99 protein-coding genes and 1 pseudogene are annotated in these 115,343 nt (G+C 48.2%); 53 read left to right on the forward strand and 47 right to left on the reverse strand.

All coding sequences use genetic code 11. The annotated features are described in order from the left end of the window. Positions 1-518 precede the first annotated feature (518 nt). Positions 519-2,414 (reverse strand): 1-deoxy-D-xylulose-5-phosphate synthase, encoded by a 1,896-nt coding sequence (locus tag H6F51_17105; GenBank protein ID MBD1824192.1) that lies wholly within the window; start codon positions 2,412-2,414, stop codon positions 519-521. A gap of 327 nt (positions 2,415-2,741) precedes the next feature. Here H6F51_17105 and H6F51_17110 point away from each other — a divergent pair, with 327 nt between their 5' ends. Continuing rightward, positions 2,742-3,368: a hypothetical protein gene (locus H6F51_17110; protein MBD1824193.1), complete on the forward strand. Its 627-nt coding sequence runs from the start codon at positions 2,742-2,744 to the stop codon at positions 3,366-3,368. Between the two features lie 56 nt (positions 3,369-3,424). Beyond that, positions 3,425-5,722 carry an RNA-binding transcriptional accessory protein gene (locus H6F51_17115; GenBank protein MBD1824194.1) on the forward strand — a complete coding sequence of 766 codons (2,298 nt, stop codon included), beginning with the start codon at positions 3,425-3,427 and terminating at the stop codon, positions 5,720-5,722. Here H6F51_17115 and H6F51_17120 read toward each other — a convergent pair. Both H6F51_17120 and psaK read right to left on the reverse strand, forming a co-directional pair. After that, positions 5,719-6,930: an acetate kinase gene (locus tag H6F51_17120; protein ID MBD1824195.1), complete on the reverse strand. Its 1,212-nt coding sequence runs from the start codon at positions 6,928-6,930 to the stop codon at positions 5,719-5,721. The genes H6F51_17115 and H6F51_17120 overlap by 4 nt on opposite strands. A gap of 234 nt (positions 6,931-7,164) precedes the next feature. Then, positions 7,165-7,425, reverse strand: coding sequence for a photosystem I reaction center subunit PsaK (gene psaK / locus H6F51_17125; GenBank protein MBD1824196.1), 261 nt, complete (start codon positions 7,423-7,425; stop codon positions 7,165-7,167). 1,056 nt (positions 7,426-8,481) lie between these two features. Between psaK and H6F51_17130 the strand changes: the two genes are divergently transcribed. The 6 genes from H6F51_17130 to H6F51_17155 all read left to right on the forward strand — a co-directional run bounded on the left by H6F51_17130 (position 8,482) and on the right by H6F51_17155 (position 19,263). Next, complete coding sequence (locus tag H6F51_17130) at positions 8,482-9,510, forward strand: response regulator (GenBank protein ID MBD1824197.1); 1,029 nt, start codon at positions 8,482-8,484, stop codon at positions 9,508-9,510. 35 nt (positions 9,511-9,545) lie between these two features. After that, complete coding sequence (locus tag H6F51_17135; protein ID MBD1824198.1) at positions 9,546-9,923, forward strand: response regulator; 378 nt, start codon at positions 9,546-9,548, stop codon at positions 9,921-9,923. A 3-nt stretch (positions 9,924-9,926) separates the two neighbouring features. Next, positions 9,927-10,436 (forward strand): chemotaxis protein CheW, encoded by a 510-nt coding sequence (locus H6F51_17140; protein ID MBD1824199.1) that lies wholly within the window; start codon positions 9,927-9,929, stop codon positions 10,434-10,436. 95 nt (positions 10,437-10,531) lie between these two features. Continuing rightward, positions 10,532-13,336, forward strand: coding sequence for a GAF domain-containing protein (locus H6F51_17145; protein ID MBD1824200.1), 2,805 nt, complete (start codon positions 10,532-10,534; stop codon positions 13,334-13,336). 3 nt (positions 13,337-13,339) lie between these two features. Then, positions 13,340-16,237 carry a response regulator gene (locus H6F51_17150; GenBank protein MBD1824201.1) on the forward strand — a complete coding sequence of 966 codons (2,898 nt, stop codon included), beginning with the start codon at positions 13,340-13,342 and terminating at the stop codon, positions 16,235-16,237. 164 nt (positions 16,238-16,401) lie between these two features. Next, the gene (locus tag H6F51_17155; GenBank protein MBD1824202.1) at positions 16,402-19,263 is read left to right on the forward strand and encodes a GAF domain-containing protein; all 2,862 of its coding nucleotides are present in this window, start codon (positions 16,402-16,404) and stop codon (positions 19,261-19,263) included. Between the two features lie 242 nt (positions 19,264-19,505). Here the strand turns inward: H6F51_17155 and truB are convergent, their stop codons facing one another. Beyond that, the gene (truB, locus tag H6F51_17160; GenBank protein MBD1824203.1) at positions 19,506-20,378 is read right to left on the reverse strand and encodes a tRNA pseudouridine(55) synthase TruB; all 873 of its coding nucleotides are present in this window, start codon (positions 20,376-20,378) and stop codon (positions 19,506-19,508) included. A 4-nt stretch (positions 20,379-20,382) separates the two neighbouring features. After that, the gene (locus H6F51_17165) at positions 20,383-22,035 is read right to left on the reverse strand and encodes an alpha/beta hydrolase (protein MBD1824204.1); all 1,653 of its coding nucleotides are present in this window, start codon (positions 22,033-22,035) and stop codon (positions 20,383-20,385) included. 281 nt (positions 22,036-22,316) lie between these two features. Between H6F51_17165 and H6F51_17170 the strand changes: the two genes are divergently transcribed. After that, positions 22,317-24,062, forward strand: coding sequence for a response regulator (locus tag H6F51_17170; GenBank protein MBD1824205.1), 1,746 nt, complete (start codon positions 22,317-22,319; stop codon positions 24,060-24,062). 205 nt (positions 24,063-24,267) lie between these two features. Continuing rightward, the gene (locus H6F51_17175) at positions 24,268-24,492 is read left to right on the forward strand and encodes a DUF2949 domain-containing protein (GenBank protein ID MBD1824206.1); all 225 of its coding nucleotides are present in this window, start codon (positions 24,268-24,270) and stop codon (positions 24,490-24,492) included. 1 nt (position 24,493) lies between these two features. Here the strand turns inward: H6F51_17175 and H6F51_17180 are convergent, their stop codons facing one another. Next, positions 24,494-25,051, reverse strand: a complete 558-nt coding sequence (locus H6F51_17180; GenBank protein MBD1824207.1) for a DUF3611 family protein — start codon at positions 25,049-25,051, stop codon at positions 24,494-24,496. A gap of 140 nt (positions 25,052-25,191) precedes the next feature. On the opposite strand from H6F51_17180, the gene H6F51_17185 reads away from it, so the two are divergent. From H6F51_17185 to H6F51_17205, 5 genes are all read left to right on the forward strand, one after another. Further along, positions 25,192-26,103 (forward strand): alpha/beta hydrolase, encoded by a 912-nt coding sequence (locus H6F51_17185; GenBank protein MBD1824208.1) that lies wholly within the window; start codon positions 25,192-25,194, stop codon positions 26,101-26,103. A 155-nt stretch (positions 26,104-26,258) separates the two neighbouring features. Beyond that, positions 26,259-27,962 (forward strand): glycosyltransferase family 39 protein, encoded by a 1,704-nt coding sequence (locus H6F51_17190; protein ID MBD1824209.1) that lies wholly within the window; start codon positions 26,259-26,261, stop codon positions 27,960-27,962. A 3-nt stretch (positions 27,963-27,965) separates the two neighbouring features. Next, positions 27,966-29,543 carry a glycosyltransferase family 39 protein gene (locus H6F51_17195; GenBank protein MBD1824210.1) on the forward strand — a complete coding sequence of 526 codons (1,578 nt, stop codon included), beginning with the start codon at positions 27,966-27,968 and terminating at the stop codon, positions 29,541-29,543. A 377-nt stretch (positions 29,544-29,920) separates the two neighbouring features. Beyond that, positions 29,921-30,430, forward strand: coding sequence for a CAP domain-containing protein (locus H6F51_17200; protein ID MBD1824211.1), 510 nt, complete (start codon positions 29,921-29,923; stop codon positions 30,428-30,430). 58 nt (positions 30,431-30,488) lie between these two features. Continuing rightward, on the forward strand, positions 30,489-31,118 hold the full coding sequence (locus H6F51_17205; protein MBD1824212.1) for a ribonuclease H-like domain-containing protein: 630 nt from the start codon (positions 30,489-30,491) through the stop codon (positions 31,116-31,118). 62 nt (positions 31,119-31,180) lie between these two features. Here H6F51_17205 and H6F51_17210 read toward each other — a convergent pair whose 3' ends face one another. From H6F51_17210 to H6F51_17220, 3 genes are all read right to left on the reverse strand, one after another. Next, positions 31,181-33,007, reverse strand: coding sequence for a penicillin-binding protein 2 (locus H6F51_17210; protein ID MBD1824213.1), 1,827 nt, complete (start codon positions 33,005-33,007; stop codon positions 31,181-31,183). An 86-nt stretch (positions 33,008-33,093) separates the two neighbouring features. Next, a complete protein-coding gene (locus H6F51_17215; protein MBD1824214.1) occupies positions 33,094-33,513 on the reverse strand; it encodes a hypothetical protein in 420 nt (139 codons plus the stop codon). A gap of 122 nt (positions 33,514-33,635) precedes the next feature. Continuing rightward, positions 33,636-36,365, reverse strand: coding sequence for a GAF domain-containing protein (locus H6F51_17220; GenBank protein ID MBD1824215.1), 2,730 nt, complete (start codon positions 36,363-36,365; stop codon positions 33,636-33,638). 195 nt (positions 36,366-36,560) lie between these two features. Between H6F51_17220 and H6F51_17225 the strand changes: the two genes are divergently transcribed. The 3 genes from H6F51_17225 to cysC all read left to right on the forward strand — a co-directional run bounded on the left by H6F51_17225 (position 36,561) and on the right by cysC (position 39,115). Next, a complete protein-coding gene (locus tag H6F51_17225) occupies positions 36,561-37,661 on the forward strand; it encodes a quinone-dependent dihydroorotate dehydrogenase (protein MBD1824216.1) in 1,101 nt (366 codons plus the stop codon). 68 nt (positions 37,662-37,729) lie between these two features. Continuing rightward, the gene (locus H6F51_17230) at positions 37,730-38,515 is read left to right on the forward strand and encodes a sulfotransferase (protein MBD1824217.1); all 786 of its coding nucleotides are present in this window, start codon (positions 37,730-37,732) and stop codon (positions 38,513-38,515) included. 48 nt (positions 38,516-38,563) lie between these two features. Beyond that, complete coding sequence (cysC, locus tag H6F51_17235; GenBank protein MBD1824218.1) at positions 38,564-39,115, forward strand: adenylyl-sulfate kinase; 552 nt, start codon at positions 38,564-38,566, stop codon at positions 39,113-39,115. A gap of 288 nt (positions 39,116-39,403) precedes the next feature. On the opposite strand, the gene H6F51_17240 is transcribed toward cysC, so the two are convergent. From H6F51_17240 to H6F51_17255, 4 genes are all read right to left on the reverse strand, one after another. Further along, on the reverse strand, positions 39,404-40,693 hold the full coding sequence (locus H6F51_17240) for a sugar ABC transporter substrate-binding protein (protein MBD1824219.1): 1,290 nt from the start codon (positions 40,691-40,693) through the stop codon (positions 39,404-39,406). A 49-nt stretch (positions 40,694-40,742) separates the two neighbouring features. After that, positions 40,743-42,491 (reverse strand): PAS domain S-box protein, encoded by a 1,749-nt coding sequence (locus H6F51_17245; protein MBD1824220.1) that lies wholly within the window; start codon positions 42,489-42,491, stop codon positions 40,743-40,745. Positions 42,492-42,622: 131 nt separating this feature from the next. Continuing rightward, the gene (locus tag H6F51_17250; GenBank protein MBD1824221.1) at positions 42,623-43,810 is read right to left on the reverse strand and encodes an ATP-binding cassette domain-containing protein; all 1,188 of its coding nucleotides are present in this window, start codon (positions 43,808-43,810) and stop codon (positions 42,623-42,625) included. 27 nt (positions 43,811-43,837) lie between these two features. Continuing rightward, complete coding sequence (locus tag H6F51_17255) at positions 43,838-44,650, reverse strand: hypothetical protein (protein MBD1824222.1); 813 nt, start codon at positions 44,648-44,650, stop codon at positions 43,838-43,840. 139 nt (positions 44,651-44,789) lie between these two features. On the opposite strand from H6F51_17255, the gene H6F51_17260 reads away from it, so the two are divergent. Further along, positions 44,790-46,328, forward strand: a complete 1,539-nt coding sequence (locus H6F51_17260) for an AAA family ATPase (protein MBD1824223.1) — start codon at positions 44,790-44,792, stop codon at positions 46,326-46,328. Continuing rightward, a complete protein-coding gene (locus tag H6F51_17265; protein MBD1824224.1) occupies positions 46,329-46,703 on the forward strand; it encodes a DUF1257 domain-containing protein in 375 nt (124 codons plus the stop codon). A 46-nt stretch (positions 46,704-46,749) separates the two neighbouring features. Here H6F51_17265 and H6F51_17270 read toward each other — a convergent pair whose 3' ends face one another. Further along, positions 46,750-46,947: a ChaB family protein gene (locus H6F51_17270; GenBank protein MBD1824225.1), complete on the reverse strand. Its 198-nt coding sequence runs from the start codon at positions 46,945-46,947 to the stop codon at positions 46,750-46,752. A gap of 105 nt (positions 46,948-47,052) precedes the next feature. Here H6F51_17270 and hemL point away from each other — a divergent pair, with 105 nt between their 5' ends. After that, positions 47,053-48,351 (forward strand): glutamate-1-semialdehyde 2,1-aminomutase, encoded by a 1,299-nt coding sequence (gene hemL / locus H6F51_17275; protein ID MBD1824226.1) that lies wholly within the window; start codon positions 47,053-47,055, stop codon positions 48,349-48,351. 58 nt (positions 48,352-48,409) lie between these two features. Here hemL and H6F51_17280 read toward each other — a convergent pair whose 3' ends face one another. Next, positions 48,410-48,574: a metallothionein gene (locus H6F51_17280; GenBank protein MBD1824227.1), complete on the reverse strand. Its 165-nt coding sequence runs from the start codon at positions 48,572-48,574 to the stop codon at positions 48,410-48,412. Between the two features lie 205 nt (positions 48,575-48,779). Between H6F51_17280 and asnB the strand changes: the two genes are divergently transcribed. Beyond that, on the forward strand, positions 48,780-50,819 hold the full coding sequence (asnB, locus tag H6F51_17285; GenBank protein ID MBD1824228.1) for an asparagine synthase (glutamine-hydrolyzing): 2,040 nt from the start codon (positions 48,780-48,782) through the stop codon (positions 50,817-50,819). 638 nt (positions 50,820-51,457) lie between these two features. On the opposite strand, the gene H6F51_17290 is transcribed toward asnB, so the two are convergent. Then, on the reverse strand, positions 51,458-52,021 hold the full coding sequence (locus H6F51_17290; GenBank protein ID MBD1824229.1) for a peptidoglycan-binding protein: 564 nt from the start codon (positions 52,019-52,021) through the stop codon (positions 51,458-51,460). 128 nt (positions 52,022-52,149) lie between these two features. Between H6F51_17290 and H6F51_17295 the strand changes: the two genes are divergently transcribed. Then, positions 52,150-52,986 (forward strand): ADP-ribosylglycohydrolase family protein, encoded by an 837-nt coding sequence (locus H6F51_17295; GenBank protein ID MBD1824230.1) that lies wholly within the window; start codon positions 52,150-52,152, stop codon positions 52,984-52,986. On the opposite strand, the gene H6F51_17300 is transcribed toward H6F51_17295, so the two are convergent. After that, positions 52,983-53,726, reverse strand: a complete 744-nt coding sequence (locus H6F51_17300) for an NYN domain-containing protein (protein MBD1824231.1) — start codon at positions 53,724-53,726, stop codon at positions 52,983-52,985. The two genes, H6F51_17295 and H6F51_17300, sit on opposite strands and share 4 nt — an antisense overlap. A 139-nt stretch (positions 53,727-53,865) precedes the next feature. On the opposite strand from H6F51_17300, the gene H6F51_17305 reads away from it, so the two are divergent. Both H6F51_17305 and H6F51_17310 read left to right on the forward strand, forming a co-directional pair. Continuing rightward, complete coding sequence (locus tag H6F51_17305) at positions 53,866-55,275, forward strand: DUF697 domain-containing protein (GenBank protein ID MBD1824232.1); 1,410 nt, start codon at positions 53,866-53,868, stop codon at positions 55,273-55,275. Between the two features lie 131 nt (positions 55,276-55,406). Further along, positions 55,407-57,224: an ABC transporter ATP-binding protein gene (locus H6F51_17310; protein ID MBD1824233.1), complete on the forward strand. Its 1,818-nt coding sequence runs from the start codon at positions 55,407-55,409 to the stop codon at positions 57,222-57,224. 40 nt (positions 57,225-57,264) lie between these two features. Here H6F51_17310 and H6F51_17315 read toward each other — a convergent pair whose 3' ends face one another. The 8 genes from H6F51_17315 to H6F51_17350 form a co-directional block, all read right to left on the reverse strand. Continuing rightward, the gene (locus H6F51_17315; protein ID MBD1824234.1) at positions 57,265-57,615 is read right to left on the reverse strand and encodes a DUF2442 domain-containing protein; all 351 of its coding nucleotides are present in this window, start codon (positions 57,613-57,615) and stop codon (positions 57,265-57,267) included. A 140-nt stretch (positions 57,616-57,755) separates the two neighbouring features. After that, a complete protein-coding gene (locus H6F51_17320) occupies positions 57,756-58,841 on the reverse strand; it encodes a glycosyl transferase (protein ID MBD1824235.1) in 1,086 nt (361 codons plus the stop codon). 174 nt (positions 58,842-59,015) lie between these two features. Beyond that, complete coding sequence (locus H6F51_17325; protein MBD1824236.1) at positions 59,016-59,801, reverse strand: trypsin-like peptidase domain-containing protein; 786 nt, start codon at positions 59,799-59,801, stop codon at positions 59,016-59,018. A 31-nt stretch (positions 59,802-59,832) separates the two neighbouring features. Then, positions 59,833-61,077 carry a M28 family peptidase gene (locus H6F51_17330; protein MBD1824237.1) on the reverse strand — a complete coding sequence of 415 codons (1,245 nt, stop codon included), beginning with the start codon at positions 61,075-61,077 and terminating at the stop codon, positions 59,833-59,835. 81 nt (positions 61,078-61,158) lie between these two features. After that, positions 61,159-62,403, reverse strand: a complete 1,245-nt coding sequence (locus H6F51_17335) for a two-component sensor histidine kinase (GenBank protein ID MBD1824238.1) — start codon at positions 62,401-62,403, stop codon at positions 61,159-61,161. 9 nt (positions 62,404-62,412) lie between these two features. Continuing rightward, entirely contained in the window at positions 62,413-63,099 is a 687-nt protein-coding gene (locus H6F51_17340) for a response regulator transcription factor (protein MBD1824239.1), read from the reverse strand. Positions 63,100-63,448: 349 nt separating this feature from the next. Continuing rightward, positions 63,449-64,132, reverse strand: a complete 684-nt coding sequence (locus tag H6F51_17345) for a Uma2 family endonuclease (protein MBD1824240.1) — start codon at positions 64,130-64,132, stop codon at positions 63,449-63,451. Positions 64,133-64,234: 102 nt separating this feature from the next. Continuing rightward, positions 64,235-64,987: a lipase family protein gene (locus H6F51_17350; protein MBD1824241.1), complete on the reverse strand. Its 753-nt coding sequence runs from the start codon at positions 64,985-64,987 to the stop codon at positions 64,235-64,237. A 207-nt stretch (positions 64,988-65,194) separates the two neighbouring features. On the opposite strand from H6F51_17350, the gene H6F51_17355 reads away from it, so the two are divergent. From H6F51_17355 to H6F51_17395, 9 genes are all read left to right on the forward strand, one after another. Then, entirely contained in the window at positions 65,195-65,860 is a 666-nt protein-coding gene (locus H6F51_17355) for an SDR family oxidoreductase (GenBank protein ID MBD1824242.1), read from the forward strand. Between the two features lie 284 nt (positions 65,861-66,144). Further along, the gene (locus H6F51_17360; protein MBD1824243.1) at positions 66,145-67,035 is read left to right on the forward strand and encodes an EboA domain-containing protein; all 891 of its coding nucleotides are present in this window, start codon (positions 66,145-66,147) and stop codon (positions 67,033-67,035) included. Between the two features lie 47 nt (positions 67,036-67,082). Continuing rightward, complete coding sequence (locus H6F51_17365; GenBank protein MBD1824244.1) at positions 67,083-68,006, forward strand: TatD family hydrolase; 924 nt, start codon at positions 67,083-67,085, stop codon at positions 68,004-68,006. 74 nt (positions 68,007-68,080) lie between these two features. Next, on the forward strand, positions 68,081-69,013 hold the full coding sequence (gene eboC / locus H6F51_17370; GenBank protein MBD1824245.1) for a UbiA-like protein EboC: 933 nt from the start codon (positions 68,081-68,083) through the stop codon (positions 69,011-69,013). 39 nt (positions 69,014-69,052) lie between these two features. After that, the gene (locus H6F51_17375) at positions 69,053-70,255 is read left to right on the forward strand and encodes a 3-dehydroquinate synthase (protein MBD1824246.1); all 1,203 of its coding nucleotides are present in this window, start codon (positions 69,053-69,055) and stop codon (positions 70,253-70,255) included. A gap of 22 nt (positions 70,256-70,277) precedes the next feature. After that, positions 70,278-71,495 (forward strand): metabolite traffic protein EboE, encoded by a 1,218-nt coding sequence (gene eboE / locus H6F51_17380; GenBank protein MBD1824247.1) that lies wholly within the window; start codon positions 70,278-70,280, stop codon positions 71,493-71,495. A gap of 37 nt (positions 71,496-71,532) precedes the next feature. Beyond that, positions 71,533-72,906, forward strand: coding sequence for an alkaline phosphatase family protein (locus H6F51_17385; protein ID MBD1824248.1), 1,374 nt, complete (start codon positions 71,533-71,535; stop codon positions 72,904-72,906). A 149-nt stretch (positions 72,907-73,055) separates the two neighbouring features. Beyond that, positions 73,056-74,435: a cytochrome P450 gene (locus H6F51_17390; protein ID MBD1824249.1), complete on the forward strand. Its 1,380-nt coding sequence runs from the start codon at positions 73,056-73,058 to the stop codon at positions 74,433-74,435. Between the two features lie 321 nt (positions 74,436-74,756). Beyond that, on the forward strand, positions 74,757-75,074 hold the full coding sequence (locus H6F51_17395; protein ID MBD1824250.1) for a hypothetical protein: 318 nt from the start codon (positions 74,757-74,759) through the stop codon (positions 75,072-75,074). 43 nt (positions 75,075-75,117) lie between these two features. Here the strand turns inward: H6F51_17395 and H6F51_17400 are convergent, their stop codons facing one another. The 6 genes from H6F51_17400 to H6F51_17425 all read right to left on the reverse strand — a co-directional run bounded on the left by H6F51_17400 (position 75,118) and on the right by H6F51_17425 (position 81,024). Continuing rightward, positions 75,118-75,840 carry a sulfite exporter TauE/SafE family protein gene (locus H6F51_17400; protein MBD1824251.1) on the reverse strand — a complete coding sequence of 241 codons (723 nt, stop codon included), beginning with the start codon at positions 75,838-75,840 and terminating at the stop codon, positions 75,118-75,120. 8 nt (positions 75,841-75,848) lie between these two features. Continuing rightward, positions 75,849-76,913: a YeiH family protein gene (locus H6F51_17405; GenBank protein ID MBD1824252.1), complete on the reverse strand. Its 1,065-nt coding sequence runs from the start codon at positions 76,911-76,913 to the stop codon at positions 75,849-75,851. A 95-nt stretch (positions 76,914-77,008) separates the two neighbouring features. Next, entirely contained in the window at positions 77,009-78,109 is a 1,101-nt protein-coding gene (locus tag H6F51_17410; GenBank protein MBD1824253.1) for an Mrp/NBP35 family ATP-binding protein, read from the reverse strand. Further along, positions 78,102-79,070 carry a HEAT repeat domain-containing protein gene (locus tag H6F51_17415; protein MBD1824254.1) on the reverse strand — a complete coding sequence of 323 codons (969 nt, stop codon included), beginning with the start codon at positions 79,068-79,070 and terminating at the stop codon, positions 78,102-78,104. Before H6F51_17415 ends, H6F51_17410 begins: the two co-directional genes overlap by 8 nt. Positions 79,071-79,079: 9 nt before the next feature. Next, positions 79,080-79,307: a 4Fe-4S dicluster domain-containing protein gene (locus tag H6F51_17420; protein MBD1824255.1), complete on the reverse strand. Its 228-nt coding sequence runs from the start codon at positions 79,305-79,307 to the stop codon at positions 79,080-79,082. 28 nt (positions 79,308-79,335) lie between these two features. Continuing rightward, entirely contained in the window at positions 79,336-81,024 is a 1,689-nt protein-coding gene (locus H6F51_17425) for a fumarate reductase/succinate dehydrogenase flavoprotein subunit (GenBank protein ID MBD1824256.1), read from the reverse strand. Between the two features lie 294 nt (positions 81,025-81,318). On the opposite strand from H6F51_17425, the gene H6F51_17430 reads away from it, so the two are divergent. Next, positions 81,319-83,271, forward strand: coding sequence for a LysR family transcriptional regulator (locus H6F51_17430; GenBank protein ID MBD1824257.1), 1,953 nt, complete (start codon positions 81,319-81,321; stop codon positions 83,269-83,271). Positions 83,272-83,521: 250 nt separating this feature from the next. On the opposite strand, the gene H6F51_17435 is transcribed toward H6F51_17430, so the two are convergent. The 3 genes from H6F51_17435 to H6F51_17445 form a co-directional block, all read right to left on the reverse strand. Further along, positions 83,522-84,337, reverse strand: a complete 816-nt coding sequence (locus H6F51_17435) for an ABC transporter ATP-binding protein (GenBank protein MBD1824258.1) — start codon at positions 84,335-84,337, stop codon at positions 83,522-83,524. 25 nt (positions 84,338-84,362) lie between these two features. After that, entirely contained in the window at positions 84,363-85,202 is an 840-nt protein-coding gene (locus H6F51_17440) for an ABC transporter permease (protein MBD1824259.1), read from the reverse strand. Positions 85,203-85,330: 128 nt separating this feature from the next. Continuing rightward, complete coding sequence (locus tag H6F51_17445; protein MBD1824260.1) at positions 85,331-86,833, reverse strand: ABC transporter substrate-binding protein; 1,503 nt, start codon at positions 86,831-86,833, stop codon at positions 85,331-85,333. Between the two features lie 475 nt (positions 86,834-87,308). Here H6F51_17445 and H6F51_17450 point away from each other — a divergent pair, with 475 nt between their 5' ends. Next, a complete protein-coding gene (locus H6F51_17450; protein ID MBD1824261.1) occupies positions 87,309-89,009 on the forward strand; it encodes an ATP-binding protein in 1,701 nt (566 codons plus the stop codon). A 270-nt stretch (positions 89,010-89,279) separates the two neighbouring features. On the opposite strand, the gene H6F51_17455 is transcribed toward H6F51_17450, so the two are convergent. Continuing rightward, positions 89,280-90,299 carry a long-chain acyl-[acyl-carrier-protein] reductase gene (locus H6F51_17455; protein ID MBD1824262.1) on the reverse strand — a complete coding sequence of 340 codons (1,020 nt, stop codon included), beginning with the start codon at positions 90,297-90,299 and terminating at the stop codon, positions 89,280-89,282. Positions 90,300-90,454: 155 nt separating this feature from the next. Next, complete coding sequence (locus H6F51_17460) at positions 90,455-91,150, reverse strand: aldehyde oxygenase (deformylating) (protein MBD1824263.1); 696 nt, start codon at positions 91,148-91,150, stop codon at positions 90,455-90,457. A gap of 202 nt (positions 91,151-91,352) precedes the next feature. Here H6F51_17460 and H6F51_17465 point away from each other — a divergent pair, with 202 nt between their 5' ends. The 5 genes from H6F51_17465 (at position 91,353) to H6F51_17485 (ending at position 93,385) form a co-directional block, all read left to right on the forward strand. Further along, complete coding sequence (locus H6F51_17465; GenBank protein MBD1824264.1) at positions 91,353-92,156, forward strand: carbohydrate ABC transporter permease; 804 nt, start codon at positions 91,353-91,355, stop codon at positions 92,154-92,156. 15 nt (positions 92,157-92,171) lie between these two features. After that, positions 92,172-92,474, forward strand: a complete 303-nt coding sequence (locus H6F51_17470; GenBank protein ID MBD1824265.1) for a hypothetical protein — start codon at positions 92,172-92,174, stop codon at positions 92,472-92,474. Then, complete coding sequence (locus H6F51_17475; GenBank protein MBD1824266.1) at positions 92,462-92,698, forward strand: hypothetical protein; 237 nt, start codon at positions 92,462-92,464, stop codon at positions 92,696-92,698. The genes H6F51_17470 and H6F51_17475 overlap by 13 nt, the downstream gene beginning before the upstream one ends. Positions 92,699-92,805: 107 nt before the next feature. Then, a complete protein-coding gene (locus H6F51_17480; GenBank protein ID MBD1824267.1) occupies positions 92,806-93,135 on the forward strand; it encodes a hypothetical protein in 330 nt (109 codons plus the stop codon). Position 93,136: 1 nt separating this feature from the next. Then, positions 93,137-93,385 (forward strand): DUF4926 domain-containing protein, encoded by a 249-nt coding sequence (locus tag H6F51_17485; GenBank protein MBD1824268.1) that lies wholly within the window; start codon positions 93,137-93,139, stop codon positions 93,383-93,385. Between the two features lie 180 nt (positions 93,386-93,565). Here the strand turns inward: H6F51_17485 and H6F51_17490 are convergent, their stop codons facing one another. Next, complete coding sequence (locus tag H6F51_17490) at positions 93,566-93,706, reverse strand: hypothetical protein (GenBank protein ID MBD1824269.1); 141 nt, start codon at positions 93,704-93,706, stop codon at positions 93,566-93,568. Positions 93,707-93,780: 74 nt separating this feature from the next. Between H6F51_17490 and H6F51_17495 the strand changes: the two genes are divergently transcribed. The 4 genes and pseudogenes from H6F51_17495 (at position 93,781) to H6F51_17510 (ending at position 95,495) form a co-directional block, all read left to right on the forward strand. Then, a complete protein-coding gene (locus H6F51_17495; protein ID MBD1824270.1) occupies positions 93,781-94,044 on the forward strand; it encodes a DUF2281 domain-containing protein in 264 nt (87 codons plus the stop codon). Continuing rightward, positions 94,041-94,358: pseudogene (locus H6F51_17500) on the forward strand (type II toxin-antitoxin system VapC family toxin). Before H6F51_17495 ends, H6F51_17500 begins: the two are co-directional and overlap by 4 nt. 98 nt (positions 94,359-94,456) lie before the next feature. After that, positions 94,457-94,930 (forward strand): hypothetical protein, encoded by a 474-nt coding sequence (locus H6F51_17505; protein ID MBD1824271.1) that lies wholly within the window; start codon positions 94,457-94,459, stop codon positions 94,928-94,930. Positions 94,931-95,333: 403 nt separating this feature from the next. Beyond that, on the forward strand, positions 95,334-95,495 hold the full coding sequence (locus H6F51_17510) for a hypothetical protein (protein ID MBD1824272.1): 162 nt from the start codon (positions 95,334-95,336) through the stop codon (positions 95,493-95,495). On the opposite strand, the gene H6F51_17515 is transcribed toward H6F51_17510, so the two are convergent. The 4 genes from H6F51_17515 to H6F51_17530 form a co-directional block, all read right to left on the reverse strand. After that, the gene (locus H6F51_17515; protein ID MBD1824273.1) at positions 95,492-96,250 is read right to left on the reverse strand and encodes an anti-sigma factor; all 759 of its coding nucleotides are present in this window, start codon (positions 96,248-96,250) and stop codon (positions 95,492-95,494) included. The two genes, H6F51_17510 and H6F51_17515, sit on opposite strands and share 4 nt — an antisense overlap. A gap of 8 nt (positions 96,251-96,258) precedes the next feature. After that, positions 96,259-96,843: a sigma-70 family RNA polymerase sigma factor gene (locus tag H6F51_17520; protein MBD1824274.1), complete on the reverse strand. Its 585-nt coding sequence runs from the start codon at positions 96,841-96,843 to the stop codon at positions 96,259-96,261. 412 nt (positions 96,844-97,255) lie between these two features. Continuing rightward, on the reverse strand, positions 97,256-97,876 hold the full coding sequence (locus H6F51_17525; GenBank protein MBD1824275.1) for a CHRD domain-containing protein: 621 nt from the start codon (positions 97,874-97,876) through the stop codon (positions 97,256-97,258). Between the two features lie 322 nt (positions 97,877-98,198). Then, entirely contained in the window at positions 98,199-99,077 is an 879-nt protein-coding gene (locus H6F51_17530) for a DUF3445 domain-containing protein (protein ID MBD1824276.1), read from the reverse strand. A 69-nt stretch (positions 99,078-99,146) separates the two neighbouring features. Between H6F51_17530 and H6F51_17535 the strand changes: the two genes are divergently transcribed. The 4 genes from H6F51_17535 to H6F51_17550 all read left to right on the forward strand — a co-directional run bounded on the left by H6F51_17535 (position 99,147) and on the right by H6F51_17550 (position 102,850). Next, a complete protein-coding gene (locus H6F51_17535; protein MBD1824277.1) occupies positions 99,147-99,620 on the forward strand; it encodes a Uma2 family endonuclease in 474 nt (157 codons plus the stop codon). 28 nt (positions 99,621-99,648) lie between these two features. Beyond that, positions 99,649-101,196 carry a threonine ammonia-lyase, biosynthetic gene (ilvA, locus tag H6F51_17540; protein MBD1824278.1) on the forward strand — a complete coding sequence of 516 codons (1,548 nt, stop codon included), beginning with the start codon at positions 99,649-99,651 and terminating at the stop codon, positions 101,194-101,196. 53 nt (positions 101,197-101,249) lie between these two features. After that, the gene (locus H6F51_17545) at positions 101,250-101,759 is read left to right on the forward strand and encodes an inorganic diphosphatase (protein ID MBD1824279.1); all 510 of its coding nucleotides are present in this window, start codon (positions 101,250-101,252) and stop codon (positions 101,757-101,759) included. A gap of 245 nt (positions 101,760-102,004) precedes the next feature. Next, positions 102,005-102,850, forward strand: a complete 846-nt coding sequence (locus H6F51_17550; protein ID MBD1824280.1) for an MBL fold metallo-hydrolase — start codon at positions 102,005-102,007, stop codon at positions 102,848-102,850. A gap of 86 nt (positions 102,851-102,936) precedes the next feature. On the opposite strand, the gene H6F51_17555 is transcribed toward H6F51_17550, so the two are convergent. After that, positions 102,937-103,494, reverse strand: a complete 558-nt coding sequence (locus H6F51_17555; GenBank protein ID MBD1824281.1) for a DUF308 domain-containing protein — start codon at positions 103,492-103,494, stop codon at positions 102,937-102,939. A gap of 213 nt (positions 103,495-103,707) precedes the next feature. Here H6F51_17555 and H6F51_17560 point away from each other — a divergent pair, with 213 nt between their 5' ends. Then, on the forward strand, positions 103,708-104,076 hold the full coding sequence (locus H6F51_17560) for a response regulator (protein MBD1824282.1): 369 nt from the start codon (positions 103,708-103,710) through the stop codon (positions 104,074-104,076). Positions 104,077-104,179: 103 nt separating this feature from the next. Here H6F51_17560 and H6F51_17565 read toward each other — a convergent pair whose 3' ends face one another. Beyond that, positions 104,180-104,893 carry a response regulator transcription factor gene (locus H6F51_17565; protein MBD1824283.1) on the reverse strand — a complete coding sequence of 238 codons (714 nt, stop codon included), beginning with the start codon at positions 104,891-104,893 and terminating at the stop codon, positions 104,180-104,182. Positions 104,894-105,136: 243 nt separating this feature from the next. Here H6F51_17565 and H6F51_17570 point away from each other — a divergent pair, with 243 nt between their 5' ends. Beyond that, complete coding sequence (locus tag H6F51_17570; protein ID MBD1824284.1) at positions 105,137-106,738, forward strand: hypothetical protein; 1,602 nt, start codon at positions 105,137-105,139, stop codon at positions 106,736-106,738. 6 nt (positions 106,739-106,744) lie between these two features. On the opposite strand, the gene H6F51_17575 is transcribed toward H6F51_17570, so the two are convergent. The 3 genes from H6F51_17575 to H6F51_17585 form a co-directional block, all read right to left on the reverse strand. Further along, complete coding sequence (locus H6F51_17575) at positions 106,745-108,148, reverse strand: TldD/PmbA family protein (GenBank protein ID MBD1824285.1); 1,404 nt, start codon at positions 108,146-108,148, stop codon at positions 106,745-106,747. Positions 108,149-108,271: 123 nt separating this feature from the next. After that, positions 108,272-108,544, reverse strand: coding sequence for an Npun_R1517 family heterocyst differentiation transcriptional regulator (locus H6F51_17580; protein MBD1824286.1), 273 nt, complete (start codon positions 108,542-108,544; stop codon positions 108,272-108,274). A 992-nt stretch (positions 108,545-109,536) separates the two neighbouring features. Beyond that, complete coding sequence (locus H6F51_17585) at positions 109,537-110,697, reverse strand: histidine kinase (GenBank protein ID MBD1824287.1); 1,161 nt, start codon at positions 110,695-110,697, stop codon at positions 109,537-109,539. 261 nt (positions 110,698-110,958) lie between these two features. Between H6F51_17585 and H6F51_17590 the strand changes: the two genes are divergently transcribed. Beyond that, a complete protein-coding gene (locus H6F51_17590) occupies positions 110,959-113,289 on the forward strand; it encodes a cation:proton antiporter (GenBank protein MBD1824288.1) in 2,331 nt (776 codons plus the stop codon). 89 nt (positions 113,290-113,378) lie between these two features. Next, positions 113,379-114,611 carry a site-2 protease family protein gene (locus H6F51_17595; protein MBD1824289.1) on the forward strand — a complete coding sequence of 411 codons (1,233 nt, stop codon included), beginning with the start codon at positions 113,379-113,381 and terminating at the stop codon, positions 114,609-114,611. Between the two features lie 328 nt (positions 114,612-114,939). Here the strand turns inward: H6F51_17595 and H6F51_17600 are convergent, their stop codons facing one another. Continuing rightward, a complete protein-coding gene (locus H6F51_17600) occupies positions 114,940-115,314 on the reverse strand; it encodes a hypothetical protein (protein MBD1824290.1) in 375 nt (124 codons plus the stop codon). Positions 115,315-115,343 lie beyond the last annotated feature (29 nt).

Here is a 115,343-nt window from a genome sequence, read left to right on the forward strand (position 1 = left end):
TAAACTATTCTGTTGTATATCGGTTCAAGCACTGTGAAGTGCGTCGCTTTCGCTCGGCTTCCCTCACCGCTTAATCAATATAGCCGGAACAGAAGGAGGATGTCAAGCAGGTTGACCAAAAAAATTTCGGGTTTCGTTTTGAGGTCAGGCTGGATTCATATCTAGTCTTGCTACACAAGAGCTTCAAAAATTTTGGCAGGATTGGAAGATTCATTCAGGGGAACTATCTCCACTGTCACTGCAATCAGTCCAGCCTCTGCTGCTTTCTATTTGATTGCCACTGCCTACTTCTTGCATCCATAAATGCTTATAGTCCCACCAAGATGCTTTTTCACCTTGCGGGATAAACCATTTAGCAATGCTCATAAAAGCTTAAAGCAGTCCTAAAACTGACACGACCGCTACAGCAAGAGGCACAATCTGATGTCTCATACCCTTAATAAAATAAATATTCAGCACAGTATCTGTACTGATGATACAAACACTGCGCTGAACATTTCAGAATAAAGTTCAATTGCCTAAACTGCTGCGATCGCACTCCCTTCTTTCACAAACGTCTTCAGAATCCGATCCGCCATTTGTGGAGGAGTTAATCCTAATTCCGCTTTCGATTCATCAGGAGTTGCGTGATCGACCAGAATATCAGGAATACCGATGCGAGTGACTGGGACAACGACTTCGGCATCCATTAGGGATTCAACGATCGCGCTTCCAAATCCACCAGGTAGACAACCTTCTTCAAGTGTGACCACTCGACCGATTTTCTGGGCTAAGGGGAGAATTAGCTCTTCATCAAGCGGTTTTGCAAATCGTGCGTTGATTACGGTGGCTTCGATGCCATGTTCGCTGAGAATCTCAGCGGTCTGCATTGTAGGATAGACCATTGAGCCATAGCCGATCATTAACAGATCGTCGCCTTGACGGAGAATTTCGGCTTTACCGATCGGTAGTTCCTCCCAACCTTCTTCCATCAAGGGCACACCATAACCATTGCCACGAGGATACCGCATGGCGATCGGGCCTGAAGTGTGATTGATGCCAGTGACGAGCATTCGTTGTAGTTCGGCTTCGTCCTTGGGAGCCATTAGCACTATGTTGGGGATCGATCGTAAGTACGCGATGTCGTACATTCCCTGGTGAGTGGGCCCGTCTGAGCCGACGATGCCAGCGCGATCCATGCAGAAGAATACAGGGAGATTTTGGATACAGACATCGTGGACGATTTGATCGTAGGCGCGTTGGAGGAAGGTGGAGTAGATGGTTGCGACAGGACGCATTCCTTCGCAAGCTAATCCTGCTGCTAGGGTCACTGCGTGTTGTTCTGCAATGCCGACATCCATGTATTGTTGCGGAACTCGCTTCTGGAAAATATCAAGTCCGGTTCCCGTTGCCATTGCTGCGGTAATACCGATGATGCGCGGGTTATTCTCCGCCAATTTGCTCAGGGTTTCTCCAAATACTTTGGAGTAGCTTGGGGGCTTGGGCTTTGAGGAGGGGATAGCTTTTCCGGTGGCGAGGTTGAATGGAGTTTGGGCATGATAGCCGACTTGATCCTGTTCGGCGATCGCATAGCCTTTTCCTTTCACCGTTGCGACATGAACAAGGACTGGCCCAGGATGTTTATGCGCTTCTTTGAAAGTCGCAATCAACTCCTCAAGATTGTGTCCATCAACTGGACCCATGTAGGTGAAGCCCAATTCTTCAAAAACGGCTCCAACTTTTGGCACAGCAAGCCGCTTCATTCCTTCTTTGAGGCGGGACAGTTCTGGAGAGAACGGCATGTTTTTCATCTGTTCTTCCAGGTTGTCTGTGAGAAATTGAACGGGCGGACTCAGGCGCATCTTGTTCAGATAACGAGGAATCGCACCGACGTTGGGAGAAATTGACATCTCGTTGTCGTTGAGAACGACAAGAAGATTCGTTTTCGGTAGGTGTCCAGCATGGTTGATTGCTTCGAGTGCCATGCCGCCTGTGAGTGCGCCATCGCCAATAACAGCGGCAACTTTGAAGTTTTCGCCTTGAGCATCGCGTGCCAGTGCCATGCCAAGTGCGGCAGAGATGCTGGTTGAGGCGTGACCTGCACCGAAATGATCGAACTTGCTTTCGCAGCGTTTCAGGTAGCCCGCAACGCCGTCTTTCTGTCGAAGCGTGTGGAAATCAGCATAGCGCCCAGTAATTAGCTTGTGGGGGTATGCTTGGTGTCCAACATCCCAGATCACTTTGTCGCGATCGAGATCCAGGGTTTGATAGAGGGCGAGGGTTAATTCAACGACACCCAATCCAGGGCCGAGGTGTCCCCCAATCGCTGCCACAGTTTGCAGGTGCTTTTCGCGGATTTGACGCGCGATTTGCTGAAGCTGAAAAATCGATAATCCATGCAACTGGTTTGGGTGTGTTAATTCACTCAAATGCATACCGGGGTATCCTTCGGATGATGTGATGTGAGCAGTAGACGGATCTACTCTTATCACTCTAGTTCATCGGGGGTAACGATTCGGAGTATTCGTATGCAAATCGCAACTTTTCTTGTGATAAAAGTTTAGGCGCGATCGCGTTCATTAGAAACACTTTATGCTGTGGTGATGCGGGTTATGCGTCTTTAATCTTCGTGTCGGTTCTACGGAAGGATGTGCCACAATCTTTCTGAAGTTTGCACCCGTGGGGCGAGGATTTTATTGATGTTGATGCGGAATTTAATGCAATCAAGAGGAATGCGAAGTATAACTGCATCCATCGTGGGGATGAGTTTAATTGCATTGGCGATGCCTGCTAAAGCAGGGGTGCTAGATGATTTGCTGATTCGTCCGGGTGTGGATGAGGCAGATTACGATACTTGTGCGCGGGATTTGGTGCGAGGCAAGATTTCAGCAGCAACTGCGGCGGATGCTTGCGCGAAGGCGCAGCGCCCCAGAGATTTGGGAATTTGTGTCGATCGCATTACCAGAAACAACATTGCTGGGGAGGATGCGCTTTCGGTGTGTCGGCAGGTGCGCCGTCCTGTGGAGGCTTCGACTTGTGTGGTGGATATCCGCCAGAGAGCGCCTCAAACTTCGCTAGTCAACGTTTTGAGCGGCTGTCGTCGGAGTTTGCTGCCGGAACGTTTTTCTAGATGCGTTGTAGACTTAAGCCGAGAGTTGAAGCTGGCAACGGATCAGTTGATCGCAACTTGTATCGATGCGACCGATCGATCTCGTGATGTGGTTCCAACGGTGCTGCCCGGTTCGACAACGACACCGCCTGTCACCACGCCGCCTTCAGGTTCCACTTCTCCGACCCCGCCTGTTTCTCCGGGTCAAACAACCCCAACACCCCCGACGACAACCCCAGGGTCATCTACGCCGGGAACTGTGACACCTCAACGATTCTAAGTTACACTCGGAACTCAGCAGAATTTTGGCGAACACTGAGTTCCGAATTTTTCCTCATGATCAACATTCCTCAACTTTTGGCGCAAGAGCTTTCATTACGATCGTCTCAGGTTGCAAATGCGCTGGAATTATTTGCAGAAGGGGCAACGGTTCCGTTTATTGCGCGGTATCGCAAAGAGCGAACAGGTGAGATGGATGAGGTGAAATTGCGGGATTTGCTCGATCGATTTACCTATCTCACGGAGTTAGAGGAGCGCAAGAAAAGCGTTTTGGAATCGATCGAGACTCAGGGTAAACTAACTGAGGAATTGAGAGGCAAAATTGAGGCTTGTTTGCAGAAAAATGAGCTAGAAGATTTGTATTTGCCGTATCGTCCGAAGCGCCGAACGAGGGCGACGATCGCTAAAGAAAAAGGTTTAGACAAGTTAGCAGGATATATTGCTTCTCTGAATCAGCCGCATGCAGGAGTGGCTTCTTTAGAAGATGAAGCAAGGAAGTATTTATCTGAAGAGAAAAGCGTTAAAACGATTGAAGAGGCATTACAAGGAGCTTCGGATATTTTGGCGGAGGAAGTTTCAGAGAAGGCAGAATTACGATCGTATTTACGAGAGTTTTTATTCAATACAGGTGTGTTTGCATCACGCATTAAATCTGACTACGCCGAGGGTACTACTAAGTTTGAAATGTACCGAAGTTACGAGGCAAAAGTGAAAACGATCGCACCCCATAATCTTCTTGCTTTATATCGGGGAGAATCAGAAGGGATTTTAAGTTTTGAGCTTACGTTTGATGAAGACGTAGTACAGCAATATTTAGAAACGCAAGTTGTTCGATCGAAAGTAAAAGCTGTACGAGAATTTTATCGATCAATGCTGAAAGATGCGTTTAATCGATTAATGCGAACGTCGATTATTTCAGAGGTACGATCGCAGAAAAAACAAGAAGCAGATATCGAATCAATCAAAACGTTTGAAACGAATTTGAGAGAATTATTGCTTTCGGCTCCCGCAGGAATGAAGCCGACACTAGCGATCGACCCAGGATTTCGCACAGGCTGTAAAGTTTCGGTGCTAGACCAAACTGGAAAATTTTTGAAGTATGAAGCAATTTTTCCACATACCGGAGCAGAAAAGCGCAAACAAGCTGGAGTTACACTAAAGCAATTAATTGACAAATACAAAATCGAATTAATCGCGATCGGAAACGGAACGGCTAGCCGTGAAACTGATGAATTTGTTGGGGAAGTTCTAGCAGAGATCGATCATAAACCAATCAAGGTTATTGTGAACGAATCAGGGGCTTCAATCTATTCAGCAAGTCCGGTTGCGATCGCAGAATTTCCAGAACTAGATATTACGGTTCGAGGAGCAATCAGTATCGGACGACGCTTACAAGATCCACTTGCGGAGCTGGTGAAAATTGATCCAAAATCGATCGGGGTTGGGCAGTACCAGCACGATGTTGATCAGAAGCTTTTAAAGAAAAAGCTTGATGAAACTGTTGAAAGCTGTGTCAATTATGTCGGAGTTGACCTTAATACTGCGTCGAAAGAATTGCTGATGTCTGTATCGGGCGTAAGCGCAACTGTGGCGAATAATATTGTTGCCTATCGCAATGAAAACGGAGCGTTTCCTGATCGTAAATCTCTGCTTAAAGTGCCAAAACTAGGTGCAAAAACATTTGAGCAAGCAGCAGGTTTTCTAAGAATTCGGGGTGGGAAAAATCCGCTAGATAATACGGCAGTGCATCCAGAGCGTTATGGAATTTTGGAGGCGATCGCTAAGAACTCAAATATTTCACTCTCGGAAACTGCTCAAATTGCAGCGCAACTCAAAGCAAATCTGAAAAACTATGTGACAGAGACGATCGGAGAGCCAACGCTACGAGACATCATCAGTGAATTGGAGAAGCCAGGACGTGATCCACGCGCTGAATTTAAATATGCAACCTTCAGGGAGGGGATCAAAGAGATTTCTGATCTCAAAGTAGGAATGGAGCTTGAGGGAATTATTACAAACGTGGCAAATTTCGGTGCATTTGTGGATATTGGAGTGCATCAGGATGGATTGATTCATGTTTCGCAAATGAGCGATCGATTTGTCAGCGATCCAAATCAGATTGTAAAAGTGGGACAAGTTGTAAAAGTTCACGTCCTAGAAGTAAATGAAGCGCTCAAGCGAATTAGTCTTTCGATGAAGTCTGGAGAACGTAAGCCTGTTTTTACAAAGCATCAAGATGTCAAGCATCAAGATGTAAAGAACCAAGAGACATCGAAGCGATCAGAGCAAAAGCAAACCTCTCAGAAACCAGCCTCGCTCAATGATTTGAAGTCAAAGTTCGGCAAAAAAGCTTAACTTGATCGTGAATGGCTTAATTTCCAACATTCCTGCGCGATCGCCCAATCTTCCTGCGTGTGAATAACCAAAATTCTCGCTTTTGACGATCGCGCACTAATATCCTGATCAATCGGTGAGGACTGATTTTTTTCTGAATCGATCTCGACCCCTAGCCAGCGAAATGCTTCACAGGTACGAGATCGAATTAATGCCGAATTTTCTCCGACTCCTGCGGTAAAAACGATTGCATCCAATCCACCTAAATTCGCCAGCATCGAACCAATTCCTGAGCGCAGTCTGTGAATATAAGTATCGATCGCTCTAGCCGATCTTTCTGTTTGTGAACTCACAACTTGACGCAAATCACTCGAAATTCCTGAAATACCGATCAAGCCAGATTTCTTATTTAGAATTTGCTCAATTTCGGTGATCGTGTAGTTTCCTTCCCGCATGAGGTAAAGCACCACACCCGGATCAACTGACCCCGATCGGCTGCCCATCATTAAGCCTTCAAGCGGTGTGAATCCCATTGTTGTATCAATGCTCTGCCCATCTTGAACTGCCGCCAAGGAGCAACCATTGCCCAAATGACAAGTGACTAACTTTAAGTCAATTAGCTCACGTCCCAATAACTGAGCCGCACGATTTGCACAATATTGATGGCTGATACCGTGGAAACCATAGCGCTGTACGCCCTTTTCATACCACTCGTAAGGAATTGGGTAGATACTGGCAGCAGAGGGCAAAGTTGCGTGAAATGCAGTATCAAATACCGCAACTTGAGGAACACCTCCCAAACTCTGCTCGATCGCTTCGATGCCTTGAAGATTTGCGGGATTGTGTAGCGGGGCAAATCGAGCCAGATCAGCGATCGTAGCTTTCACAGTCTGGTCAATCCGTACACTCTGACGGTAATGCTGCCCACCGTGAACAATGCGATGTCCGACAATATCAACATCGCCAGTTTGCTGAATCACTTTGGTTTTACCCTCAGAAAGCGTTTTCAGCATTTGTAGAGTGTCTGTAGCGCGATCGGTGGACTCAATTGTAGATTCCAGCCTTGTTCCATTGGCTTTAACTTTGAGGACTGCTTTTCCTGGTTGTACTGTCCAATCAATCTGAGCTTCCCAGACTGGATCGGGCGGGTCGATCGGCAAGGAGCCATTGAGATCGTAGAGACAACTTTTCTGACTGCTTGATCCAGCATTTAAAACAAGAACTTTCATAGGCAACTAAAGTCCTGAAATCCCTGAATTGACAGAACTCCATCATTCTAGTTGAATCCTGAATTGCAGCAAGAAAACGGAGCGATGCGATCAAGAACTGATATATAGCAGGGTTTCTGGAGACTGGTATATATCAGAGAAAATTCTTATGAAAGCTATCGAAATCCTACAAGAAAGCCAGAGAGAAAGTTCTCTCTGGCTACACATCTTTGAGCAACAATCAGGACTCTAGGTCTATAAAACGCCCATATTTGATAAGCCGAGGATGACACCCGCACCCAAAATATGACCAAAGCAAGTGCTTCCAATTACCGCAGGCAACCCAAACCCGCCGAAAAAGTTTGAGGACGGCATCGCAGGCGGCGCACTTGGGTTTTTCATCGTAAATTTCGCAATCGCGATCGCCAAAATATTACAAACGATCATGACTGCCGCAACATTCGGAGTCCATTCCAACGTTCTTGGCACAACAGCCAGCAGTGTAGAAGTAAACAATTGAGCTTCTCCTTCGCTTTGCAACACAATATTTTGAATAGTGAATTTCTACCAGAAACGCGAATCCCCTAGATCAGATTGCAGTAATAGTTAATGTTTCTACGTAGTTTGATACAAACCTGCGATCATACTGAGTAACTTTATATACGGATAGATGGGTAGAAATAATGGACGTTGAGCTGCTCTTACTGAGACTTCGTATTTAATTCATTTGACTGGAATACTGAGTCTCAAATAACACATGAGTTTGACGCATGAATTTTGCAGTGCCCTCTATACTATTCGCTCATCAGCTCTATTTCAGTATGTTAAAAGCTTGGATTTTGTTTTATAATTATCCCTGGAAAACAAATACTTTGCTTAGCTCCCTCGATGTGGCTGTAACCCCTAACAACCTTTGGTGGTTTAAGCTTTTTTGAGTAAAACGAAAAACACGAATATTAGTATCTCAATTTACATTCAGTATAATTTGGTTCTGAATGTTACTTGCCATTTCGGAAAGTTACCAGTACCCTATTGGTGACTCGAAATACCTAGAATTTTAATTTGCAGTTCTAGAGATATTGCAAGTCACAGAACAAGCACCGCATGTGCTCACAGCGCTAACAAATTAATTTGCTGTCGTAATCAGGAGGCTAATATTTTCTGAGGCTTTTGTTTAATCAAGTCAACAAGAATAGGATTGAACAGACTTCGCTCATTCTTGCCGAAGAAAGGGCTTGAAATTCATATCAGATTGCCGACTATCTCTGATAGATAGTTCGGGTTTTTGTGTTTAGAGACCAAATCTAAATATGAGGAAATTTCTGTTCTTTCATCAAGTTTCGGTTAAGATAGCACGACTATTCCTAGTACTGATAGTCCTAGTGCTGATAGGCTTTCTAATAAGCAAGATACTATCAGCTTTTCCGCTGATTACGAGATAACTCTGTCGATGAAAAATGCGTTGCTTTCGGCACAGCAAAGCTGTTCACAATTAGCTGTCCACAATTTATGTAGAAGCTTATGTAGAAGCGCACTTCATCTCTCGAAACCTTCGCCGAGTAATGATTAGTTATGGTGAGTCACAAACCGTTTCAACGCCTTCAGCCGCTGTCGTTGTTGGCACAATTAATCAGCCGTCGAGTCGATGGGTGCTTGCAAATCATGAGCGAATCAACCTCCTGGTTACTGTATCTCGATGAAGGCAGGCTTGCTTTTGCCACGAATTCAATCCAGCCCTTCGATCGCCTCGATCGCATCCTCGTTCAGATGAGCGATCGCACTCCCGCACTGAAGCGATTAGATCGGTCGCAATTACGACAGTTTGAGAGCGTCACCGGAAGCTACCCTGCAAATAGTGCTGATTATCAAGCGATTCAATGGCTGATTGATCAGCAGTTAATTGAGCGATCGCAAGTGCGCGAATTGGTTGAAACCCTCGCGATCGAGGTGCTGAAACCCTTTCTCACCGTCACAGAAGGGATCTATGAGGTGATTGCAAAAGCTAGCTTTTTAGACTATCCAAATCTTTGTCAATTGGACTTACGCTCGGTCGTAGAGCGCTGTCATTCTGAACTGCGGCAAGTTCCAACTTCTAGGGCAACAAGCGCTGATGTACAGACTCCAGCTCCGAGTGTCCCAACGACACCGCCGCGGCCCTTGAGCTTCACCTCTCCAACCGAGCCAGCTCCAACCAGAATTCCAGTGTCGCCGACCCCCATTACCGCCCACCAAACCGCCCGCTACACGATCGCTTGTATTGATGACAGTCCCACAGTGCTACAAGCGATTAGTACCTTTCTCAATGATTCTAGCGTCGTGGTGATTATGATCAACGATCCGGTCAAAGCGCTGATGCAGGTGGTTCGCAGCAAGCCGGACATGATTTTGCTGGATGTCGGAATGCCAAATCTAGATGGATACGAACTCTGTTCGCTGCTGCGTCGCCATCCGAGCTTTAAGCAAACCCCCATCATTATGGTGACGGGTCACACAGGTTTCATCGATCGGGCTAAAGCCAAAATCGTGGGTGCATCGGGCTATTTGACAAAACCGTTTACGCAATCGGAACTCGTCAAAATGGTGTTTCGATATCTCAATTAGCGCATTGTTTACCCTTTTTACCGCAATGAAACGTTATGAGCTTAACTTTAATGGGAACAGTTCTAGTCGTTGAAGATACACTCTCGGAAATGGAGCTACTCAGCCACTACCTCCGTGAAGGTGGATACAGCGTTGTTGGAGTTGTTTCTGCCAAGGATGCTTTGAACAAGGCGATCGAGATTAAGCCCGATGTGATTATTACCGATGTGGTCATGCCGGGAATGAGCGGCTTTGAACTGTGTCGCAGCCTGAAGAAAAACCCCGAAACTCAAAGCGTGCCGATTATTATCTGTACGTCTAAAGGGCAGGAAATCGATCGCCTCTGGGGAATGCGACAGGGCGCAGATGTCTATATCACCAAGCCTTTTACACGAGAGCAACTAATTCGTGCTGTGCGATCGGTCGGAGGATAACCCGTGGATAACTCAGTATTGACCTTAACAACAACTCGAAAGGGGGAAATTGCCCCTCCTAACCTCGGAGAAAGTTATCTCAAGTTTGAAGTCGGACAAGGCACGATCGTCGGACTGCCGATGAAGCAGGTTCAGGAAGTCGTGGTGCTACAGCCCCGCTACCTCACTCCGGTTCCCAATATGGAGCCGGAAATTTTAGGACTGATGCACCGTCGGAGCCGCGTCTTATGGGTTATTGATCTCGCGATGCTGTTGGAAGTGGGCAGGCTCGATTACAGTCCGCAGCAGTACGATATTGTGATTTTGCGAACGGGTTCGATTTCTGTTGCTGCGGCAATCAAACGAGTGGATGGGATTGCTTGGACGCTTCCAGAGGCTTTACAACCCGTTCCGAGTCATGTGAGCAAGGGACTCATTCCTTACTCTCGCGGCTGCCTTTTACAGTCTCAAGAAATAGTATTCATGCTGGATGGCGAAGCGATCTTGCAAGCGCCGCTGCTTCAGCATTCTTGATTTTTAAGGTTTGCTTTGTGTTCGATTTTGCGTTTGACTCATCAGGCGATTTGTGCATCTCATCTACTCTATTACCCGTTTGAGAACTCCTACCTATGGTTGATCAACTGAACGCAGCCCAACGGGATCAACCCGTCGATCGCGGATTTGATCCGAGTGTAATCGAGGTTTCCTCTAGGCCCGGTCTACCCTCAAGCTCTGTAACCTCCTCTAAACCGTCCAGCATCGCAGCCCTAAGACGATTAAGCCTGAAAACCAAAGCGACGACGATCGCCATCGCGATCGGTACCCTACCCGTCCTAGCGATTGGCGCGATCGCCTATTCGTTTGCCAATGCTTCGGTGACAAGGCAGGTGATCGCCACGGAAGAAACGCTGGCGACGACGCTCAGCCAGCGGGTGACAAGCTTTATGACAGAGCGAACCTCAGATCTACAAACGCTCTCCAGCTTGCCGTCTTTAACGGTGCCATCAGTACGAGATTTGGTGTCTCAAGACGACAAGCGGCTTGTGTTTGAACGCTTTGTTCAGGAGAAGGGCGTGTATGAAGGAGTGGCGCTGTTTGATTTGAACGGAAATGCAGTGCTGCAAAGCGATCGCGCCGCAATTCCCTGGCAGGGTGAGCAGGACTATTTCCGCGCCGCCCTACAGTCGAATCGCGTCTTGATTAGTCGTCCAGTGCGGGCAGACAAGACGGGTGCTTATTTCGTGTATGTGACTGCTCCGGTGCAGGAAAGCGGCACAGATAGGCGCACGGGAATTATTCGCGCCGTCCTGCCGATTAGAAACCTGGCATCGGAATTGCAAAACTATAGTCGAATCGGCACTAACTTTAGCTTGTTAGATGCCAGCAATCAAATCTTTCTGTCCTCGAAAGAAGCGCAAATCGGTCAAAATGCTGCTTCGGTTTATTCGCGGCTTTCACAAATGCAGTCGCGCCGATCGATTAATTCCCGCGAAATTAACGAAACGGTTGCCAATCAGACAAAGCCTGTTCTTGCTAGCTTTGTGCCTTGGACGGGGCGCGATCGCCTGCCCGATTTAGGCTGGGACGTGATTCTTTCTGTGCCAACCGAGGTTGCATACCAACCTCAGCGCCAGCTCTTTTGGACATTTTTGCTGGGAACTGGAGCAGCAGTTGTCGCGACGGGATTGCTGGCGAAATGGCTCGCCGATCGCGCAACTCGCCCAATTTTGGCGGCTACAAGTGCAGTTAAAGCGCTAGGGGACGGCAAGCTCGATACACGAGTCACGGTCAGCAGTGAAGATGAAGTCGGCGTGTTGCAGCGCAACATCAATCTGATGGCGGGACAACTGCAAGGCTTTGTCGATCAGCAAACCGAAAGCGCTGAACGGGCACGGTTGTTAAATCAGATTATTGTGCGAATTCGCCGATCGCTCTCGCCTGAAGATATTTTTGCTGCCAGCGTCGATGAAATTCGCGACTTTATGAAAGTCGATCGCGTGGTGATTTACCGCTTTGCACCGGATTATCTCAGCGGGACGATTACGGCTGAATCGGTTGCGCCGGGTTGGACGAAGGCGCTCGGAAAAATTGTCAACGACCCGATGGAAGCCTCGCTCGTCGATCGCTACCGGGGTGGGCGGGTGTGGTCGATGGAAAACCTGCGCCAAGCAAATCTCACCCAATGTCACTGTGAAATTCTGGAGCGGCTAGAAGTTCAGGCAAATATTGTTGCGCCAATTCTGCAAAACAAAGAATTAATTGGACTCATCTGTGCCCATCAGTGCGCCAATCCGCGTCAGTGGAAAGCGGAAGAGATTGATTTCTTTGGGCAGTTGGCAGCGCAAATCGGCTATGCCCTTGACCAAGCGTTCTTGCTGGAGCAAACTGAAGCCGCCAGAAAAGCCGCAGAGCAACTATCTGAAGAGCGCCAACAGCAGAAAGAAGAACTGCAAATGCAGCTGATCGATTTGCTGAGCGAAGTTGAAGGAGCCGTCGAGGGAGACTTAACCGTTCGAGCCGACGTGACTGCAGGTGAAATCGGCACCGTGGCAGATTTCTTTAACTCGATCGTCGAAAGTCTGCGCCAGATTGTGACACAAGTGAAATCGGCAGCCGTTCAAGTGAACGATGCCCTCAACGCTGATGAGCAAGCGGTACGGCAACTGTCCGCAGAAGCGGTGCAGCAAGCTGAGGAAACGAACCGAACGTTAGCTTCGGTGGAAAATATGGTGCGATCGATTCAAAAAGTGTCGCATAGCGCTCAGCAAGCGGCGAATGTGGCGCGGGAAGCCTCTTCGACCGCAGAAGCAGGCGGAATTGCGATGGAATTAACCGTGCAGAACATTCTGGGACTGCGCGACACGATCGGTGAAACCGCGAAGAAAGTGAAACGTCTGGGCGAATCGTCGCAGCAAATTTCTAAAGTGGTATCGCTGATTAATCAAATTGCCATGCAAACGAATTTGCTGGCGATTAACGCCGGAATCGAAGCGGCAAGAGCTGATGAAGGATCGCAAGGATTTGCGGTCGTGGCAGAAGAAGTCGGAGAATTAGCCGCACGATCGGCTGCGGCAACGCGAGAAATCGAGCAAATTGTCGCCACGATTCAGCGCGAAACTTCTGAAGTCGTCGAAGCAATGGAGCAGGGAACCTCACAGGTTGTGGAGGGAACGCGGCTCGTTGATAATGCTAAACAGAGCTTAGAAAAGATTCTCTCGGTGTCGCGGCGCATCGATGACTTGGTGCAAGCGATTTCAGAATCGACGGTGACACAGGTAGAAACCTCGGATGCGGTAACGCAACTGATGCAGGAAATCGTAGAAGTCGCGGGTCGTACTTCTTCGGCTTCACTGGAGGTTTCGCGATCGCTGCGGCAGACGGTTGGGGTAGCAAAAGAGCTACAGGAATCAGTGGGCGCGTTTAAGGTGAGCTAAACGATGAAGCAAGATAGAGAGCTTGAGATTCGCCGTCAGTTTCTCGATGAAGCGCAAGAGTATCTTGATACGCTTGATGCCACGATTTTGGGGTTAGCTAACCATCCGGTTGATGCGACCCAAGCGAATGCAGCGTTAAGAGCCGCGCACTCGATTAAAGGAGGCGCAGGAATGATGGGATTTCAGGTTCTGAGTGAACTTGCCCATCGGCTCGAAGACTCCTGGAAAGTGCTGAAGATTGATAAATCAATCTCCCTGACTCCCCGACTCGAAAATCTGCTGTTAGCGGCGGTAAGCTGTCTGCGACAGGTCGTGGAGTTCGATCGCGACTCGATGCAGCGCCATCAGGCTTCTTGTGTGGACGCAAACTGGCTAGCAGTTGAGGCGTATCCCGTGTTTGATGCGCTGCATTCGGAATTGGGCGATCCGCAGGAGGAAAACGCTGCCTCGGTGCTGTCGCCGGAAGACGGTCAAGACATTGTGCCGCTGTTGTTTGAAACGGAAGTGGAAGGCTGTTTGCAGCGATTAGAGTCGGTGCTAGCCGCACCGGATCAGCCTTGCTTGCGCGAGGAAGTTGCGATTCTAGCGCAAGAGTTGGGCGGACTCGGTGAGATGCTGCAACTGACGAATTTTATTCAGCTTTGCCAATCGGTGTTTCACCAGATTGAGCAAGGAGAGACCGTCGAAACCGCTCAATCTGCTTTAAAGGCTTGGCGAGTCGCGCAGACGTTTGCGATCGCCGGACAATACGACCAGATTCCCACCTCGATCTCGGGTGCGGAACGGGTTGATTTTGCCGCACCCGAGATCGAGGTCGTCGAGCCGAGCGATTGGTTTACCGAAGCGCTTGCCGCCGATAGCTTTGATGATGCGGCGTATCCCGACTTTCAACCGATTCCGGCTCCTGCACGATCGCGCAGCGCAGCGCAAGCAACGACTCCTGCCCAACCGCAAGTGACCGATTTCAAAGTGCTGGAAGCGGAACCCGAACCTGTAACGGTTGCTGAAGATCAAGACGCGACGGTGCGCGTTCCGGTGCGGCAACTAAATCAGCTCAACGATTTGTTTGGTGAATTAACCGTCGATCGCAACGGGTTAGATCTCTATCTAAAGCGATTACGATCGCTCGCCAGAACGCTGCACGAACGGGTGCAAACGCTCGATCAAGCGAATGCGAAATTGAGATTGGCTTACGATCGCGTGAGTTTAGCGGGAGTACGAACGCTGGGCGAAAATCGTCGCCCGGAATTTGATGCGCTAGAACTCGATCGCTATGGCGATCTGCACTTACTGTCGCAGCAGGTGATGGAAACGATCGTGCAGCTTCAGGAGGTCAGCGAAGATATTGATCTGAGCTTAGACGACACCGAACAGTCCTCGCGGAACCTGAATAAAACCGCGAAACAAATGCAAAGCGGACTGTCTCAGCTTAGAATGCGTCCGATCTCGGATATCTTGGATCGCTTTCCGAGAGCTTTACGCGAATGGTCATTGCAGTACGGCAAGCCCGTTCGATTTGACATGGCGGGTGGCAGTACGCTGATCGATCGCAACATTCTCGAAACGCTCAATGATCCATTAATGCACCTGTTACGCAATGCGTTTGATCATGGAATCGAAGCTCCCAGCGTTCGAGAATCGAAAAATAAATCGCCAGAAGGAGTGATCGAAATTCGGGCATTCAACGAAGGTAATCGCACGATTATCACGGTTCGGGATGACGGTGAAGGCATTCCCATTCACAAAATTCGCGATCGGGCGGAACAAATGGGACTCGATCCGGTGCTGCTTGATGCAGCGCGAGATGAGGAATTACTGTCGCTGATTTTCGAGCCGGGATTTAGTACAAGTAGCCAAGTCACTGCCCTTTCTGGTCGCGGGGTCGGAATGGATGTGGTTCGCAATAATCTTAAACAAATCCGGGGTGAAATCAGCGTCAATACCAAAGCGGGACTGGGGACAACGTTTACCTTGTCGGTTCCATTCACTCTGTCGACGGTTAAAGTGTTGCTGGTTGAGAGTGCGGGAATGCTACTTGCGTTTCCTACCGACGTGGTTTCAGAATTAGTGCTGCTGCAGCCGGATCAAATTATTCAAGCTCCGGGTAGCGAACTCCTAAACTGGCAAAATCGCATGGTACAACTGGTGCGCCTGCAAAAATGGATGCGCTTTAATTGTCCCAAAATTCCTCACGGCTTTGAGACTCCGCCCACGATCGCGACTCCCAGCGTGCTGATGCTCGACCAAAACCCGCAATGGTTTGGAGTCTATATCGATCGCTGCTGGGGTGAACAAGAAGCGACGATTCGTAAAGTCGAAGGCAATTTGCCGTTACCGAGTGGATTTAGCGGCTGTACGATTCTGGGGGATGGTCGCGTTGTGCCTTTGGTGAATGCGCCGGAACTGCTGCGCTGGATCACAAGCTGTGAGCGCTCCGAAACCGAACCAGAACTCGACCTCAATTTCCGCGCCCAACTCAAAGCCAGCCTATCTCAGCGCCCCGAACTTCCTGGAAGCTTGGTTCCAACCGTGCTAGTCGTCGATGATTCGATCAACGTGCGGCGATTTTTGGCGCTGACGCTAGAGCGATCGGGTTATCGCGTCGAGCAGGCAAAAGACGGACAGGACGCGATCGAGCGGCTTGAATCGGGTTTAGCTGTACAAGCTGTAATCTGTGATATCGAAATGCCAAGGCTAGATGGATACGGATTTTTGGCAAAGATGAGATCGGATACGCAATTTGCTCAGTTGCCTGTGATGATGTTGACTTCCCGGAGTGGCGAAAAACATCGTAAGCTGGCTGAAAACTTAGGCGCATCCGCTTATTTCTCAAAACCTTATAACGAGCAGGTTCTACTCAAAACGCTCGAAAAAATGGTGAACTCGATCGCCGTCGTTTAATTAATGTATGTTCGATATCAGTGTTGGAGGGTTGAATCCAGCTTGAAGTCTTCTATCACGGGGAGACGAGAGGCAACAATCCAACCTGAGCATCAACCTAATCCCTAAATTCTCGCAATATTTCTTTCGCTCAAAGCAGCGATGTTTATTTTTGTGTAGCCCTTATGTTAGACCGTTCTTCTCGCCCCACTCGTCCGTTTTGGTCAAATTGGTTTCGTCATTTACCGATCGAGCGAAAACAACTGCTTGCGCTACTGGTGTGTGAACTGATTCCGATCGTCGGATTAGGCATTGGTTTCTCGATCGTGCTTGCAAATAGTTTACGCACCCAACTGCTTGCCCAAGCAAAATCCGAAGTTGCGGTGACGGAGACGAACTACAACATCAAAATCAATCAGATGGGATTCGGATCGCGGGGACAATCGGATAATCCTGCGATCATTACCGCGACAAAAAATCATCAGCGCAACGAAAATCTCTCAACCGATCTGCAAAATCAACTCCAGCAGATTTTGCAAAACGAAGTGAAAGCACGCCGCATAGAATATGCAACCCTCATCGGCAAAGATTTACGCATCATTGCGAATGCAAATAACAAACGAGCCAAAGAAACGGTGACAACGCCTGAATTGGTGCCGCTGATTCAGCAAGCTCTCCGAGATGGGCAACAAATCAAAGCGAGTAGCACCGTTAGCTGGGACGAACTCCGCAAAGAAGCACCGCCGCTACCCGATCGCTTCACTAACCAAGATGCTCTCATTCGCTACGTCGTTACCCCCATTCGCGACTCCGAAAACCCAAACAATATCATCGGCGTTCTCGTTTTTGGCGATATCGTCAACCACAAACTCCCGATCGTCGAAAACACTCTAAAAGCCTTTGGTAGCGGCTATAGTGCCGTTTATTTTCGGCGCGAGAATGGTGAATTTGGCTTAGCCACTGGGCTGAACCAAGACAGCGACTCGAATCAACCTCAAATTGATGCGGCTTTGTCTGACCTAGCAATTCTCAAATTGGCGATCGCTGCCAAAGGTGAGACTGCCACTCAGCGAATTCCTGTCAACGGTCAGACTTACACCGTTGCTGCTAAAGCACTCCCGAATCGCATTGTCGAAACACCAGATGGAGCCGTTGCAGAAATGGGAGACGCTCCCAGTGCCATCCTGGTGCGCGGCACCCCTGAAACTGCCCTGAATCAATTGCTGCTAATGAGTGTGCAGCAAGAGGCGATCGTGTTGGCGCTAGCAATCGGAGCGATCGTCATTTGGACAATTATTTTTCGTCGCATCGTTCTCAAACCGATTCAGGAGTTGCAGCAGACGACCGAAGCATTTGCCAATGGCGATCGATCTGTGCGGGCTGAAGTGTTTGCTAAAGATGAAGTGGGACAATTGGCGATCGCGTTTAATCACATGGCAGACAGCATCAACGCTTCTGAAGTTTCTTTGGCAAATGAAGTGTCGCGCCAAGAACAGCAAATGCAAGAAGCGCGGGTGCTGAGCGAAATTACGGTACGAATGCGTCGATCGCTTGATCCGAGCCAAATCCTTCAAACCGCGATCGACGAAGCCCGATCGTTTCTCAACCTCGATCGCATCCTGGTTTATGAATTAGAATCCTGCGTAGTCAATGGAACGGTGATTGCAGAATCAATCAAAGCTGAGAATCTTAGCTTGATTCATAAAACGATCACATCTCCATTAGGTTTAGATCGGTTTGAGCAATACAGCGCCCAGTCGGTTTGGGCCGTCAAAAACGCAGCGAAAGAGATGGACGATCGCTATCGTCAACAGCTTGCCCAACTAAACATCAAAGCTGAAATTGCGGTTCCGCTCAAACAAGAGAATCAAATTATTGGACTCGTCTGTGCTCAAAGTTGTCAACAGGAGCGCGATTGGCAAGTCTCCGAAATCAATTTCTTCGTGCAGCTTGCGACTCAGATTGGCTTTGCCCTAGACCAAGTGAAACTGTTACAGGAACACCAATCCGCTGTGCAAACCGCCGAAGATCGTAAGACTTCGCTTCAGCAGCAAATCATTCAACTTTTGGGCGAAATTCAAACGGTGTCTGCCGGAGATCTCACCGTTCGCGCTAATGTCACCGCGAATGATCTCGGAACCGTTGCTGATTTCTTCAACGCCGTGGTTGAAAATCTGCGCGATCTGGTTCTGAAAGTGAAACAGACTTCTGCTCAAGTCAACGATTTGCTCAACCAAAACGAGGAGGAAGTCCAGCACTTAGCCACTCAGGCGCGTCAACAAGCCCAGGAGACGACCCGCACCCTTAATTCAGTAGAGCAAATGACGTTAGCGCTGCAAGCTGTTGCCGATCGCGCACAACAAGCGGCGATCGTCGCTCAGAATGCTGCGAATGCCGCAAAATCTGGAGAAACCGTGATGGATTCGACCGTGACCAGTATTTACAATCTCAGAGCCACGGTCGAAGACGCAACCCGCAAAGTTAAGCTCTTAGGAGATGCTTCTCAGCAAATCGGGCGGGTGGTTTCGCTGATCAGCGATCTTGCAACGCAAACCGATCTGCTCGCCATTAACGCCAGTATTGAAGCTACCCGCGCTGGAGGGCATGGACGTGGCTTTGGCATTGTCGCGACTGAGATCGGGGAGCTTGCGTCTCGATCGACCACGGCAACCCGCGAAATTGCCGCGCTGATCCAAACGATTCAGGAACAAGTCACCGAGGTTGTTGAAGCGATGAATCGGGGCGCGACCCAAGTGGTCGAAAGCGCCCACTCAGCCCGCAACGCCAAGCAAAGTCTGATTCATGTCGTGCAGGTTTCTGAGCAGATGGATGGCTTAATGAACTCGATCGCGCAAGCAACGGTTTCTCAAACTCGATCGTTTCAGTCTTTGACCGATTTGATCAAAGACGTGGCGGAAGTCTCGACGCAAACTTCTGATTCGTCGGTGCGAGTGTCGAAAGCGCTGCGGCAAACTGTGGATGTGGCAGAGCAGCTACAGGCTTCGGTGGGAATGTTCAAGGTGCAAGGGGGCGATCGGGAAATATAGCGATCCGGTTTGAGTTGTGAATGCTAAAAGGACGTGAGTTCGATACAAGTCTTGGCTATTTGGGAATCGCTATTCTCTAAGTCCCCCAGAATGGGGGATTTAGGGAGCAGATCGGCTCAAATCGAAGCGAAAAAACTCATCGAACTGACGTTAAAAGAAGTAGGGAGCTAATACCAGATCTCTAAATCCTCGCTACAGATCTTGAGTAAAGACGCGATTTATCGCGTCTTCCGCCTCTCTCATCAAATAGGCTCATAAACCATTTGCGGAACTAATACCCCGTCGGCTCGAATCTCCCCAATTCCCAAGAACCGCAAGCTTCGCTCCACGGAGTGTTCGCGCTTAACCCTGACAATTCCCGATCGCTCAAGTTCCAGTGCAATCTTTTGTCCCTGACACCAACGTTTCGCGATCGCACTCTCCAACACAACTTCTGGTAAATGGAGCAGCACTGCTTCTGGCTCAATCAGGGGACCAGGCAGCTCCTCGAGCGTAGCGCTCTCCTTCAACTCAAAGCCGCTGCTTTCGGTTCTCAGCAGCTTTGCTAACGTTGCCCCTGTTCCCAGTTGCCCTCCCAAATCACGAGCGATCGAGCGGATATAAGTTCCGCTGCCACAAGCAATTGCTAAATCAAGTTCGGGAAAATCACCCGCTCTAAAATCCAAAATCTTCAGATCATAAATCTCAACGGTACGGGCAGGAACCTCGATCGCTTGCCCCGATCGCGCTAGATCATACAGCCGCTTCCCTTGAACTTGAATCGCACTGTAGTTTGGCGGAATCTGCTGAATCACCCCCTGAAACAAGGGCAATTTTTCCTGAATCTGTTCTAAGCTCAGGTGCGAAACTGCCTGCTGAGTCAGGATCTCACCTTCAAGATCATCTGTTGCCGTCGTTACGCCAAATCGAATCGTCGCATGATACGCCTTATCCTGGCGGAGATATTGCAGCAGGCGAGTAGCGCGACCCAACGCGATCGGCAAAATCCCTGTCGCTGCCGGATCAAGCGTCCCCGCGTGACCCACTTTTTTCAGCCCATAAATTCGGCGAACCTTCGCGACACAATCATGCGAAGTTAACCCAAACGGTTTATTCAGGTTTAGAAACCCATCCACGCGATTATTCTCCGTTTAACTGCGCCACAGTCAACGACTGTACCAAATTTAACCGTAGCGGATCTTGAGACAAGGTACGGGCATAAGCCGCCGAAAGGTAAGGGCGATAGTCCGATCGATTCGCAAGATAAGTCTGAAAAAACGCCAAACCTAGAGCATTCACATAGCGACGGGCAACGTTTGGAGCCTCACCAATCACCTCTGGTGGCAAAGGAACCCCCTGAGCATCGCCTTCTTGTAGGGCAGAAAAATGCGTTCCGCGATCGATCAGGGCTAAATATCGCTCTGGCGCTTTCAGCCAGGTAAACGGCTGGATCTGCTCCGGCAAAGCAGGCGCAACCGTATCGGCATTGCCCGTAATGATCATCGTTGGCGTTTCGATCTGCGCGATCGCCGCTTGTCCAAAGACGCTGCTCGTAATCGGGTTAATCGCAATAATCGCTTTCACCCGTGAATCGCTCAAGTTATAAGAGATCGGCGGCAGTGCTCCAGCGCGGCATTGCAGCAACAGCGACAAATTCAGCGTTCGATCGATTTCGGCGGGCTGACACGATCGCTGGAGTTGCTGAAAATTGATCGGCGCACCCGCGAGCGCCATGACCGTGTAGCCCCCAAAAGACTGCCCCAACAGACCGACCTGCTTGATATTTAAGCGCTGATAGCGCGAATCGGCGTTGGCTCTGCGCTCTAGCTCATCTAACAGATATTTGATATCTAGCGGTCGATCGATAAACTCACTCGGACTCGTCACTTCATTGACCGTTCCACCAACCAGCGCTTGAAGCTGTTTGGCATTACTTCCCGGATGTTCGGGCACTGCCACGGCAAATCCATGTGAAGCCAAATGCTCTGCAAGATAGCGAAACGTGCCCCGATCGGAGCCAAGTCCGTGTGAAATGACAACCACCGGAATTGAGGCGCTCAACGGCTGCCGACGGGCAACGGGCAAGTAAACATCAACCGGAAACACCCGCTCTCGCCCTAAAGCCTGCACAAATCCCCGCGATCGATCAACCAATCTCAGCGCTTCCTTTTGAAATCCATAAGCGCCTCGAACTGACAAATCGGGAATCGCACCCCCTGGTAACGGTGTAGTTTCTGTATTAGAGAGTTGGGCAATTGTCTGCGTTGCCCGGTTCGTTTGATTAATCAAATTTCCCAGCTCTCCCGCAATGTCTAAACTGCGCTGTAAATCAACTCGCAGTCCGCGCGTCGGAAATTTACGCAGCACATTCAGCGCGGTTAATCCCTCTGGATCTGCCGATGCCAGGATTAAAGCAGCCCGAATTGCAAAAAAACCAGTATCGCGAGAGTCTGGCTGGATAATCTGCCCTAACCGCCGCAATAGAATCTCCCCTTGCTGCGTGTAGAGAAACTGCGACACCGCGATCGGAGTCAAATCTGCCCGTGTCAGTAATGCTTTTCGGAGTGTTTGCAGTTGTTCAGGCGTGACATACTGCGAATAGACATAAAGATCGCTGTCCAATGTACCCGTGCTGGCATAAGCTTCAAGCGACGAAACTGAAATCGATCGCTCCAAGATTCCATACGTCAAGAAGACACGCTCAGCCCCCCAGACCGGACGACTCACAACAGAGAGCGACATCCATCCCCCGATCGCACAAAGCGCAACCTTTAACCGCTTAAACTTTCGCATCTTGACCACGCGCTGGGATTCTACCTAGTCTTGTCTGCCTCATTCTGGCGCACAGATAAACTTGCGACAAGGCAAATTACCGCATACTCTGGCAAAGATATCCCTTCTGACTAGTAGTAAAATTGGTGTCTCTGATTTATTTAAATTAAATCCAAAAATAAACTGCCTTCTGGAAAACCTTCTAAGATGAAGGAGCTTATTGAGTTGCGATCGGTGATCACACCCTCAGATTTAACCGTCCCGATTGCGACGCTTCCTCATTTTCTTCTGTACGCAGCACCATGACAGCATTTTGGGATCGTTTGCTTGATTCAAGCTCCTTTATTCCTCACGGACACTGCTATCTCTGGCAAACTGGGCTGGTGTGGCTTCATATCACAGGCGATGCGCTAATTGCGCTGTCATACTACTCAATTCCGATTACCCTGGTTTTCTTTGTGCGGCAGCGTCGCGATCTACCGTTTGAGTGGATTTTTCTGCTATTTGGAGCTTTTATCATTGCCTGCGGAACAGGTCATTTGCTCGACATTTGGACGTTGTGGCACCCGGACTACTGGATTTCAGGCGGCTTAAAAGCGGTGACTGCGATCGTTTCAGTCCTGACTGCTGTGGAACTTTATCCGCTGATTCCCAAAGCGTTGGCACTGCCCAGCCCAACCCAACTTGCTCTCACCAACCAGGCACTCCAAGTTCAAATTGGAGAACGCCGTCAGGCTGAACTTGAACTAAAGCGCTATCAAGACCAACTTGAAGAATTAGTAGCACAACGTACTGCTGAACTGACTGCGATTAACCAACAGCTTCAGCAAGAAATTATTCAGCGCCAGCGCATTCAGGAAGAACGAGAATCGCTGTTGCAGCGAGAACAACAAGCGCGAGAACAAGCAGAGTCTGCCAATCGCGTCAAAGATGAGTTTCTTGCAGTTCTGTCCCACGAACTCAGAACCCCGCTCAATCCAATTTTGGGTTGGACAAAACTTTTACAGCGACAACAGCTAAAACCAGAGAAAGCCGCAATCGCGCTTGACACGATCGAGCGCAATGCCAAGCTACAAGCGCAGTTAATCGAAGACCTGCTGGACATTTCTCGCATTATGGGCGGAAAGTTAACCCTCACTGCTGCTGCAACCGATCTAAAGACGGTGGTGCTTGCAGCGATTAGTACCATTTCTCTAGCGGCTGAAGCAAAACAGATTCAGATTGATACCCAGCTTGAAGCAGAGATTGGACAAGTTCTAGGAGATGCCGGACGATTGCAGCAGGTGGTGTGGAACTTGCTCTCTAATGCAGTGAAGTTTACGCCCAAAGGCGGTCGAGTTGAAGTGAGCTTAACTCGTCAGACGAATCAGCGCTCAGATTTTGCTACCATTACCGTCCGAGATACAGGTAAGGGAATTGGGGCGGCTGCGCTTCCCCATGTGTTCGATCGCTTCTGGCAAGAAGATAGTACCAATACGCGTGAATTTGGCGGTTTAGGGTTAGGGCTGGCAATTAGTCGTCAAATTGTGGAGCTTCACGGGGGCATTATTACTGCCGAAAGTGCAGGCGAGGGACAGGGAGCAACCATCACGGTGAGGTTGCCCCTTTGCGCTACAGCCGCAGACGTAGCTCCAAAACGAGCGCGCTCTGAAGAAAATTCGACTTTAGCAGGGCTGCATATCTTGGTGATTGATGATAGTTGTGACTCTCGCGAGTTTACTGCATTCGTTCTGAGTCAAGCAGGCTCGAAGGTGACAGCAGTTGATTCTGCGAAGGCCGCTCTGAATGTGCTGTCTAACTCTTGCCCAGATGTGATCGTCTGCGATATTGGATTACCCGAAATGAGCGGCTACGAATTCATTCAACAGGTTCGATCGCGTCCAGTTGAGCAAGGGGGTAGAGTGGTAGCAATTGCCCTAACTTCTTATGCAGGTGACAACGATCAGAAGCGAGCGCTCGAGTCTGGATTTCACCAGCATTTATCTAAGCCGGTTGAACCGGAGCGCCTACTTAAGACGATCACAGCAGTCCGCCAGCCCGTTGGGTAGAGGCTCTATTAAAACCAAATAGAGCGATTCGGAGAATGGACAGAGAACAGATTGCGACTTTCGATCGACATCGATTTCGTAATTAAGTTCTATAAAGATTCATACAACCAAGCTTTATTTTATTTTTTGCTTGGGAGTATTACTTGAGCTAATTTTTAGTGATACGATAAACCCCCGAATCTTAATTTCATCAAAGGTTATCTAGATGACAGTTTTATTATCGGAAGTCAACGAGCAGACACAGACGGAAGAAAGCGACTCCTGCTTAGTCCGCTATCTCAAAGAAGAGTTAGCCGTTCCGGACGAATCGATCGACCTGGCGATGCGCCATTGTGAACAAGAACGCGGAACGTTACCCATGGTGCTGTGGCGCTATGGGTTCGTTTCGATCGACCAACTGAACCAAATTTTTGACTGGATGGAGCGCTAGGTTACTGCTTGCTCATCTTGTTCAAGAGCCAAAGCGAGGTCGAAATGGCGACAAACTGCGCCAAAATCACATTGATGCTTGCTTGCACCACAAGAATGTCAATGGGTTGAATGAATTTTGCCGGATCGACGTTGACAAAACCTGCAAACCCCTGATTGACCGCTTTGCCAAACAGCAAACCGACGATCGCCTCTGCTCCCAAGAGCGCTAAGAGAGTTCCCGCTAAACTTGCAATCAATCCTGTCCGAATCGTTTGAATCGCCTCCGCTTTTTTCGGTCGAGCTGCTGCCGCTCCATTCAGCCGCCGTCCGATCACCACGTATTTCGTCAACGACCAGAACATATTGAAGCCTAAGACCGCGATTCCACCGATCGTCAGCACGACCCCAACCCCGGTTCCTGGATTGTTGGCGGCTGGAGTGCGAGTGGAAACGGCAGCAAACAGCAAGATCGCACTTGAAATCACGGTCAGCACCAACTGAAACCAAAAACTAAACCAACCCGCAAATCGGAATGTGCTTGCAATTTCTCGAAGCGTGGGGGAGTCAGATTTTGCCATAACAGATCACACAGAAGCTAAATCCAGCTTATACCAATTTATGAGTAGGACAGGCGATTGCAGCACTTCAATCCGGTCAAACCCGGATCGTGTTGCAGCAAACATTCAACCGGATCAGCCTTTACGGTAGGATGAAACTTATGCCTACTCTTCTTATTTCGGGAGTTCCACACGCCTACGAGCTGACGGCTCCCACCTCAAACTCTGTCGTTCTAGTATTCATTCACGGCTGGATGCTGAGCCGCAATTATTGGCAACCTCTGATCGATCAGTTGTCATCGGATTATCAGTGTTTGTCTTATGATTTGCGGGGCTTTGGTGAGTCCCAACCGCGAGATGCGGCTTGCCTGCCCGCTGTGGACGATCGATCTGGTGGGGCAGTTGCCGTCGCCACGCAGAACGCGATCGCGCAGTATAGTCTGCTTGCTTATGCGAGGGATTTAGGAATGCTGTTGAAGCAGTTGCAGATTCCTGAAGTTTGGTTGATTGGGCATTCACTCGGCGGCTGCGTGGCGCTGTGGGCAGCCGACCAAATGCCGGAACAGGTTCGAGGCGTGATTTGCCTGAATTCTGGCGGTGGCATCTATTTGAAAGAAGCGTTTGAGCGGTTTCGATCGGCAGGTCAGCAGATGGTAAAACTGCGCCCAAAATGGTTAGCGCAGGTGCCGTGTCTAGATTTGGTGTTTCAGCGGGCGAATGTGGCAAGCGTGATTGAACGATCGTGGGGTCGGCAACGAGTGATCGATTTTGTTAATGCGGATCAAGAAGCCGCGATCGGGACGTTATTGGATTCGACCACAGAAGCCGAGGTGCATCGTTTACCGCAAGTCGTGGCGCGGTTATCACAGCCGCTCTACTTCATTACTGGGTCGAAAGATACGGTGATGGAACCGAAGTATGTGCGTCATTTAGCCAGTTTTCATCCGCTATTTGGCGATGGGGCGGACAATGTTCTAGAGCTTCCCGATTGCGGTCATCTATCAATGCTAGAGAAAACCGATTCTGTTGAATCGCACATTCGCAGCGTTTTGGAACAGCTTTGTAATGATTAACGGCTTGTTTCTATAGGATGTAATGATTAACGGCTTGTTTCTATAGCGATCCTGTTTGAGAAGTTTATGTCCTAATCGCCGCTTTTCAATTGCCTCGTTCCATGTCACACTACCGCTTGGTTTGATCTTAGATTTTGATCTTGGATGTAGAGTGCATGGACGATCAGATAGAGATGCCAGGGAAAACACGATCGCTAATCTTGGAGCGATGTTTTGCGATCGTTTGGGTGCTTGCATTAGGTGGAATTGCATTTTTTAATCAGTTGGGCAGCATCGGACTGGTAGATGAGACAGAGCCGCTGTTTGTGGAGTCAGCGCGGCAGATGACGGTCACCGGAAATTGGATTACGCCGTATTTTAATCAAGTGACTCGGTTTGATAAGCCGCCCTTGATTTACTGGCTGATGGCGATCGCATTCAAAACGGTTGGCGTAAATGAATGGGCAGCGCGGCTGCCCTCTGCGATCGCGGGAACCGTTTTGGTCGGTTTTTGTTTCTATACGATTAGGCGATTTGTTCCATTGAGAATTGCACCGTACTTGGGATCGGCGATCGTTGCGCTTAATCTGATCACGCTATTCTTCGGACGGTTGGGCTACTCGGATATGTTGCTGAGTGCCTGTTTTGGTGGATCGCTGCTAGCGTTTTTTTTCGGCTATGTGAGATCGGATCAGCGCTGGTATCGGGCGTTTTATGGGCTGATGGGACTGGCAGTTTTAACGAAAGGCCCGGTTGGGGTCGTGTTGCCGAGTGCGATCGTGCTCATCTTTCTATTCTGGGCGAGAAACCTGCGCGGAGTGCTGCGCGAGATGAAGCCGATTCAAGGAACAGGAATTTTTCTGTTGGTGAGTGTGCCTTGGTATTTGTTGGCGTATCTTCAAAACGGGAATGCGTTTATTCAATCGTTTTTCGGGCTGCATAATGTTGAACGCTTTACCAATGTGGTGAATCAGCATTCTGGCGCTTGGTACTATCATTTGGTGATTGTGCTAGTTGGGTTTTTCCCTTGGTCGCTTTGCTTGCCTGCGGCGATCGCTCATGCGATCAGGCAACCCAAATGGCAACAAGAACCAAGATCACAGCATCTTGGAAAGTTCGCGCTGGTATGGTTTGCGGTTGTGCTGATCTTCTTCACGATCGCGGTTACAAAATATATTACTTATACCTTACCGCTATATCCCGCAGCAGCAATTCTCGTCATGTTATGGTTCGTGCATCATTTTTCACAACCAAGACCATCCATCACGGTTAAGGCTACCGTATACTTTAGTGTTGCTATTTCTGTTGCTGTTGGTATTCTCATTTTCTACAGCCCAAATTGGTTAAATCGTGATCCAGCTATGCCAAATTTGGGATTAAGAATGCAGCAGTCTGGATTGCATCACATTGGCGCATCCATTTGGATTACAGCCGCGATCGTTGGATTAGTTTTAGCGATTCAGTATCGATTGCGCTGGTATTGGGCTGTGAATCTTGTTGCTTTTGCAGCATTTATTCTGTTTTTTATTACTCCTGCGGTCAGCATTATTGACTCAGTTCGACAATTACCGCTGCGCCAAATTGCTCAAGCGACGATCGAGGATCGACGACCGAACGAACCGATCATCATGGCAACCGATGCGTTTGAGAAACCGAGCTTAGTGTTTTATACGCAGCAGCCAATTACCTTTCTTAATCGCGCTCGGATGATTCAGCCATATTTACAGAAGCTGCGGAAAGAAGGAAAAACAACATCGATCGTGATGATCACCACCCCAACCGCACTGCAAGAAGGAAATGTGAAACCAAATCAGTACCAACCGCTTCAACAGTATCGTCAGTATCAACTTGTGCGCGTTCCAATTCGTTCTTCAAAATAATTCATGAAATCAGTACAAAAATGGTGGGCAGAGCCAACCAATCGGCAAGTTGCTGCAATTCTAATCGTGGGATTTCTGTTTCGCAGCTTTATCGCGTTTTGGCTGCCACCTGGATTTGATGAAGCGTACTACTATATTTACACTCAAAATCCTGCTCTGAGTTATTTTGATCATCCGCCACTGGTTTCGTTGGTGAGCGCGATCGGCATTTGGTTAACTGGCGAAGTCTCTCAATTTACAATCCGCATCGGCAGCTTATTGCTGTATCCGTTTACGTTGTACTTTCTATACCGTGCAGCAGTTCATTTATTTTCAGTTCGAGTTGGATTGCTGACGTTAGCGATCGCGTCGGTCATTCCAATTTTCCAACTCGGATTTGGCACCTTTACGCTACCCGATTCACCGCTAATGTTTTTCTGGACATTAACGCTTTGGGTGGGAGCGGTTGAATTTTTTCCTCGCGATCGTACAGTTTACATTTCCTCGTATCGAGTTGCACTCATCGGGCTACTCGTTGGATTGGCTTGCATTGGAAAATACCACGGATTTCTACTTGGATTTGGCTTAATTGGATTTTGTTTGACCAGCCGGCGGCATTGGGCAGTGTTTCGATCTCCGTGGACAATATTAAGCTTTCTACTATTTTTAGTTGCGTTCTCGCCTGTATTGTATTGGAACAGCCAGCACGATTGGATTTCTTTTACGTTTCAGGGAAACCGTAGTGTTCCAAATCGTTCCTTCAAATTCTCTAAAGTAATTGATGTTGCGTTTGCAGCCTCGTTGTATTTATTTCCTACATTTGGATTACCACTCTGGTTTGTTAGCATTCGAGAAATTATTCTAACCGTGTCGCGGAGGTTTTCAAACTCGATTCACTCTTTCGTGTTGTGGACATCTGCGCCTGTATTCATCATCTTTACGCTGATTGGTGGTTATCAACAGATTTTACCCGGTTGGACAATGCCAGGATTCTTCTCGGTTACGCCACTACTCGCTTGGTACGCATCGAGGTGGCGATCGTCTGTGCTAAAACGCTGGCTTGTGGGTTCAACCCTTGCGATCGTCGCCCTGCTATTGTTTGCGCTGTCTCACGTCACGCTGGGAACGCTGCAAAAACCGGGACAATACGCGCTGTTTGGGGGATTCGTTGCGCCGCAAGACGATCCTTCGGTTGATCTGATGGACATTCTGCAACTGCGGCGAGAATTTTCGCGATCGCCTCAACTGCTCACAGCGCTGAAAAATGCCGACTTTATGTTCAGTAATCGATTCCACATGGCAGGGCATACGGCGATGGCGCTCACGCCCCTCTATTCGACTCCGATGACTTGCTTCGATCGCCGCGACTTGCGCGGATTCGCTTTCTGGTCAACCGCAGAACAATGGCTGGGTAAAACAGGACTCTACATCACTGCTGATAAATTTCAAACCCAGGAAGACTCTGCGGCGGAATATGTCCCGTATTTTGAAAAATTTACCAAGCTAGGGGAAGTGGAGTTACGTCGGGGCGGAGTAGTGATCGATCGGATTCATGTGTTTCAAGGGACGAACTTGCTAAAACCATTCCCGCGTCCTTACTGAGTCAAAATCATTACGTCACATCTTCATGTAGCAATATAGCAATTTAGTCTATTTTCTTAACTTGTCTAGGTGGCGTAATTGCCCTGTGACTAAATAGCAGTTCAACCGCCCTAATTAGCAAAACCCTCTCACAAAAGGTTAAATTTATGCAATATCTTATGAGCGGACAAAATTCAAATCGGAATTTTTTTGATCCAGCTAAAACGTAAATAGGATGGGAGATATAAGAAATTTTACGTATCTGCTCTAGGAAAATCGTATCCAAGATAACTTGCAACAATTTAACAATCGGGTTAACCTCTTCATCGAGACTTAACACCTAGGAGAGAGACGTAATGCTGAACCCAGCTCCCAGCAAAATCGTGCAAACCTTGGCAATGTCAGTGGGCATTGTGATCGCCGGAACCTTTGGCAGCACGATTCAAAGCCAAGCTCAAACCGTACCTTCAGGTGTGTCTACCTCTCAAACGCTCGCGTTTCAGATTGCTCAGGGAATTCCGATCGCAGAAATGGAACGCATGGTCTTTACTCGAATTAACCAGTACCGCGCCAGCAAAGGTTTACCTGCAATGGTCTGGAACGATAGCATTGCCAAGCAAGCGCGTGAACACAGCCGCAATATGGCGAAAAAAGCAGTTCCATTTGGTCATCAAGGATTTGAAAAGCGCGCAAAAGCAATTACCAGCAGCATTCCAGCGCGGGCGACAAGTGAAAATGTGGCTTGGATTATGAGCCGCCGCGATCCGATCGGGCAGGTTGTAGAAGCTTGGATCAAAAGCCAAAAGCATCGGGAAAACATCGAAGGAAATTTCAACGTAACCGGGATCGGCATCGGCCTCAGTGCAATGGGAGAATACTACTTTACGCAAGACTTTGTGCGAAATTAAGGTGCAAATCTGCATCAGGTGTAAGATACGTGAGTTGTAAAATCACTTGCCTCACCTTATGCAACCGCGTGAATTTCACCTTTGCGATCGCGATCTTACTTCCGAGCTATTGGAGCAGTATCAGTCAGCCACCGTGATCGCAGTCGATACCGAAACGATGGGGCTTCTACCACACCGCGATCGCTTGTGCTTAGTACAGTTGTGCGATGAGGGCGATCAAGTAACGGTTGTCAGAATTGAGCGGGGGCAAACCGAAGCACCAAACTTGAAGAAACTGCTTGAAGCGTCAGACACTACGAAAATCTTTCACTTTGCGCGATTTGATATTACGACCTTGCGCCATCACCTGGGAATTCAGGTCACACCGATTTTTTGCACGAAATTGGCAAGTAAGCTAATTCGCACCTATTCCCCCCGTCACGGCTTAAAAGATTTGATTCAAGAATTAACGGGGGTGGAACTTGACAAGAGCGCTCAAAGCTCCGATTGGGGCAATGCCATGAATCTTTCTGAGGCACAGTTGCAGTATGCGGCGAATGATGTGCGCTATTTGATTGAGGCGCGATCGAAACTGATTGAAATGCTAGAGCGCGAGGAACGCTTGGAACTTGCAGAGCAGTGTTTTCAAGCATTGCCTGTGTTTGCCCAGCTTGATATTCTGCAATATCAGAATGTGTTTGAGCATTAAAGGAACTCGCATTATAAGGAGGTTGCTTCCTGTGGACTCCGGAGAGCTTCCTTAAATCCCCGCTAAGGTGTCGGACTAGGACTCGGAGACGCAGCCGGATTCGGTGCAGCAGGCACACTTGGCGGAATCTTATCTGCAACGATCAAAGCTTCCATGACCGCTTTGACGATCGGCGCTGCTACCGTCGAACCAAACGCATCTGCACCCTTCGGCTCATCAATCACCGCTGCCACAACATATTGAGGCGCATCGATCGGGAAAATACTCACAAAACTGGTAATCTTCGCACCTTCGATATATCCACCCGTTTCTCCAGCTTTTTGCGCGGTTCCAGTTTTACCGCCGATGCGGTAGTTGGGAATTTGCGCGGCTTTTCCGGTTCCGTCTTGCACCACCGATTCCATCATTTTCAGCACGGTTTGCGCGGTTTGCGGTGAAAAAACTGGCTTGGGTTGAGGAGCGTTCGCGTTCCAGTAAGGCTGCCCCTTTTCATCAAATAAGCCTTGAACCACATGAGGCGTGAGCAGCTTACCGCCGCTTGCTAAAATCCCGTGCAGTTGCACCAGTTGCAGCGCCGTAATCGAAAAGCCTTGCCCAAACGAGCTGGTCGCCGCATCGATCGCAGACTCGGTAAAAGCCTTTTTGTCTTTGATTTGCCCCGTCCCTTCAAACGGCAAATCGCTTCCGGTCGGCTGCCCTAAACCTATTTTTTGTAGCCAGGAATAGTAGGTGGATCGAGACATTTGCTGCACGATTCGCACCATGCCGACATTGCTGGAATGCTCCATAATTTGAGTGATCGTACTAGGCCCTCTTGCACCAGCGCTGGAGAAATCAAAGTTTTGAATGGGCCATCCGTCTACCTGAATTGCCCCTTCATCATTAATCACTTGGTCGGGTTTGATTGCTCCCGCCTCAAGCGCGATCGCCACGTTCAAGGGCTTAAACGTTGATCCCGGCTCATACAAATCGGTTAACGCCCAGTTTTTGAACTGCTCAATGTTTGCTTTATAGAATTCATTCGGATCATAAGACGGAGCAGATGCTAGCGTTCGGATTTCGCCTGTCTTGGCATCCATCGCGATCACTACACCACGCTTAGCGTTGAATTTTTTTAGCTGCGGCTGAAGGGCGGCGATCGCCGCTCTCTGGACTCGACTATCGATCGACAACTGCAAATGCAAGTTGTCCATCTGCAAAAATCCCCCCGGAAGACGATCGGGCATCATTACCCCTGAGCCGGTGCGGCTCAGTCGCACAGATTTCACTGATCGTTCAAGTAGATTCTTGTGGCTATATTCAACTCCTGCTTGCCCGATGCGATCCAAATCCAAATACCCAACCACATCGGCTGCGAGGGTTTGCTGGGGGTAGAGTCGCTGCTGCTGTTGTGCCAGTTCCAAGCCGTCAATCTGCAAAGATTGAATGCGATCGGCTGCCGATTCGGGCACGGCGTACTCAACGCGAATGCCGCTCTCGCCCGCGCTAAATCGTTGCAGCAAGTCCCCCGCAGGGATGCCCAGAATTGCAGAGAGTTTCGTTGCAATTTCGGTTTTCGGCTCCTGAAACGCGATCGGGTGGGCGTACAGCGTGTAGACCGGACGATCGATCGCTAAAACATTGCCGTTGCGATCGGTAATCGGGCGACGCGGGATAAAGGGACGCAAAAAAGTAGTTTGTTGAGCGCGTGCCTCTTTAAGCAATTTTGGCGACTGATAGACTTGCAGCCGAACCAGATTGAGCGATAGGAGTCCTGTTGCACCCACCAAGATTGCCCAAACGAGAAATAAGCGACGAACGCTCGGTTTTGCTTGCGCTGTGCGAAACCGTTCGATCAGTTGAGTCTGACTTACAGCCTGTAGCAGTCGATCGCGCAGCTTCTCGATCATCGGCGGCAGACTCGCTCCACTCGCAAAGCGGGCAGTGTTTGAGGGGCGGCGGGGTGAGGAGGTAGGCTTTCCTCGGTTTGGCATAACTAATATCCTAGAGGGGCAACAGGCGAGGATTGCGAAGAAGAAGCAACGGGTCTTTCAGGACGGGGCGGAGCAGCTTTAATAAAAATGAGGCTATCGGGATTTTGCGGAACCAAACTTGCATCCGGGCGATTCGATTGAGTCGCGATCTGATTTTTCAGGACTTCTCCGTTTGCTGTGATCTGGCGTTCGTTGCGACGCAATTGTTCCAGCTTGCTGTATTCTTTGCCCCAAAGCTGCTGAGTGTACACCGTCCATCCATAAACGGCAAGTACCGTACCTGCTAAACCAAACGTCACTAAGATCGAAACTCGCTGAGTCAGGAGCAGCGATCGCAACCATCGGGGAGGTTGGCCTGACTGGGGTAACTGCCGCACCGATGTCGCTGATTTTTTTCGCTTAGACTTGAGTGCCGCCGCCATACCGCCCTCACACCTTGATAGTTTGCCTTGATGGTTTGCTTAAGAACGATTCATTGTCCTCAAGCGAACATTGTATCGGTAGTTTTAAACTATGCAGACGAAAGACTCTAAATTTTGTTGGGTCATGCGATCGGGAGTACCACTCGGCTCATAATTCGCCCATCATCCAGCTTGTAAAGATTGAATTCCGATCCCATTTGCTGCATGAGTGACTGACAGATTGCGAGATGGAGTCCGGGCGGTTTGTCGAGCGTGGACGGAGCGAGCAAATCTACAGCTCGTCCGGCTTCAAGGTCTTCGCAGAGTCGCGGCTCGATCGCACCATCGTCGGTAATGGCAATTTCCATCCACTGAGCGCTGATTTGCCGACACCAAATATCAATACGTCCGCCCAGATTTGCCCGTTGACAAGCAATGAGCAGCAGTTCGTACAGGACTAATTCAAGCTTAGTAATGTCTCCGTAGATCATCGGATTAATTTCGTGATGCACTTGTGACCAGAGTTGGCGCTGCTTGAGCAAGTGATCGACGCGATCGAGCGCTCGTCTGACCAGTCCGATCATTTGCACCGTTTCGTTTCTGATTGTCAGTTGCCATTGTTCATCGCGAATCACATGACGCACCGGCTCGATCGTGGTGTCGATTTGTCGCAGCAGTTGAGCTTGTCGCGCATCACCGAGCGGCAGTTCAGCTAGTCGAGAAACGCTGAACTTGACCGATCGATACAGATCTTCGAGCCGACGCTGCTTGTACCAACTGAGGCGCTCTAACCGTTCGCGATCGCGCTTCAATGCTTCGGACACCATTAAATGTCGGCGTGACCAGGCAAACTGAGCGACCAAGGTATTCAAAACGGTGAGGTGACGATCGAGCCATTGCCGCTCTAGCCGATCCGCCACCAGGACAACCGCAGTGGGTTCATGTTCGGGCGCAGTTCTGAGCGTGATTGCCAAAATTTGACCGATTCCAGGCGCGTTCAACCACTGCCGGGTTTCGATCGGAATCTCATCGATAGAAACGGAGAGAATTCCGTCGTGAGTTAGGACGCGCTGAAGAAAAGTATCCGTCTCGATCGAGACTTTCAGAAGGGGGTCGATGTGGAACCGACGATCGTTGTTTGATTGCACCACTCGTCCGATTCCCCGACCTGCTGCCCAGCCGACTAGAACTGCCAAGGGTGCTTCTAAAATTTGCGCGATGTACTGTAACGCCGATTTTTCTAGCAAATCTAAATGCTGCGTTTGTTGAATCGTATTCAAGCCCCATTGAATCGTCTGATAGATCTTGCGCTGTTGGTCGTTTTGCTGCTGCAAGCTCCATTGCCGGAGAACAATTCCCACTTGCTGAGCGGCAATCTTGGTAAACTCGCCTTCGCGCTGTGTCCACGATCGCGCCTGCTCATGCGCCAAAATCAGCACCCCTTCTACAGCGTGTCCGAGAGTCGTGCTGCACACCAATAGCGATCGCACTCCCAGCTCTAAAAGCGGAGTTCGCCAAGCTGCAAAGCGGAGATCGTCTGCTAGATTCTCGATCGCGATCGGGTTCGACTGTTTTTCTAGCATTTGCCAGTCGATCGGGCTGAGAGAGGTAAACCAAGCAGGCAGCGGTCGTTTATATTGTGGCTGGGTTTGATAGCGCACTTCAAACGCATCGCGATCGGAATCGTAGAGCAAAACGATCACGCGATCGATGCCTAATCGCTGATTTAACAAAGTTGCAGCATTTTGCAAGGCAGAAACTCCATCGCCTGTGCTGTAAATTGCTTTAGCGATTTCGGCAGTGAGGGCTTGATCGAGTTTGACTTGGGCGATCGTGTTTTCCATGCCTTCGAGCGGCGATACCAGCCCCAGTAGCTGCGCGGCTGCTCGCATAAACCGTTTATCTTCGTCTTGCCAGCTTCGGGGTTGGTCGCTTTCTGCGGTGAGAAATCCCAATAGCTCGTTCTGGTATAAGATCGGAGCCGCAATTAGCGATCGCGCCCGAATGAATTCCATCACTCGCACGGTGATCTCCGCTTTGGTCAGGCTGATGGATTCGCCGATTGTAATCACTTGATCGGCTTGCAGCGCTTGATAAAAACTGCTCATTTCCTGCACGGTTAGCCCGGATGCAGAATCGATCGAGCGAGTTCCTTTTTGATTTGTGGCTCTTCGCCAAAAATAGCGGCGCGTCGGTTCAAACCAGTAGAGGCTCGTTCGGGCAGGCTGAACAAACTGCTGGACTTGCTCTATAACGCGATCGAGCCGCTGTTCAAAATTAGGGAGCGATCGCAGTTCCGAGAGCATTGTTAACATCGGACGATCAACGTGCTTAATTTGTTGTCGCTTCTGTTCTTGTTCTGCGGCTTCTAGCGTGGCTGCAAATTCTCCTAAAACGATCGCGATTAGCGATTGTTCTTCGGGTCTTGGAAAGCTTCCCCATAGTTTTGAGCCGACGATCGTGACCCCATAGCATTGATTCTTGAGTGAGATCGGGAAAATCATCGCGCCTTGAATGTTCGCTTTTTCGGCAAATTTGCGCCACTCGTTTGCCCGTTGTGCTTCACGCAGATCAGGAAAGGTGAGCGGTATTTGCTGAACGACGGCTTGTTCGAGAATGTCGCCTGGAGTGAGGATGAATCGTTGTTTGAGAAAGGGTGCATCTCGCAGCGGGCTTTTCCCTCCTTTACCAGACAAACGATGTTCAGCACGATCGTACAATCCAATCCAGACGAGATCGAAGGCAAAGCAGGTATTGAGATAGGCGTAGACAGATTCGATCGCAAGGGTATCTCCCTCACGCAGATGTTTGAGAACGCGACTGAGGGCGATTAAGTGTTGTTCAGATTGCGTTGTCTCTTTCGAGTAACCCATGTATCAGCCGGAGGATAGCGCACAGGAGCGGCGGGATTTGCCTACTCGTTTGATAGAGTGCCCGGAGATTGTAGGTTTTGCACGAGTGCGATTGGATGGATACAGTCGCGCAGCGAACCTGACCAAAAATGCGCTACTGTATCGATGCTCTCTTGTTTTAATTAAATTCTTCCTGTGTCAGATTTCTATCGATCGATTCTTCGTCCTGTTCTGTTTTCTGGTTTGAATGCTGATCCGGAGTGGCTGCACGTTCAGACTCTACGATCGCTCAGTTGGATCAATTCGTCGGACTGGCTGCGATCGCGCTTAAATCATCTGTATGGATTTGACTCGCCTCGGTTGTCGCAGTCTCTTTGGGGTTTGACGTTTGCGAATCCGATCGGTTTAGCGGCAGGGTTTGATAAAGATGGCGTGGCAGCGAATGTTTGGTCGAGTTTTGGGTTTGGGTTTGCCGAATTGGGAACGGTGACGTTTCATGCTCAGCCTGGAAATCCACAGCCGCGCTTGTTTCGGTTGGTCGAGGATCTGGCGGCACTCAATCGCATGGGATTTAACAATCAAGGAGCCGCTTCGCTGCGATCGCGACTGGAGCAGCAAAGCAAAGGGATTCCGATCGGGATTAATCTAGGCAAGTCAAAAATTACGCCGCTGGAGGCTGCCGCAGAGGATTATTTAGGCAGTTTTCGATTGTTAAAACCCCTGGGCGATTATTTTGTCGTGAACGTCAGCTCTCCGAATACGCCGGGACTGCGATCGCTCCAAGCCACTGATCAGCTAGAGCCGATTTTGTCAGCCTTGCAAACCGAGAATCAAGCCGAAAAGCCTTTGCTGGTAAAGATTGCGCCTGATTTGGAATTTGAGGATATTGCTGCGATCGTAGACTTAGCTCAGCGCTTTCAACTGTCTGGAATTATCGCAACAAACACAACGATTCGCCGCGATGGACTGAAAACGCAAATGATTCCGGCGACTAGAAAGCCGATTACAGAAGAAGCAGGTGGAATCAGTGGCGCTCCGGTCAGAGAAAGATCCACCGAAGTCATTCGAGCGATTTGGAAACAAACTCAGGGAAGCTTACCGATTATCGGCGTAGGCGGTGTGTTCTCGGCGGAGGATGCTTGGGAAAAGATTACGGCTGGGGCAAGTTTAGTTCAAGTCTATACGGGTTGGATTTACGAAGGTCCAACAATGGTCAAGCGGATCTTGCAGGGATTAGAGGAACGACTAGAGCAATCCGGCTTTGAGAGTTTGCAGGCGGCGATCGGCTCCTCGCACAATCTTGCGATTAAAGAGTAATCCTAAAGAGCGATGCGGGGATCAATCACTTTCCGAATAGTAAAAAGGAAGTTCTGCGATCGCTCTGTATGAAAACCGCGTTTCTGATTTTTGGCGCACAACGCAGTGGAACATCGGTAACGAGCCACATTTTGTCGGAATTTGGAGTTAATTTTGGCTCGGATCAACACTTTATTCAAGGTGGACATAATCCGATTTTTTTTGAATTGAAGTGGGTCAATGATGCCAACAATCAACTGATTCAAACGTTGGGTTATCGCTATAGCGATTTTTTCTTACCCATTGAGCAAGATTTCGAGGACGATCGCTGGCTTGAACCCGAAGAAAATCTACAGACCAAAATTGCTCAAGAATGGGGCGAGACTGCGACGATCGGACTCAAAGATCCGCGCTTTTCGCTCACTTTTCCGCTATGGCAGCGAGTTTTATCAAATGCAGGCTATCAATTAAACATCATTCTTGCGTTTCGCTCTCCATCTAGCTTTCTCAAATCCAATCAAGCCTTGTTTTACAACTGGGAAGGCTGGGACGTAGATAGACATCTGCGCTTTTGGCTGCAATTAAACTTAGCGGCGACGTACTTTACTCGCGATCTGCCTGTCTATTTTCTTTGCTATGAGGATCTGATGAACAATCCCGGCAAGGAAACTGAACAGTTAGCACAACATTTTGGGCTGGATTCGAGCTTGGTCGATCGTGCAGCAGCAGTGGTCGATCGATCTCACTATCATCATCAAACAACAACTGAAACGGGTGTTGCGCTGATTGATGAGTATTACCAACGGCTGCGATCGCGCACTGTTTCAGCAGACGACTATCTAAGCTACCGCAACACTACTTTATCTCTCGCCTAATTTGACATGCTGCAAAACATCGATACCTTAGAGTTAGCCAAACCGGACATTGCTCAGCAGGGCTTAACGGTTTGGTTTACAGGATTAAGCGGTGCAGGTAAAACCACAATTTCTCAAGCCGTTTGCCAACACTTGATTGAGCAGGGCTTAAAAGTTGAACATTTAGATGGGGACTTAGTACGCCAAACATTGACCAAAGGATTGGGATTTAGTCAAGCCGATCGTGAAGAGAACATTCGTCGGATCGGGTTTGTGGCGCATTTACTGACTCGAAACGGTGTGATTGTGTTGGTTTCTGCGATTTCGCCTTATCGATCGATTCGGCAAGAAGTTCGATCGCAAATTGGTGCATTTATTGAAGTGTTTGTTGATGCGCCTTTAGCGGTTTGTGAGCAAAGAGATGTGAAAGGACTGTATCAACGAGCGCGAAATGGAGAGATCCCACAGTTTACTGGAATTGATGCACCGTATGAAGCGCCTTTGAATCCGGAGGTCACTTGCTCGACTGCGGAGGAAACGATCGACCAGAGTGTGACCAAAGTGATGCAGGTGATTTCTAGATATCAGGCGAGTTCAGCAAGTTTCTCGGCTTCGGTTTGAAGGGGTGATTGCCCCCTAAATCCCTCCTACCGTGCACAAACATCTCTTTCCCGCTTCGTTGCCATCGGCTTCAGCCCCCTAAATCCCCCAAATTGGGGGACTTTGAACTTGAAGAAATCATTGCATTAGAAAACTCTTTTTTCTTCAAAGTCCCCCAGAATGGGGGATTTAGGGGGCGAGGGATCTCAGCAATCACAAACCAATCGACTTGTGTGTACAGGGTAGAAGGGCTGGGAATGAGGGCGATTCGCCCCCAACGCAGCGAGAAATCTCATCAATTCAGCAACTCTAAGCCTGACTATTCCAAGCCTGCGCTGCATCGTTAATCGCTTGATCTACAGTTTTCTTACCCAACATTGCCGCCTGAAGATTCTCGTAAATCGTCTGCTGCAACGTCTTGATATTTTTAACTACCGGAATCAACACCTCCGCTTCCTTAAGCTGCCCTGCACTGACGATTCTGGCTTTATCGATCGCAGTCGCATTCGCGGGTGCAGCCGTGAAGTAACCATCTTGTGCCGCTTGAATTGTCGAGGGCAACACATTCGCAGCTTTAGCAAATTCAAGCTGATTGGCATTATTGGTCAAAAACAGCGCAAACTTTACAGCAGCATCCGGCTGATCCGTATCTTTTGGAATTGCGATATTCATTACGGCAACATTCTTCTTGCGAGTATCGCCCGTGATTTGCGGAGCAGACTGCGAGGCTTGAGCGATCGTCGGTGCATTTTTCGCGATCGACTTGAGGAACTCCGCACCCGATGCCAAAATTGCCGTATTGCCCTGCTGATAGAGATCGATCGCGTGTCGATGTCCTTCAGTTAAGACTTCTTTTGGCATCAAACCATTTTTGTACATATCAACCCAATACTGAAATGCCGCTTTACCTTGAGGCGTATTAAATGCCGCTTTGCCCTGAGCATCGACTAACTGAACACCCATCTGCACAAACGATTCCATCACTTCCCCAGAATCATTCGGAACAACTGTGGCAAAGAACGCATATTTTCCAGTTTTTTCCTTGATTTGCTTTGCAGCTTGAGCCAGTTCTGCATAAGTCGCAGGCGGTTTGGAAATGCCTGCTTTCTTCATCAAATCCGTGTTGTAAATCGCAACTCGTGTGGTCAAATACCAAGGCACACCAAAGGTTTTACCGTTCAGCGTACTCGCTTGCCAAATTCCCGGAAAATACTGTTGCTTCACGTCCGCCGGAATTTTCTCATCGAGATTCATCCACGCGCCCCGCTCAGCCAACTGAGACGCAAACCCAGGATTAAGATTCACCACATCTGGAGCCGTTTTCGCCGCCACAGAAGTCAAAATCTTGCGCTCCATCTCTGCCCAAGGCACGTCTGTCCAGCGAACTTTTACGCCCGGATTTTCTTGCTCAAACTTTGCAAACAGCGCTTTGAAATAGTTATCAAACTGTGGGCTCAGTTGCATCGTCCAAAAATCAAGCTGACCGTCCGCCGCTCTTTGTCCGTTGGGAGTCCCACTGCCGCAACTGACCAGCCAACTAAGCACAACTCCCAAAATCGTAAATATCGTAAACGTTTTCCAAGTTCTAATCTGACGCATGAATCTACACAATGTCTTGCAGTGTAGCTCAGTTTACCGGATCAATTGCTCAACTCCACATTAACTGCCGCACCGGGATCTCAATTACGAAAGTTGCACCCCGTTTTGAGGGACGATCGCAGCTTAATCGTCCTCCATGCTGCTCAGTCACAATCTGATAGCTCACAGATAGTCCCAATCCTGACCCTTGTCCCACAGGCTTTGTCGTAAAGAATGGATCAAACAAACGGCGCTGTGTTGCCGCAGTCATGCCGATGCCGTTGTCTGTAATCGAAATCCGCGCCCACTCGGTTGAATCTGACTGTTGAAACAGCGAAGTTTGCACTGTAATTTCTGGAGTAAAGTCAATTTCTTCTGCAAGCCAGCGCTCATTAATTGCACCGATCGCATTAGATAGCACATTAATAAAGACTTGATTCAGCAAGCCTGCGTAACATTGGATCTTTGGTAGAGCGCCATAGTCTTTGACAATCTGAATGGCTGGACGCAGCAACGGACTCCCGCAAGCTCGATTTGACTTTAACAAATGCTGTAATAACATCAATGCACTTTCAATCCCTTCGTGCAAATCGACCGCTTTTAGATCCGCTTCATCATGGCGCGAGAAATGTCTGAGCGATCGCACAATATCGCGAATGCGTTCTGCTCCGGTTCCCATTGAGTCCAGCAGCTTCATTAAGTCGTGCCGCACAAATTCTAAATCCAGGTCTTCGAGTTCTTCGGCAATCTGTTCACTGGGAACCGGATGATCCGCTTGATAAAGCTGAATTATCCGTAGCAAATCTTCGATATAGTCTTTTGCGTGTTCAACGTTGCCGTAGATAAAACTCACTGGATTGTTAATTTCGTGAGCAATGCCTGCAACTAATTGCCCCAAGCTCGACATTTTTTCATTTTGAATCAGTTGTGCCTGAGTTTTTTGGAGTTGCTTAAATGCAGATTCAAGCTCTTGGGCTTGTTGACGGAGTTGGGCGTCGGATTGTTTGAGTGCAAGATCCGCTTGTTCGCGTTCTGCCTCTAACCGGATGCGATCGCTGATGTCGCGAGCCATTGAAACAACACCCGTGATATTTCCATCTGCATCTAAAATCTGGCTGTTATACCACTCACAAACAATGATTTCTCCATCGTCTCTGAGGTTTTGATTAATGCTGTGAATTTCACCCTGTTGCTCAAACAGCGTTTTAATAATCTGATTGACTTTTGCTTGATCCTGTTCCGGCACCCAACAGTTTCCATTCCGTCCTATTGCTTGCGATCGTGGAGTTTTAAAGATTTTTTCGGCTGCTGGATTCCATTCTTTCGCGGTAAATTCCGGTGTCCATTCGATAATCCCCATCGGTGCGTGTTGAATCAGCATCGATAGTCGTTGTTCTGACTTTAGAAGTGCAACTTCCGCCTGCTGTCGTTCGATCTCGCTTCTGGCGCGATCAATTCTGTCCGCATTGATTGAATCTTCGATTGTTCCGATAACAAAAGGATTTCCGTCTGCATCGTGTACGATCGACTTAACCACTGAAACCGCTTGCGCTTGTCCGTTAGCATCGTGGAGGTAGCCTGTCTGAATCACATCGGTTTCGCGGGTGAAAATGCCTCCATCGTCTCTTAATTCTGCGGAGAAGACGCGATCGGCACCTTCGAGGAGTTGTGCAGCGGTGTAGCGCGATCGTGCGACAAGGGCGCGATTCACAAACACAACGCGAGCATGACGATCTTGAATAAAAATTGGAGCCGCAACTCGATCGAGAACGTGACAAAAACTTAGTGCTGCGGTGGTCTCAATCTCCTGACCAATCATCGTGGAATCCCTGATACACGTCCTTTTTAGGATTCCCAGAAAGGAATTCTATTGCGCCAGCGAGCTGGTATGCGCTAATGCAAACCCTCCTGCCCAGAACAGAGATGCAGGCGACAAACTTTCAGTATTAGCTAAGGAACAATCACTGCTCCAGTTTTCTCATCAAACAGATGAATTTTGTCGATCGGCACAAACAATCTCAGAGCTTCACCCAGCCTGACGGTGCGATCGGGAGTGGTACGAACCTGCATGGTGTCTGACTTGTCAGCGAGTCTGACAGAGAGAACGGTTTCATGCCCTAAAGCTTCGATTAAATCGACTGCAACTAGAATGGTCTGCTCATTAGAATCGCTTAAACTCAGATGCTCAGGACGAATGCCTAGCGTAATCATTTGACCATCGTAGCGGCTGAGCGCTGATGCCCAGTGATTCGGGAGTGTGAGTTGAAATAGAGCATGATGCAAGGTCAATGGAGCGCGAACTTGCATCGGAATGAAATTCATTGGGGGCGATCCAATAAACTCAGCCACGAAGCGATTTGCAGGGTGATTGTAGAGTTCTAGCGGTGTGGCAAGCTGTTGAATCTGTCCGCCGTTCATGACGGCAATGCGATCGCCCATTGTCATCGCTTCGGTTTGATCATGCGTGACATAAATTGTGGTGGTTCCTAACTGACGCTGAAGTTTGACAATCTGCGCCCGTGTTTCGGCTCTGAGCTTTGCATCTAAGTTTGAGAGCGGTTCATCCATCAGAAAGACTTGCGGGTTTCTTGCCATGGCTCGACCGAGTGCAACTCGCTGTTTTTGTCCACCTGAAAGCTGTTTCGGTAGGCGATGCAATAATGGCTCAATTTGCAGCATTTGTGCGACCAGCTTGACTCGTTCTCGAACGGCGCGTTCTCGATCGCTGATGTAACGCATTCCACTGGGTAAGTTTCGCGTCGCTCCAACCGCTAAATTTTCTGTCCAATTCGCATTTTTTCCGTCTAACTTGGTGCGTCGTAGTCCAAATGCCAAATTATCATAGACGCTCATGTGTGGGTAAAGCGCGTAGTTCTGAAACACCATGGCGATATCGCGCTCTTTCGGTGGCAAATCGTTAACTACGCGATCGCTCACTCGAATGTTTCCAGCAGTGAGTTCTTCGAGTCCTGCAATCAGTCTTAACAAGGTGCTTTTGCCGCATCCTGAGGGGCCAACTAGCACCATAAATTCACCGTCTTCGATCAGGAGATTAATCGATCGCAACACGGCTGTATTTTCGCTTTGATCGCCCTTTTGATAGGATTTGTAGACGTTTTCGAGAACAACTTGAGCCACGGTATTGCCCTAATGCGTAGAAGCAGTTTATCGCATTTGCGGCAATGCAGAAATTCCCCAAATTCGCACCGTTTTATCTTCACTCCCGCTAACAATTAAAGACTGATCTTCATTGACAGCAACGGCTGTAACCAGGCTTGTATGTCCCTGCAATTGACAAACTTCCCGCCCTGCCTGCAAATCCCAGATTTTAATTGTGTTCTGACTGCCGCTAATGAGATAGCGATCGTCATTTCTCGTCACCGATGCAATTTGCCTTAATTTAATCTCGGTCGGCTCAATTTCTTGACCGTTTTTCAGACTCCACGATCGTACCTTGCGCTTTGCTCCTTGAATCATAAAAATATCAGCTTCGCTATCAATCGAAATGGTGTAAACAAAGGTATAAGCCTGAATGCTAAACATGACATCTTCAGCCGCAATGTCCCAAACCTGAATCAATCCCTCTCGACTCGCACTAATCGCGATCGCTCGATCTCCATACCGTAAATGCTGTGTTGCAACTGCGATTGCTGTAATTCCAGTGTGATGTCCTTTTAATGCCGCTAAACATTCAAACAATCGATAGTGCGGATACAATTGCAGTAGTTCTGGATAAGGTTGCAACAATGTATAAGCAACTTTCTGAACTGCGATCGCCGAATCATCTAAGGCTTGAACTAACAGATCTAGCCCTGCTGCTGTGTGTTGAATTTCTTGCAAGGCTGCAATTCGTTGATCGATGCGATCGCTCTTAAGCCGTTGCCGAATGCCGTCGATTCCTCCCAATACAGCGCTACCCATCATCGGACGGGCTAAATTTCCTAGCACTGCATCAAATTCGTTCGGGGAATTCGTCACACTGAGTTAATACCATACTTTCTCTAGTGTGCCGAAAATTCAATTTGCTGGCTGTGGTATATTCGAACCAAATTTCGTCGCGATCGTTCACATGGTTGCTACTCGCTCTCAGCAAGAAATTATCGAGCAACTCGATTTGATGTTACGCGCTCGATATCCACTGATTTACTTAGTCGGAGTCGAAGAGGACTCGATCGAAGCCGTTCTTCTACAAGTGTGCCAACAATCCGAGCGGGAATTACGATGCTGGGATATTGTGCGCGGTTGGGATGATAACGGAGCAGACAAAGGATCAGCGATCGCAGCCCTTGGACGCATTGCCAAAGCTTCAAATAATCAAGCTGCAGTTTATGTTCTGCGCGATCTTCATCCGATTCTCAAATTTCCGCTACAAGCAACGAATGCTCCAATCGTGCGGGAGATCAAAAACCTGGCGCGTGACCTGAAGCGCAGTCGTAAAACCTTGGTACTCACAAGCCATTCTCTTGATGTGCCACAAGAGATTATCGAAGAAATGACGGTAATCGACTTCCCGCTCCCTGATGTAGAAGAAATTGATGCGCTGATTGCTCAGATCGTTGTGGCGGAAAAGCTCAAACTCTCTCAACTGGGTCGCGAACAATTGGTAAAAGCTTGTCAGGGATTGAGCCGCGCCCGAATTCAGCGAGTATTAGCTAAAGCGATCGCAGCCAAACAACACATCAGCGAACAAGATATTGATAGTGTTCTTGAGGCTAAACGCCAAGCGATTCGTCAAACTGGAATTCTAGAATTCTTCACCACCCAAGAATCGCTCAAAAGTGTGGGAGGTTTAGACAATCTGAAAAAATGGGTACAAATGCGCCAAGATAGCTTTACCGAAGAAGCAAGGCGCTACGGCATTCCGAATCCAAAGGGCGTTCTACTTGCAGGCATTCAAGGTACAGGAAAATCACTGTCTGCAAAGACGATCGCGCACGAATGGCGCTTACCTCTATTGCGGCTCGATGCGGGTCGATTGTTTGGCGGACTGGTCGGGGAAAGCGAAAGTCGAGTGCGGCAGATGATCCGAATTGTCGAAGCGATCGCGCCCTGTGTGCTGTGGATGGACGAAATCGATAAAGCATTCGGCAACATTAATGCAGGCATGGACGGAGATTCTGGCACCAGTCGCCGTGTGTTTGGCAGTCTGATTACTTGGATGCAGGAGAAAACGAGTCCAGTCTTCATTGTTGCGACTGCGAATAATGTTCAAATTCTCCCGGCTGAACTCCTACGCAAAGGTCGCTTTGATGAAATTTTCTTCCTCAATTTGCCAACCGAGCCAGAACGACGCGATATCTTTCGAGTGCATCTTCAGAGATTACGATCGAGCCGACTCCGCGAGTTCGATTTAGCGTTACTCGCTCGTCAGACTCAGCAGTTTAGCGGTGCAGAAATTGAGCAAACGATCGTCGATGGAATGCAACGGGCTTTTAGTCAGGGCAGTCCTGGCAACCGTCGAGACTTTACAACTGAAGATATCGTGCGGGCGATCGAAGAATCTGTTCCCCTCGCTGCGATCGCGCGTGATCAAATCGATGCCCTGAAACAATGGGCTGCCAATTCAGGAGCACGTCCAGCTTCACAGGATATACAGTTGATCGAAGAGTTACGCGCCATTACTCGCCAGCGTGGAATTGATTTGGAGATTGAATAAATGTCACACTTTACGACGATTAAAGTTGAAATCAAAGACGGCGAAGTGCTACATCAAGCCTTACGCGAACTCAGATACAAAGTTGAGCAAAATGCACTTGTGCGAGGCTATCAAGGCAATAAAATTCAAGCAGATTATGTCATTCGGCGATCGAATGGCTACGATCTCGGCTTTCGACGCGAAGGCGATGAATACGTCCTGATTGCAGACTTCTGGGGAGCGCGAATCAATCAAACGCAATTTATCAATGAAGTTCAGCAAAAATACGCCCACAAGCAACTGCAAAGGACTGCCGCAGAGCAGGGATATACGATCGAAGCTGAAGAAGTCCTAGAAGATGGAACCGTGCGAGTCGTCGTCGGACGCTGGATTTAAATAGCTTGAGTGCCGTTGAGATTAGATTTCAACGGCACTCATAGATTTACAAAACTTCAACAATCGCGCTATTCAAACTCACCGCTTGATTTCTCACCGCACTCCAGGCAATTTGGTGCGCTTTCGACTCCTCCCCATACCACTGAAGCGCAGAGTTAAACGCTACCCTATAGAAGTGCTGGGCAGTTTCCGACAGGCGATCGCGAACCTCTTTGGGCAATTCGCGATTACTTTGGTACGACATTCAAGCCGCCTCCAGTAATGGGATAATTTTCAAGTATCCCGGCTGTGTGGACAAAACTCACCTGCCCTATGGAATATCTTCAGGATTTGATTTAAGGAGACCACTTTGATCACAGGTACTTTGAAAACCACCAAATCAGATGAAATCTTTGCGGCTGCTCAGAAATTAATGCCGGGTGGCGTAAGTTCTCCCGTTCGGGCGTTTAAGTCGGTAGGCGGACAGCCGATCGTGTTCGATCGCGTCAAAGGCGCTTACGCTTGGGATGTCGATGGCAATCAATACATCGACTATATTGGCACTTGGGGGCCTGCGATTTGCGGTCATGCGCATCCAGAGGTGATTCGGGCAATCCAAGCGGCGGCGGAAAAAGGAACGAGTTTCGGCGCGCCGTCTTACCTCGAAAACGTCCTCGCGGAAATGGTAATCGACGCGGTTCCCAGTATCGAAATGGTGCGGTTTGTGAATTCGGGAACGGAAGCCTGTATGTCGGTGCTGCGCTTGATGCGGGCATTCACCGGACGCGAGAAAATTATTAAGTTTGAAGGCTGCTACCACGGACACGCAGATATGTTCTTGGTGAAGGCTGGATCGGGTGTGGCAACGCTCGGTTTACCGGATTCTCCCGGTGTGCCTAAATCTACCACCAGCAGTACGCTGACTGCACCGTATAACGACCTAGAAGCAGTCAAACAGCTACTTGAAGAAAATCCGGGTGAAGTGGCAGGCGTAATGCTGGAGCCGATCGTCGGAAATGCTGGATTTATTCCCCCAGACCCCGGCTTCCTTGCGGGCTTGCGCGAACTCACGACAGAACACGGAGCGCTGCTGGTGTTCGATGAAGTGATGACCGGATTCCGTATCGCTTACGGTGGAGTGCAAGAGAAGTTTGGCATTACCCCGGACTTAACCACATTGGGTAAAGTGATCGGCGGTGGTTTACCTGTCGGTGCTTATGGCGGTCGGCGCGAAATCATGGAGATGGTTGCTCCCGCAGGCCCGATGTACCAAGCAGGAACGCTCTCCGGCAATCCGTTGGCAATGACGGCGGGAATTAAAACACTCGAACTGCTGCGTCAACCGGGGACGTATGACTATCTCGATCGCATCACTTCACGCCTGATCGCAGGTCTACTTGATGTCGCCAAACAAACTGGACATGCCGCTTGCGGGGGTTCGATTAGCGGAATGTTTGGCTTCTTCTTTGCCGAAGGGCCTGTTCACAGCTACGAAGATGCGAAAAAATCGGACTTGTCGAAGTTCAGCAAGTTTCATCGCGGAATGTTAGAGCAGGGGGTTTACCTCGCTCCATCGCAGTTTGAAGCAGGCTTTACCTCGCTGGCGCACACCGATGAAGATATCGATCGCACGATTGAAGCAGCACGATCGGTGATGTCAAGTTTGTAAGCTTTCTACTGAAATGCAAAAGCCGGAGGATTTACTTCTTCCGGCTTTTTTTAGTTTTTTAGCAGTTGCAGCCTTTGTGTCCACAGTCACCATGTCCGTCTTGATGTCCATCTGCACAGGCTTCGCTGCAATAGAATTTATCGTCTTTCTGAACAGCGCTATCGGTTGAGACGATGCACAGGCAAGGTTCACAAGCGCATTTCATTTGGGTTACGGTCGTCATCTTATTTTCTCCGAATCAGTTGGCTTGATTCTAACATCTGAATGCTTGTTCAGATATTACAAACTTCTACATAAAGCAGATGGCTTCAGATATTCATTCAAATAACAGAAAATCTTAAATTATTCCAAACAATAGATTCTTTGAAATGTGATCCTGCATACAGTGAGCAAAGCGAATTGATTTCCTAGTTGTAGGAGAAAGGTGTATGTGTGGCATTGGTGGTATTTTCCAGCACGACCCAGCAAGACCGATCGATCCTGCGGTTTTAATCGCAATGGCAGCCATTCAATCGCATCGAGGGCCAGATGGCTGCGGCTGGAAAACGATCAACGATCGCGGTGTCGGTTTCACTCATGCCCGTTTAGCCATTATTGATTTAAACGCCGATCGTGCTCGTCAGCCCTTTGTGTCAGAAAATCAGCAAATCATGATCGCTCACAATGGCGAATTCTATGACTACAAACGCATTCGAGCAGACCTGACTTCACGCGGCTATCAGTTTAAATCCAAAAGCGATACAGAGCTATTGATGCACTTAACTCACCGCTTCGGATTAGAAGGTGCATTACCTCATCTGCGCGGAGAATTCGGCTTTGCAATCTATGAAAAGCAATACGATCGACTCACATTAGTACGCGATCGCTTTGGCATTAAGCCCTTGTTCTGGACAATGACTCCAGAAGGGTTGGTGTTTGGTTCTGAGATTAAGGTCTTATTTGCTCATCCCGCAGTCAAGCGTAAAATTTCATCACACGGACTGTATCATCAACTCATGCAACTCATGGTTCCGGGAACGACTGCATTTGAGGAAGTTCACGCAGTTCAACCGGGACAGATGGTGATTGTTGAGCGTCAAGATGGAGAACTGAAGGTTCGCACCAAAACTTACTGGGATTTGAACTTTCCCTTACTCAGCGATCGTACCCAACAATACGACGACGAGTATTACATCGAAACGCTAAGAGAACGCTTTATCGAAGCAATTCAACTCAAGTTAGAAGCAGATGTTCCGGTGGCTTGCTATCTATCGGGTGGAATTGATTCTTGCACAATTTTAGGAATTGCTGCCGCCTGCCAACAATCTCCGGTGAAAGCGTTTACAGTTGGATTTGACAATCAGGACTATGATGAAACTGAGATTTCAAAACAAATGTCGCAAGCGGTCGGAGCCGATCAAGACATTGTAATGACGCGGGGGGGCGAACTATACGATCACTTTGCTCGCGCAATTTGGCACACCGAGCGCAGTATCTACAATACGTTTACGATCGCCAAACTGCTCCTGAGTGAGCACGTCCATAAAGCCGGATATCGCGTTGTTCTCACGGGTGAAGGCTCCGACGAACTGTTTGCCGGATATCCTCAACTGCGATTGGATATGATTCGTCACGGCATGAATGATGCCACTCCAGAGGAACGCGCCGATCTCGAAGCTTGGCTACAAGAAAGTAATCGATTGTTCCAGGGCAATCTACTAGCTCAAAAAGCATTAGATGATCCAGCCCTAACTCAGTTAGTTGGCTTCACGCCGAGTTGCTTACAGTCCTGGTTATCAATGGGGGCACAAGTTCCTGGATTGTTGCACCCGGAGCATCGCGCTGCAACTGCGAACTATTCACCTGGAGCAGCGATCGCTACCGCCCTTGATCCTGCTCAAATCTCCGCTCGACATCCGCTTGATAAAGTGCAATACATTTGGATCAAAACTCAGTTTGAATCACAAGTTCTGGGATGGGCAGGCGATCGCGTCGATATGGCAAACTCAATGGAAGCGCGTCCTCCATTCTTGGATCATCATTTAGTTGAATTTGCGGTCACACTCCCGCCATTGATGCGTTTTCGCGGCAAGCGAGATAAGTATGTGTTGCGGGAAGCAATGAAGGGACTATTACCGCAAGCATTGTACGATCGCCAGAAGTTTGCGTTTATGGCTCCTCCTTCGCATACGGATGTGGAAAAGCAAAGAGCATTGCGATCGCTGTGTGATCTGTATCTTTCAAACCGGGCGATCGCAGATGCAGGATTGCTTGATGCTGAGGCAGTGAATCAAGTGCTGCAACGCCATGCCGATCCGAACACACCGCTTTCTGCACGAACTCAGCTAGATGGCATTATCAATCATCTATTAAGTGTTCAGATGTTGCATCAGCAGTTTGTTGCGGCAGATATTCCGAGATTGGCAAGGGAGCGATCGCAGCACTTAAATTGGCGATCTCACCAACCTGTCCTCTCTGGGGTCAGCTAAGGCGAATGCAACGAGTTTCTCGCTTCGGCTCGATCGGCTTCTTGCCCCCTAAATCCCCCACAAGTGAGGGACTTTGAAAGCCGGAAAACTTCTTAAGCTTAGGGAATTGTTCTTCTCTAAGTCCCCTAGAATGGGGGATTGAGGGGGCGACCCGGATTTGACATCGGAGCGAACGCTTCCCATCGAACCCACATTCACAGAGTTGTGCGATGACCTCAAACATACATCAAAGGGTCTGGCAAAACGCCAAACCCTGAAAACTGTAGTCACTTAGTTGTATGTGTAGCTGAAACAAGAAGTAACAAGTAAGGTGGACAAAATCGCAAACATTCTAATCAGCATTCACCACACATTCAGCCAAATCAGGCTGTAGTTTTCATTGAACTTTAGCTTGCCTCAAATTGAACCATTAAACTGAAGTGAAAGAGACAAATCTGAAAGTAATTGAAGGTTGATCGTAGTTTCGCCTTTTAGACTTTGCGAGCGATTAAAGCAGGAGACACAGGCTTTAACCTGACTGGGAAGAAGGGTTTCAACTTCTTTTGTGTCTTGAATCTAAAGTAGCACTCCCATCTCAGTTCGGCTCACTCAATTCACTAATGTTTACAGCGCTTTACGGACTGCAACGATCGCCCAAACTAGCGTAAGATTGCTGCCCAAGTTGCACCCCCAACCACCCCATCAACCGCTAACCCAAACTTCGCCTGTGCTGCTTTTACCGCTGCTTCAGTTCCAGCGCCAAACACCCCATCAACTTCTCCGTCATACATGCCGATCGCTCTCAATCGACTTTGTAATCCTTGTACTGCTTCACCTCTCGCACCCCGTCGCAAAATCGGAAACGCTCCCGTCGGTGCAGGCTCAGAACGAACCGGACGTGCTTCAGGAGTCCGAGGCGCTGGAGTCAGCGTCGTAGGCTCAGAAGTGGGAAACAAGCGGTTCCAGGTTTCATTCCCAACCACACCATCGGCTGTAATTCCCGCCGCCTGTTGAAAGCGTTTTACAGCTTGATCGGTGCTTTCTTCAAATGCACCATTGACTGAACCTGAAAAATATCCTAAAAGTTTCAAAGTGCTTTGTAGCTCAGTCACCGTTGCGCCTTGACTTCCAACTCGGAGAATCGGTCGAGTCTGCGTCCATCCAGGCACGATCGTACTCAGCACCAGCGCAATCGAAATGATCAGCGATCGAACAGTCCGCATAGACAAGCGAGAATAAGGACGAATCATGAGACGCGATATCAGGGGGTAAGGTTGCATCGAACGGATTGAATCTGCCAAAAAACCAACCAAGTCAGCGAAGATTTTACACTAGGTTTCGAGAAATAATCATGCAATCTGCCCTTCTCTATCGATTTCAAGCCGCAATGATGGGGGCGCTAATCGGCGAAACGATCGCACTGCAATCGCTGAATCGGGTTCCTGCTCGTCGGTATTCGCTCGATCAGCTCATGCAGTTTTACGCGGAGTCTTTGATTACTCCGGAGCGAATCGAAACAGAAGACCATCCGATTTTTCGAGAGCCACTGACAACGGCGGAATCTGCGATCGCGCTTCTGCCTGTGTTCCTGTTCTTTCACGAAGACTTTCTGAAGCTGAGGCAGAATGCTCAGACTGTTCTGAGGCTATGGCAGAATTCTGCGGTGTCGGAGCTGGACTTACTGGCGATCGGATATACGTTCTCGCAAGCTTTACTCGAATCGCTCAATCCTCGCCGCTTTGTCACTTCGATGTTTGAAGTCTTGTTACCGCCGCCTGAAGGAGTTCCTAAGCTCCAGCGGCTTCAGCAGGTCGAAACGATGGTACAGCAGGGCATTGGACTTGAAGAGGCGACTCAGCTTATTTTGACGCTGAGTGATGCCACGCTGGGAGATGCTGCCGTTGCGTTAGCCTTGTATTGTTTTCTCAGCACGCCAGGAGACTTTCGCTTGTCGGTTCTGAGATCGCTACAAATCGGGTATCGGACTCCAACGGTTGCCGCACTCACTGGGGCACTTTCTGGAGCGTATAACAGCACGATCGGGCTTCCGTCCGAATGGCGCATGAGTGTTCCACAACAAGCTGAAATTCAGCAATTGTCTCAACAATTGTTAGCCAGTTGGTCAGGAATGTATGTGGTTAGACCGAGGAATTTTGCAGTTGCGGCTCCTCAAGTGATACGGCGTTAACTTGCTTTTTTCTTAGATTTTTTGCTATTTGCGGTGAGGCTAACAATATTCACATTCTCAGCTACAGGATGAACTAGCCATTCCTTTTTGATTAGCTCCAGTTTGACAACAGAATTCGCATTCTCAACAAACTTAAGAAACTTGCCATACCCTAACTTGCTGTGATCAAATGTTGGATCTTGTTTCAGCATTTCTGCTTTGAGTAAGGGGAGCGTTGTTGGTGTTTGAAGACTGGAAAGTGCTTGCCTTAATAATTTGAGTGCTTGGACTTGAGGATCAATTGCTGTTTCCGAAGTTTTATCTGCGTCGATGTAGATAAAGCGATCGCAACAATTTTGCACCGTTCGACTCAGAACCGATTCTCGACCAATTCCGATCGTTCTCTTACCGAGTGATTTCAACCGCCGAAACAATGGCGAAAAGTCAGCATCGCTGGTTGCCAGCACAAACCAAGAAATATCGGGCGATCGTGCAGTCATCTCCATGACATCTACAACCATCTGAATATCAGCAGCATTTTTGCCTTTAACGGGATGGTAAACGTGAACAAGTTCAAAGCCCAAGTTAATCAGATCCTCTTGGCGACCACTGATCGCTGCATTACTAAAGTCACCATAGGCTCGTTGAATCATCACCTGTCCGAGTGCATTCGCTTGTTGCAGCAAAATGCTTCCACCTTCTGACTTCAACCATCCGGATAGATTCTCAACATCTAGGAAAATTGCGACTTTGTTTGACATTAGGACATTAGTTAGGGGAAGTTTCGCTCTGAATGCCTTTATCATTCCCATCCGAAGCGCGAAATTGTACGGGTGTCTTTCCGCCGAGTTTTGCAAATTTGATCGAGAATAGAAATCGATGCCGTTGGTCTAGATTGCCTTGAGTCAAGCCCCTTCTAATCGCCCGAATCCCCAGGACACTCACCTCAATCGAGCGCGGGCAAGTTTGCGCCAAGCGTTTACCAATTATTCTCAGTTTTTGCGATCGACCAAAGATCCGCAACTTGAATCTGCATTAAAGACGGAACTCGAAACGATCTCAAGCAATTTGAAGAAGCTCGATCAGTACGTGCTGAGAATTGCGGTGTTTGGCTTGGTGAGTCGCGGAAAATCGGCAATTTTGAATGCGCTGATTGGAGAAAAGGTGTTTGAAACAGGTCCTCTAAACGGCGTGACGCAGGCTCCCAGCCTGGTTACTTGGTCGCCAAGTGGTGGGTTTGTGTCTGAAGGACGATCGATCGTGCCAGAGTCTTCGAGCAAGATTCGCATCGAATTGATCGATACACCGGGACTTGATGAAATTGACGGACAAGCGCGGGCAGAAATGGCGCAAGAAGTTGCCCGACAAGCGGATTTAATTTTGTTTGTGATTTCTGGAGATATGACGCGGACTGAATACAAAGCGCTCTGTGATCTCAGACAAGCACAAAAGCCGCTAATTCTAGTGTTTAACAAAGTTGACCTTTATCCGGATCAATCGCGCCAAGATATCTATCTCAATCTGCAAAGCTTGGGGGCTAGAACAGGAAATAGCGATCGCTTAGAGCAGCTTTTAACTTCAGATGAGATTGTCATGGTTGCGGCGGAACCCGCACCGCTGCAAATGCGCGTGGAATATCCAGACGGGCGAGTGAGCTATGAATGGGAAAGCCCACCTCCGCAAATTGAGGAATTGAAAGCGAAGATTCTGACGATTCTGAATCGAGAAGGTCGATCGCTCTTGGCGCTCAATGCGTTGACTCAAGCTAGAGTCGCAGAAGAAGAAATCGCGGCGAAAGTGATGGAACTGCGAAACGCCGAAGCTGAAGCCTTAATCTGGAAGTTTACCCGCTACAAAGCGATCGCCATTGCACTCAACCCGATCGCGTTTCTCGATCTCATTGGTGGCGCAGTTTCAGATTTAGCAATGATCCAAGCTTTAGCAAATCTCTATGGCTTGCCGATGACGCGCTATGAGGCAGGAAAGCTATTAAATACAATCCTGCTCAGTTCAGGAACATTGCTGCTCGGTGAGATTGGTAGCGGAGTTTTACTAGGAATGGGCAAAAGTGCAGCAGCTTTAGCGACCGGAGTAGATGGCAGTGCAGGATTCTCGGCATTCGCGGGAACGGCTGCTGTTCAAGCAGGCATTGCAGGATATGGGTCGTACTCGGTTGGACGAGCAGCGCAAGTTTACCTGGAAAATGGCTGCACCTGGGGCGCACAGGGCGCTAACACGGTGATTCGCGAAATATTGAATCAAGTGGATGCCAAAACGATTATTTATCGATTGCGGCAGGAACTTTTGTAATATCTGTAATACTTGTAGTATTATAAAAATCTTGAAGAAGTTGAGCAGCGTCCTGTCTCAATTTCCGTTGGCGCTTGGAATTTTTTGAATGTTGTCGGGGCGATCAACCCTCAGCCACACTGGGAGGATGTATGGCTAAATTTTTAGACATTCTCAAATACTTTCGCAACTACTGGAAGATTTCAATTTTCAGTATTGCGATGATGAGTTTGTTCGAGATTATTGACTTATTTGTGCCTTATACGATCGGGCAAATTTTGAATGTCCTGTCGGGGCAGCCGCTCGATCGTGTCTTACAAAGCCTGATCAATTCAACTGCACAAATCAGCCGAGTTGAAGTTAATCAATCCTTTACGCTATCGGTGTTATTGGTGCTAATCGCGATCGTGTCTGTGGTGCGTGCGCCGATTCAGCCGTGGTTAGGTGCCTGGTTTGCTTGGGATACTGCATTTCGGGCGCGTCGTGATAATGCTGGGGAATCGTTAAAAAAGGTATTGACTTTACCATTAGAGTTCTACGACGAGAACAATGCTGGACGGATTGCAGCGCGTGTCGCAAAAGGATTGTCAAATCATACTTGGATCTATCCGGATATGATTTCGCAACTGTTCCCGAAGCTTTTACGGGTGATTGGAATTGTTGCAGTGATTTGGTTTATCGAATGGCGCATCGCGATTTTACTGCTCGTTTCGTTTATTGGTATTCTCGCGTTTAACTTAGTAGGGCTGAAAGAGCTTTCTGACCAAGAAGAACGCTTAGATAAATACATGGAGGATACTGAAAGCCGCACTTCTGAGATTATCACCAATATTAAGACGGTGAAAGCCTTTGCAACCGAAACTTCAGAGCTGAAGCGCCAGCAGCAGAGACTTGATCGAGAGTTCAAAGTGCTGGACTATCGCATTCACAAAGGCTATGTAATGCTGATGATGTATGAGCGCACGATCGTTCAGACTTGTGTGTTCATCTTGTTTGCTTTAGCAGTCTGTGCCACAGCACAGGGCAAGATCTCGATCGGTCACTTTACAACGACTTTCACAATATCAAGTATGGCGTATGCGGAAGTACAACCGATTAGTCAATTTGCTGAGTTCTTTGCGCGGCGCTATGGTTCAATGGTGCGCTTTCACGAGTTTATGAAGCTTCCGGTTGGTATGGATGCTAGCAGTCTCGCACCCCATCCTGAAGCGGTACCGAAGTATCAGTTCACCGGGAAAGTTGAATTCTCTAATCTGCGGTTTGGTTACAATGTCGATCGACCCGTTCTCAAAAACATCAACTTACTCATCGAACCATATCAAACGGTGGCATTAGTCGGTCGATCGGGGTCAGGAAAATCAACGCTTGTCAAGCTTCTGTTCCGCTACTTTGAGCCGAATCAGGGCAAGATCTTGATCGATGGTCAAGACATTCGACGGTTGGATATTAGTGGCTATCGGAAGCGATTAGCCATTGTTCACCAAGAGGTTGATATCTTCAATGGCACATTGCTCGATAACCTGACCTATGGCAATCCCAACGCCACAATGGAGCAAGTCCGCGAAGCCTGTCGTATTGCTCAGGCAGAAGACTTTATCCAACAGATGTCAGCCGGATATGCGACGATCGTTGGTGAACGGGGGGTTCGACTCTCCGGAGGACAAAGACAGCGAATCGGGATTGCTAGAGCTTTGATTGTTGATCCGGATGTGCTGATCTTTGATGAAGCAACTTCAAGCTTGGACTATGAATCAGAGCGATCGATTCAGTTAGCAATGCGATCGATTCTGGGAACGAGAACATTGATCATCATTGCTCACCGACTGAGTACGGTGCGTGAAGCAGACAAAATTGTGGTGTTAGACCAAGGCAACATTGTTGAGGTTGGCAGCCACGAAGAACTGCTACAACAAGGCGGACTCTATCAACGCTTGCACTCGCTTCAGGAAACTGGCGAATTGTTAGCTTAATTCTACATAGCATGGGAAGTAAAAGCTTTCCCATGCTTGTTTAAACTGCATTTCGTTTTTGCCTTAATTGTTGCATCCAAGCTTTTGTTCCATAGATTCCTTGCAGCAGAGCGGGGACGGTTAGATCTACATCTAGTGCCTCCCAATGCAAGCCAATCCCAGAAGGAGTAATTTCAATGGTTGCTAAATCCTCTTCAGAAGCATCAGCCAATCCCTGTGCAAGTTCATGAGGAAACATAAAAGTTGAGCCGTCTTTTAGATGAATGACGACTTGACCAGAAGCACGATCGTAATAGGCAGAAGCAGCACGCGGCTCTGTGGCATCTACGAGAATTGCTCGATCGTAGGCACGATCAAGCTGTGCTTCTAAAGCTGCATCAAGGTTCTCCATGAATTTCTCTCCAAGCTTCTAACAAATTCGCTCTGATAGGAAATCACCAGTTTGGGAGGGTAGATGGTCATCTAAATAAATCACCACTCGCAATCCATCTTTTCTATGACCGTTGTCATTCACCGCTCTCACAGTAATTATTACAATGAGCGTAGATACTCCACGACCGATCGCGCAATGGTTAAATTTCCATCTTTAGCGAGCTTTTCTGTTTTACGCGGTGCGTTCATTGATTGAGTGATACCTTTCCAATCACCGTTAAAAAACTCATCGGTTGACCAAATTTGATGCGTTGCATAGTTCTGAATCCCTTCGAGCAACACTGGAGACTCAGCAAAACCCTCACGGGTAACAGTTGTAACCGGAATTTCGTAGCGGCAAGCCTCGGAAAAAGTGCTATATCCCGGTTTTGTGAGTAGACGACCACACACAGGCATGAGATCAATCGGGCGATAAAAGCGATCGTCTACTTTGATTAGATTCGGGAAGTCTGGAGCGTTTAGATCAAAACAAAGAAATCTGTAATCGGGATAGCGCATCACGTTTTCGTAGGGAATGCGATCGAGTCCCAATCCGCCAAATGTTGCCAAAATAATGTTTTCTTTCGGAGTTTCAGTTAGATCAAATTTCTCTAAAATCTCTGCGGCATCGAATCGGGGATCAACTCCGGTCAAGCCCACATCTGTAATGTGAGAAAACGCGCTCATGGATTCATGAAAGGGCATTCTGAACAATCGATCGCACTGAGCAAAACATTCCCCAATCCAATCTGCAACCTCAATAAATTCGCCGCCCCAATCGCGATAGATAAAGTCCCACCCAAAGTTACTCATCATCCAGCCCGGAACGCCTGCTGCTTTGGCGATCGGAGCCGCTAACGGTGGAATATCTCCCAACACTAAGCCAACTCGATTTTGACGAATAAAATTGGCCTCGCTAGCAATGATCGATCGCTGTTGTTGCTGAATCTGACGGAGTTTCTCTAAGGTTGCCGCTTTATCCATGGTGAGACTATCCCCTTGAATCACACCCACATCAAAGGCGCGGGGACGATGGATAAAATCTCCTGGAATATAAGCTTCCAGCAGCGATCGCGGAGCCGTGGTCACAAGGATTAATACAATCTCAGGATCGAGCCGCTGAATTTCAGCCGCGATCGAGGCTGCCCGGGTGGCATGACCAAAGCCATGATTGGTAATCGCAAGATAGAGAATTGGTTGAGGCATGGCATCTCGAAGAAACGATCAGAAAACAAGCTTAAGCGATTGAGGCAAAAATTGTACGGCTTATCTTCTGATGCGTCGCAGAACTGTTGTGAAGTCGGGAGCCGGGTGTCGCTTCCTTTTCAGCCCCCTACTCCCACTTCTTTTAGCGGTCACAACTCAAACAGGATCGTTATATTAACGCGCTGTCAAATTTGCGATCGGAGCCGAGACAATTCCTTGAGCGATCTGCTGGGCGCGATTGATCGGAATTGCAAATCCAATGCCTTGAGTCCCCCGAATAATCGCTGTATTAATGCCAATAACCTGCCCGTTCTGGTTAAGCAATGGGCCACCAGAATTGCCCGGATTGATCGCAGCATCGGTTTGGATATAGCCTTGACCATTCGGCGCTCCAAACGATCGCCCCGATCGCTCAGTGCCACTGATAATGCCAACCGTGACAGTATTATCCAATCCAAGTGGATTACCAATCGCGATCGCCCATTCTCCGGGACGCAGTTGATTAGAATTTCCCAAAGGAACTGTAGGCAAATTGTTTGCTTGGATTTTCACCACGGCAACATCAGCCTGACGATCTTCTCCGACGACGCGCCCTTCAAACTGTCGTCCATCTTTCAGCGTGACGGTGACTCGATTAGCTCGATCGACCACATGAGCATTGGTCAAAATTAATCCATCCGATCGCGTAATAAATCCTGAACCCACTCCGCGTACAACTCGCTCATTAGAGAAATTACCTCCTGCCGTGCGTGATGAATTAATCCGAACGACTGCCGCACCTGTACGATCGACCGCGTTTGAGACGAAGTTGGCATCAGGAGATGTAGATTGAGCTACTACGGGCTGTAGATCCACAATTCGAGCGGGGGCAAAGTGAGTCGTTGCGACCGCTGCGATCGCGGCGATCGCGCCAAATGAAACTAGCGAAATTGAAGTGATTGATTTTTTCAAAGCCATCATAGTGATTAGAAATTCCTTGATTGAAATTGAATTACTTCGACTGCAACACTTGATTAATCGATGCCAATGCCGTCTGTATCGTGTCGTTCAAACTGGTTGCATTGGTGATGCGATCGGTCGGTGAATGATAGTTCGGATCAGAGCCGCGATAGAAAAACAACACAGGGACTCCCTTCGCTGCAAACGACGCATGATCACTGCTGCTATTTGTTAAAGCTGGAACAAAAGTTGGAACATTGGAATTGAGTTGCTTGAGCTGCGATCGTAACTCAGCAGACCCGCCAATGAGGAGACGATCATTGATCCCCACCATGTCGAAATTAAACATGGCTGCTAAACCAGACAAAAATTGAGGCTGCACAGAATTTACGAAGGCTCTTGATCCTTGCAAGCCATCTTCTTCACCATCAAACGCCACGAACCACACTTCGCGAGCCAATGGCGTGTTCGCCAACCGCCGCGCCGTTTCCAAGACCACTGCTGTTCCAGATGCGTTGTCGTTGGCTCCAGGAGAACCGGAAACAGAGTCATAATGTCCACCTAACAATAAACGAGGTTGAGTTACACCAGAAAGACGAGCAATCACGTTGCGTCCGGTAATCGTTCGCCGCTCTGTATTGACAGAAACCTGTGCAGATGGCGCGTTGAGTAATTTTGCACCATTACTTTGAGTGATGCCGATCGCCGGAATTGCTGCCGGGCTGCTCAGCGTTCCTCGCAGGGGTTTGTCTTCTGAATTGATCACAATGACTGCGATCGCGCCCGCCTTTGCTGCGTTGTCTACTTTCTGTGAGAACGGAATTTCGCCCCGCCGCACAACCGCGATCGCACCCTTCACCTCAATCGATGCAAAGTCATTGGGTCGCCCCACATTGGGAACGGCGACCAACCGCGCATTGGCTTGACCTGCGATCGAATTGTTTAGAGCTTCACCTGAGATTGTCTGTCCATTTACGGCAACACTTGAACCTAGATCTCGAAACTTCGGATAGGTGAAGGTCTGCACCTCAGTTTGATAGCCTGCTTTGCGATATTCCTCGATCAGAAATTGACTTGCTTGCTGTGCGGCAGGTGTCCCCGCAACTCTCGCTCCAATCTGAATCAGCTTTTGAACGGTTTCTTGAACCCGACTATCAGATGGAGATGCCGCTTCAGTTGTACTGGCAGCAGCGGTATCTTCGGAACGGTTTGCTTGAATCGTACAAGCCGGAAGCGTTGCCAAAATGACAGCAAAAGCTGCATAGATGGATTTAACGGTTTTGTTCATTCGAGTCATGACGACAAAAAGGTTCAGAAAGCATCCTCACACCTACCTTTGCAAAGCGTTTCTTAAGCTATTTCCTATTGTGGAGAGCGATTATGACAAGGAAATGTCAGAGGTAAACCGGCTGGACGGTTTGAGCGGCAGTTCAATGCGGAAAGTTGAGCCACGATCGACTTCACTGATGACGCGAATCTGTCCCTGATGCGCTTCGATAATTTGCTTCGCGATCGCAAGCCCGAGTCCAAATCCGCCGGTTTGCCGAGTGCGGGCAGTATCTACGCGATAAAACCGCTCAAACACATGAAAGAGATCTGCGGCAGGAATACCGATTCCAGTATCTTGAATCTCAAAAACAGCGTGATTCGACTGAACGAATAAACGCAGTTCAATCATTCCGCCTGCGGGTGTGTATTTGAGTGCGTTCGTGATTAAATTGACGATCGCTTGTCTCAGTAAATTGGGATCAGCTTTGAGCCAGAGTGTTGCTTCCCGAATGTGGCTGGTTAGCTGAAGGTGTTTCTCGATCGCTTGAGGCGTATATTCTTCTATCAATGATTGCACTAACGCAGCAAAATCAATAGCATTCAGGGTTGCTGGATCTAACTTTCCATCTTGGCGTGACAGGAACAACAATTGATCAATCAGTGAACCCATTGATTGGGCAATCATCACAATCTGAGTTAACCGCGATCGCATTTCTTGAATGTCCTCCGGTGGCATCAGTGCAACCTGAGCTTGGCTCAAAATTCCAGCGACGGGAGTTCTGAGTTCATGAGAGGCATCGGCTGTAAAGCGCTGAAGACGATCGTAAGCATGACGCGTCGGTTGCAGGGCGATTCCCGCCAAAGTCCAACCAATGACTCCAATCACTCCAAGCGTCACCGGAAGACCAATGCTAAGAAATAATCGCGCTTGATCTAAGCTCTTTTGCAGCGAATCGAGCGGCACTGCAACTTGTAGATAGCCTACAATCCTCGCGCCGTTTTTTAGTGGAATCGTCAACTGCCTTAAAACACTGGCTGGAGATGTGATCGTTCTCCAGCCGATCGTATCTTCTAACCTCAATGGAGAACTTTGATCAGAAGCTTGAAGTCGCCTTCTTCGAGCATCATACAATCGAACATAAGCAAATTGAGGATTTGGAGTCATTGATGGTGATTGGTTGCTGCGGCTCAATTGACCCGTGAGAATCTGTGTTTGCTTCAGCAGGGTTTGATCAAATCGATCGAGTTGTTCATTCACAGTCAGCCCATAGCCGATCGTTGCAAATAGCGTCAGAACCCCGCCCATGGAGAGCGTGTACCAGTAGGCTAAATTCCGGCGGCTGCGGTGAAACATGAGACGCAGTTATCTCGCTTCAGAGTCAATAGAAATCAATCGATAACCCACACCATACACGGTTTCAAGCCAGTTCTTGGCTCCAACTGCATCAAGCCGTTGTCGCAGTCGTCGAACCAAGGTGGTGACTGCATTGCTTTCGGGTTGACTGCCCCAACCCCACAAGGCTTGCTCTACCTGATCGTGTGTCACCACTTGGCGCGGATGCCGCATAAAATATTCCATCAACTGAAATTCTCGTCCTGATAGTTGCACCGTCGTTTGTTGGCGCTCTAGAGTCAAGGTGTTGAGGTGCAACTGTAAATCTCCCAAACTCAGCGTGTCGCCTTGCCACAACGGGGATCGTCGCCGTAATGCGCGCACCCGTGCCAATAATTCCATCACATCCACGGGTTTAACGAGATAATCATCGGCTCCAGCATCTAGTCCTGTCACTTTATCGATCGTCGTATCCTTTGCGGTTAGCATTAACACCGGAGCCGTCTTGCCTACCTGCCGAAACTGCCGACACAGTTCGATTCCGCTGATTTGAGGCAGCATCCAATCGAGAATTAGCAGGTCATAGGGACGATCGAGCATCAGCGATCGGGCTGTCATTGCTTCAGCGATCGCATCAACAATATGTCCCGCTTTTTCTAGCGCGGCTTGCAAAGGTTCTAGTTGAAGGGAATCATCCTCAACCAGTAGAATCAGCATATTCGCTCCTCAAACTAACTTTCCTATTCTAGAAAATGCTTGAAGATTCACCTCGATAAAGGAATGTTCCCTTGAAAAGCTTACCCAATCTAGGACTTTGGTTTTGGTTGTCACTACCCCTGCTCGGCATGTTGTTTTGGACAAGCAGTGGTTGGATTGTTGATCGGCAATTGAAACAGAATAATCAAAGCGTAGAAAGTATTCAAATTAAGATAGTCGAGATTCGATAATTCCTGCGTTGTTTAACGGTGCGATTGCCATCTTTATCAGTTGTTTGACAGCATCGTTGCTCTCATCAAATAAATGCGCGACAAGCGATGAATCGCGATCGACGGCAGGAAGGGGTAAGTTAAGATTCGGGCAAATCACCGAAGCGATCGCGGTATCGCTGAAGTTCGGTGGCAAGGGCTTCGGCACGTTGGCGTTCTTGAGCAGCTTGCGATTCGGCAGCTTCGAGGGCAGTCGCTAATTCATCGGGGATCAGTAATTTCTCACCCGTTTCTAAGCGATAAAACCCAATCAGGTTGCCCTCGACGGTGAGACGAAGCTGTAGGGGTTGGCTTTGACCATCGGCAATGAGCTCGTAAGTTTCGCCTCTCAAGCGATAGCCCCGGAGTTTTTCTGGGATCCATTCGCCTTTAGGATCAAATTGCCAATATTCTTGAACACCCAATTGTTCGTAAAGCGTTTTCTTAAAGCTTTCGTCCTGGGTTCTGGTTCCGGGCGAAGTCATCTCAAAAATCACGGCAGGAACTTGCCCTTCTTCCCAGATTTTGTAGTTGTCGCGTCCCCCTGGTTCGACCCCAAAAATCACCATCACATCAGGCGCAGTCCGCAGCCTGGGAAAGCCTTGCGCGTAGTAGAGAAACTGGTTGCCTAAAACGGTTGCTTGCTGACCTGTGAGGTATTGGCGCAATACTTCCAGGGTGATGAGTAAAGCATAGAAATGGTCGTAAGTTTCTGCCACGGGTTCACCATCGCCAGTGGGATAGAAAATTTCTGGAGTTTGAGAAGCAGAAGCAAGAGCCGTCATCGCTGTGCCTCCAGTGCGTGTGATCTAGTTTCGTGTGATCTAGTTTATTGTACGATCGTAGCGGATATCTAAATACCGATGAGCGGATTTGGTCGGTGTAGTTTATGCGAGCTGTCTCAGCACCGTAATGTAGCGATCGATCGCATGATCCTTAAATCGCTGACTGACGAAGTTAAGACTAAACCGTCGTCCAATTCGGATCTCTTTGTCTACAGCGCGATATCCCTGCCACCAGCGCGGTAACTCTGGGACAAGATCCATTCCATGAACTATTCGGTAGCTGTTGGGAACTCGCTGATTGAAAGACTCACGAAATCCATCGTTTCCGACATTCGGTGCGCCATAAGTGTAGGCTTCGATCGTCACTTTATCAGAAAAATTGTACTGAACATCTACAGCGCATAAGGTTGCTAAGGCTCCACCTAGACTATGCCCCGTTGCAACGACACTGGATATCGCATTGTTTCTAATGTAATCATGAATTTTATCCCGCACCGCAAAATAAGCTGCAACAAAGCCTTGGTGGATCAGTGCTCCCGAACGATTAGAGCCAGCATACGGATAGGTTTTCTCCTGTGGCTCAACAATCAATTCTCGAATCACGTTTTGGTCAAACTGAGTGCGTTCTAGTTTAGTGTTAAAATTTGTTTCCCAATCTTCCGAGGATTTGCTACCTCTAAACACAATCGTTGCTGCGGTTCCTTCTACTAAAATCGCGCATTGGGTATCTGTTTTTGGTTCACTAATCAGGACAGGGTTAACGGTGATGCCGTCAAACTTAATAGTGTCGAAGTTCTCATAAATCTTTTGACAAAGAAGAGCGTACTTTACAGCTTTTGTATAATCAATCGACATACAACCTCCGGTGGCAACTAAAGTATTGTGCATTATTTAACTACCATTAAACTGAGTCGTTTTCAGAAGATTTTTCTAAGAAGGAATAGCGATCGCATCGAATTAATTCTTTGAATTCTAATTCTGTTTCCTTTTCTACTGGTTAGCTAGAGTGTGAGAAACTACAGTTGCATTCACAGCCCAGCTATTTTTCTAGAGCAATTTAATATGGCAACTTATGTAATTACGGGAGCAAATCGAGGAATTGGCTACGAATTTTGTCGTCAACTGCAAGAGCGAGGAGACACGGTGATTGCCGTCTGCCGCGCTGCCTCTGAAGAATTGCAGCAGCTAGGCGTACAGCTTGAGACTGGGATCGATATTACTTCAGACGCTTCGGTTGCAGAGTTGCAAAATCGACTACAAAAGACCACGATCGATGTTCTCATCAACAATGCAGGTATTCTCAAGCGAGTGACGTTAGATAACCTCGACTTCGATAGCATTCGCGAACAGTTTGAAGTGAATGCTCTAGGCGCATTGCGAGTCACTCATGCGTTGCTACCGCATCTTAAAAACGGCTCTAAGATTGTCTTGATGACTAGCCGAATGGGGTCGATCGCAGACAATACCTCTGGCAGTTCTTATGGGTATCGAATGTCGAAGGTGGCGCTATCAATGGCAGGAAAGTCGTTGGCGCATGATCTAAAACCGCGTGGAATTGCAGTAGCGATTCTACATCCGGGTCTAGTGCAAACGCGAATGACAAACTTTACGCCTGGAGGTATTACACCAGAAGAATCTGTGAAGGGACTTCTAGCTCGTATTGATGAGTTGACTTTGGAAAATACGGGAACATTCTGGCACGCAAAGGGTGAAGTGCTACCCTGGTAAGCCGAAGTCGTCTAGCATGAGTTCGGCGGCAATTAACCGATTGATCGATCGCACGCGAGAAAACTTGTCGAAGACCACGAGAGAGCACTACAGCCTGATTTCATCCATTCTCTAACAGATTTTAGAATCTTCATCTCTCCATTCAACAACGCTGGGAAACCTGCACGAAAAGATGAAGTTTTCATCAACTTCACTCTAAAAGACTTGAGATATTCAGTGGTTCTACTTAATGATGGTGCAACGAGCAAATGCTTGTAGATGTGTAAGGTCACTTCGTAAATATAATGCAACCACCAACCTTAGTTTCTGGGTTGGCTCCAGCAGCTATGTTCTTGTATGCCTGCCTGGAGCGCCGCTTAAATGACACCGCCTTTAGCTGGTTAAATGAAACGGTTCATCAAATAGAAGAAGGAGCCTCTGAACGTCTCTTTATTGCTCGATTTAGCGCTGTCCCCAGACATTTGGGAAAATCTGATCTTGATCTTGCTGACAAAGATGTCCAAGCGTTCGATCGCGTTCGTCCGGGATTGTTGCTGAAGCACTGGAGCCTAGATCAAGCAGGACGAGCCTTGTTAGTTCTTGCTTGGGCAGACTCTCATCCTGATTCCTATATTAGTACGGTCGAAAAGCTGTTTTCAGCAGCAGAGATGGGTGAACTGGTGGCGCTTTATCAGGTACTACCACTGCTTCCTCATCCCGATCGCTTGCTCACCCGAGCGCTCGACGGCATTCGCACCAATATCACAGCCGTATTTAATGCTCTTACTCTAAACAATCCTTACCCTGCTGAATACTTTAGCGAAGATGCCTGGAATCAACTGGTGCTGAAGGCTCTGTTTGTCGGTAGTCCGCTCCATGCGATCGTTGGTTTAGATCGTCGCGCCAATCCTAAGCTGGCTCGAATGCTGTCAGACTATGCTCACGAGCGCTGGGCAGCAGGGCGACCCGTTAATCCTGAACTGTGGCGAGTAGCGGCTCCGTATCTAGAGCGCGATCGCATCAATGATCTCACTAGATTGATCTCTAGTGCTGATTCACAGGAGCAAAAAGCGGGAGCGCTTGCCTGTGCAGCCTCTCCACTACCAGAAGCTCAGGCTCTTCTGGTACAAGTCCCCCACCTACAACAGCAGATCCAGCATGGTGAACTGTCCTGGGAGCACTTTGCTCTGCTCTAAGTAGCGTTTCTGAAAATCTACATCTGTCCAACAATCAACCAATTGCCATGCAGCCAAACTCCATGATGTTTATCGATCCTCATATCCATATGTCATCCCGCACCACCTATGATTATCTGGTGATGCAGCAATATGGAGTCGTTGCCTTGATTGAGCCTTCCTTCTGGTTGGGGCAGCCTCGTACCAGCGCAGGAACATTCAAAGACTATTTCAATAGTCTGGTGGGTTGGGAGCGATTTCGGGCTGGACAGTTTGGAATGCGCCATTACTGTACTATCTCCATCAATCCAAAAGAAGCCAACAATGAAGCCCTGGCGGAGGAAGTAATGGAGCTATTACCGCTCTACGCTGGCAAAGAAGGGGTAGTCGCGATCGGAGAAATTGGCTTTGATGAGATTACAAAGGCAGAAGAGAAATACTTTCGCCTACAGCTTGAGCTTGCAAAAGAACTCGATAAGCTAGTGCTGGTACATACTCCCCATCGCAACAAAAAAGAGGGAACCACGTTGAGCATGGACATTTGCTTGGAACATGGGATCGATCCTCAACGAGTCATAATCGATCATTGCAACGAGGAAACCGTTGAAGAAGTAGTAAATCGGGGTTTTTGGTGTGCGTTTTCTATCTATCCCAATACCAAGATGGGGAATGAACGAATGGTAGAACTGGTGCGGCGCTATGGCAGCCAGCAAATCATGATCAACAGCGCAGCAGACTGGGGAATGAGCGACCCGTTAGCAGTTCCTAAAACCGCTCAACTGATGCTTCAGTGCGGAATTCCCGAAGAGCAGGTGAGAGCAGTTAGCTATAGCAATGCGCTTGCAGCTTATGGTCAAAGCGGTGAAATGAAAGAAGAGGACTGGCTGAATCCTCTCCCTGTCGATCAGCGTCAACTTTACAGTGGCAACTCGGTTCTACGAGGACAAACCCCTGTGTACGATGCCGAGCAAGAATCTTTAATCATTCGGTAATGCTTGATACTTGTTTCTATTCTTTGAATACCAGGACAGGTCTCTCAATACAACTCTTTTAGAACCCTACCCCGATGAATACAACCAGTATGCAGTCCGCCTCGCTATGGGCCTACCTGCAATTGATGCGACCTGCCAATATCCTCACTGCCTGGGCAGACATTCTGCTAGGATATGCGGCGGCTGGGCAAGTGAGTCAAATCCAGGCAGTGCTGGCTGGAACGGTATCTATAGTAGAGCTAGTTCCCCTTGGTTGGCTGTTGTTAGCAACGACAGGACTCTACGCCGGGGCGGTTGTCTTCAATGATGTGTTTGATGCAGAGCTAGATGCAGAGGAGCGTCCTGAACGTCCGATTCCTAGTGGTCGAGCTTCACGACAGGGAGCAACAATTTTAGGAAGCGTGCTGCTACTGGGCGGCATTGCGGCGGCGGCTCAAGTCTCTCTGATCAGTGCTTTATTGGCGATCGCGATCACGATTGCAGCACTACTGTATGACAGTGCGGGCAAGCACCAGGATCAGTTTGGCCCGATCAATATGGGGCTATGTCGGGGAGGAAACTTGCTCTTGGGGATTAGTGCGGCTCCGGAATTGTTGAGTGATCGCTGGTTCTTGGCTTTGATCCCGATCGTATACATTATTGCGGTTACAGCGATTAGTCGGGGCGAGGTGCAAGGAGGCAAGCGTGAAACCGGGATTGCTGCGCTGGTGCTAGCCGGAGCTGTGATTTCAGCAATTTTGCTACTGGGATTCCTGCCTGTTTATCACTTGCTTGCTGCTGTTCCTTTTGTGCTGTTATTTGCGGGATTGATTCTCCCTGCTTTTATTAAAGCGACTCAAGATCCCAGCCCCAAAACGATTCAAAACGCTGTGAAATCAGGAGTTCTTTCCTTGATTGTGATGGATGCTGCTGTAGCGGCTGGTTTTGCTGGATGGCTGTACGGAGCGATGTTACTCGTGTTGCTTCCCCTATCTATGCTTCTAGCGCGATTGTTCGCTGTAACCTAATCTTTGCGTTTTTTGCTGCTGTTCATTCTCCAAATAACTATGACATCTTTATTGCGCCGTCCTGCTCGTCCTCAACAGTCCTCGCTCCCGATCCTTAAACAGCAGTTTGAAGTAAACTTTCGATATGAAGTTCACTTTACACAAGGCTTATTTCGGACAGATAATCCACTCCTGGCGCAAGTCATTGCTCAACAGGCAGATGCAGACGCTAAAAAAATGTTGGTTGTGGTCGATGGAGGCTTGCTCCCGCATCATCCCCAGCTATTGAATCAAATTGAATCCTATACCAAAGCTTACCCAAAGTTAGCCCTGCCCATTTCTCCGATCGTGGTTCCCGGTGGTGAAGCCGCAAAGAACAATCCTAGTCTAATTGAGCAACTGCATCAGGCGGTCGATGACATTGGGTTATGTCGTCACTCTTATGTAGTCGCGATCGGTGGTGGTGCGGTATTGGATATGGTTGGCTATGCTGCGGCAACCGCTCATCGGGGCATTCGCCTGATTCGAGTACCCACTACGGTTCTGGCTCAGAATGACTCTGGAATTGGCGTGAAAAATGGTATTAATGCCTTCAACAAAAAGAACTTTTTAGGAACCTTTGCGCCACCCTTTGCGGTACTGAATGACTTTGAGTTTTTAACGACGCTCGACGATCGCGACTGGCGATCGGGCATGGCGGAAGCAATCAAAGTGGCGTTGATCAAATCACCTGAATTTTTCACCAACATTGAAGCTCAAGCAGAGGCACTCGCACGACGAGAGATGCCAGCGATGCAGCACCTCATCTATCACTGTGCCCAACTTCATCTAGAGCATATTGCCGGACATGGCGATCCGTTTGAACTGGGATCATCGCGACCCTTGGATTTTGGGCACTGGGCAGCGCATCGATTAGAGCGGCTCACGAATTATGAATTGCGGCATGGAGAAGCAGTTGCGATCGGGATTGCGCTGGATGCAACCTATTCCTATTTAATCAATCTTTTACCTGAAGCAGATTGGCAACGCATTTGTAAAACTCTGAAAACATTAGGCTTTACGCTGTTTGTTCCAGAGTTAACTAGCTATCTTGATGAGCCAGAGCACCCTTTATCCCTGTTTCGCGGGCTGAGTGAATTTCGGGAACATTTAGGCGGAGAGCTAACGTTGATGCTATTAAAGCAAGTGGGTCAGGGTCTGGAAGTCCATCACGTTGATTGGGAACAGTACCGCAAAGCGATCGCGATTCTATCTACTCTCTAAAGTTCTATTTGTCATCCTAGTCATGCGTCTTTCCACTCCATCCCCGCTCCATCTCACTTATTGCACCAATATTCATCCGGGTGAAAGCTGGGATGCAACCTACACCAATCTACGAACTTATCTTCCTGTTCTGAAACAGCAGCTTAGCCCAGATCAGTCTTTTGGTGTTGGGTTGCGTTTGGCAGATGCCGCTACCCAGGAGCTTTTTCAGGGGGACAACCTGATCGAGTTTCAGACCTGGCTTCAGGCACAGGATTTGTATGTCTTTACGATCAACGGATTCCCTTTTGGAGGCTTTCACCACCAGATTGTGAAAGATCAGGTCTATGCACCTGATTGGTCGAAACCAGAACGCCTAGCGTACACCGAACGTTTGATTCGCATTTTGGCAGCTTTACTACCAGAAGGTATAGACGGTGGAATTTCAACGCTGCCTCTATCCTATAAACCTTGGTGGCAAAACGATGCAACAGCGCAGGAGAAAGTATTTCACCATAGCAGTTTGAATTTGGCGCAGGCAGTTGTGGTAATGGCTCAAGTACATCAACAAACTGGAAAGCTATTGCACCTAGACCTTGAACCAGAACCGGATGGATTGATTGAAAACACGCAAGAAACGATCGCATTTTTCCAAGACTGGCTACTCCCAATCGGAACTCCTGTTCTCACGCAGGCACTAGGAGTAGATATCCAAACAGCAGAAACTTTAATCCGACAGCATATTCGGCTTTGCTATGATACCTGTCATTTTGCGGTGGAATATGAGGAACCTGCGATCGCTCTAGCCGCACTAAAAGCGGCAGGCATCAAGGTTGGTAAGTTTCAACTCAGCGCCGCGCTCAAAATTACTTTACCGGAACCCTCTGAGCGCCAATCTTTGATTCAATCGTTAGCTCCGTTTGCAGAATCAACTTATCTGCATCAAGTCGTGACTCGTCATGCAGATGGAGCGCTTCAGCACTATGCGGATTTGACAGAAGCAATGCCCTATCTTGCGATCGATGCTGCGATCGAATGGCGCACTCACTTTCACGTTCCTATCTTTATTGATCGCTACTCTTCTTTTGCTTCGACACAAGATCACATCTATCAGGCGCTTCAGAACCTATCGCTTGCACCAGATTGTACACACTTGGAAATTGAAACTTACACCTGGGATGTCTTACCGCCTGCAATGAAGCTGGACATTCTAGAGTCTATTCAGCGCGAATATCACTGGGTTTTGAAAACTCTGGCTTGATTGCGATCGTTCCATTCACTGAATTTCTCAGCAACTCATGAAAAAAACTGTTGTTATTAATGTGGTTGGTCTAAGTTCAAGGCTGTTAGGAGAGCATACTCCGCAGCTAAAACAATGGATCGCACAAGGTCGGATCGCGACGATCAAGCCGGTTCTGCCTGCTGTAACCTGTACCGCACAAGCGACTTATCTCACCGGACGCTATCCCACAGATCACGGCATTGTTGCTAACGGCTGGTATTTTCATGACGACTGCGAAATCAAGTTCTGGCGACAGTCGAACAAGCTGGTACAGAGTCCGAAAATCTGGGACGTTGCCCGAAGCATTGATCCTGAGTTCACCTGTGCGAACTTATTCTGGTGGTACAATATGTACTCCTCGGTCGACTATTCGGTGACACCCCGCCCCATGTATCCGGCTGATGGGCGCAAGCTTCCAGATATTTATACCCAACCTGCCGATCTCCGCTCTACGCTCCAGACTGAGCTTGGAGAGTTCCCCTTGTTTAAGTTTTGGGGCCCTGCGACTTCTGCTGAATCAAGCCAGTGGATTGCGGCATCGGCGAAACGAGTTGAGGAACTGTACAGTCCCACGCTGACTCTGATTTATCTTCCTCATTTAGATTACTGTTTGCAAAAGATTGGCTGTCAGCCCGATGAGATTGCTCAAGATTTGCAGGAAATTGATGCTATCTGTGGCGATCTGATTGCTTACTATGAAAACCGTGGCGCTCAAGTCATTCTTCTTTCTGAATATGGCATTACTCCGGTCAATCAGCCGATTCACCTCAACCGCGTACTGCGTCAAGCAGAGCTGCTGCAAGTTCGAGAGGAATTAGGGCGAGAACTGTTAGATGCTGGGGCAAGTAAAGCCTTTGCTGTTGCAGATCACCAAATTGCTCACGTGTATGTTAATGATCCAAGCTGTCTCGACAAGGTAAAGCAATTACTTGAACAAACAGATGGCGTGGACCTGGTGCTGGATGAGGCAGGCAAAGAAGCCTATCATCTTGACCATCCTCGATCAGGCGATCTGATTGCTGTTGCTAAACCGAACGCCTGGTTCACGTACTACTACTGGATGGACGATCGCAAAGCTCCCGATTTTGCTAGAACAGTCGATATCCATCGCAAACCAGGATATGACCCCGCAGAACTGTTTATTGATCCTCAGATCAAACTACCGAAACTTAAACTGGGAACAACACTCCTGAAGAAAAAATTGGGATTCCGGTATCTGATGGAAGTCATTCCGTTAGATGCCAGTGTGGTAAAAGGATCGCACGGGCATCTCACACCAAGTGCAGCAGACTGCCCAATGCTAATCACCCGCGAAACCGACCTACTGCAAAGAGATTCTCTAGAAGCCACTGATGTATTTCATGTGATTCTAAGCCACCTGAAGCGTTAATAACCGCCTCTCTTGCTCAGCGCCGGAGTACCCAATTAACCGTGGTAGCGCTTATCCTGGAGATATCCAAGCAGCAGATTTTTAGTCGGCGGGGTGTCTCAAGACCAACGGACGGGATGTACTCCGAATCTCACACAGTGGAGGGGCTAATGAACTTACCAAATACGCTACAGACTCCGTTCTTACTGCAAGAATTGCAATGGGTTGCTGATCCCGTAAGCTACATGGAAAAAGCGGCTCAGCAGCATCCTGATCTCTTTTCGGCAGGAATTGTTGGGGGGAGTCATCTAGTTTTTGTCAATCATCCGCAAGCGATTCAAGATATCCTCACCAGCGATCGCAAGCGCTTTCTCGCTCCCGGAGAAGTGAACCAAATTCTGGCTCCGCTGATTGGTGACTATTCGGTAATTATGCTCAGTGGCGATCGGCATAAGCGTCGTCGCCAATTGTTGATGCCTCCGTTTCATGGTGAACGAATGCGGGCTTATGGCAATTTAATCTGCAAGCTCACCGAAAAAGTTTTTAGTCGAATTCCGATCGCTCAATCCTTCACGGCGCGATCGGCGACGCAGGAAATTTCGCTACAAGTCATTCTAGAGGCTGTGTTTGGTGTAACTGAGGGAGAGCGATTTAATCGCCTCCGATCAGCAATTACAACGATGACCGAGCGATTCCGCTCTCCCTTAGCGGCGAGCTTTTTGTTTTTCCCATGGATGCAGCGAGATTTGGGGGCGTGGATGCCGTGGGGCAAGTTTCTGCGCGATCGTGCCGAAATTGACAAGCTACTGTATGCCGAGATTGCCGATCGTCGTCGCGAGAACAATCCCGATTGGGTAGATATTCTGTCGTTGCTGATGGCAGCCCGCGATGAGAATGGTGAGCCGATGAGCGATCCAGAACTCCGGGATGAACTGATGACCTTGCTGTTTGCTGGACATGAGACGACCGCAACAGCGATGGCTTGGGCGCTGTACTGGACTCATCGCTTGCCCCAAGTGCGTGAGAAATTGCTGCAAGAGCTTGATTCGATCGGCTCTAATCCCGATCCCATGACAATTGCCCGCTTGCCCTATCTCAGCGCAGTTTGTAACGAAGCCTTGCGCTTGTATCCGGTTGCAATGCTTACGTTTACCAGAGTCGTGAACGAACCGTTGGAACTCTTAGGACATCCGCTTCAGCCCGGAGTGAATGTGGTCGGCTGTATTTACCTGCTGCATCACCGGGAAGATCTTTACCCAGATTCGCACCAGTTTAAACCAGAGCGCTTTTTAGAACGGCAGTTTTCTCCGTTTGAGTTTATGCCGTTTGGGGGTGGGGCACGGCGCTGTATTGGTGAAGCGTTGGCGGTGTTTGAGATGAAGCTGGCACTGGCAACGATTTTGTCGCGCTATCAGCTTGCCTTAGCCGATCGTCGTCCCGAAGTGCCGCGTCGCCGTGGGGTGACGCTTGCTCCAGCGAGAGGAGTCAAACTCCAGATTGTGGGGCAAAGACCGGTGCGATCGACGGAAGCGATGGCGCAGACGAGATAGAAGGCGCTGGTCATTCAGGGCTTTAACCTGGCAAGCGATCGGGCTCATCGGCTTCATACAAAATCTTTCAATACTCGCGACAGATCCTCGTAAAGACGCGATTTGAAGCTTCACCGAAGGTGTTCGCGTCTTTACGGAGGAAACTGCTGTGTCGTAGGTTTTTTGGAAACTGGCGTTATGTCAGGAAAGATTGATTTTGTAGTTCTCGCTACAGAAAATCTTATATAGTTATGAATAGACGATTTATGAATGACCCAAATTATGACAACCATACTTGATACAAACAACTCTCAACTCTCTGCTAAGCATCAGGACAACATTATGGCTGTTCTTGCTCACCGCATCGAAGCAGCTCAAGCAGCCCACAACACACAATTAATTGAATTATTAGAGCGGGAGAAGCAGCAGCTTGGACAGGCAGCAACACCACATCGAGGATCGTTAGCTGCTAGATTTAACGCCTTCAAACAAAGGGTCGCCAACGCATTTTCTAGCAAATCAGAGTTGCAGGTGTACCAGTATGAGCAGGGCAGCGACTGGTGGTGGTATGCCTTTGATCCGCGCACAGGAGACTGTGTGTATGCAGATTCTGAAGCAGAATTACGACTTTGGATTGAGCAGAACTATCGCGGCAGATAAAGGGAAGCTTGAACAAACTCTGTTCTCCTCGAAGCTTAGGCTGTCACAGCAGGAAAATGCAGCCGACGACAATCAATAAGCCAAAAATAATCTGATTAAATCTCGGCTGCGGGATGAGACGATTAATCTTGCTCCCAACGTAAATTCCGATGCTAATTCCGGGGATTGACCAGAGAAACAACTGCCAAACCATCGGAGTCCACAGTCCTGCAAATCCGTGCCCTGCGATCGTCGCGATGCCTGAAAATAGAAAATAGCACTGCATCGTTGCCCGAAAATAAGTGGCTGACCAACGACGCAGCACCCCGTAGATTGCGATCGAAGGTCCATTAGTGTTATAGGCTCCTCCTAAAATTCCTGCAATAAATCCAAACCAGATTGCATATCGTTCATGGGAAAGCTGAGGAAACCTTACAGAAATGAGATTGTACGATCCGTACAGAATTAGGATAATGCCAAGTCCAATCTTGACCAACTTTTCAGGCGCATACTGTAACAGCAATAAGCCAAAAGGAACTCCAATGACTGTTCCAACAATCAACTGCCACGCCGACTTGAGGTCAACACTATCTTGATCGGAAATTAAGATGATTAAGCTGATGATAAATCCTGTGAATGCTACGACAGGAGTGGCAGTTCGCAAACTCATGATTAAACCGAGCAGCGGCATAGCAAGCAGTGCATCACCAAAACCGATCGCTGAACGAATTGAGGTGCAGACAAATAAAATCAAAGCGGTTGCGATCGTTAAAGTAAAGGGTTCCATGCAAGAGACTAATAAAACAGTTTGATCAGCCCATAGCTAAAAATAGAAATAAATAACCAAGATAAAGCACCTAAGTATAAAGGTTTTAATCCAATCTTCTGAATCTGATTCAGCCTTGTTTCTAAACCCATTGCTGCCATTGCGATCGCTAATAGAATTTGGTTTAGCTGTGCGATCGCACTTTTTAAGCCCTGTGGAAATAAGTTCAAGCTATTGAGCAGAATCAAAAGCATGAAATACATAACAAACCAAGGGATTGCCACTTTTGTTTTTAAGGAATCAGTTTTGGAAACTGATCCAAGTAGTAGAACGATCGGAGCTAACCAAAGCACTCTTGATAACTTCGAGATACTAGCCACCTCACCGCTGAGCGGACTAGCTTGAAATGCAGCCGCAATTACCTGTGCAACTTCATGGATTGAAACCCCGCACCACAATCCGAATGCTTCTGGCGTTAGGTGTAGCTGTCCTATCAGCAATGGATACGAAAGCATAGAGAATGTTCCAAACAGGGTCACAATTGCAACCGCATAAGTGATATCTTCATCTGCACTTTTAGTTGTGGTACTGGTTGCAATCACGGCAGAAGCACCACAAATCGAAGTTCCCGCAGCAATGAGACGAGTCAAGCTAGAATCAATTCCTAACTGTTTTCCTAACCAACAAGTTAACCAAAATGTACTCAGTAAAGTCGCTATGGTGATCAACATTCCTGCGATGCCAACTGAGAAGACTTGTAGCAGGCTGAGTTGAACGCCAAGCAGAACCACTGCAAATCGGAGGACTCTCTTCATTGCAAAACTAATTCCTGCTTGAGCGTGTGAGGGTGTTCCGATCGTATTTCGCACCAGAATGCCGAGTAGAATCGACAGAATTAGCGGACTAAAGAGATGGAATCCGGGAACCAGTCGCAGCAGATAAGCGATCGCGGCTAAGCCGGAAGTGAGCAAGATTCCTGACTGAATTTGAGCAAAGCCTATTTTTGCCTGTATCGCTATCTGTGAGTAGAAATCACTTTGAAGCGGAGCGATTTTTACAGCGAAGGGCTTCACATTATTTACTTTTTGTCGCATTACTCTAATGGTGATTCAATGTTTTGCAACCAATAAGGATTTGACCTGCTTTGTGCATCCGACAAAGCAGGGCTGTCGAACACTTATAAATTAACTCAGCACAAAACCACTTCTTTTAATGGTCTATGTTTGATTGAACAGAACGTTGTTTCAAGTGCTGAAGCAACATTGAGAAACACTTGTCCCGTTAATGAAGTCGGATCAGCCAGCGTTAGAGGTTTTCCAGCGTCACCGCCTGCACAAATTCGAGCATCGATCGGAACTTGTCCCAATAATGGAGTGTGAAGTTCTTCTGCTAACTGCTGTCCACCACCACTGCCGAAAATCGGAGTTGGTTCGCCGCAGTGCCCGCACAGTAAATAGCTCATATTTTCGATGATGCCGAGAACTGGAATTCCGACGCGACGAAACATATGAATACTACGACGAACATCGGAGATCGCAACCTGCTGTGGTGTCGTCACTAGCAACACACCGCAAATCGGACTTTCTTGGACGATCGTAATCTGAGCATCCCCAGTGCCGGGAGGGAGATCAATCAGCAAATAGTCTAAATCGCCCCATTCGACCTCGTGAATGAACTGAGTAATGATTTTGTGCAGAACAGGGCCTCTCCACGCTAACGGATGATCAGGTTCTGCCAGCAATCCGACTGACATCACCTTAATTCCGTGTGCTTCTAAAGGCAAAAATCGCGTTCCTTCAGCCGTTTCGATGATTTCTACTTGGGACTGTCCTAATCCAAGCATTTGCGGCACATTTGGGCCATAAATATCTGCATCGAGAAGACCCACTTTTGCCCCTTGTAGACTAAGCGCGATCGCAAGATTAACAGAAGTCGTTGATTTTCCAACTCCCCCTTTACCACTAGAGATTGCTAACGTGGTTCTCACTCCCGGAATCGTACAAAGCTGGATGTAAGCCTTTTTGCACCAAGTCAGTTGTGAAAGTACATCCTCAATCTGTGATTTCAAGCCATGTTGATGCTGACCAACATAAAGACGGAGATACACATACCCATCGACCACTCTAAGATTACGAACCATTCCCAAACTCACAATATTGTTGTTCAGAATAGGTTCAGTGACCGTTTTAAGCAGTTCAGTCACTGCTTGCTGTCTAGCTTCAGCAATTGGATCGGTCGTAGATGCAGGAGACTCGTGAACCGTCTGAAACGGCGATCGGTGGTTAGGCATTGGAGGGTTCTTGCAAAGCTTCTTGGATGGTCTGAATAGCGCGTTGAGCAAAGATACAGACATCGCGATCGGGATCGTCGAGCGATTGCTGTAATGGATTAAGGGCGGTTGGATTTTTCAGAATACCAAGCGCGATCGCGGCATCTCGACGAATGTCGGAATACTCATCGGTGAGCGCCTGAATGAACAATGGGAGAGAATGATCATCAGGTGTTTTTTGCAAGGCTTGTAAGCTGAACTTACGCACCTGCCAATGCTCATCTTTTAAGGCAGCTTCTAGAGAGGAAATTGCACTGCGATCGGCATGAATTGCCAAAGACTTGGCTGCATTTCGCCGCACTTCCCAATCTGAATCATTGGTCAGTGCTTCACACAGACGAGGAACAACTTCTACATCGCTTAAATGCCCCAAAGTTAAGGCAGTTGCTCGTCGAACACTTGCATCTGAATCAGACATCAGTGCTAATGCAGGTTGACAGCGTTCGACTTGGTTGAGATATCGCAATGTTGTGACTGCCGATTCTCTTAAAGCAGGGTTAGAAGATTCAAAGAAGGGCAGCACATACGGTAGGGATTGAGCATCATGAATCTTCCGCAGCAGGAATAAAGCATTAAGCTGTAGATTCACATCGTCTTGGAGTAGCGCATCGAGCAACATGAGTAGATGATCCGGAGCGACCAATTCACCTAACGCCGATCGCGCTTCATCGCGAATTTCTTCATCAGGAGAAGCAAGACATTCAATCAGTGCCGGAACTGCTGCTGGATTAGCAAGTTCCCAGAGCGCGGTCACTGCTAGTTTTTGCACTAAGAAGCTTTCATCTTTTAGTGCATCGATTAACGGTGCTAAAGCTTCTTCATCTCCAAGATGCTGCAATGTTTTGACCGCAACAAGACGATCTTCGACCTCTGGCGATCGTAGCATCTCCAACCAAGGAGCAAGTTCAGAGTTGGTTTCCATTACTTCCCCCTAGCGCAACAAGAACGGAATTTGCACAGTGATTGCATTGGTCGGACATTCCTTTTCGCAAGGTAAGCAGAACCAACACTCATCGTATTTCATGTAAGCTTTGCCTGTTTCGGGGTCTTTTGCTAAAACGTCTAATGGACAAACTTCAATGCAGGCAACGCATTTTTCAAGGCATTTGGATTCATCGACAATGACGGGGACATCGACTCTTTGAGTTGCTAAAGCCATAGGTCAACCTTTTCTCAACGTGAACAACTTAACGAACGGCGACATCATACACTTCGGTTTCAACATCCACATCGACAATGTAAGGTTCGATCGGACGCTTAAATAACACCATGTTTCCATCTTCATTCTTTTTCAGATGCACATGACAGAACCATTCATCATTGTTCTTTTCTGGATAGTCTACGCGATAGTGATACAGTCCCCAGCGACTTTCGCGGCGGAAGAGTGAGGCTCTTGCTGCCATTTCTGCACAATCGCGAATAAAGTGAACTTCCATACAGCGCATCAGTTCGTGTGGATCACGCGCACCCATGAGGTCTAAGGTGTCGTGATAGCGTACAAAGTTGCTCAGCCCGATTTCCATGCGATTTGCAGATTTCGGGGGCTGTAGATAGTCATTCACTAAGCGGCGCAGCTTGTATTCGACTTGAGTATGCGGGATGCCGTTGGATCGATCGAGCGGTGCATAGATTCTTGCTTTTTCGGCTGCCAGGAACTCTGGATCAGGATCAACATGATCTAAGCTTTGAACATATTCGACTGCATGTTCTCCAGCAATTCGTCCAAACACAAATGCACCAATCATGTAGTTGTGTGGCACACTCGCCATGTCTCCTGCTGCATAAAGTCCTGGCACTGAAGTTTCAGCCCGCTCATTTACCCAGACCCCAGAGGCACTATGACCACTACAGAGTCCAATCTCAGAAATGTTCATCTCGACGCCATTCGTGCGATAGTTCTCACCTCGACCTTCATGGAATCTGCCGCGACTGGGACGCTCATTCGACCACAAAATCGACTCAATTTCAGAGATCGTATTTTCGTCTAAATGAGTCATCTTCAGTTGAATCGGGCCTTTACCAGAGTTGAGTTCTTTCCAAACTTCCAGCATCATTTGACCGCTCCAGTAGTCACAGCTAATGAAGCGGTGGCCTTGTGCATTTGCTGTGTAAGCTCCAAATGGGCTGGCAACATACGCACAAGCAGGCCCGTTGTAGTCTTTCATCAACGGATTGATTTGGAAGCATTCAATGTTACTTAGTTCCGCGCCTGCATGGTATGCCATCGAATAGCCATCACCTGCATTAGTGGGGTTCTCATAAGTTCCATAGAGATAGCCCGAAGCAGGTAATCCTAACCGTCCGCAAGCTCCCGTACAGAGAATCACAGCTTTCGCTTGAATGACAACGAAATCACCATTGCGAACATCAAAACCGACTGCACCGATCGCACGTCCATCCCGAACTAACACGCGAGTCGCCATCACCCGATTGGTCACTTGGGCTTTGTGACGCTTCACTTGACGCGCCAAAATCGTCTTCAAGTCTTTTCCTTCTGGCATCGGCAAAACGTATTTACCCACCCGATGCACTTGCTTGAGGTCGTAATTGCCTTGAGTATCTTTCTGAAATTTTACGCCCCAGCTTTCGAGTTCCTGAATCACAGAAAAGCCAAGTTTACCTGTTTGATAAACCGCATTCTGATTGAGAATTCCATCATTGGCGATCGTAATCTCTCGAACATATTGTTCTGGAGTTGAGTTACCGGGAATGACGGCAGTGTTGACACCATCCATGCCCATTGCGATCGCGCCACTTCGACGAATGTTCGCTTTTTCCAGGACGAGCACTTCACCATCGGGATTCGCCTGCTTTGCTTTGATGGCTGCCATTGTTCCAGCGGTCCCGCCCCCGATTACCAGAACATCCGTCTTCATCCATTGAGTATTCACTCAAAAATCCTCCCTATTGATGGACAGCATCTAGCTGTGCGCTCAAAACTGTCTCAAGCACTACAGAAAAAATCAGAAAAAACGATTTGATTAGAGACATCTTTTCTATCGAAGAAATTCGTCTAGAAGAAGATGTAATTCAGTTCGACTGTTTTTATTGTGCAGTACATTTTTGATTTTCTTTATCGCAGTATTTTATGAACTAATAAATGAATTGAATCCATCGATTGATATGATCAGTGAAGGCACGAAGCGAATACACCATTAGAGTTTAAGGCGATGGAAGTTTATCAGATTCGAGTTTTTCTAGAAGTTGCTCGTCACCTGAGTTTTACGGAAGCAGCAGATGCTCTAAACCTGACCCAGCCTGCGGTAAGCGCTAAGATCAAGTCGCTAGAAACCGAGTTAGGAACTTCGCTGTTTTATCGTTTAGGTCGTAAGATTCAACTGACAGAGGTAGGAGAATTCTTATTGGAAGAAGGAGCAAAACTGATTCAAATTGAAAATGAGTTGCTCCAAAAAATTGAAAATATTAAAAAAGGAAAATATGGCAGCCTGAAAATTGGCTGTACGATGGCGCTTGCTGAAGGCTGGTTGCCAAGTGTTGTGTTTGAATATCGACAACAATATCCGAGCATTCAGGTTCAGTGTTTGGTGTTTGAGTCCGCCGAATTGCTCTATCAAGCGATGACGAGTCAAACAGTGGATGTCGGAATTTCTGATGTGAATTTTGAAGAATTTTCGGAACTTTCAGCCACCGCGATCGACACGATTTCCTATCAGTTGTTTGTCGCCCACACTCACCCCCTGGCAAAACAACACTGGTTGAGCTTATCAGATTTGAGAAAGTATCCTTGGGCGCTGCTGCCTTCAGGTACACCCAGCCGCTTAGTCTTAGAATCGCGCTTATCAGAGTTAGGCTTCTCGCTCGATAATTTTCTTCAGTTTGAAACTGTCGATACGATGAGCCTAATGCGAACGTATATGATGCAGGGGAACTATCTTGGATTCGCAACGAACTTCGACTTTAAACCAGAGTGTGAATTGGGAACTGTGAGCGCGATTCCGATTCAAGAATTTGCGCTGTCTGGAACTGTCTATCTGGTCACACCTCGGCGATTAGCTCAAGCAAACACAGCAACTTCATCGGGTCGTCGATCGCGCAGTCTCAACCCGATCCAGAAATTGATCCACCTGCTGCAAGCCAAACATTCTGCGGCTCAACCTGGCTCAAATGTCGTTCGTCTACGATCGCCGAGCTTCACTCGGCGCAGCAATTCATCTTCCCGCCCCGAAGTGCTGACGCTCTCGATCGGAGTTCAAAACAGTACCGTTCCGGCTGTGACCGCAGGGCTGATTATCCAACGGCTCGGACTGCTAGAACATTTCTTACCGAAAGAAGGGCGATATAGCTCAACACAATACAAGATTCAGTGGCAGGACTTTTCGACCGGAGCACCGATCGTCGATAGACTACGAGCGCAGCAATTAAACATTGGTGTTCTGGGTGACTATCCATTGCTTCTAAGTGCTGAAGCCGGACAAAACACTCGTTTGATTAGCTTTGTTTCCACCAATCCCGATGGATCTTGCAATGCGGTTGTGGTTCCGAACCGTTCTCAGCTTCAGAGTGTGGATGACTTGCGTGGACGAGCGATCGCGGTTCCACTGCGGTCTTCTGCACATGGAATGGTGTTGCGATCGCTGAATGCAATGAACCTCTTAAATCAAGTGAACTTGCTTCCTCTCGAATCCGCGCATCCATTTGAGTTCTCTGAACACTACGCTGATGGCTATGCTCACTTTGCACCCTTTCATGACATTGCTTGTCGTCGGGGACAGTTCCGCTATCTAGGCGGCTGTAATCCTGAAGCTTTGCCCGCTTTTTATGGGGTAGTGGTGACGAGTGAGCTTGCAGAACAATACCCGGAAGTTGCGATCGCCTATCTGCGGGCGCTGTCTGCTGCACAGTATTGGTACGATACCACTCCAACTGCACCGTCTTTAGTTGCAAAATGGACACAGCTTGACTCAGAGGTGATTGTGCAAATTCTCAGCAGTTCTTATCAACCAAATCAACCTGGACGGTTCTTCTCGGAGATGAGCATTCGTCCTGATTGGCTGAGATTACACATTGATCAACTTAGTCTGATTCCGGGAAACCAGGAGCTACAAACCATTAACTTGAATCAATGGATTCAGTCAGAGTTCTTGCAGCAGGCTAGAGCTTAGGCTCTACCAGTTTCTCGCTGCGTTGTGGATTGTTCTTGCCCCCTAAGTCCCCCATTCGTGGGGGACTTTGAAGAAATAAAACTAACTGTCCTTTGTATTGCTACTTTACTGAAGTACATCATCGTATGCTTCGCTCTAAACCTTCTCTTGCTGTCTGAGGTGCGATCGCACCTCAAAGTCCCCCACTCGTGGGGGATTTAGGGGGCTGCACCCACCCGCATCGAAGCAAATTACCTTTGTCGATCGCACCTCACTCTACCTCCATACTTTTCATCGTTTCCTCTCGAATCAGTTCAAAAATCTCGCGGTTCAGTTGCAAAAACCCTGAAGTAACCGTGATATCACTGTGTCTCGGTCGGTCTAAAGGAACATTGACGATTTGCTTAATCCTGCCTGGATTCACTCCCATCACAAAGATACGATCGCTCAGGAACACTGCTTCTTCAATATCGTGCGTAACAAAAATCACAGTTGTTTTCTGTTCACTCCAGATATCGAGCAGAAGCTCCTGCATCATATGTCGGGTCTGAGCATCCAGCGCTGCAAAGGGTTCGTCCATCAACAACACAGAAGGAGAGTTTACCAAGGCACGAATGATACTTGCCCGTTGCTGCATTCCTCCGGATAGTTGATAGGGATAAGAGTGACGATGCTTGTACAATCCAACACGGTTGAGATAGTAATTCACAATCTCTTTGCGCTTTTCAGTCGGAATGCCTTGAATCTTCAGCCCAAATTCGACATTCTGAAACGTCGTTTTCCAGGGCAACAGAGAATACTGCTGAAACACAAAGCCACGATCGGCTCCAGGACGAACAACAACCCTGCGATCGACTGAGACAGAGCCACAAGACGGCTTGATAAACCCCGCAATTGCATTCAGAATCGTGGACTTACCGCACCCGGATGGGCCGAGCAAACACACAAATTCACCGGGAGCGATCGTAAAGTCGATCGACTCCAACACCGGGATTAACTGCCCTTTTCGCTTAAAACAAATTGATAAATCTTCAACCTCTACCAGTCCTTTGAGTGCTTGTTGTGGAGTTCCTTGCTCGATTAACATTGTCACAATCACTATCCTCTACTGATTAATTGCTGGTTCCTTTCTTGGTGACGCGCCAAGGCATCAAGACATGAGTGAGACGATCGACTGCAAAAGAACTCAGTGATCCCATTAATCCGATCAGCAGCATTCCCATGACGATCGGCGGATAGTTAGAAGTCACATAAGATTCCCAAGTGAGATAACCAATCCCAAATCGCCCTGCTAAGATTTCTGCGGTTACAAGACAAAACCAGGAATTCCCCATACCAATCACTAAGCCACTCGCAATATTTGGCATGGCTCCCGGAACTACAATGTCCTTGAAGACCTGCCATTGTTGCGCTCCCAAGCACTGTCCAACGCGCAACAACAGTAAATCAGTGCCTTCAACCCCTTTGATCGTGCTGATTAAGATTGGAAAGAATGCACCAATAAAGGTAATGTAGACCATTCCTGATTCTGCATCAGGAAACATCAAAATCGCGAGCGGAATCCAAGCAACCGCAGGAATCGGACGCAGAATTTCTAAGGGTAGAAAAACTAAGTCTTCGATCTTTTGAAACCAGCCGATTACAATTCCTAAGCTAATTCCTAACACTGCTGCGATCGCATATCCCAACAGCACCCGCATCACACTCGCCTGCAAGTGCATCATTGGGTTGCTTGAGAAGAACTTAACTGTTGCACCGAGAACTTCCAGTGGAGAAGGCAGAAACGAAAAATTAATGAAGAATTGGAACTTGATCGCACAGAGAAACTGCCAAATTCCAAAAAACAAGACAAGCGAAAGTACCCGCAGGAAGACACGCAATAGATTGAGCCGCGAAGTTCCTTCTGATTTTTGAAATAGCTGTGACAATAGAAAACTCAAGCGATCGACGATGCTGAGTTTTGTCGATCGCTCAGAGGATGAGCTAGACATGAAGTGCCTCCAATCGGTGAAAGAAAACGAGTAGGAACGCATTGTTTCATGTTCAACGCATTCCTAGCTGTATCAAAAGCGCCTTGCACTTAGCGCGCTGCTAAACTAGGCTGGGATGCTTGTGCGGAAAATTCTTGCAGCCCCTTAAAGCCAACCACCTGAGCGCCATTCGTCTGGGCAAAGGCTTGAGCATCTTTCTCAGTCAGGAATGCAGAAATACCATCATTGTTGCGAACAAAGAAGGAATTTTCGGCAAACAGTTTCCAGCCGTTGGTGCGATCGTGAACAAAGATTGCACTCACCGCCTGCTTTCCTTCTGCTTGAATCTTTTTCAATGCCGTCATCATATTTTGAATCGAGGCATAGTTTCTGACTTTATCTTCATCCTTGAGCCACAGTTGAGCCGCTAATTTTGCATCTTGAATCGGCTGCTTGGTTTCAGCATCCTCACCTGCGATCGTAAAGTTATCAGCTTCTGTCGCAGCTTGCTCGTAGTTCATTCCCATTTCTTGCATCGCCTGCTTGAGATAGCTGTCATCAACAAACTTAGTCACATCCTCCGTTTTGATGTTTGCATCTAGCCTTCCTAATTGTTTCAATGTGGTCACACTGTTGTTTAAGGCATCCAAATTCGGCTTGCGAATTGTGGGATTGAGTCGCTGTAAACCTGAAGGGCCAAGGAACATATAGACGACTTCTTTTTCCACACCCGCCCATTGTTCGACCTTGGCTGAGATTGCTTCGGGTTGTTCGCGGAAGAGCTTATTCGCTTCGAGCATTGCTTTCATATATGCCACGACAACTTCTGGATATTGTTTTGCGAAGTCCGATCGCACAACCACACCATGAAACGTGGGAACACCAAGTTCTGCACCATCAAAAATCTTGCGTGCAAAGCCGCGGAAGGGAAATAGTTCGCCAAAGGGAACAAAGTTTGCATGAGCATCAATTTGATTGGTTCGGAGGCTGGTTCCGCCAACCTCTGGCGCTTGGCTAATTAGCTTGACATCCTTTTCAGGGTCAATGCCAGCGCCCTTTAACGCCTTCAGCACCATTCCGTGAGCCGCAGAACCAAACGGAACAGAAACTTGCTTGCCCTTCAAGTCTGCCAATGTTTTGACAGGACTATCTTTTGGAACCATGACTGCATTTCCAGCCCCGGTCGCGCTGTAACCCAAGGTGCCAATATAAAGCGTGTTAACACCGCCACCTTTCTGCTGAAAAGTTGTCATGTTAATTGTGAGGGGAAAGTCTCCCATCATGCCGATATCAAGCTGATTGGCAAGCATTTTGTTGGTAATCGGAGGCCCTGAAGTGTAGCTTGACCACTCAATTTTGTACTCTACATTTTCGTATTTTCCGGTTTTGGGCAAATACTTTTCAAGCAATTTCTCTTCGCGAATAACAGAGCCTCCGGTTGCCGTGTTAATTACTTGATCTTGAGTGCCGATCGCAATGCGAATTACTTTTTTGCCACCCGAATTACCAGATACATTGCTTGCTTGAGTATTAGAACATGCAGCGACGAAAGCAAATGAACTGAGTGACAGAGAAAGCAAAAAGCCTCGACGAGTGAACCTCCGTCTATTCATGGTTGAAATCGCTCCAACTCTTGTTTGTAGCTGTCATTCTATGCAATTGATGCAGGCTGTTCGTGTAGAACATGATACAAATTCTGGCTTCTCTTTCTTTTTATTCATAAATGGATCGATTGAATCGATAAAACAATTTGATGAGTTCAAAATACTGCTAGTTAAAGGGTTGTTTCTTCAAAAGGTCTTCGCTTTGTAGTTAGTAAAAATCCAACTATTTCAAAGGCTAATTAATTGTATTCGTTGAGAAGAATAGCGCAGTATTTTATTCTGAAATGTCTAATTTGCTGATAATTTATGTAAACGTTTAATAAAAAGCAAGCTTCCTTTAAAGCAGGAATGAATACTAAATTTGTACTGTAGATAGCGACTTTAATAGCGCCTTGCCTCGCATTAATCTTCCTATGCTGTTTGACAAACTTAGTACGCCTGCTCCAAGCTGAACTAAGATAGAACAATTGCTTGGGGCGGAGTTATGGATCTAGAGAAGCCATTGGGATCAGTCATTCAAGGATCTCTGAGCCAAGGGTTAGAAGTGCGACTGCATCCTGATATCTCAGTTGAGGAAATGCGGGTCGGCAAGTTCCTGGTTGTGCAGGGAACGCGATCGCGCTTTTTCTGTATGCTCACCGATGTTTCTCTCGGAACTGCCAGCCAGCGCATTATCGCCAATCCCCCAGAGCCCACTAATTTATTTTTACAAGAAGTGCTTGCCGGAAGCGGGACATACGGCACGATCGAACTGTCTCCGATGCTGATGTTTACGCCGACTGAAAAGCCTGTTGAGAAAAAGAAAAAATCTTCCAAGTTGGCATCGTTTGAAGCAAGCTCAAGTGAAGCGATCGAGCTTTTACCCGTAAAAACGATTCCGAGCCACTTCAGCCAGGTGTATGACGCGAGTGAGCGAGATTTCCGTGCCGTGTTTGGCTGGGAGGATGACCCCCATCGGCGGAATTTTGCCATTGGACAGCCGATCGATATGGAGGTGCCGATTTGTTTGGATCTCGATCGATTTGTCGAGCGCAGTAATGGTGTCTTTGGGAAATCGGGGACTGGAAAATCATTCCTTACGCGATTGTTGCTCGCGGGCATTGTGCGAAAACAAGCGGCAGTAAATCTGATCTTTGATATGCACTCCGAGTATGGATGGGAAGCCACTCGCGAAGGAAAGCAGTTCAGTACAGTAAAAGGTTTGCGGCAACTATTTCCAGGACAGGTGCAGATTTTCACACTCGATCCGGACTCGACAAAGCGGCGAGGAGTGCGCGATGCTCAAGAACTCTATGTCAGCTACGACCAAATCGATGTTGAAGATTTAATGCTAGTGCGGGGAGAGCTAAATCTTTCAGAAGCCGCGCTAGAAAACGCAATTATTCTCCGGAATGAATTTGGCAAGGCTTGGATTAATCGTCTCCTCACTATGAGCAATGGCGAAATTCAGGAGTTTTGTGAGACGAAAATGGGCAGTAAGTCCTCAATCATGGCGCTGCAACGTAAGCTCAATCGCCTTGATGAACTAAAATACATTCGCAACAGTTGTCCGCATAACTATGTCGGTCAGATCCTTGAATGTGTTGAAAGTGGAAAGCATGTTGTGATTGAGTTTGGGTCTCAATCGAATTTACTGTCCTATATGTTGGCGACTAACATCATTGCGCGGCGAATTCACCAAGCTTATGTGCGAAAAGCAGAGAAGTTTTTGCAAACCAAAGAAGTGAGCGATCGACCCCAACAGCTTGTGATTACGATCGAAGAAGCCCATCGATTTCTTGATCCAGCAACGGTCGGACAGACTATCTTTGGTACGATCGCCCGTGAAATGCGGAAATACTTTGTCACGCTGTTAGTGGTGGATCAACGTCCGTCTGGCATTGATAACGAGGTGATGTCACAGATTGGAACGCGGATTACTGCCTTGTTGAATGATGAGAAAGATATTGATGCGATTTTTACCGGAGTGTCTGGGGGGCAAAGTCTGCGATCGGTACTGGCAAAACTCGATTCAAAACAACAGGCGTTAATTCTAGGTCATGCAGTTCCGATGCCTGTGGTTGTGCGGACTCGTCCGTATGATGAAACGTTTTACAGAGAGATTGGTGATACCGCTTGGGAAGAATTACCGGATGTTGAGGTGTTTCGGGCGGCTGAGGCGGCTAAGGCGGATTTAGGATTTTAACGTCAGTTCGACGGATTTCCTTGCTGCGGTTAGGTTCGGTCGTGCCCCCTAAATCCCCCATTTTGGGGGACTTTGAAGGTCGGGAGAACTCATAAGATTGGAGAATTTCGCTGCTCCAAGTCCCCCACCCGTGGGGGATTTAGGGGGCAACGCGCAGATCTAAACGTAGTCAAGAATTTGCGTCGAACTCACCTGATTTTAGGCGTAGGTCATAAAAAACAGAGACGCTCCGGCGGAACGTCTCTAAAAGATTGGCGATTGTACGATCGATTAAATCAACAACGGACGGAACCCATGTTTCACCGAAGCCTCTCCAATCTGCTCCATTTTCTCAACCGTGATCCGATTGCGTCCCCAAGAGAAATTCGTGTGCAACTTCTCAAACTCTAACAGCATTGACTCGGCAAAACACGCAAACAACTGGCGTGCAGGCACATCCATATTCACGATGCTCATAATTCGCCAGTCAATATCTAGCGAATGTTCCACAATTCCACCATTGAGAACTGTAATTCCTGGATGCTGTACCTTTGTACCCAAGTTTTTCGGATAGCCACCATCGATCAATAAACAAGGCTGCTTCAACTGTGTTGGATCAATCTCCACACCCTTCGGCATACTCGCGACCCAAACGATGATGTCCGCTTGCGGTAAGGCTTCCTCTAGGCTCTGAATCTTGCCTCGTCCGAGTTCGGCTTGCAGATCCTGAAGCCGCTCTTGATTTCGTGCAATTAACAGCAGTTCGGCTACATCAGCGCGAGAATTTAACCAGCGACAAACCGCGCTGCCAATATCTCCAGTTGCGCCACAGATCGCCACCGTCGCTTTTGACAACTCAATGCCTAACTGCTTCGAGGCTTGTTCGACTTGGCGGCAAATGATGTAGGCGGTGTGTGTGTTCCCGGTTGTAAACCGCTCAAATTCCAGCATGACGTTTCGCACTTGCCGGATCTGCGACAGATTGAAATTCTCAAAAATAATTGAAGAGAATCCACCCAGTGCTGTGATATTGATGCCGTGCTTTTGCGCGTGTGCCATCGCGTTAATGATCTTTCGAGTTGCAGCTTTGATGCGGCGGGTTGCCAGCATTTCTGGGAGGAAGCAAGACTCAACGTAACGTCCTTCGATTTCTTGTCCCGTAATACTTTTGACTCGAATTGTATCGACAATCTGCGGCGGGGCACTGCACCAGAAATCTAAGCCTTGATCCGCGTATTCGGGATATCCTAGCTCTCGTGCAACAGACTGAGCGTGTTCTAAGCTTGTGAGATGACCAATTAGACCAAACATCGATCGTATGTGAAGTAGTCCGACTTCAGGCGGTGAGATGGATAAAACGAAACCGTTAAACTGATGTAAGAGAAAATGCCACAAATCGACGATGGACGCAAGCAGATCAAGAGTCCACCGTCGGAAGATTGAAGCGATCGTTCGTCGTCGCGCCGTTAGACGGCTGCAAGTCCGTGCGCCGACATCCGCATGACATCGCGGGTCGTAAAGCCAATATTGGTCAGCGCTTCGCCGTATTGAATCATAAAGTCTTCGACCAATGCTTCGCGCTCCATTCCAAGAACGCTGGCATCTGCCTCGACTTGATTCAGCATTTTCCAAACCAAGGGAAGATTTGCTTTGTTTGCTTCTTCTAACTCGGCTTTCGAGGCTTCAAAGTTTGCTTTCAGCCATTCTTCGCCGTAGTTCAAGTGCATGTATTCGTCTTTGACGACACCTTCGGTAATTTTGCGAGCGAAGTCATCTGCAACCGGAATGTAGATGTTGTATGCCGAAATCGCAAAGCACTCAATGATCAGCGATTGAATCAGCAGGCAGGTGACAATTTTACCTTCGGCGGCGGCAACTTGGAAGTTGTTGTGCAGCGCGGAGAAAAATTCGCGGGCAAACTCCATATCGGCAACCACGCTGAGGTTACGACCGCAGGCTTCAAAGCCTTTTTTGTGGCGGTTCTCCATGCGTGCAAGTCCGATTAACTGGTCTTTATCATTGGGCAGAAGTTCTGCTAGTTTTTGATAGTTTTCATGTGCCTCTTGTTCGCCCTCGATGACGATCGCGTTAATTCGGCTATAGGCATCTTTGTATTGCTCACTGTGGAAGTCAATCTCTAAGGTCGCCTCAAGTTGGGGCATAGATCAGATTTCTCCTGGTCATGACGATAATTTCCGCAGGGTGGCGGAGGTTCGGGTGGGATTGAACACGGTATCTCCCCATTCTTTCCCCCCTCTCACTTTACCGTCTAAGGTTGAGAATGACGCTAAGAATCGATAAAATATCTGCGCTAATGGGCATTGAAGCGCTAAAATAACCGATTCTTTGGGGCGTGTGGGAAGTATGAGGAGCGAGTGGAAGCGTGTACTCGGTTTAGCGCTACTGATTGCCGGGGCAGGAGTCGTTCTGCTGCCGCTGGGAGTGGTATTGATTACGTCGTTTAAGCCGCCAGGAAGTTCCCTTGATGCTCCGGGTTGGTCGCTGGAGAATTATCGCGAAGCTTGGCAACGGGGAGGGTTTTTGCTGGCGTTTGCGAATTCGATCGTTGTGGCGATCGCGGTCATGCTCTTTCAGATTTTCACGTCAGCGCTTGCGGGTTATGCGCTGGCTCGGTTGAAGTTTCAAGGCAAGCAGGCGATTTTATTAATTGTTCTCACGACGTTGGTGATTCCGTTTCAGATTTTGGTGATTCCGATTTTTCTGGTGCTGAAATGGGGGCATTTGATTAATACGTATGGGGCGTTAATTTTGCCGACTGCGGCGAATGGATTCGGGATCTTTTTGATGCGGCAGTTTTTTCAAGGAATTCCGATCGAGCTTGAGGAAGCGGCGATGCTGGATGGAGCCGATCGGTTACAAGTGCTGTGGAAGGTGATGTTGCCGTTGTCGCGTCCGGCGCTGGTGACGTTGGCGCTATTTACGTTTATTGGGGAGTGGAACGATTTATTTAAGCCGCTTGTGTTTACGACGCGCCCAGAGTTGCGGACGGTGCAGTTGGCACTCGCGAGTTTTCAAGAGCAGTTTACGAATAGTTGGACGTTGTTGATGGCGGCGATCGTGTTGGCGACGATTCCGATCGTGGGGATTTTTGCGATCGCTCAGCGGCAATTGATTCGAGGCATTGCAACCACAGGGATTAAAAATTAAGACAGTGCTGACAGAATGAAGTTTGAAATTCTCACACCGCTTGGTTTTACAGTTAGAACCTCAGAGGAATATTGGCAACGCTTGATTGCTAAACATCCTGATATCAAAGAATTAGAGGAGTTAGTTCAAGCTGCACTTGCAGTGCCCGATGAAATTCGGCGGAGTAGCCGAGATGCAGAAGTGCTGTTGTTTTATCGGAGTCATCGGACAGAAAGATGGGTGGTTGCAGTGGCAAGGCGCTTAAATGGAGATGGATTTCTGATCACGGCTTATCAAACGGATGCGATTAAGGAGGGTGAAACGGTATGGCTCAAATAAAAGTGTTTTACGAACCTGAAGCCGAACTGTTAAGCGTGTTTTGGCAGAGTCCTCGCAAGAATCAGATTGGTACGGAGCTTGGAGACGGAATCATTTTGTTCAAAGATGGCGTGAGCGGTGAGCCAATTGGTGTGGAAGTGCTGTCTTATCGCCCTGGAGATGCTCGGCTTGATGCTGTGAGCGTGGAGTTAGGCCAGTCAAGCCAAATGCAGCCAGCTAATTGAGCTTTAATTTCTTTGTGTTGGCGACGATTCCGATCGTGGGGATTTTTGCGATCGCTCAACGTTAACTGATTTGGGGCATTAATAATTAGGCTTTGCGAAAAACGACAGTGAAGATTCCGGCAGATGCAATTATTCCAGATGAAAAAATCGTTGACTATCTCTTAGTGCAGAAGCTCAGGAATAACAAATCAAAGTTTTTGGCACAAGCTGGATTTACGCAAGAGAACCCCGAAGCCTTGAAAACAGCAATTCGATCGCTTGCTGACGAAGGAGAAGCGATCGCAGATAAAACCAATGAGTATGAAACGTTCTATCAAGTGATTGGAGAATTGGTCGGCGCGAATGGTGTCAATCTACCTGTTGTTACAATTTGGGTAAACCGTCAAGGAGATGGAAAGTTTCAGTTTGTGACGCTCAAACCTTACCGAGAATCTTGATATGGCTCTAGAACTATATTGCGAAGTTGCTTTGACTTGCGATTTGCCGGAATACAACTTGAAAGCAGGAGACATTGCAACTTTGATTGATTTTGTGCCGCATCCTAACGGTGGAGAGGAAGGCTGTGTTTTAGAGGTTTTTAACGCAGTGGGTGAGTCGCTAGCTGTGATTACTGTTCCGGTTTCTACGATCGCGGCGCTAAGCTCTAATGAAATCTTGACGGTTCGTTCTTTGGCGAAGGCAAGCTGATTAAGGTGGCCTTGCGTAACCGGGATGAAAAATTAAGCTGCGATCGCATTGAGCAAGTGCAATTAGAATCAGCGATGATTCTTTTTGTTACCTCCCGGATTTTATGACTTCACAGCTTCAGGCGATCGAGACGTTTATTCAGCGCTGGCAGAATGCTGGAGGAACGGAACGCGCTAACTATCAAATGTTTTTTGGAGAGTCCAAGGCGGAGAATGGAGCATTGATGCGATCGCCACCCAATTCAAAAACGCCACCCGCAGCAAAGCCAAAATCCAAGCCGACCTCGAAGCCCTCGAAACCCTCGGCATCGTCACCCGCCACACCGAAAACAAATGGTACTTCAGTCAGCTACAAACGATCGCTTAAAATAGAGTCAACCTCTAAGGCTGTGGTGTATGACAAGTCAAGCGAGAGACTTTGCCGACCGTTCGTCAGAAATCCCAGAGCATATCCTAACCGCTCTGCGAGTTCTAGCACCTGAACAACGCCAGCAAGCCTTCGCCTTTATCGAGTTTCTCTATCAAACTCAACAAGCCACTTTACAACTACAAACAACCCCAAAACAGCAACGAGTTTTTGGGCAGTATGCTGGCAAAATTTCGATGAGCGATGATTTTGATGAGCCTTTGCCTGACGCTTTCTGGTTGGGTGAAACATGAGACTTCTGATCGACACCCATGTTTTTATCTGGCTCAATGAAGCTCCAAGCAAGATTCCACAACAAACCTTAAGGATGGTAAGCAACCCAGACAATGACTTGTTCCTCAGTCTAGTCAGTCTTTGGGAGCAGTCCGTCAACAACCTGCAACTACTTTCGCTCCATCTCGATCACATTTGAGCACTGGAAGGATTACCCGATCACCATCGTGATCCGTTCGATCGACTGTTAATTGCTCAAGCGATCGTCACTCAACTCCCGATCGTCAGTGCAGATTCAATCTTCGATCGATATTCCATCCAACGATTGTGGTAAACCAGCGCGGCTAAGCTCCACTGAGGGGTCATACCCCTTTGCGTACTGCTTGTAATATTTATCACAGTAGAAGAATCTTTTCCCTTTGAGGTTCTTCCATGAACATTAGTGCCACTCTTTCCCAAGCCGATCGAGACGCGATCGTCCAAGCCATTGCAACAATCCAGAAACATCTCCCCTTTCTGATCGATTTAGTCGCTGAAGAACGCTCCTCGCTGCCAAAGCTCAGCCCCAAATCTCGATCGTTTGTCAACACTGCCTTAGATGTTGCTAGTCGCAATCCCGACTTCTTACCGCGATCGTTTGATGTAGAAGAAATGCGAAAAGACTTGGAACTGTTTCAAGACCTCAACCAAATTTTGATGAGCCTAACTCAACTTCAAGATATGGTCAACGACACTTGTATGGTCGTTGGCAGTGAAGCGTATACGGCTGCATTAACGGTCTACGACTACGCCAAGAAAAGTGGTGTGAATGCAAACGGAATGGAGCCGATCGTCGCTGAAATGCGAGAACATTTTCGTCGATCGCGCAAACCGAAGCCTTCCCAAGAAAAGAGCGCGGTTAACTAAGCGCCACGATCTGTCTCGTTGTCACTAAAGGAACGTGAGTTTGACACAAGTTCTTGGCTACGTTTGGCTCTGCGGGTAGCCCCCTAAATCCCCCAGAATGGGGGACTTTGAAAGTCAGAGGACTTCCTGAACCTGGAAAACTTCTTTTCTTCCAAGTCCCCCACTCGTGGGGGATTTAGGGGGCGAAGCTGCTCAAACCGAAGTGAAAAAACTCGTCGAACTGACGTTAAAGGAGCATCACAATGATGCTCTTTTTATATGAAAAGCTCCTCTGATTCATCTTGAAGCAGCAACGATCGAGGAAGAAAGCACAATCATTTCCTCTCGAAGCAGTAACAATTGAGGCAGGGGGCACGATCGATTCCTCCCGAAGCACGATCGATTCCTTCCGAGGCAGCAAGAATTGGGGAAGGAAGCACGATCAATTTTGCTCAAAGCACGATCGATTCCTTCCGAGGCAGCAAGAATTGAGGAAGAAAGCACGATCGCTGCCTGTCGAAGCGCGATTGTTTCTGGCGATCGCACCATCAATTGCATTCTTTCGTCCGGTAGTTTCCCAAGCTAATTCTGCACTTTCGCCATCATCACAGGCTTACCTTCATGTTTCTGCGGTGCAGTCGCATCCTCGATCGTCACCGCCACAGTAGAAACTAAATTAGCAGACCGAAAGACTGTTGGAACCGCGATCGACTGAGACATTTTGCCCTCAGCATCAACCGTAAACACATCCGTGAGGATTGCACTCTTAGAATCCGTCGTCACCGGAGCATCCTGCTTCACCACCGTCCACAAAGCATAAACCTGCCCCGGTGGTAGCGGCGGCAAATTCCGCACCGTCAGCACCGCTTCTAGACGATTGGGATCGATCGCAACCGTTGCAGAAGCCGCGTTTCCCGCTTTTGTGGCTTGCAGCGAGTAAACCAGCGTTGCCAATCGCTCAGTTTCGGTCTGCGATGTTTGTAGTGCTTGCCGCAATTGATAGTTACTGATGCCCAATGCCACAATCAGAACCGCCGCCGCAACATTCAGCACTTGGCTCCACCGCAGCGATCGACGAACGGGTCTATTCGCTGCTTCTGGAGCCGCTAAAGGTCGCTCCTGAGCCGCTAAGATGGCTGAACGAAGATGCGCCGGGGGATTGACTTCAGGAGAACCCGAAGACAGGTCTAGCGCTTTCTGCATCCGGTTGACTTCTTCAGCGATCGCAGGATGATCAATCAAAAGCTGCTCGAATTCCGCTGCCTCATTGGAGTCGAGATCGCCCAAGACATACCCTGCAATCAATAGTTGTAAGTGTTCTGAAGCCATCGACCAACTCATAAATGGGATTATCTAAGGTAATCGGTAAGGGTTTGACGCAGCTTGAGGAGACTCCGCCGAGTTTTTGTTTTCACAGTGCCAAGCGGCAGGCTTAATCGTGCGGCAATTTCTGACTGACTAAGACCATCGTAATAAGCAAGACGTAAGATCTGCCGATCGCTTTCTGGAAGTTGGGCAAGAGCAGCCCGCACCTCTTGAGATTGTTCCGTTTGAAACACCTGCTCCAATGGAGATTCAGAAGCCATTTCGGTGCTGCTAGAGCGAAACCGATCGAGAAAAGAACGAGAGGTGCTGCGCGATCGCACCCGATCAATCGAGCGCGATCGCGTTAAAACTGCTAAGAATGTTCTGAGAGAACCCCGGCGCGGATCATAGGTCGTGGATTTCGCGAGATTGAGAAAAATATCTTGAGTTAAATCTTCAGCTTCCTGTGGATTGCCCAACGCTTTAAGAGCCAAGCCATAGACCAGCGCAGCGTGACGATCGTAAAGAGTACCGAGTGCTTCTTTCTGCCCTGCTCGTAATGCTTGATATAGCTCTGCATCTGTCTGACTCGGAGGAGATTTTTCTGCGTCGTCAAACTGCTCAGGCATCATGCTAATCAGGCTCAAGAAGCGCATTCGTTTTCCAACCTTTACTTTGACACCAATACCTAGCAAAAGCGTTTACCGGACAAAAAAGTTATCGAATCTCAATTACTCGACAGAAGACTTTCTGGCGTTGCTGAACGTAAGGATGAACCGCCCTCATCCCTTCTCCCCTACCGTGTACACACAAGTTGATTGATCTGTTACCGCAGAAATCTTCTGCCCCCTAAATCCCCCATGAATGGGGGACTTCGAGCCAAAACTCCGAGGTCAAAGTCCCCCAGAATGGGGGATTTAGGGGGCGAAGGATCTGTAGCATTCACGAATTGACTTGGTATCAAATCGTAGAAGCGCTGCGAGTGCGTGGCGTTTCTACTCCACAGGCTGATTAGTGCGGACTAATCAATGACTAACCAATTTAGTACGGCTTGAAGATGCCGCGTAGTTCGCCACCGCGATTTTGCTTTGTGTGAATGTCCACGTACATTTTGCCATTCGCCAAAGCCTGTAGCTGTTCAGGAGTCAGCGTGTATTCCCCCATAAGCCGACCTTGCAAGCCACTTTCGCTGGGACTAACCTGGAGTGCATATTGGAACGGGCCATTCGCATTCGGTTCGCCCCGGTGAATATGCACACCCGACGTGATGTTGGGGTTAGGCGGATTGAGCGGATCGGTTGCGTAATCGCGGAGCGGACTCGATAGATTGCTAAAGTCACCCCGGACAATTAGGCGATCGCCCACAAGCACTGCGCCTGCCGCACCAAAAGCACTGCTGGATGAAGCCATCGGCATCACCTCATCTTTCGTCAGAACTGCAACGTAGCGGGTTAGGGGGGTGCTTTCCATCATGCCCTGAGCAATCAAAGCGCTCTCGGCTTGGTGTAATGCTTCTGACGCAACTTCAAAACTCTGCGCGGTCGTGAATACAGCAGTCCCTTGACTCTGAACAGGTTGGGAAAAGATCGAAATACTGACTGCAATCACACAGGCGATCGTACTGAAAAGAAGATGACGAAGAAGTTGTTTGGGCTTGTTCATGGTTGTATTGCTCTAAAACGAGGTCAAAAATGGCGAGGTCAAAAATCACTCATCCGACTCCTGCGTAATACCAAATTGATCTTTAATCGCTACAAATCTTGGAAGCCCCCTAAATCCCCCACGAGTGGGGGACTTCAAGAAGGATTGGATTTTCAAAGTCCCCCAGAATGGGGGATTTAGGGGGCGAAGGATCTGTAGCATTAACAAATTAATTTGGTATAAAGCACAGCAGATCGAGGAGAGTTTCTAAGAGTACGGATGGGTTTCCCATTTGGATTCCAAACAGGACAATTTTTTTCGATCGCCACAAGATCGCGCCCAGCTAGTTCTGCACCGCTTCTAGAAAAGTTAGTAATGTTTCTCGAATCGGCAGTAAGTTCTTATAAAGCTGCATCTCTGGTGAAAGCTGCTGCACGATCGACCTCAACCCGATCGCCGAATCACGCTGCTCTTTCAAGATAGTGAGTGGATAACGGTAAGTCCGAATTGTGAACAATATCCACTGTGACTGTTCTAATCGCCGCAATGTTTGACGCTCGACTCGAATCCAAAGATTGCTTGGTGATAGTTCTACAGGTGCAATATTAGAATGACTTTGATGACCTAGATACAACTCTGGAGTCTCAACAATGCTCCAATTCACTCGGAACACTGGACAATCGACCTTTAATCGATCGAACAGTCGATCAACCGGATTCCCCAATTGCTCTGGATAGTTCGGTACAGGATGATGAATCTGCATCATTGGTTTTCCAAGCTTCTCTAACAATCTCCACCGCAACGGAAAACACAACGATGCTGCGGCAAGACTGTAACCTCGATCGCTCGGCTGCATCAAACAAAAATCCTCCTGAACTAATCGCCCTGCAAGATCCAAAGGTTGACTAAAATCAGCAATGTTCCAGGTTTGATTGGTTGCTTTGACCGTGATTGTTTCTGAAGCGCGATCGTACTGTTCTGGAAAGTAGCGTAATAGATGATCAATCAATAGTTCCAAAACTTCCTGCTGCGCCAACTGTGTTCCTGGCAAACTTGCAAACACTTCTGTATAGTTCGTTTCTAACAGTTCTGTCTTACGCTGCAAGTAAGGCGCAAGCTGATCATCCATCTCGATCCAATCTTCTACCTTAAGCGGCTGCAATCCTAGACTTAATGTTCGATCGCTCCCTGTAAATGGTAGATAGATGCGCTGATTGCTCATAAAACTCAAAAACAACGATCGACTACAATTTAGAATATCCCCGTTGTCGAGCCACTGCTATGACTTCGTATTCCTTATGTGCTAATTGCATTCGGGCGACCAAAGGGAAGACGAGGAGCATACAGACAGTGGGAAGAGGAAGATATTCCAGTACAAGTTGTATTTGATATTCTTTCACCCAGCAATACAGGTGAGGAGATGTCGAGCAAGTTTGAGTTTTATCAAACCTACGGAGTCGAAGAATATTATCTCTATAATCCCTATCGTAACGACTTAACAGGCTGGATTCGTCGAGGCTCGGCTCTCAGCGAAATTCAACAAATCAATGGCTGGATTAGTCCACGCTTAGGCATTCGGTTTGAATTGACATTTCAAGATTTTGTGATTTATCGACCGGACGGCGATCGCTTTCTCAGCCCAGTTGAACTCAAACGGCTTGCAGATCAAGAACGCCAACGTGTCGAGCAAGAACGCCAACGCGCCGATCGACTGGCAGAATATCTGCGCTCAATGAGAATCGATCCCGATCAAATTCCCGACTGAGGCTTGCCGATGCCCCTCACCCCGTACAATGAGGATTCAGCGATCTTCCTCAGCGTTAACTCCTATGTCTGGTGACTACCTAGAGCGGATTCTCAATGCCCGTGTGTACGATGTGGCTCAGGAAACCCCCCTCGAATTTGCGCCCAACCTCTCGGCTCGACTCAATAACCGAGTGCTACTCAAACGCGAGGATATGCAATCGGTTTTCTCGTTCAAATTGCGCGGCGCTTACAACAAAATGGCGCAGCTACCCCCGGAAATTCTCGCTCAAGGGGTGATTGCGGCTTCGGCTGGAAATCATGCTCAAGGAGTCGCCCTTGGTGCAAAGCGACTGGGAAGCACCGCGATTATCGTCATGCCTGTGACAACCCCGCAAGTCAAAATCGATGCAGTCCGATCGCGGGGTGGCGAAGTTGTGCTGCACGGTGACACCTACGATGATGCTTATGCCCATGCCCGCCAGCTAGAAGCAGAAAAGGGATTAACGTTTGTCCATCCGTTTGATGATCCAGACGTAATCGCGGGACAAGGCACGATCGGTATGGAAATTCTACGGCAATATCAGCAACCGATTCATGCTGTATTTGTCGCGATCGGTGGTGGCGGTTTGATCTCCGGTGTAGCAGCCTACATCAAACGACTCCGCCCTCAGACGAAAATTATCGGAGTTGAGCCAGTCGATGCCGATGCGATGACGCGATCGCTCAAAGCCGGATATCGGATCAAATTACCGAATGTCGGTTTGTTTGCCGATGGTGTTGCTGTGCGAGAAGTCGGAGTCGAAACGTTTCGATTGTGCCAGCAGTATGTAGACGAAATGATTTTGGTCGATACCGATGACACCTGTGCGGCGATTAAAGATGTGTTTGAAGACACGCGATCGATCCTTGAACCTGCGGGAGCTTTGTCAGTTGCCGCGATCAAAGCCTATGTCGAACGCGAGCAAATCACCGATCAAACGCTGATCGGGATTGCCTGCGGTGCGAATATGAACTTCGATCGCCTCAGATTCGTAGCAGAACGCGCAGAACTCGGAGAACGCCGAGAAGCCATCTTTGCGGTCACGATTCCCGAAGAGCGCGGCAGTTTACGCAAATTCTGCGATCTACTCGGACGACGGAACATTACTGAATTCAACTACCGCATCGCTGATGAGAACATCGCTCATATCTTTGTGGGAATGCAAGTCTCTGGTCGATCGGATGCCGCACAAATGGTTTCAACCTTTGAAGCGAATGGATTTAAGACGATCGATCTCACCGATGACGAATTCGCCAAATTACATCTGCGGCACATGGTCGGCGGACGATCGCCCTTAGCTGAACACGAAGTCCTTTATCGATTTGAGTTTCCCGAACGTCCCGGAGCGCTGATCAAGTTTCTCACCTCAATGCGCCCTGATTGGAACATCAGCCTATTCCACTATCGCAATCACGGAGCTGATTATGGGCGCATTGTGTTAGGCGTGCAAGTTCCACCCGATGAAATGACCGATTGGCAGGCATTTCTTGACTCGATCAGCTACCGCTACTGGGACGAAAACCAAAATCCCGCCTACAAACTCTTTTTGGCATAACCGCTCTCCCCTACAATTCAGAATGGTGAAATTGTTTAGCTTGGAGAACCGCTGTGGATTTATCTCGCATTCCCGCCCAACCGAAACCGGGCTTGATCAACGTTCTGATCGAAATCCCCGCAGGCAGTAAGAACAAATACGAATTCGACAAAGACCTCAACGCCTTCGCTCTCGATCGCGTCCTCTATGCCTCAGTGATGTACCCGTTCGATTACGGCTTCGTGCCCAACACGCTCGCCGACGATGGCGATCCGCTTGATGGCATGGTAATCATGGATCAGCCCACCTTCCCCGGCTGTGTGATCGCAGCCCGCCCGATTGGAATGCTCGAAATGATCGACGGCGGCGATCGCGATGAAAAAATCCTCTGCGTTCCCGACAAAGATCCCCGCTATACGAATATCAAATCGCTCAAAGACCTTCCCCAGCACCGTTTAGACGAAGTGGCAGAATTCTTTAGAACGTACAAAAATCTAGAGAAGAAAGTGACAGAGATCCTGGGCTGGCAAGACGTAGATAAAGTGCTGCCCCTCGTTGAGCAGTGCATCAAAGCCGCAAACTAAACTCTATCGCATCGATCGACTGTAGAGGCTGAGGAAAATTCCTGAGCCTTTTTTTGCATCCGCACTTATAATCCATCTCAGTCTGCTATCCCTAAGAATCGAATGGGTAGCCTAAACCCAGGGCACCTCTCCCACCGTTTCTCGGAACGGCATCACACTAAATCCTGCTTGTAAACAATACCAAGCTGAAGCCTTCTTCATCTGGATTGCTTTGACAAGCACTTGAAGCAACTTTGAATTCAGCGATGACCCAGTCTTCTGATTTTCACATTCATTTTTGGGGCGTTCGAGGCAGCATTGCTGTACCGGGAAACGAAACCGTGCGCTATGGTGGCAATACCTCTTGCATCGAGATGCGCGTGGGCGGGAAACGCCTCGTTTTTGATGGCGGAACTGGGCTGCGCGTTCTTGGAAAATCAATGATGCAGCAACTGCCAGTGGAAGCGCACCTCTTCTTCTCGCACTCCCACTGGGATCACATTCAAGGCTTTCCATTCTTCATTCCAGCGTTTATTCCCGGCAACTGTTTTCACATCTACGGCGCGATCGCTCCCAACGGTGCAACGATGCAGCAACGCCTCAGTGACCAGATGCATCATCCCAATTTTCCAGTACCGATGCAGGTGATGAAGTCGGATCTAAAATTTACGGATGTCACAGTGGGAGATGTGATCGAACTCGATGATATTCAGATTGAAACCGGTCGTTTGAATCATCCCAATACTGCGATCGGCTACCGCGTTACTTTTCAAGGTAAAACAGTCGTCTATGCAACGGATACTGAGCATTACCCCGATCGCATCGATCCCGATCTAGTGCATCTTGCCCGGAATGCCGACGTTTTAATCTACGATGCCTGCTACACCGACGAAGAATACTACGACGAAAAATCGCCCAAAATTGGCTGGGGGCACTCTACTTGGCAAGAAGCCCTGAAAGTTGTAAAAGCAGCAGGCGTGAAACAAGCGGTGATGTTCCACCACGACCCCAATCATGATGATGATTTTCTCGACTCGGTAGAAGCTCAGGTGCGATCGGTGTTTCCAAACAGTCTGCTAGCACGCGAGGGCATGATCCTACCCGTGGATTAGATTGAGTCAAAAATCAGTAGCCTCGTAAAGAGACGATGCATCGCCTCTTTACCAAGGTCTGTAGCGAGTTATTTAGAGATCTGCTATCAGGCAGAGGTCGCAGGAGTTTCAGACTGCGCCTGTGGATTCAGCGAGAACATTACCCGCGAAAGACCACTTGCAAAAATGCTGGCACCCACTAACGTTCCAAGCAACCAAGGCGCGTTAGACGGATACTGAGACCAAATCAATGCGCCCAATCCAGCAGTGATAATTGCATTGCCCAACAGCCAGAACCAATTTTTCTGCTCGCGCATGCGGAACGCCAAAATCAGCTCAAATGCACCTTCTGTTAACAAGAAGCTACCGAGGAGCAAGGTCAGCGTTAATACTCCGGTTAGAGGAGACGCAAACAGCATAATTCCAGTTGCAATATACAGCGAACTTAAAAGGATTTTCCAGAGAAAGCCGCCTTGATTGCGAGTTTGCACTGCATAGACGAGCTTGGTGAACCCTGCTGACAGAATAATTAACGCAATCCAGGTTTCGCTCACGAGCGTCGAGAACACAGGCGCAACAACAGCACCAAGTCCTAATGCAATCAATAAAATACCTGACCAAAGTGCACCATTTCTGCTCTTGGGCTGTTCGATACTTGCTGTCATAAAACTTCTCCTACAGTATTTAGAACCATCACTACACTAGAGAATGCTTGCACGATCGATAAGGCTCTGAAGAGATAGACCACAATCCAGACGAAAGATTGAGCGAAGATCATTCCCCGGTATGACTGTATTTGAGAAAAGAAAAGCAATCATCAAAATATCTAAGCTTGTCTTGGAGCAATTATTAATTTAAAGAAGTACAGGGATAAAGCAGTGTTAGAGCGAAAGGGGCGACGAATCTTAGCAGTGGATGATACCGCAGATAATTTGCTATTGCTACAAGTGTTTTTGGAAGCAGAAGGGTTTGAAGTTGAAGTTGCAAACTGTGGTAGTGCTGCATTAAATCGATTTCAGCTTTGCAACCCGGATCTGGTCTTGCTCGATGTCATGATGCCCGGAATGAATGGGTTAGAAGTGACGCAAGAGATTCGATCGAATGATCGCACAACTCCAATTTTGCTGATCTCGGCTCACGACAAGGTGCAGGTTCAACCTGGCTTAGATGCGGGCGCAAATGGATATATTCAAAAGCCGATCGATTTGTCGCAATTGTTATCCAGCATTGAAGCCCTGACTGCTTGATTGTCACAGCGCGACAGACGCTTTAAACGAATAAGAGTGCATCCTAAATGAACTCAAGTTACGAATTCATTCAGGATACACCCTTTAAAAATATTAAGCTGAACTATTGAACCAAGCCAGTTCTCAAAGCGCGGACTGCCACTTGTGTACGATCGTCTGCACAAAGCTTATTTAGAATGTTGCGAACGTGAGTCTTTACTGTTCCAACAGTGATATATAGCTTTTCTGCGATTTGAGCATTGCTGCAACCCTCTACAATTAGCTTTAACACTTCTAATTCGCGCTCAGTCAGAGGATAAGCAGGAATAAAGTCTTCATCCGACAGACGGTTGATTGAAATGGTAGGTGCTTCAGCAGACTGTTGCCCTGAACCGTATGATTTTTGTGTTTGGTAAAGAACAACACGAGCGATCGCCGGATCAATCCAAGCATTACCGCTAGCAGTTGTTTGAATTGCCTGAGCAAGCTTATCAATGCTGGCATCTTTCATGCAGTAAGAATCAGCTCCAGCCGCAAATGCAGCTAGTACCGTATCCTCGCTGTCCTGCATGGTCATAATCAGGATTTTCGTGTTGGGACATTCCCCTTGAGCTTGCGCCTGCTTAAATTGCTGCGTGAGATCAATTCCAGTCGAGTCCGGTAGACCGATATCAACGATCGCAACATCAGGATGAGAGCTTCTGAGTAGTCTTAATCCCGACTTAGCATCACGCGCATCTCCAATTACTTCAAAGCCCTCACGCTGCTGTAGAGCGGCTCGAATGCCAACGCGGGTTAGGTCGTGGTCTTCAATCAATATGACTCGAATCATGCCTATTGCCAAGCCTCAATTATTATAATGAACTATCAGTCACCACCGAGCGTGATGTTGCTGCAAGTTTTTAATTGGTAAGGCGATTTTAGGGTAGAACTTGAAGTAGATGGATCTATCCTAAGTTCCCTCTATTTAGATAGAGTATCCCCCTGAGGAGGGAGACGTTTAAGAAGTTTCAGTAAACATAGATTGAGAAATTAGCCAAAGTAGAACATTGTTTGTTTACTTGAATGTATTGATACCTTGATGCGCTTGGAGGCAAGGATCGTGGAAAAAACTGTCATTTCAGCCATGCTTGATCCAAAAACGCCACCAGATGTGGTGATTCGAGCCGAGCCGCGTCAACCAGAGTCTGATCCAACTTTGGGAATTCCAGTTCAAGCTGATCGACAAAGTACACCAAAGCATCGATTAGTGACGATCGGCGATTCGCTAACTCATGGCTTTCAAAGTGGAGCAATCTTTCAGACTCATCTTTCCTATGCCGCGATGATTGCTCACGAATTGGGCTGGAAAGACTTCCGCTATCCCACTTACGATAGTCCAGGTTCTGGGCTGCCGCTTAATCTGGAATCGATCGCTCGTAGCTTAGAGATGAAGTATGGTGGACACCTGAAATGGTGGGAAGTTCCATTTGGGCTGTTGAATGTGCGGAGTTTTCTCGATCGTACTGAAGACTTTTGGGAGCAGGGTGCAGGATCTCAGTTCTCAGCCCAAGGTGAAATCAACCACAATTTAGCAGTGTACGGTTGGGATTTACGAAATACGATGTCTCGCAATGCAGATATCTGTCTTGAAGTTTTACGCGATAACCTGCCTAAAGATAACTTCATTAAACAGACGGTTGCTCATCACAATGAGCGGGCCGCAATTCGCGTTCTCAATACTGCACGAAATCAGGAAGGACAAGCATTATCGCCGCTTCAAGCTGCACAAGCATTATCAAGTGAAGAAATCGAAACGCTGATTATTTTTATTGGCTCAAACAATGCGTTAGGAAGCATTCTAACATTCAAGGTGGAATGGTCGGATGTTGGCTACGATGACATGAATGTCAACGATCGCTACACGGTTTGGCGACCCATTCACTTTCAAGCCGAGCTTGATCTGATGGTGGAGCAGGTGAAGCAGATTCGCGCTCGTCATGTGATTTGGTGTACTGTTCCGCATGTAACGATCGCGCCGTTTGCGCGGGGTGTGGGCGAAAAAGTGGCATCCGAATCAAGATACTTTCCTTACTACACACAGTTCTGGATCAAAGATAAGTCGTTTAATTCAGCAAAACATCCTCACTTAACTGCGAATGAAGCCAGATCAATCGATAGTGCAATTGATCAATACAATGATGCGATCGTGAATGTGGTGCGAGAAGGTCGCAAGCAGGGCAGAGATTGGTATCTGTTTGAAATGGTGGAACTGCTCGATCGTTTAGCGGCACGTCGCTTTTTTGACCAACCACGAGTGCAGCCGGAGTGGTGGGTGCCCTATGAATTGCCGCCTGCATTGCAAGCGTTGAAGCCTGTACCGGATTCGCGATTTTTCCGATCGAATGCACAGGGACGATTGCAGGGGGGATTGTTCTCGCTTGATGGAATTCATGCAACAACGATCGGATATGGCATCATTGCAGAAGAATTAATCAAAATCATGCAGCTTGCGGGTGTTGAGTTCTATGACGCTCAGGGACAAAAGCGATCGAGGGATGTTCAGATTGATTTCGATCGGCTGATTGCGCTCGATACCCTAATTTCCCAACCGCCCCGATTGGTTGAAGATATTATCAACACGATTGGCTGGTTGGATAGTGTGTTCAGCTTCATGAACGGAGTGCTGAGAGCAAACTATTAAGCTGCATCAATCATCGATCGCTTCTCCACCCACCACGACATCACGGATTCTTAAACTGGGGCCTCCGCATCCCACCGCTAATCCGCTCTGTCCGCCTTTGCCACACCCCCCCGACTCATCCCAGAAAAAGTCATCGCCGATCGCTTCAATGTCTGCTAATGTCTTAAACGCATTTCCGGAGAGCGTCACATCCCGCACAGGTTCCGCGATTTCACCCTGACGAATCATCCAGGCTTCACCCGCTGTAAAGGTGAACATTTCTCCGTTCGTCATACCACCAATCCAATTGCGGGCATAGACTCCTTCTTTGATATCCTGAAACAAATCCTTCACAGGGGTTTTGCCGCGCTCGATCCAAGTATTTGTCATTCGCACGATCGGTGGATAGTGATAGTTCAAGCAGCGAGCATTTCCGGTGGGTGCTTCCTCTAACTTGCCTGCGGTTTCGCGGGAATGTAAGCGCCCCACCAGAATCCCATCTTTGATCAGTTGGGTTGTCGTTGCCGGAACGCCTTCATCGTCGTAAAAATAGCTGCCTCGGTGCCCTTCGATCGCGGCTCCATCATAAATCTGCAACTCAGGCGATCCAAATCGTCGCCCAATACTCATCACTTCTAAAATATCAGGGTTCTCATACGCCATGTCTGCTTCAGACAAATGCCCAAACGCTTCATGCACAAACAATCCCGACAAAATCGGATCAATCACAACTGTATAAGCGTTACCCTTGACGGGCGGAAGCGCAAGAGAGTTCACTGCCCGTTGTGCTGCCTCTTGTACCTGGGGATCGAGGTTTAATAAATCTTCGTAAGCTTTGCGCGACCCGACCGTTTCCCGCCCAGTTTGAACCGTTTCACCATTACGTGCCGTTGCCGCAAATCGCATCTCCAGATCGACCCAAGACTGCTCAATCAAACTACCCTCTGAAGTTGCCAAAATCATGCGTTGAGCGCTGTCTCCATACCGGACGGAAATCGTGGCAACGCGGGGATCAACGCTGCGAAGAATTTCTCCGTAATGTTGACAAAGCGCCTTCTTCTCGGAGAGCGGAATCTGGCGCGGATTAGTTCCTGTGAGCAATAGCGATCGCTCGTCTTGAATCGGCGCAACCGGGGCTAAAACCGTTTCATCGGTTCCGACCAATCGTGCGGCTGCGATCGCATCTTCGACTCGCTCTTTCAAACTTGATAGCTGATTGAAGCTTGAAAATCCCCAGCCGCCCTTATAGCAAGCCCGGACTTGTCCGCCGATCGAAATGCCCTCGCTCAGCGTTTCGATTTTGTGACCCCGCAGCAGGATATCTGTTCCTTCTGCCGCTTCGAGCCGAATCGCTAAGTAATCGACACGGTGCCGATACCGACTGATCAAATCAGAAATTAAGTTTTTAGCGTCGGATAATGCTGAGTTCATGGGCACTCTTAAGGATCACTCCTTACTATTGTGCGATCAATCGATCCCTCATGCAAAAAAAGAGCCATTAAATTAGCTCTTTTTCTCGGTCTTATTGTTTGACACTCAACGCTTCAGGTAGTTCTAGTCCTTTGAGTTGCGAAGACGGATTAAACGGCGACGCATTTGCGGAGAAGCCGTAACCTCAGAAATCTCTTTCGCTTTCACCTCTGCCGCAACGGGTTCTAAATACTCATCGGCACCACAAGCGTAAGCATCTAGCAGAAACTCAAGCAGTTGTTCTGGATTACTCAAAACAGACTTCTCTTCGATCAGCCTAAATTTCAGGTGAACTTCGCATTCGTAGACACCCACTTCCGAGGGGGTGACGTTGCATTCTAAAGGATCGTAATTCATCTACCCAAGCAGTCCCATGATGTGAATAGTGGTTGATAGTTCAGACCGGGCTTGACAATGGCAAAATTCCACCAAAGTATTGCAAACGATTCAATGCACCTTCAGTAACTCCTGGAATAAGTTGCTCCAGAGCGCGATCGAGCAAGATCAAAGAAAACAATCCTCTGCTGCTCGAACTTAGCATGCCTGAGAAGGAACTCAAATCAGCGATATCGCTGAAACAGCTACACAAATCTCACGGCATTGCGATGAAATCAGGCTGAAGAAATTTAGCTGCATACAGCACTTATGCCCATTTATAGGCGAGTAACTTTGAAAGTAGTACCGTAATAACACCAGTTTTCACAAATACTTTAAAGCAACAGGCTCAAAAACAAAAAAAGGTATTGCTGGATTGGAATTCCTATTTTTAGTGCAGTTTCTTGTGTAATGAATTGATGAAGTGTTCTTTGAGTTCTAACTTGTCAATTATCAAGCGGAATGTTCCTAGTACTTTTTGTGATCCAAGGCACTTCTTGAGGGGAAATACGGAGAAAGTAACTGGCTAGTTAATCTCTAAGCAAAGCTTTAGAGATCATCATTAGAAAAGAATTACAAAATAAGCTTTCTGAATTGTCATGCAAATGTCAATTTTTTAGGTTTCTCACTATTACTAAGAAACAGGGATTTCAGTAAAGGTCGAATGGTTATGTACTGTTTTTTACAGTTTTAGATACCTTTAGATACCGAGATTTCTAAGTTAGTTTTATCAGAAAGCTTGAATTATCTCCGTGCCTTGTTCTAATGAAAACCCAAATTTAAAGATTTGGTGTATTGAGAGCAATATTTTCTATTCATAAAGCTCATCCCAAGAAAAATTATAAATTTCGATTTGACCGCTAAAAGCTGGAGCAACATCAAATTTTGAAGCAGAATAAATTGATGTGACAGTCACACAAATTCTGCCTTCAGTGCAACTACTGAAATCTAGAAATTTCTGCAAACAGGCAAAGTTAAATCCGAAAAACAGGAAGCGTAAAATGAAAACAACTGCCCTGATTTGCAACCGAATCAACCCAAATTTGACCGTAGTGCGCCCGCACAATCCGCTGACACAGCGATAAGCCGATACCGTAACCTTCCTGGGCAACATCTCGCTGCAAGCGGTAATGATCCTCAAAAATGCGATCGCGGTTTTCTAGCGGAACTCCCGGCCCGTTGTCGCAAATACTGACCTGAACTTTCTGCGCCGTCCGGTGCAAAATTGAGATCTGAATCGTTCCGGCTGTAGGAGTGTACTTGATTGCGTTGTCCAAAATATTCACGATCACCTGTCGCACTCGTTCAGCATCGGCATAGACGATCGGTAGGTCAGAAGGAATATCGGTCTCAATGTGCTGCTGTTTTGATTGAATCCGATCAGCGAGGCTAAGGAGCACATCCTGACACAGTGCGCCGAGGTCTAGCTTCTCTGGCTGAATATGCAGCTCCGCACTCGTTCCCCTTGCAGCCTGTAGGATATCCGTAATCATCCGGTCGATCGTCCGAATTTGAGTCCGTCCGTGTTTAAGCAAGTTGGCTGTCATTGCGGGTGTGAGTCGGGACGGTTGCCCATCTGCTTGTTTATGAGCAATTTCCAGAGTCTCGATCGCGATTGATGCGGCAGTCAGGGGATTGCGAAGATCATGCGCCAGCATCGAAATAATCTGATCTTTAAAGTGGAGCTGTGCTTGAAGATTCTCGTTTTCGCGCTGCAACCGGAAAACTTCATCGCTCAGCTTCATCAGTTCGGCCGAGTGCCCGATCGAAGCGACTCCTACAGAATCGGGCGCTGTTGCAGTTTGGGGAGAATTGGTAATGTCTTCGACAGATCTTTGCCAGCGCGACCACCAATTTCTCAGTTGAGCGATCAGATCACTACCTGTCAGAGTTTGGCGCGGTTCGGGGTGGAGTTTAATCAGCGTTGGGGTGGCAATGAGACGGAAATGCTCAGCAAGATAGGGTTGCTCACCCACATCGATAATCTCAAGCTCAAACGGACATTCAGCACTCCGATCGTTGAGAAAGCCGCGGATCTGACGAATCTGTTCGCGTGACGCGGGACGCTGATCGACGAACAGTAAAATCTGGAGTGGCACGTTAGCGTCGAGGGTTGAATGGGTGGGTGCCTGCATCGTCATGAATTAGCACTCTCAGAACGGGTGCGAACAAATAGAGAGTCGATCGTAGCTTTCAGCGACTAAAACACCACGAGGGTGGAGTCGGATTAGATTCAAATTGTCGGTCTACAGATCGCTTCTCTATAGATTACCGTATCCCTTGCAAATCAGAGCGCTCCAAGCAGATTCGCAGACGCGGTTCTCTCCAGAAGTTCCCGATTCCTTGTAAAGTGATGTTAATAGACTGTGATACTTTTCTAATATTTATAGAAACCTGTGCAAGAAGACTTTCGGCTCATTGTTGATCTTGTTTCAGTTTTGGCAGCAGCAGCAGCGGGTGGACTGATGGCTGCGCTGTTAAAGCAACCTGTGCTACTGGGGTATTTGGTAGCGGGTGTGATTGTGGGTCCGACGGGACTTGGGTTAATTAAAGAATTGGTGCAGGTGGAAACGCTGGCGCAGTTTGGAGTAGCGTTTCTGTTATTTGCGCTAGGGGTTGAATTTTCTTTCTCTGAAATTAAAAAAGTCAAAGTCATTAGTCTCGGCGGAGGTGGGCTGCAAATTGCGCTAACGATCCTGGTGACGACTTTAGTGGCGCTGGCAATGGGATGGGTCACGTCACCGACGCAGGGCGTATTTTTAGGTGCAATCCTGTCTCTTTCTTCGACGGCTGTGGTGCTGAAGTGCTTGATGGAGCGCAACGAGACCGGAACGCCACACGGACAAGTGATGTTAGGAATTCTGGTCGTTCAGGATTTGGCGCTGGGGTTGATGTTGGCGGTGTTGCCAGCATTGGATCAGCCTGCGGAACAAGTGGGATTGGCGATCGGCTGGGCGCTGATTCAGACGGGACTGTTTGCGCTCGGTGCGATCGCGGCTGGGATTTGGGTGATTCCGCCGCTGTTGCGGCTACTGGCAAAAACAGAGAGCCGCGAATTATTTCTGCTGGGGGTAGTAGCGCTGTGTCTAGGGATCGCACTTCTTACTGAGCACTTGGGATTGTCGATCGAGATGGGAGCCTTTGTTGCAGGCTTGATGATCTCAGAAGCGGAATATGCGGATCAAACGCTCACTTATGTAGAGCCATTGCGAGACATTTTTGCATCGCTGTTTTTTGCCTCGATCGGGATGCTGATCGATCCCGTGTTTCTTTGGAACAACTTGGAACTCATTCTCGGCTTGGTCGCGCTCGTGTTTGTTGGCAAGTTTTTGATCATTACGCCGCTCGTTCGCATCTTTCGGTATCCCCTAAAAACCGCTTTGATTGCTGGATTAGGACTGGCTCAGATCGGAGAATTTTCGTTTGTGCTTGCAAGTGAGGGACAGACGCTCGGCATCGTTTCACGCCAAGTTTACCTGCTAATTCTGGGGACAACGGCGGTGACGCTCGTGTTAACTCCGTTCGTGCTGCGACTCGTGCCAAAACTGTTCGCTTGGGGAGAATCGATCCCCTGGTTGGCAAAATACCTGGAACAATCAGATGAGCCGCTGGCAATTTCTGAGGATTTACCAATTCACGATCATGTAATTGTTTGCGGTTATGGTCGAATCGGACGCAATATCGTGCGGTTGCTGCGCGATCGACATTATCCCGTTCTGGTGATTGATCAATCTGAAGCGCAGATCCAAAAGGTTCGAGAAGCGGGAATTCCTTACATCTACGGTAATGCAGCGAGTTCGTATGTCTTAGAAAAAGCAGGAGTTGCCCAAGCGCAGGGCATGGCGATCGCGCTTCCAGATGCGATGAGTACGCGATTATGCGTGAAGCGAGCCTTAGAGATTGCTCCTGATCTTGATTTGGTGGTAAGAGCCAACAGAGATAAAGATATTGAATTGCTGTACCAGCTAGGGGCGCGTGAGGTGGTGCAGCCTGAATTTGAAACCAGTTTAGAACTGTCTGCCCATTTAATGGCAGGCATGGGTTTACCAACCCCAGCCATTCAGCGCGAAGTACAGTTAATCCGAAATTCACACTATTTAGAGTTGCGCCCCGATCAGCGTTCTGAAGAGATTTCACGCGCTCTGAAAGCCGCAGCAAATGAAATGAATAGCCGCTGGTATGCGTTATCCGAGGCTTCACCCTTATTAGGAATGTCGATCGAAGAAACTGATGTTCGCCGTTTAACTGGGATTACGGTAATGGCAATTCGACGAGCAGGCGGGGCGGAAATCGACTATCCAGATAGCCAAACCACACTAGAACAAGGCGATCGTCTACTCATTGTCGGTGCGCCCGATGAGGTTGCAGCTTTTGATCAATTGGCAAAAGGAGAAGCCGCAGTCCCATCTACGAATTCATCTTGTCAGTGGCTACAAATTCCCGCAGAAAGTCCGCTGGTGGGCAAAACCCTGATCGAATTGAATTTACAGCGCCAATATAATATTTCTGTACAAACTATTCGACGGGATGGAAAGCTGATTCGATTTCCAGAAGAAACCCTGGATCTTCAGGCGGGCGATCGCTTATTACTGTGTGGCGGATTTCACGCTTTGATCCAGGCTCAAGCGTCGATCGACTCTAAGTCGGAAGTTTCACTGATGCACTCAGAGCAATTGCTTCCCGATCTCGATTCAACCGCAGCCGATCAAGCCCTAGATGCAATCTGAATCTTCCTTAAGGTTGGGTTATCTCACCCCCGCTACATCGATTTCATCTCGTATGCTTGAAATAGACACACACTTTAGGAAAACCATTCATGCAATCTGGTTGGCGAGTTGGGTCACTCTTTGGCATTCCCTTGCTTATCGACCCGTCCTGGTTTGTTATCCTTGTGTTCGTCACCCTCAGTAATGCGCTGCGGTGGCAGTATCGCTATCCTGATTGGGGTAGCCCTGTTGCCTGGGGAACGGGCTTTGCAATGGCGCTATTGTTGTTTGCGTCGGTGCTACTGCATGAATTGGGACATAGCTTAGTTGCAAAACTGCAAGGAATTCGGGTTCAGTCGATTACGCTGTTCTTCTTTGGTGGGATTGCAGCGATCGCTCAAGAACCAAAAACGCCTGGAAAAGCGTTCCAAGTGGCGATCGCAGGTCCAGCAGTCAGCTTCAGCTTGTTTCTGCTGTTAACACTGGTAACGCTACTGGTACCGAATGCAGAGATGCCTTTGGGTGTTCTGTTTCGCGATTTGGCGGCGATTAATCTTGTGCTGACGTTATTTAATATGATCCCCGGCTTGCCGTTGGACGGGGGGCAGGTGCTAAAGGCGATCGTCTGGAAGCTCACAGGCAGTCAGATTAAAGGAATCCGCACGGCTGCGAAAGTGGGACGATTTCTAGGGACGGTTGCGATCGTCTGGGGCTTGGCAGATGCGTTTGGGGTAACGCGAAATCTAGGTCTACCTTATGGTGGCGGACTGTGGGGGGCGCTGATTGGATGGTTTGTGGTGCAGAATGCGGGTGCTTACGATCGCATCACTGAACTGCAAGAAGCGATGCTGAAGGTGAAAGCCGAAGATGCCATGACGCGAGATTTCCGGGTGATTGATGCCGGAATGACGCTGCGGAAGTTTGCGGACGACTATTTGATTAGTGAAACTCGTGCTCCGATTTACTATGCCGCGTCGAATGGACGCTATCGCGGTGTTGTCAATACTGAGGATCTTCAGAGAATTGAGCGGAGCGAGTGGGAAACGAAAACGCTGCTGGATATTGTGCATCCGCTGACTGAAGTTCCCACAGTGCAGGAATCGACCTCGATCGTAGAAGTCATCCAACTGCTGGAGAATCAGAGCTTGCCGCGAGTGACGGTCTTGTCTCCGGCTGAAGCAGTTTCGGGTGTGATTGATCGCGGAGATATCGTCAAGGCGATCGCGACCAAGATGAATTTAAGAATTTCTGAGGCGGCGATTAAGCAGATTAAAGAAGAGGGAGCTTACCCAGCAGGGTTGCAGTTAGGCGCGATCGCACAGGCGGCAGCCGATCTGAGATAGAGGAATCTGTGAACCTAACAAGAATCTGTGAGCCTAACAAAACGTGAGTCTCCAATGAAGGCGCGCCAGAGGAAGGGCGAAAAAACGAAGCCTTTTGAAGCGTTCCCTATAGAAGGGCGATGGAACACCGGAAGGTTTAGCTGAGGGCGTTTTAGCCTACGATTAGCCGCAAGTGGAACAATCTTTTACACCAATAGCAGCGCCATTTACACAATCTCACCACACGGAACTCGGACGCAGATTTTGACTGACACTGGGATTGAAAGCGTTGTAATTTTGGATCAATAGAACCCTGCTTTATTTTCGATATAAAGCAGGGTTTTAAAATTTAGCCCCAAGAATCGAGGTCGAGAGCCGCTGAACCGCCCTGCTCTAGCTGCGTCAGGATCTTGCCCAACTGCCACCAAACGAGCCACGCAGTCCCGATCGTCAGGGGCAACGACACTCCGTAGGCAAACTTGGTAGGAATCCCAAAGATTTCGACCCCTGCAGCAAGAAAGAAAAAGGCACCGCCCGCCATGCCTAGAAATGGAGTAAACAACGCCAGCCCACGCATTTTTGCCAAGCTGCGAGTCGATCTATTTTCTGACCATTCTTTGACCGATTGTTTCAAAACTGCTTCAAATGCCAGTCCGGAGGCAATACTCGCCAGTAGTCCAGCAACGAGCAGAAGGTAGGGAGGTTGGGGAAAAAAGTATTGCACAGTGGATTAATAGGAATGTAAGGGCATCA

Source organism: Cyanobacteria bacterium FACHB-DQ100, from assembly GCA_014695195.1.
Taxonomy (GTDB): domain Bacteria; phylum Cyanobacteriota; class Cyanobacteriia; order Leptolyngbyales; family Leptolyngbyaceae; genus Leptolyngbya.

Coding starts and splice junctions, on each gene's coding strand:
- H6F51_17320 (MBD1824235.1), bottom strand. CDS start 58,841: ATGCCTCAACCAATTCTCTATCTTGCGATTACCAATCATGGCTTTGGT.
- H6F51_17445 (MBD1824260.1), bottom strand. CDS start 86,833: ATGAATAGACGGAGGTTCACTCGTCGAGGCTTTTTGCTTTCTCTGTCA.
- H6F51_17520 (MBD1824274.1), bottom strand. CDS start 96,843: ATGCCTGAGCAGTTTGACGACGCAGAAAAATCTCCTCCGAGTCAGACA.
- H6F51_17495 (MBD1824270.1), top strand. CDS start 93,781: ATGACAAGTCAAGCGAGAGACTTTGCCGACCGTTCGTCAGAAATCCCA.
- H6F51_17430 (MBD1824257.1), top strand. CDS start 81,319: ATGGAAGTTTATCAGATTCGAGTTTTTCTAGAAGTTGCTCGTCACCTG.
- H6F51_17240 (MBD1824219.1), bottom strand. CDS start 40,693: ATGCGTCAGATTAGAACTTGGAAAACGTTTACGATATTTACGATTTTG.
- H6F51_17260 (MBD1824223.1), top strand. CDS start 44,790: ATGTTACGCGCTCGATATCCACTGATTTACTTAGTCGGAGTCGAAGAG.
- H6F51_17360 (MBD1824243.1), top strand. CDS start 66,145: ATGCAACCACCAACCTTAGTTTCTGGGTTGGCTCCAGCAGCTATGTTC.
- H6F51_17135 (MBD1824198.1), top strand. CDS start 9,546: ATGAGCTTAACTTTAATGGGAACAGTTCTAGTCGTTGAAGATACACTC.
- H6F51_17450 (MBD1824261.1), top strand. CDS start 87,309: ATGGATCTAGAGAAGCCATTGGGATCAGTCATTCAAGGATCTCTGAGC.
- H6F51_17185 (MBD1824208.1), top strand. CDS start 25,192: ATGCCTACTCTTCTTATTTCGGGAGTTCCACACGCCTACGAGCTGACG.
- H6F51_17200 (MBD1824211.1), top strand. CDS start 29,921: ATGTCAGTGGGCATTGTGATCGCCGGAACCTTTGGCAGCACGATTCAA.
- H6F51_17375 (MBD1824246.1), top strand. CDS start 69,053: ATGACATCTTTATTGCGCCGTCCTGCTCGTCCTCAACAGTCCTCGCTC.
- H6F51_17295 (MBD1824230.1), top strand. CDS start 52,150: ATGCAATCTGCCCTTCTCTATCGATTTCAAGCCGCAATGATGGGGGCG.
- H6F51_17595 (MBD1824289.1), top strand. CDS start 113,379: ATGCAATCTGGTTGGCGAGTTGGGTCACTCTTTGGCATTCCCTTGCTT.
- H6F51_17105 (MBD1824192.1), bottom strand. CDS start 2,414: ATGCATTTGAGTGAATTAACACACCCAAACCAGTTGCATGGATTATCG.
- H6F51_17325 (MBD1824236.1), bottom strand. CDS start 59,801: ATGATGGCTTTGAAAAAATCAATCACTTCAATTTCGCTAGTTTCATTT.
- H6F51_17410 (MBD1824253.1), bottom strand. CDS start 78,109: ATGCCTAACCACCGATCGCCGTTTCAGACGGTTCACGAGTCTCCTGCA.
- H6F51_17460 (MBD1824263.1), bottom strand. CDS start 91,150: ATGCCCCAACTTGAGGCGACCTTAGAGATTGACTTCCACAGTGAGCAA.
- H6F51_17145 (MBD1824200.1), top strand. CDS start 10,532: ATGGTTGATCAACTGAACGCAGCCCAACGGGATCAACCCGTCGATCGC.
- H6F51_17475 (MBD1824266.1), top strand. CDS start 92,462: ATGGCTCAAATAAAAGTGTTTTACGAACCTGAAGCCGAACTGTTAAGC.
- H6F51_17550 (MBD1824280.1), top strand. CDS start 102,005: ATGACCCAGTCTTCTGATTTTCACATTCATTTTTGGGGCGTTCGAGGC.
- H6F51_17415 (MBD1824254.1), bottom strand. CDS start 79,070: ATGGAAACCAACTCTGAACTTGCTCCTTGGTTGGAGATGCTACGATCG.
- H6F51_17570 (MBD1824284.1), top strand. CDS start 105,137: ATGCGCTTGGAGGCAAGGATCGTGGAAAAAACTGTCATTTCAGCCATG.
- H6F51_17395 (MBD1824250.1), top strand. CDS start 74,757: ATGGCTGTTCTTGCTCACCGCATCGAAGCAGCTCAAGCAGCCCACAAC.
- H6F51_17330 (MBD1824237.1), bottom strand. CDS start 61,077: ATGACTCGAATGAACAAAACCGTTAAATCCATCTATGCAGCTTTTGCT.
- H6F51_17190 (MBD1824209.1), top strand. CDS start 26,259: ATGGACGATCAGATAGAGATGCCAGGGAAAACACGATCGCTAATCTTG.
- H6F51_17120 (MBD1824195.1), bottom strand. CDS start 6,930: ATGAAAGTTCTTGTTTTAAATGCTGGATCAAGCAGTCAGAAAAGTTGT.
- H6F51_17155 (MBD1824202.1), top strand. CDS start 16,402: ATGTTAGACCGTTCTTCTCGCCCCACTCGTCCGTTTTGGTCAAATTGG.
- H6F51_17340 (MBD1824239.1), bottom strand. CDS start 63,099: ATGCTGATTCTACTGGTTGAGGATGATTCCCTTCAACTAGAACCTTTG.
- H6F51_17525 (MBD1824275.1), bottom strand. CDS start 97,876: ATGAACAAGCCCAAACAACTTCTTCGTCATCTTCTTTTCAGTACGATC.
- H6F51_17175 (MBD1824206.1), top strand. CDS start 24,268: ATGACAGTTTTATTATCGGAAGTCAACGAGCAGACACAGACGGAAGAA.
- H6F51_17210 (MBD1824213.1), bottom strand. CDS start 33,007: ATGATCGAGAAGCTGCGCGATCGACTGCTACAGGCTGTAAGTCAGACT.
- asnB (MBD1824228.1), top strand. CDS start 48,780: ATGTGTGGCATTGGTGGTATTTTCCAGCACGACCCAGCAAGACCGATC.
- H6F51_17115 (MBD1824194.1), top strand. CDS start 3,425: ATGATCAACATTCCTCAACTTTTGGCGCAAGAGCTTTCATTACGATCG.
- H6F51_17505 (MBD1824271.1), top strand. CDS start 94,457: ATGAACATTAGTGCCACTCTTTCCCAAGCCGATCGAGACGCGATCGTC.
- H6F51_17585 (MBD1824287.1), bottom strand. CDS start 110,697: ATGCAGGCACCCACCCATTCAACCCTCGACGCTAACGTGCCACTCCAG.
- H6F51_17220 (MBD1824215.1), bottom strand. CDS start 36,365: ATGGGTTACTCGAAAGAGACAACGCAATCTGAACAACACTTAATCGCC.
- H6F51_17400 (MBD1824251.1), bottom strand. CDS start 75,840: ATGGAACCCTTTACTTTAACGATCGCAACCGCTTTGATTTTATTTGTC.
- H6F51_17580 (MBD1824286.1), bottom strand. CDS start 108,544: ATGAATTACGATCCTTTAGAATGCAACGTCACCCCCTCGGAAGTGGGT.
- H6F51_17385 (MBD1824248.1), top strand. CDS start 71,533: ATGAAAAAAACTGTTGTTATTAATGTGGTTGGTCTAAGTTCAAGGCTG.
- H6F51_17345 (MBD1824240.1), bottom strand. CDS start 64,132: ATGACGGCTCTTGCTTCTGCTTCTCAAACTCCAGAAATTTTCTATCCC.
- H6F51_17310 (MBD1824233.1), top strand. CDS start 55,407: ATGGCTAAATTTTTAGACATTCTCAAATACTTTCGCAACTACTGGAAG.
- H6F51_17435 (MBD1824258.1), bottom strand. CDS start 84,337: ATGTTAATCGAGCAAGGAACTCCACAACAAGCACTCAAAGGACTGGTA.
- eboE (MBD1824247.1), top strand. CDS start 70,278: ATGCGTCTTTCCACTCCATCCCCGCTCCATCTCACTTATTGCACCAAT.
- H6F51_17150 (MBD1824201.1), top strand. CDS start 13,340: ATGAAGCAAGATAGAGAGCTTGAGATTCGCCGTCAGTTTCTCGATGAA.
- H6F51_17530 (MBD1824276.1), bottom strand. CDS start 99,077: ATGAGCAATCAGCGCATCTATCTACCATTTACAGGGAGCGATCGAACA.
- H6F51_17425 (MBD1824256.1), bottom strand. CDS start 81,024: ATGAAGACGGATGTTCTGGTAATCGGGGGCGGGACCGCTGGAACAATG.
- H6F51_17470 (MBD1824265.1), top strand. CDS start 92,172: ATGAAGTTTGAAATTCTCACACCGCTTGGTTTTACAGTTAGAACCTCA.
- H6F51_17110 (MBD1824193.1), top strand. CDS start 2,742: ATGAGTTTAATTGCATTGGCGATGCCTGCTAAAGCAGGGGTGCTAGAT.
- H6F51_17555 (MBD1824281.1), bottom strand. CDS start 103,494: ATGACAGCAAGTATCGAACAGCCCAAGAGCAGAAATGGTGCACTTTGG.
- H6F51_17365 (MBD1824244.1), top strand. CDS start 67,083: ATGCAGCCAAACTCCATGATGTTTATCGATCCTCATATCCATATGTCA.
- H6F51_17230 (MBD1824217.1), top strand. CDS start 37,730: ATGAAAACCGCGTTTCTGATTTTTGGCGCACAACGCAGTGGAACATCG.
- H6F51_17265 (MBD1824224.1), top strand. CDS start 46,329: ATGTCACACTTTACGACGATTAAAGTTGAAATCAAAGACGGCGAAGTG.
- H6F51_17270 (MBD1824225.1), bottom strand. CDS start 46,947: ATGTCGTACCAAAGTAATCGCGAATTGCCCAAAGAGGTTCGCGATCGC.
- H6F51_17420 (MBD1824255.1), bottom strand. CDS start 79,307: ATGGCTTTAGCAACTCAAAGAGTCGATGTCCCCGTCATTGTCGATGAA.
- H6F51_17350 (MBD1824241.1), bottom strand. CDS start 64,987: ATGTCGATTGATTATACAAAAGCTGTAAAGTACGCTCTTCTTTGTCAA.
- H6F51_17390 (MBD1824249.1), top strand. CDS start 73,056: ATGAACTTACCAAATACGCTACAGACTCCGTTCTTACTGCAAGAATTG.
- eboC (MBD1824245.1), top strand. CDS start 68,081: ATGAATACAACCAGTATGCAGTCCGCCTCGCTATGGGCCTACCTGCAA.
- H6F51_17300 (MBD1824231.1), bottom strand. CDS start 53,726: ATGTCAAACAAAGTCGCAATTTTCCTAGATGTTGAGAATCTATCCGGA.
- H6F51_17205 (MBD1824212.1), top strand. CDS start 30,489: ATGCAACCGCGTGAATTTCACCTTTGCGATCGCGATCTTACTTCCGAG.
- H6F51_17355 (MBD1824242.1), top strand. CDS start 65,195: ATGGCAACTTATGTAATTACGGGAGCAAATCGAGGAATTGGCTACGAA.
- H6F51_17130 (MBD1824197.1), top strand. CDS start 8,482: ATGGTGAGTCACAAACCGTTTCAACGCCTTCAGCCGCTGTCGTTGTTG.
- H6F51_17245 (MBD1824220.1), bottom strand. CDS start 42,491: ATGATTGGTCAGGAGATTGAGACCACCGCAGCACTAAGTTTTTGTCAC.
- H6F51_17465 (MBD1824264.1), top strand. CDS start 91,353: ATGAGGAGCGAGTGGAAGCGTGTACTCGGTTTAGCGCTACTGATTGCC.
- H6F51_17215 (MBD1824214.1), bottom strand. CDS start 33,513: ATGGCGGCGGCACTCAAGTCTAAGCGAAAAAAATCAGCGACATCGGTG.
- H6F51_17405 (MBD1824252.1), bottom strand. CDS start 76,913: ATGCGACAAAAAGTAAATAATGTGAAGCCCTTCGCTGTAAAAATCGCT.
- H6F51_17165 (MBD1824204.1), bottom strand. CDS start 22,035: ATGCGAAAGTTTAAGCGGTTAAAGGTTGCGCTTTGTGCGATCGGGGGA.
- H6F51_17170 (MBD1824205.1), top strand. CDS start 22,317: ATGACAGCATTTTGGGATCGTTTGCTTGATTCAAGCTCCTTTATTCCT.
- H6F51_17195 (MBD1824210.1), top strand. CDS start 27,966: ATGAAATCAGTACAAAAATGGTGGGCAGAGCCAACCAATCGGCAAGTT.
- H6F51_17280 (MBD1824227.1), bottom strand. CDS start 48,574: ATGACGACCGTAACCCAAATGAAATGCGCTTGTGAACCTTGCCTGTGC.
- H6F51_17515 (MBD1824273.1), bottom strand. CDS start 96,250: ATGAGTTGGTCGATGGCTTCAGAACACTTACAACTATTGATTGCAGGG.
- H6F51_17180 (MBD1824207.1), bottom strand. CDS start 25,051: ATGGCAAAATCTGACTCCCCCACGCTTCGAGAAATTGCAAGCACATTC.
- H6F51_17575 (MBD1824285.1), bottom strand. CDS start 108,148: ATGAACTCAGCATTATCCGACGCTAAAAACTTAATTTCTGATTTGATC.
- H6F51_17335 (MBD1824238.1), bottom strand. CDS start 62,403: ATGTTTCACCGCAGCCGCCGGAATTTAGCCTACTGGTACACGCTCTCC.
- H6F51_17455 (MBD1824262.1), bottom strand. CDS start 90,299: ATGTTTGGTCTAATTGGTCATCTCACAAGCTTAGAACACGCTCAGTCT.
- H6F51_17315 (MBD1824234.1), bottom strand. CDS start 57,615: ATGGAGAACCTTGATGCAGCTTTAGAAGCACAGCTTGATCGTGCCTAC.
- H6F51_17485 (MBD1824268.1), top strand. CDS start 93,137: ATGGCTCTAGAACTATATTGCGAAGTTGCTTTGACTTGCGATTTGCCG.
- ilvA (MBD1824278.1), top strand. CDS start 99,649: ATGAGGATTCAGCGATCTTCCTCAGCGTTAACTCCTATGTCTGGTGAC.
- H6F51_17290 (MBD1824229.1), bottom strand. CDS start 52,021: ATGCGGACTGTTCGATCGCTGATCATTTCGATTGCGCTGGTGCTGAGT.